The 114345-nt window shown below is 58.2% G+C and carries 114 protein-coding genes and 6 pseudogenes (2 of these 120 only partly in view); 58 read left to right on the forward strand and 62 right to left on the reverse strand.

Going from position 1 to position 114345, the window contains the following annotated elements; all coding sequences use genetic code 11:
- The 7 genes from E9677_RS17380 to E9677_RS17410 all read right to left on the reverse strand — a co-directional run.
- Nucleotides 1–1023: the 5' portion of a mannitol dehydrogenase family protein gene (locus tag E9677_RS17380; protein WP_136559320.1), read on the reverse strand. 462 nt of this gene lie to the left of the window's left edge; 1023 of the gene's 1485 nt are visible here — the first part of the coding sequence; its start codon is at nt 1021–1023; its stop codon lies off the left edge, out of view.
- The gene (locus tag E9677_RS17385) at nt 1020–2018 is read right to left on the reverse strand and encodes an ABC transporter ATP-binding protein (RefSeq protein WP_136559321.1); all 999 of its coding nucleotides are present in this window, start codon (nt 2016–2018) and stop codon (nt 1020–1022) included. The genes E9677_RS17380 and E9677_RS17385 overlap by 4 nt, the downstream gene beginning before the upstream one ends.
- Before the next feature lie 11 nt (nt 2019–2029).
- Complete coding sequence (locus tag E9677_RS17390; RefSeq protein ID WP_136559322.1) at nt 2030–2854, reverse strand: carbohydrate ABC transporter permease; 825 nt, start codon at nt 2852–2854, stop codon at nt 2030–2032.
- A gap of 11 nt (nt 2855–2865) precedes the next feature.
- The gene (locus E9677_RS17395; RefSeq protein WP_136559323.1) at nt 2866–3738 is read right to left on the reverse strand and encodes a carbohydrate ABC transporter permease; all 873 of its coding nucleotides are present in this window, start codon (nt 3736–3738) and stop codon (nt 2866–2868) included.
- Nucleotides 3739–3838: 100 nt separating this feature from the next.
- Nucleotides 3839–5152, reverse strand: a complete 1314-nt coding sequence (locus tag E9677_RS17400) for an ABC transporter substrate-binding protein (protein ID WP_136559324.1) — start codon at nt 5150–5152, stop codon at nt 3839–3841.
- A 170-nt stretch (nt 5153–5322) separates the two neighbouring features.
- Nucleotides 5323–6270: a sugar-binding transcriptional regulator gene (locus E9677_RS17405; RefSeq protein ID WP_112246911.1), complete on the reverse strand. Its 948-nt coding sequence runs from the start codon at nt 6268–6270 to the stop codon at nt 5323–5325.
- Nucleotides 6271–6291: 21 nt separating this feature from the next.
- Entirely contained in the window at nt 6292–7845 is a 1554-nt protein-coding gene (locus E9677_RS17410; RefSeq protein ID WP_136559325.1) for an FGGY-family carbohydrate kinase, read from the reverse strand.
- 417 nt (nt 7846–8262) lie between these two features.
- On the opposite strand from E9677_RS17410, the gene E9677_RS25820 reads away from it, so the two are divergent.
- Nucleotides 8263–8418, forward strand: coding sequence for a type II toxin-antitoxin system RelE/ParE family toxin (locus tag E9677_RS25820; RefSeq protein ID WP_328591174.1), 156 nt, complete (start codon nt 8263–8265; stop codon nt 8416–8418).
- Nucleotides 8419–8422: 4 nt separating this feature from the next.
- A complete protein-coding gene (locus E9677_RS17420) occupies nt 8423–8737 on the forward strand; it encodes an addiction module antidote protein (RefSeq protein WP_136559326.1) in 315 nt (104 codons plus the stop codon).
- Nucleotides 8738–9365: 628 nt separating this feature from the next.
- On the opposite strand, the gene E9677_RS17425 is transcribed toward E9677_RS17420, so the two are convergent.
- The 3 genes from E9677_RS17425 to rnk form a co-directional block, all read right to left on the reverse strand.
- Complete coding sequence (locus E9677_RS17425; protein WP_136559327.1) at nt 9366–10244, reverse strand: DMT family transporter; 879 nt, start codon at nt 10242–10244, stop codon at nt 9366–9368.
- Nucleotides 10245–10308: 64 nt separating this feature from the next.
- Nucleotides 10309–10848, reverse strand: a complete 540-nt coding sequence (locus tag E9677_RS17430; RefSeq protein WP_136559328.1) for a nucleoside-diphosphate kinase — start codon at nt 10846–10848, stop codon at nt 10309–10311.
- Between the two features lie 139 nt (nt 10849–10987).
- On the reverse strand, nt 10988–11407 hold the full coding sequence (gene rnk / locus E9677_RS17435) for a nucleoside diphosphate kinase regulator (protein WP_136559329.1): 420 nt from the start codon (nt 11405–11407) through the stop codon (nt 10988–10990).
- Between the two features lie 471 nt (nt 11408–11878).
- Between rnk and E9677_RS17440 the strand changes: the two genes are divergently transcribed.
- The 10 genes from E9677_RS17440 (at nt 11879) to E9677_RS17485 (ending at nt 19953) form a co-directional block, all read left to right on the forward strand.
- Nucleotides 11879–13360, forward strand: a complete 1482-nt coding sequence (locus E9677_RS17440) for a PAS domain-containing sensor histidine kinase (RefSeq protein ID WP_408014741.1) — start codon at nt 11879–11881, stop codon at nt 13358–13360.
- Entirely contained in the window at nt 13350–13961 is a 612-nt protein-coding gene (fixJ, locus tag E9677_RS17445; RefSeq protein ID WP_136559331.1) for a response regulator FixJ, read from the forward strand. Before E9677_RS17440 ends, fixJ begins: the two co-directional genes overlap by 11 nt.
- A gap of 121 nt (nt 13962–14082) precedes the next feature.
- Entirely contained in the window at nt 14083–14421 is a 339-nt protein-coding gene (locus E9677_RS17450; protein ID WP_205910162.1) for a hypothetical protein, read from the forward strand.
- 61 nt (nt 14422–14482) lie between these two features.
- On the forward strand, nt 14483–15124 hold the full coding sequence (locus E9677_RS17455) for a helix-turn-helix domain-containing protein (RefSeq protein ID WP_328591175.1): 642 nt from the start codon (nt 14483–14485) through the stop codon (nt 15122–15124).
- A 225-nt stretch (nt 15125–15349) separates the two neighbouring features.
- A complete protein-coding gene (gene napE, locus E9677_RS17460) occupies nt 15350–15514 on the forward strand; it encodes a periplasmic nitrate reductase, NapE protein (protein ID WP_268960316.1) in 165 nt (54 codons plus the stop codon).
- Nucleotides 15515–15525: 11 nt separating this feature from the next.
- A complete protein-coding gene (locus E9677_RS17465; protein WP_136559333.1) occupies nt 15526–16026 on the forward strand; it encodes a ferredoxin-type protein NapF in 501 nt (166 codons plus the stop codon).
- The gene (locus E9677_RS17470; RefSeq protein ID WP_136559334.1) at nt 16007–16300 is read left to right on the forward strand and encodes a chaperone NapD; all 294 of its coding nucleotides are present in this window, start codon (nt 16007–16009) and stop codon (nt 16298–16300) included. The genes E9677_RS17465 and E9677_RS17470 overlap by 20 nt, the downstream gene beginning before the upstream one ends.
- The gene (gene napA, locus E9677_RS17475) at nt 16275–18779 is read left to right on the forward strand and encodes a periplasmic nitrate reductase subunit alpha (protein WP_136559335.1); all 2505 of its coding nucleotides are present in this window, start codon (nt 16275–16277) and stop codon (nt 18777–18779) included. The genes E9677_RS17470 and napA overlap by 26 nt, the downstream gene beginning before the upstream one ends.
- Nucleotides 18749–19240 carry a nitrate reductase cytochrome c-type subunit gene (locus E9677_RS17480; protein ID WP_136559336.1) on the forward strand — a complete coding sequence of 164 codons (492 nt, stop codon included), beginning with the start codon at nt 18749–18751 and terminating at the stop codon, nt 19238–19240. The genes napA and E9677_RS17480 overlap by 31 nt, the downstream gene beginning before the upstream one ends.
- 2 nt (nt 19241–19242) lie before the next feature.
- Complete coding sequence (locus E9677_RS17485; protein WP_136559337.1) at nt 19243–19953, forward strand: NapC/NirT family cytochrome c; 711 nt, start codon at nt 19243–19245, stop codon at nt 19951–19953.
- 101 nt (nt 19954–20054) lie between these two features.
- Here E9677_RS17485 and E9677_RS17490 read toward each other — a convergent pair whose 3' ends face one another.
- The 4 genes from E9677_RS17490 to nirK (E9677_RS17505) all read right to left on the reverse strand — a co-directional run bounded on the left by E9677_RS17490 (nt 20055) and on the right by nirK (E9677_RS17505) (nt 23501).
- Nucleotides 20055–20495 (reverse strand): pseudoazurin, encoded by a 441-nt coding sequence (locus E9677_RS17490; RefSeq protein WP_408014742.1) that lies wholly within the window; start codon nt 20493–20495, stop codon nt 20055–20057.
- A 103-nt stretch (nt 20496–20598) separates the two neighbouring features.
- Complete coding sequence (locus tag E9677_RS17495; RefSeq protein WP_136559339.1) at nt 20599–21300, reverse strand: Crp/Fnr family transcriptional regulator; 702 nt, start codon at nt 21298–21300, stop codon at nt 20599–20601.
- Between the two features lie 97 nt (nt 21301–21397).
- Nucleotides 21398–22294, reverse strand: coding sequence for an SUMF1/EgtB/PvdO family nonheme iron enzyme (locus E9677_RS17500; RefSeq protein WP_136559340.1), 897 nt, complete (start codon nt 22292–22294; stop codon nt 21398–21400).
- A gap of 67 nt (nt 22295–22361) precedes the next feature.
- On the reverse strand, nt 22362–23501 hold the full coding sequence (gene nirK, locus E9677_RS17505; RefSeq protein WP_136559341.1) for a copper-containing nitrite reductase: 1140 nt from the start codon (nt 23499–23501) through the stop codon (nt 22362–22364).
- A gap of 211 nt (nt 23502–23712) precedes the next feature.
- On the opposite strand from nirK (E9677_RS17505), the gene E9677_RS17510 reads away from it, so the two are divergent.
- A complete protein-coding gene (locus tag E9677_RS17510) occupies nt 23713–24972 on the forward strand; it encodes an NnrS family protein (protein WP_168801255.1) in 1260 nt (419 codons plus the stop codon).
- Here the strand turns inward: E9677_RS17510 and E9677_RS17515 are convergent.
- Nucleotides 24936–25460 (reverse strand): DUF2249 domain-containing protein, encoded by a 525-nt coding sequence (locus E9677_RS17515; RefSeq protein ID WP_136559343.1) that lies wholly within the window; start codon nt 25458–25460, stop codon nt 24936–24938. The two genes, E9677_RS17510 and E9677_RS17515, sit on opposite strands and share 37 nt — an antisense overlap.
- Nucleotides 25461–25546: 86 nt before the next feature.
- Nucleotides 25547–25930, reverse strand: coding sequence for a DUF2249 domain-containing protein (locus E9677_RS17520; protein WP_235883016.1), 384 nt, complete (start codon nt 25928–25930; stop codon nt 25547–25549).
- Between the two features lie 91 nt (nt 25931–26021).
- On the opposite strand from E9677_RS17520, the gene hemN reads away from it, so the two are divergent.
- Entirely contained in the window at nt 26022–27374 is a 1353-nt protein-coding gene (hemN, locus tag E9677_RS17525; RefSeq protein WP_136559344.1) for an oxygen-independent coproporphyrinogen III oxidase, read from the forward strand.
- 71 nt (nt 27375–27445) lie between these two features.
- On the opposite strand, the gene E9677_RS17530 is transcribed toward hemN, so the two are convergent.
- From E9677_RS17530 to E9677_RS17555, 6 genes are all read right to left on the reverse strand, one after another.
- A complete protein-coding gene (locus tag E9677_RS17530) occupies nt 27446–29344 on the reverse strand; it encodes a nitric oxide reductase activation protein NorD (protein WP_136559345.1) in 1899 nt (632 codons plus the stop codon).
- Between the two features lie 11 nt (nt 29345–29355).
- Nucleotides 29356–30159: a CbbQ/NirQ/NorQ/GpvN family protein gene (locus E9677_RS17535; protein ID WP_136559346.1), complete on the reverse strand. Its 804-nt coding sequence runs from the start codon at nt 30157–30159 to the stop codon at nt 29356–29358.
- Nucleotides 30160–30220: 61 nt separating this feature from the next.
- Complete coding sequence (locus tag E9677_RS17540; RefSeq protein WP_136559347.1) at nt 30221–31567, reverse strand: nitric-oxide reductase large subunit; 1347 nt, start codon at nt 31565–31567, stop codon at nt 30221–30223.
- 27 nt (nt 31568–31594) lie between these two features.
- Complete coding sequence (locus E9677_RS17545; RefSeq protein WP_136559348.1) at nt 31595–32047, reverse strand: c-type cytochrome; 453 nt, start codon at nt 32045–32047, stop codon at nt 31595–31597.
- Between the two features lie 156 nt (nt 32048–32203).
- A complete protein-coding gene (locus E9677_RS17550) occupies nt 32204–32479 on the reverse strand; it encodes a cytochrome C oxidase subunit IV family protein (protein WP_076397189.1) in 276 nt (91 codons plus the stop codon).
- Between the two features lie 8 nt (nt 32480–32487).
- The gene (locus E9677_RS17555; protein WP_136559349.1) at nt 32488–33033 is read right to left on the reverse strand and encodes a cytochrome c oxidase subunit 3; all 546 of its coding nucleotides are present in this window, start codon (nt 33031–33033) and stop codon (nt 32488–32490) included.
- A gap of 124 nt (nt 33034–33157) precedes the next feature.
- Between E9677_RS17555 and E9677_RS25255 the strand changes: the two genes are divergently transcribed.
- From E9677_RS25255 to E9677_RS17590, 8 genes are all read left to right on the forward strand, one after another.
- A complete protein-coding gene (locus tag E9677_RS25255) occupies nt 33158–33313 on the forward strand; it encodes a hypothetical protein (protein ID WP_205910163.1) in 156 nt (51 codons plus the stop codon).
- Between the two features lie 10 nt (nt 33314–33323).
- Nucleotides 33324–33800: a hemerythrin domain-containing protein gene (locus E9677_RS17560; RefSeq protein WP_136559350.1), complete on the forward strand. Its 477-nt coding sequence runs from the start codon at nt 33324–33326 to the stop codon at nt 33798–33800.
- Nucleotides 33797–34480 (forward strand): NnrU family protein, encoded by a 684-nt coding sequence (locus tag E9677_RS17565; RefSeq protein WP_136559351.1) that lies wholly within the window; start codon nt 33797–33799, stop codon nt 34478–34480. Before E9677_RS17560 ends, E9677_RS17565 begins: the two co-directional genes overlap by 4 nt.
- 113 nt (nt 34481–34593) lie before the next feature.
- Nucleotides 34594–35619 (forward strand): ABC transporter substrate-binding protein, encoded by a 1026-nt coding sequence (locus E9677_RS17570; RefSeq protein ID WP_136559352.1) that lies wholly within the window; start codon nt 34594–34596, stop codon nt 35617–35619.
- Nucleotides 35620–35631: 12 nt separating this feature from the next.
- Complete coding sequence (locus tag E9677_RS17575; RefSeq protein ID WP_136559353.1) at nt 35632–36438, forward strand: ABC transporter permease; 807 nt, start codon at nt 35632–35634, stop codon at nt 36436–36438.
- Nucleotides 36435–37184 carry an ABC transporter ATP-binding protein gene (locus tag E9677_RS17580; protein WP_069041039.1) on the forward strand — a complete coding sequence of 250 codons (750 nt, stop codon included), beginning with the start codon at nt 36435–36437 and terminating at the stop codon, nt 37182–37184. Before E9677_RS17575 ends, E9677_RS17580 begins: the two co-directional genes overlap by 4 nt.
- A complete protein-coding gene (locus E9677_RS17585; protein ID WP_136559354.1) occupies nt 37181–38401 on the forward strand; it encodes an NnrS family protein in 1221 nt (406 codons plus the stop codon). The genes E9677_RS17580 and E9677_RS17585 overlap by 4 nt, the downstream gene beginning before the upstream one ends.
- A gap of 1 nt (nt 38402) precedes the next feature.
- Nucleotides 38403–39593: an NnrS family protein gene (locus E9677_RS17590; protein ID WP_168801256.1), complete on the forward strand. Its 1191-nt coding sequence runs from the start codon at nt 38403–38405 to the stop codon at nt 39591–39593.
- Nucleotides 39594–39612: 19 nt separating this feature from the next.
- Here the strand turns inward: E9677_RS17590 and E9677_RS17595 are convergent, their stop codons facing one another.
- Nucleotides 39613–40179 carry a UbiX family flavin prenyltransferase gene (locus E9677_RS17595; protein ID WP_235883017.1) on the reverse strand — a complete coding sequence of 189 codons (567 nt, stop codon included), beginning with the start codon at nt 40177–40179 and terminating at the stop codon, nt 39613–39615.
- Entirely contained in the window at nt 40179–41702 is a 1524-nt protein-coding gene (locus E9677_RS17600; protein WP_136559357.1) for a UbiD family decarboxylase, read from the reverse strand. Before E9677_RS17600 ends, E9677_RS17595 begins: the two co-directional genes overlap by 1 nt.
- A 108-nt stretch (nt 41703–41810) precedes the next feature.
- Between E9677_RS17600 and ubiT the strand changes: the two genes are divergently transcribed.
- The 6 genes from ubiT (at nt 41811) to nirK (E9677_RS17630) (ending at nt 48890) form a co-directional block, all read left to right on the forward strand.
- Nucleotides 41811–42314 (forward strand): ubiquinone anaerobic biosynthesis accessory factor UbiT, encoded by a 504-nt coding sequence (gene ubiT / locus E9677_RS17605; RefSeq protein WP_136559358.1) that lies wholly within the window; start codon nt 41811–41813, stop codon nt 42312–42314.
- Entirely contained in the window at nt 42314–43291 is a 978-nt protein-coding gene (gene ubiU, locus E9677_RS17610) for a ubiquinone anaerobic biosynthesis protein UbiU (protein ID WP_136559359.1), read from the forward strand. The genes ubiT and ubiU overlap by 1 nt, the downstream gene beginning before the upstream one ends.
- Nucleotides 43288–44211 carry a ubiquinone anaerobic biosynthesis protein UbiV gene (ubiV, locus tag E9677_RS17615; protein WP_136559360.1) on the forward strand — a complete coding sequence of 308 codons (924 nt, stop codon included), beginning with the start codon at nt 43288–43290 and terminating at the stop codon, nt 44209–44211. The genes ubiU and ubiV overlap by 4 nt, the downstream gene beginning before the upstream one ends.
- Before the next feature lie 108 nt (nt 44212–44319).
- Nucleotides 44320–44991 (forward strand): iron-sulfur cluster repair di-iron protein, encoded by a 672-nt coding sequence (gene ric, locus E9677_RS17620; RefSeq protein WP_408014743.1) that lies wholly within the window; start codon nt 44320–44322, stop codon nt 44989–44991.
- A 491-nt stretch (nt 44992–45482) separates the two neighbouring features.
- Complete coding sequence (locus tag E9677_RS17625) at nt 45483–47681, forward strand: methyl-accepting chemotaxis protein (protein WP_168801257.1); 2199 nt, start codon at nt 45483–45485, stop codon at nt 47679–47681.
- Between the two features lie 135 nt (nt 47682–47816).
- Nucleotides 47817–48890, forward strand: coding sequence for a copper-containing nitrite reductase (gene nirK, locus E9677_RS17630; RefSeq protein ID WP_136559363.1), 1074 nt, complete (start codon nt 47817–47819; stop codon nt 48888–48890).
- A gap of 199 nt (nt 48891–49089) precedes the next feature.
- Here nirK (E9677_RS17630) and E9677_RS17635 read toward each other — a convergent pair whose 3' ends face one another.
- The 11 genes from E9677_RS17635 to E9677_RS17685 all read right to left on the reverse strand — a co-directional run bounded on the left by E9677_RS17635 (nt 49090) and on the right by E9677_RS17685 (nt 56399).
- Nucleotides 49090–49452 (reverse strand): mCpol domain-containing protein, encoded by a 363-nt coding sequence (locus E9677_RS17635; protein WP_136559364.1) that lies wholly within the window; start codon nt 49450–49452, stop codon nt 49090–49092.
- A gap of 749 nt (nt 49453–50201) precedes the next feature.
- Nucleotides 50202–50522, reverse strand: a complete 321-nt coding sequence (locus E9677_RS17640) for a hypothetical protein (RefSeq protein WP_235883018.1) — start codon at nt 50520–50522, stop codon at nt 50202–50204.
- A 38-nt stretch (nt 50523–50560) separates the two neighbouring features.
- Entirely contained in the window at nt 50561–50710 is a 150-nt protein-coding gene (ccoS, locus tag E9677_RS17645; protein ID WP_062285098.1) for a cbb3-type cytochrome oxidase assembly protein CcoS, read from the reverse strand.
- 58 nt (nt 50711–50768) lie between these two features.
- Complete coding sequence (locus E9677_RS17650) at nt 50769–51575, reverse strand: DUF2189 domain-containing protein (protein ID WP_136559365.1); 807 nt, start codon at nt 51573–51575, stop codon at nt 50769–50771.
- A 13-nt stretch (nt 51576–51588) separates the two neighbouring features.
- Nucleotides 51589–51786: a hypothetical protein gene (locus tag E9677_RS17655; protein ID WP_136559366.1), complete on the reverse strand. Its 198-nt coding sequence runs from the start codon at nt 51784–51786 to the stop codon at nt 51589–51591.
- Nucleotides 51787–52668, reverse strand: coding sequence for a cytochrome-c oxidase, cbb3-type subunit III (ccoP, locus tag E9677_RS17660; protein WP_136559367.1), 882 nt, complete (start codon nt 52666–52668; stop codon nt 51787–51789). It lies immediately after the preceding gene.
- The gene (locus E9677_RS17665) at nt 52659–52829 is read right to left on the reverse strand and encodes a CcoQ/FixQ family Cbb3-type cytochrome c oxidase assembly chaperone (RefSeq protein WP_070149876.1); all 171 of its coding nucleotides are present in this window, start codon (nt 52827–52829) and stop codon (nt 52659–52661) included. The genes ccoP and E9677_RS17665 overlap by 10 nt, the downstream gene beginning before the upstream one ends.
- 7 nt (nt 52830–52836) lie before the next feature.
- Nucleotides 52837–53586: a cytochrome-c oxidase, cbb3-type subunit II gene (ccoO, locus tag E9677_RS17670; protein ID WP_136559368.1), complete on the reverse strand. Its 750-nt coding sequence runs from the start codon at nt 53584–53586 to the stop codon at nt 52837–52839.
- 3 nt (nt 53587–53589) lie between these two features.
- Entirely contained in the window at nt 53590–55248 is a 1659-nt protein-coding gene (gene ccoN / locus E9677_RS17675) for a cytochrome-c oxidase, cbb3-type subunit I (protein ID WP_136559369.1), read from the reverse strand.
- Between the two features lie 349 nt (nt 55249–55597).
- The gene (locus E9677_RS17680) at nt 55598–56086 is read right to left on the reverse strand and encodes a diguanylate cyclase domain-containing protein (protein ID WP_168801258.1); all 489 of its coding nucleotides are present in this window, start codon (nt 56084–56086) and stop codon (nt 55598–55600) included.
- Nucleotides 56058–56399, reverse strand: a complete 342-nt coding sequence (locus E9677_RS17685; protein WP_136559371.1) for a hypothetical protein — start codon at nt 56397–56399, stop codon at nt 56058–56060. The genes E9677_RS17680 and E9677_RS17685 overlap by 29 nt, the downstream gene beginning before the upstream one ends.
- 1046 nt (nt 56400–57445) lie before the next feature.
- On the opposite strand from E9677_RS17685, the gene E9677_RS17690 reads away from it, so the two are divergent.
- A complete protein-coding gene (locus E9677_RS17690) occupies nt 57446–58873 on the forward strand; it encodes a sensor histidine kinase (RefSeq protein ID WP_235883019.1) in 1428 nt (475 codons plus the stop codon).
- Complete coding sequence (locus E9677_RS17695) at nt 58870–59511, forward strand: response regulator (RefSeq protein WP_136559372.1); 642 nt, start codon at nt 58870–58872, stop codon at nt 59509–59511. Before E9677_RS17690 ends, E9677_RS17695 begins: the two co-directional genes overlap by 4 nt.
- 641 nt (nt 59512–60152) lie before the next feature.
- On the opposite strand, the gene E9677_RS17705 is transcribed toward E9677_RS17695, so the two are convergent.
- Nucleotides 60153–60548, reverse strand: coding sequence for a DUF1236 domain-containing protein (locus E9677_RS17705; RefSeq protein WP_136559373.1), 396 nt, complete (start codon nt 60546–60548; stop codon nt 60153–60155).
- Nucleotides 60549–60765: 217 nt separating this feature from the next.
- Between E9677_RS17705 and E9677_RS25605 the strand changes: the two genes are divergently transcribed.
- From E9677_RS25605 to E9677_RS17725, 3 genes are all read left to right on the forward strand, one after another.
- The gene (locus tag E9677_RS25605; RefSeq protein ID WP_168801259.1) at nt 60766–61347 is read left to right on the forward strand and encodes a hypothetical protein; all 582 of its coding nucleotides are present in this window, start codon (nt 60766–60768) and stop codon (nt 61345–61347) included.
- 468 nt (nt 61348–61815) lie between these two features.
- Nucleotides 61816–62259, forward strand: coding sequence for a hypothetical protein (locus E9677_RS25610; protein WP_136559628.1), 444 nt, complete (start codon nt 61816–61818; stop codon nt 62257–62259).
- A 380-nt stretch (nt 62260–62639) separates the two neighbouring features.
- Nucleotides 62640–62888 carry a DUF982 domain-containing protein gene (locus E9677_RS17725; protein WP_136559629.1) on the forward strand — a complete coding sequence of 83 codons (249 nt, stop codon included), beginning with the start codon at nt 62640–62642 and terminating at the stop codon, nt 62886–62888.
- Nucleotides 62889–63252: 364 nt separating this feature from the next.
- On the opposite strand, the gene glsA is transcribed toward E9677_RS17725, so the two are convergent.
- The gene (glsA, locus tag E9677_RS17730; RefSeq protein ID WP_168801260.1) at nt 63253–64233 is read right to left on the reverse strand and encodes a glutaminase A; all 981 of its coding nucleotides are present in this window, start codon (nt 64231–64233) and stop codon (nt 63253–63255) included.
- Nucleotides 64234–64453: 220 nt separating this feature from the next.
- Nucleotides 64454–64726, reverse strand: coding sequence for a hypothetical protein (locus E9677_RS25265; RefSeq protein WP_168801261.1), 273 nt, complete (start codon nt 64724–64726; stop codon nt 64454–64456).
- Nucleotides 64727–64969: 243 nt separating this feature from the next.
- Here E9677_RS25265 and E9677_RS17740 point away from each other — a divergent pair, with 243 nt between their 5' ends.
- The 3 genes from E9677_RS17740 to E9677_RS17750 all read left to right on the forward strand — a co-directional run bounded on the left by E9677_RS17740 (nt 64970) and on the right by E9677_RS17750 (nt 67584).
- Nucleotides 64970–66178: an MFS transporter gene (locus tag E9677_RS17740; protein WP_136559374.1), complete on the forward strand. Its 1209-nt coding sequence runs from the start codon at nt 64970–64972 to the stop codon at nt 66176–66178.
- A gap of 351 nt (nt 66179–66529) precedes the next feature.
- Nucleotides 66530–66991, forward strand: a complete 462-nt coding sequence (locus tag E9677_RS17745) for a mobile mystery protein A (RefSeq protein WP_136559375.1) — start codon at nt 66530–66532, stop codon at nt 66989–66991.
- Nucleotides 66988–67584: a mobile mystery protein B gene (locus E9677_RS17750; protein ID WP_136559376.1), complete on the forward strand. Its 597-nt coding sequence runs from the start codon at nt 66988–66990 to the stop codon at nt 67582–67584. The genes E9677_RS17745 and E9677_RS17750 overlap by 4 nt, the downstream gene beginning before the upstream one ends.
- Nucleotides 67585–67931: 347 nt before the next feature.
- On the opposite strand, the gene E9677_RS25825 is transcribed toward E9677_RS17750, so the two are convergent.
- Nucleotides 67932–68663 carry a ZinT family metal-binding protein gene (locus tag E9677_RS25825; RefSeq protein WP_408014751.1) on the reverse strand — a complete coding sequence of 244 codons (732 nt, stop codon included), beginning with the start codon at nt 68661–68663 and terminating at the stop codon, nt 67932–67934.
- Between the two features lie 1314 nt (nt 68664–69977).
- On the opposite strand from E9677_RS25825, the pseudogene glnQ reads away from it, so the two are divergent.
- Nucleotides 69978–70220 (forward strand): annotated as a pseudogene (gene glnQ, locus E9677_RS17760) (glutamine ABC transporter ATP-binding protein GlnQ); the annotation flags it as partial.
- Nucleotides 70221–70337: 117 nt separating this feature from the next.
- On the opposite strand, the gene E9677_RS17765 reads toward glnQ, so the two are convergent.
- The 3 genes and pseudogenes from E9677_RS17765 to E9677_RS25615 form a co-directional block, all read right to left on the reverse strand.
- On the reverse strand, nt 70338–70769 hold the full coding sequence (locus E9677_RS17765) for a type II toxin-antitoxin system VapC family toxin (RefSeq protein WP_136559378.1): 432 nt from the start codon (nt 70767–70769) through the stop codon (nt 70338–70340).
- Nucleotides 70766–71017 (reverse strand): FitA-like ribbon-helix-helix domain-containing protein, encoded by a 252-nt coding sequence (locus E9677_RS17770; RefSeq protein ID WP_136559631.1) that lies wholly within the window; start codon nt 71015–71017, stop codon nt 70766–70768. Before E9677_RS17770 ends, E9677_RS17765 begins: the two co-directional genes overlap by 4 nt.
- Nucleotides 71018–71497: 480 nt before the next feature.
- Nucleotides 71498–72556, reverse strand: a pseudogene (locus tag E9677_RS25615) (RHE_PE00001 family protein).
- Here E9677_RS25615 and E9677_RS25620 point away from each other — a divergent pair.
- Nucleotides 72556–72747 (forward strand): annotated as a pseudogene (locus E9677_RS25620) (type IV secretory system conjugative DNA transfer family protein); the annotation flags it as partial. The pseudogenes E9677_RS25615 and E9677_RS25620 overlap by 1 nt on opposite strands.
- A 375-nt stretch (nt 72748–73122) precedes the next feature.
- Here the strand turns inward: E9677_RS25620 and E9677_RS17790 are convergent.
- From E9677_RS17790 to E9677_RS17805, 4 genes and pseudogenes are all read right to left on the reverse strand, one after another.
- A pseudogene (locus E9677_RS17790) lies at nt 73123–73428 on the reverse strand (LysR substrate-binding domain-containing protein); the annotation flags it as partial.
- Between the two features lie 252 nt (nt 73429–73680).
- The gene (locus E9677_RS17795) at nt 73681–74820 is read right to left on the reverse strand and encodes a mandelate racemase/muconate lactonizing enzyme family protein (RefSeq protein WP_136559381.1); all 1140 of its coding nucleotides are present in this window, start codon (nt 74818–74820) and stop codon (nt 73681–73683) included.
- Between the two features lie 12 nt (nt 74821–74832).
- Nucleotides 74833–75753 carry a dihydrodipicolinate synthase family protein gene (locus tag E9677_RS17800; protein ID WP_136559382.1) on the reverse strand — a complete coding sequence of 307 codons (921 nt, stop codon included), beginning with the start codon at nt 75751–75753 and terminating at the stop codon, nt 74833–74835.
- Nucleotide 75754: 1 nt separating this feature from the next.
- Nucleotides 75755–76465 carry a GntR family transcriptional regulator gene (locus tag E9677_RS17805; RefSeq protein ID WP_136559383.1) on the reverse strand — a complete coding sequence of 237 codons (711 nt, stop codon included), beginning with the start codon at nt 76463–76465 and terminating at the stop codon, nt 75755–75757.
- A gap of 126 nt (nt 76466–76591) precedes the next feature.
- On the opposite strand from E9677_RS17805, the gene E9677_RS17810 reads away from it, so the two are divergent.
- From E9677_RS17810 to E9677_RS17855, 10 genes are all read left to right on the forward strand, one after another.
- Complete coding sequence (locus E9677_RS17810) at nt 76592–78187, forward strand: ABC transporter substrate-binding protein (protein WP_136559384.1); 1596 nt, start codon at nt 76592–76594, stop codon at nt 78185–78187.
- A 39-nt stretch (nt 78188–78226) separates the two neighbouring features.
- Entirely contained in the window at nt 78227–79273 is a 1047-nt protein-coding gene (locus E9677_RS17815) for an ABC transporter permease (RefSeq protein ID WP_328591179.1), read from the forward strand.
- A gap of 5 nt (nt 79274–79278) precedes the next feature.
- A complete protein-coding gene (locus E9677_RS17820) occupies nt 79279–80193 on the forward strand; it encodes an ABC transporter permease (protein ID WP_136559385.1) in 915 nt (304 codons plus the stop codon).
- 1 nt (nt 80194) lies between these two features.
- A complete protein-coding gene (locus E9677_RS17825; RefSeq protein WP_205910170.1) occupies nt 80195–81037 on the forward strand; it encodes an ABC transporter ATP-binding protein in 843 nt (280 codons plus the stop codon).
- A gap of 5 nt (nt 81038–81042) precedes the next feature.
- Nucleotides 81043–81801: an ABC transporter ATP-binding protein gene (locus E9677_RS17830; protein WP_408014753.1), complete on the forward strand. Its 759-nt coding sequence runs from the start codon at nt 81043–81045 to the stop codon at nt 81799–81801.
- A 248-nt stretch (nt 81802–82049) separates the two neighbouring features.
- A complete protein-coding gene (locus E9677_RS17835; protein WP_136559388.1) occupies nt 82050–82790 on the forward strand; it encodes a FadR/GntR family transcriptional regulator in 741 nt (246 codons plus the stop codon).
- Nucleotides 82791–83017: 227 nt separating this feature from the next.
- Nucleotides 83018–84040, forward strand: coding sequence for an ABC transporter permease (locus E9677_RS17840; RefSeq protein ID WP_136559389.1), 1023 nt, complete (start codon nt 83018–83020; stop codon nt 84038–84040).
- Complete coding sequence (locus E9677_RS17845; protein WP_136559390.1) at nt 84040–84924, forward strand: ABC transporter permease; 885 nt, start codon at nt 84040–84042, stop codon at nt 84922–84924. Before E9677_RS17840 ends, E9677_RS17845 begins: the two co-directional genes overlap by 1 nt.
- Nucleotides 84925–84928: 4 nt before the next feature.
- Nucleotides 84929–85765: an ABC transporter ATP-binding protein gene (locus E9677_RS17850; protein WP_136559391.1), complete on the forward strand. Its 837-nt coding sequence runs from the start codon at nt 84929–84931 to the stop codon at nt 85763–85765.
- The gene (locus E9677_RS17855; RefSeq protein WP_136559392.1) at nt 85765–86526 is read left to right on the forward strand and encodes an ABC transporter ATP-binding protein; all 762 of its coding nucleotides are present in this window, start codon (nt 85765–85767) and stop codon (nt 86524–86526) included. Before E9677_RS17850 ends, E9677_RS17855 begins: the two co-directional genes overlap by 1 nt.
- A gap of 202 nt (nt 86527–86728) precedes the next feature.
- Here the strand turns inward: E9677_RS17855 and E9677_RS17860 are convergent, their stop codons facing one another.
- Genes E9677_RS17860 through E9677_RS17870 form a run of 3 tightly spaced genes read right to left on the reverse strand, consistent with a single transcriptional unit; the run spans nt 86729 to nt 90193 of the window.
- Nucleotides 86729–88327: an ABC transporter substrate-binding protein gene (locus E9677_RS17860; RefSeq protein WP_136559393.1), complete on the reverse strand. Its 1599-nt coding sequence runs from the start codon at nt 88325–88327 to the stop codon at nt 86729–86731.
- 45 nt (nt 88328–88372) lie between these two features.
- Entirely contained in the window at nt 88373–89038 is a 666-nt protein-coding gene (locus tag E9677_RS17865; protein WP_136559394.1) for an SGNH/GDSL hydrolase family protein, read from the reverse strand.
- A 6-nt stretch (nt 89039–89044) separates the two neighbouring features.
- Complete coding sequence (locus E9677_RS17870; protein WP_136559395.1) at nt 89045–90193, reverse strand: mandelate racemase family protein; 1149 nt, start codon at nt 90191–90193, stop codon at nt 89045–89047.
- A 319-nt stretch (nt 90194–90512) separates the two neighbouring features.
- Between E9677_RS17870 and E9677_RS17875 the strand changes: the two genes are divergently transcribed.
- Entirely contained in the window at nt 90513–90653 is a 141-nt protein-coding gene (locus E9677_RS17875; RefSeq protein WP_136559396.1) for a DUF1127 domain-containing protein, read from the forward strand.
- A 266-nt stretch (nt 90654–90919) separates the two neighbouring features.
- Here the strand turns inward: E9677_RS17875 and E9677_RS17880 are convergent, their stop codons facing one another.
- The 7 genes from E9677_RS17880 to E9677_RS17910 all read right to left on the reverse strand — a co-directional run bounded on the left by E9677_RS17880 (nt 90920) and on the right by E9677_RS17910 (nt 99330).
- Nucleotides 90920–92353 (reverse strand): aldehyde dehydrogenase family protein, encoded by a 1434-nt coding sequence (locus tag E9677_RS17880; protein WP_136559397.1) that lies wholly within the window; start codon nt 92351–92353, stop codon nt 90920–90922.
- A 107-nt stretch (nt 92354–92460) separates the two neighbouring features.
- Complete coding sequence (locus E9677_RS17885) at nt 92461–94095, reverse strand: ABC transporter ATP-binding protein (protein WP_136559398.1); 1635 nt, start codon at nt 94093–94095, stop codon at nt 92461–92463.
- Nucleotides 94092–95009, reverse strand: a complete 918-nt coding sequence (locus E9677_RS17890) for an ABC transporter permease (RefSeq protein WP_136559399.1) — start codon at nt 95007–95009, stop codon at nt 94092–94094. The genes E9677_RS17885 and E9677_RS17890 overlap by 4 nt, the downstream gene beginning before the upstream one ends.
- An 11-nt stretch (nt 95010–95020) precedes the next feature.
- Nucleotides 95021–95935 (reverse strand): ABC transporter permease, encoded by a 915-nt coding sequence (locus E9677_RS17895; RefSeq protein WP_205910171.1) that lies wholly within the window; start codon nt 95933–95935, stop codon nt 95021–95023.
- Nucleotides 95936–96012: 77 nt separating this feature from the next.
- Nucleotides 96013–97521: an ABC transporter substrate-binding protein gene (locus E9677_RS17900; protein WP_136559401.1), complete on the reverse strand. Its 1509-nt coding sequence runs from the start codon at nt 97519–97521 to the stop codon at nt 96013–96015.
- Nucleotides 97522–97607: 86 nt separating this feature from the next.
- Nucleotides 97608–98513, reverse strand: coding sequence for a 5-dehydro-4-deoxyglucarate dehydratase (gene kdgD, locus E9677_RS17905; protein WP_136559402.1), 906 nt, complete (start codon nt 98511–98513; stop codon nt 97608–97610).
- A 64-nt stretch (nt 98514–98577) separates the two neighbouring features.
- Nucleotides 98578–99330 (reverse strand): FadR/GntR family transcriptional regulator, encoded by a 753-nt coding sequence (locus tag E9677_RS17910; RefSeq protein WP_136559403.1) that lies wholly within the window; start codon nt 99328–99330, stop codon nt 98578–98580.
- A 413-nt stretch (nt 99331–99743) separates the two neighbouring features.
- Between E9677_RS17910 and E9677_RS17915 the strand changes: the two genes are divergently transcribed.
- On the forward strand, nt 99744–100190 hold the full coding sequence (locus E9677_RS17915) for a DNA-binding protein (RefSeq protein WP_136559404.1): 447 nt from the start codon (nt 99744–99746) through the stop codon (nt 100188–100190).
- A gap of 623 nt (nt 100191–100813) precedes the next feature.
- Nucleotides 100814–102565: a gamma-glutamyltransferase gene (gene ggt, locus E9677_RS17930; RefSeq protein ID WP_168801262.1), complete on the forward strand. Its 1752-nt coding sequence runs from the start codon at nt 100814–100816 to the stop codon at nt 102563–102565.
- A gap of 246 nt (nt 102566–102811) precedes the next feature.
- Here the strand turns inward: ggt and E9677_RS17935 are convergent, their stop codons facing one another.
- A complete protein-coding gene (locus E9677_RS17935; protein WP_136559407.1) occupies nt 102812–103993 on the reverse strand; it encodes a Fic family protein in 1182 nt (393 codons plus the stop codon).
- Between the two features lie 403 nt (nt 103994–104396).
- On the opposite strand from E9677_RS17935, the gene E9677_RS17940 reads away from it, so the two are divergent.
- The 6 genes and pseudogenes from E9677_RS17940 to E9677_RS17965 form a co-directional block, all read left to right on the forward strand.
- Complete coding sequence (locus tag E9677_RS17940; RefSeq protein WP_136559408.1) at nt 104397–105308, forward strand: LysR family transcriptional regulator; 912 nt, start codon at nt 104397–104399, stop codon at nt 105306–105308.
- A 170-nt stretch (nt 105309–105478) separates the two neighbouring features.
- Nucleotides 105479–105931 (forward strand): (2Fe-2S)-binding protein, encoded by a 453-nt coding sequence (locus tag E9677_RS17945; RefSeq protein WP_136559409.1) that lies wholly within the window; start codon nt 105479–105481, stop codon nt 105929–105931.
- 14 nt (nt 105932–105945) lie between these two features.
- The gene (locus E9677_RS17950; protein ID WP_136559410.1) at nt 105946–108105 is read left to right on the forward strand and encodes a xanthine dehydrogenase family protein molybdopterin-binding subunit; all 2160 of its coding nucleotides are present in this window, start codon (nt 105946–105948) and stop codon (nt 108103–108105) included.
- Complete coding sequence (locus E9677_RS17955; RefSeq protein WP_205910165.1) at nt 108102–108482, forward strand: c-type cytochrome; 381 nt, start codon at nt 108102–108104, stop codon at nt 108480–108482. The genes E9677_RS17950 and E9677_RS17955 overlap by 4 nt, the downstream gene beginning before the upstream one ends.
- On the forward strand, nt 108479–109408 hold the full coding sequence (locus tag E9677_RS17960) for an XdhC family protein (RefSeq protein ID WP_235883023.1): 930 nt from the start codon (nt 108479–108481) through the stop codon (nt 109406–109408). Before E9677_RS17955 ends, E9677_RS17960 begins: the two co-directional genes overlap by 4 nt.
- Before the next feature lie 335 nt (nt 109409–109743).
- Nucleotides 109744–109902, forward strand: a pseudogene (locus E9677_RS17965) (IS110 family transposase); the annotation flags it as partial.
- A 304-nt stretch (nt 109903–110206) separates the two neighbouring features.
- On the opposite strand, the gene E9677_RS17970 reads toward E9677_RS17965, so the two are convergent.
- The 3 genes and pseudogenes from E9677_RS17970 to E9677_RS17980 form a co-directional block, all read right to left on the reverse strand.
- A complete protein-coding gene (locus E9677_RS17970; RefSeq protein ID WP_136559412.1) occupies nt 110207–110518 on the reverse strand; it encodes a type II toxin-antitoxin system RelE/ParE family toxin in 312 nt (103 codons plus the stop codon).
- On the reverse strand, nt 110515–110766 hold the full coding sequence (locus tag E9677_RS17975; RefSeq protein ID WP_136559413.1) for an antitoxin: 252 nt from the start codon (nt 110764–110766) through the stop codon (nt 110515–110517). The genes E9677_RS17970 and E9677_RS17975 overlap by 4 nt, the downstream gene beginning before the upstream one ends.
- 821 nt (nt 110767–111587) lie before the next feature.
- Nucleotides 111588–111730: pseudogene (locus E9677_RS17980) on the reverse strand (IS3 family transposase); the annotation flags it as partial.
- A gap of 149 nt (nt 111731–111879) precedes the next feature.
- Here E9677_RS17980 and E9677_RS17985 point away from each other — a divergent pair.
- Nucleotides 111880–113400, forward strand: a complete 1521-nt coding sequence (locus E9677_RS17985; RefSeq protein ID WP_408014744.1) for a Do family serine endopeptidase — start codon at nt 111880–111882, stop codon at nt 113398–113400.
- A 74-nt stretch (nt 113401–113474) separates the two neighbouring features.
- On the opposite strand, the gene E9677_RS25920 is transcribed toward E9677_RS17985, so the two are convergent.
- Complete coding sequence (locus E9677_RS25920; protein WP_136559414.1) at nt 113475–114071, reverse strand: SH3 domain-containing protein; 597 nt, start codon at nt 114069–114071, stop codon at nt 113475–113477.
- Between the two features lie 18 nt (nt 114072–114089).
- Nucleotides 114090–114345: the end of a D-alanyl-D-alanine carboxypeptidase gene (locus E9677_RS17995; protein WP_136559415.1), read on the reverse strand. 1082 nt of this gene lie beyond the right edge of the window; only the last 256 of its 1338 coding nucleotides appear in the window; its start codon lies off the right edge, out of view; the stop codon is at nt 114090–114092.

Genomic DNA, 114345 nt, shown 5'->3' on the forward strand with positions numbered 1-114345 from the left:
AGGGATGATCTCGTCGGTTTCGAGCTTGGAAAGGAACGCCCGGATCAGCGGATTCTCCATCGCTTCATGCACGAAATGAATGTCCATCAATGCGGCCGGGTAGGCGATCGCGGCATGCCCGCCGTTCAGGATCCGGAGCTTCATCAGCTCGTAAGGGGCAACATCGGGCACGAAAGTCACCCCCACGTCTTCGAGCACCGGGCGCCCGAGGGGAAAATTGTCTTCCAGCACCCACTGCTTGAAATCCTCGCAGAAAACCGGCCAGCCGTCCTCAATGCCATAGTTTTCCCGCGTCATGTCGATCTCGCGCTGGCCCGTGGCAGGGGTGATCCGGTCAACCATCGAATTCGGGAAAGCGACATTGTGGTGGATCCAGTCAGCGAAGTCCGGATCGGACAGACGTGCGAGACCACAGATCGTCGCTTCAGTGACCTCGCCATTGCCCGGGATATTATCGCAGCACATCACCGTGAATGCAGGGATACCTGCTTCCCTGCGCGCCCTCAGGCCGGCGATGATGAGGCCGAAAACGGTTTTGGGATGCGCCGGATCCTTGGCATCCGTGACGATCGCCGGATGATTGGGATCAAATCTGCCGGTAGCGGGATCGATGAAATAGCCGCCTTCCGTAATCGTCATCGAGACGATGCGGATATCCGGAGAGGCGAGTGTCTCGATGATGCGGTCAAAATCTGGTGCCGTGATCACGTCGAGCATCGGACCGGTAACGGTCGCTGCCGAACGATCGATATCCTGCTCCACGACCGTCGTGAGGAAATCCTGCGCCTTCAGCGTATCGCACATGCGTTGGTCCGACGCCATCACGCCAGCACCGATAATCCCCCAGTCGAGATCGCGCCCCTTGTTGAAGAGCTCGTGCAGGTAGATCGCCATATGCGCGCGGTGAAAGTTGCCGACGCCAAAATGCAGAATTCCGGGACGGATCTGCTCTCGACGATAGGAGGGCAAGGAAACGCGGGGACCGATGTGGGTGAGATCTGCGAGCGAGAGTTTAATCGTCATTGGGCTAGACCTTCGGCATTGAACTTGTGCAGGCGATTTTGGTCGGGCGTCGCATAGACGATATCGCCATGACGGACCGGCATTTCTCCGCTGCAGCGTGCGGTAATCGTGCCGAACTCTTCCGTGGCGATGTGCAGGAAGGTGTCGGAGCCCAGATGCTCGGCGACCGTGACCTTGCCTTTCCACGCGCCTTCGGTCGTCGACAGCGTCATGTGCTCCGGCCGAACGCCCATCGTATGGGCACCCTTTTCCAAGGCTTTGGGACCGCTGATCAGGTTCATCTTCGGCGAGCCGATGAAGCCGGCCACGAACAGGTTGCGCGGGCTGCGATAGAGGTCGAGCGGGGAGCCCACCTGCTCGATACGACCTTTGTTGAGCACGACGATCTTGTCGGCCATCGTCATCGCTTCGACCTGGTCATGGGTTACATAGATCGATGTCGCCTTCAGCTTCTGGTGCAGCTCGGAAATTTCGAGCCGCATGTTGACGCGCAGCGCCGCATCGAGGTTCGACAGGGGTTCATCGAACAGGAAGCATTCCGGCGAGCGGACAATCGCGCGGCCGATGGCGACGCGCTGGCGCTGGCCACCCGACAGGTTGCGCGGCTTGCGTTCGAGATAGTCCGTCAGGTTGAGGATCTTGGCCGCTTCCTCGACCTTCCGGTCGATCTCGGCCTTGTCCATCTTCGCCATCTTCAGCGGAAAGCCGATATTCGAGCGCACGCTCATATGCGGGTAGAGCGCATAGGACTGGAAGACCATGGCAAGTCCACGCTGCGACGGCGCCAGATCTGTTGCGTCCTTGCCGTCGATCAGGATCTTGCCACCCGATGTGTCTTCGAGCCCGGCGATCAGACGCAGCAAGGTCGACTTGCCGCAGCCGGAGGGGCCGACAAAGACCGCGAACTCGCCATTGTTGATCTCGAGGTCGATCGAGGGAATGACCGAGACTTCGCCAAAGGTCTTCGAGACGTTCTGAAGTGTGATGCTACCCATCTTCTTGTTCCTTACTTCACGGCACCAAAGGTGAGGCCACGGACGAGTTGTTTCTGGCTGAACCAGCCGAGGATGACGATGGGAGCGATGGCGAGCGTCGAGGCTGCCGAGAGCTTTGCCCAGAACAGACCCTGCGGACTAGAGAAAGAGGCGATGAAGGCGGTGAGGGGTGCTGCGTTCGTGGTGGTCAGGCGGATCGTCCAAAAGGCTTCATTCCAGGCCAGGATGACGTTCAGCAGCATGGTCGAGGCGATGCCGGGGATCGCCATGGGGGTCAGGACATAGACAATCTCGTTGACGAGCGAGGCTCCGTCCATGCGGGCCGCCTCCAGGATCTCGCCCGGAATTTCGCGGAAATAGGTGTAAAGCATCCACACGACGATCGGCAGGTTGATCAGCATCAGCATGATGGTCAGACCGATCCGGGTGTCGAGCAGGCCGAAGTCGCGGAAGATCAGATAGATCGGCACGAGAACGGCGACAGCCGGCATCATCTTGGTCGAGAGCATCCACATCAGGATGTCCTTGGTCCGCTTGGTCGGCGAAAACGCCATGGCCCAGGCGGCAGGCACCGCAACGAACAAAGCAAGGATGGTCGAACCGACCGAGATGACCACGGAATTCATGAAGGGCTTGAAATAGTCTCGCTGGGTCTGAACGGTGACGTAGTTTTCAAGCGTGAAGGACGGGATCAGGTTGAAGCCCTGGATCGCCTCCGTCTCGGTCTTGAGCGAGGTGATGATCGTGTAGAGGATCGGGAAGAAGATCACCATCGCGATGGTCCAGGCCAGCGCGGTGAAGGCAATCTTGCGGCGAAGGGTTGCAGCTCGAGCCATGGTCTGTCTCCTCAGCGGTCAAGGTTCTTGCCGACCGCGCGCATCAGGAAGAATGCGACGATGTTGGCGAGGATGATGGCGATGATGCCGCCGGCAGATGCGCCGCCAACGTCATAGCCGAGAAGTGCCGTGCGATAGATCAGGAAGACGAGGTTCGTCGACGCATAACCCGGGCCGCCATTGGTGGTGACGAGGATTTCCGCATAGACGCCCAGCAGGAAGATCGTCTGGATCAGAACGACGACCGTGATCGCGCGGGCGAGATGCGGAAGCGTGAGATAGATGAACTGGTTGATGAAACCGGCACCGTCCATCTCGGCCGCTTCCTTCTGCTCGCCGTCGAGCGACTGCAGGGCGGTCAGGAGGATCAGCGTTGCAAAGGGCAGCCACTGCCAGGCGACGATGATGATGATCGAGAACAGCGGATACTGCGCAAACCAGTCGACAGGCTGGAAGCCGAACCAGCGGTTGATATCGGCCAGCACCCCATAGCCCGGATGCATGATCATGTTCTTCCAGACGAGTGCTGCCACCGGCGGCATGACGAAGAAGGGTGAGATGATCATGATCCGCACGATGCCCTGGCCGAAGATCGGCTGGTCGAGCAGAAGCGCAATCGCGATGCCGCCACCGACGGTAATCGTCAACACGCCGCCCACGAGCAGGAGCGTGTTCCAGATCGACTGGAAGAAGGCGGGGTCGGAATAGAAGAAGCGGTAGTTGAACAGACCGGCAAAGCTGACATTGGCCGGATTGAGCAGATTGTAGTTCTGGAACGAGAACCAGAGCGTCATCGACAGCGGCACGATCATCCAGATGAGGAGAAGGCCGACGGAAGGCGCCATCATCAGACGGGCGAGCTTATGCGTCTTCGCATTCTTCATTATTTCGATCACAATTTGCTATGATGAAGGTGCAATCGCGCCGCCAAATAATGGCGACGCGACACCCCGGCATGGAGGCATGTCGGGCCTCGAGAGGAGCTTACTTGATATAGCCGGCGCGGGTCATCTCGCGGACGGAGGCCTGCTGGGCCTGGGCGAGCGCATCGTCTGCCGACATTTGACCGGCAAGCGCTGCCGAGAAGAGCTGGCCGACCGTGGTGCCAAGGCCCTGGAATTCCGGGATGGCGACGAACTGAACGCCGACATAAGGCACCGGCTTGACGGTCGGGTTCTTCGGATCGGCAGCATTGATCGAGTCGATCGTCATCTTGGCGAACGGAGCGGCCTTCTGGTACTCGGCGTTCTCATAGAGAGACGTACGGGTGCCCGGAGGAACGTTGGCCCAGCCTTCCTTGGAAGCGACCAGTTCGGCATAAGCCTTGCCAGTTGCCCAGGAGATGAACTTCTCGGCCGAAGCAGACTTCTGCGAACCGGCCGGAATGGCGAGGTTCCAGGCCCAGAGCCAGTTTGCACGCTTGCCAAGACCGGTGTCAGGAGCAAGCGCGAAATCGACCTTGTCGGCGACAGTCGAATCCTTCGGGTTGGTGACAAAGGAAGCTGCAACAGTGGCGTCAATCCACATGCCGCACTTACCCTGCTGGAAGAGCGCCAGGTTTTCGTTGAAGCCGTTCGAGGACGCGCCCTGTGGACCAGCGTCGTTCATAAGCTTAAGATAAAAGTCCAGTGTGTTCTTCCATTCGGGCTGGTCGAACTGCGGTTGCCAGTTCTCGTCGAACCAGCGTGCGCCAAACGAGTTCGACATTGTGGTGAGGAAAGCTGTGTTTTCGCCCCAGCCGGCCTTGCCGCGAAGGCAGATCCCGTTGATGCCGTTGGCGCGGTCGGTCATCTTACGGGCAGCGTCCGCCACAAATTCCCAGGTCGGGGCGTCTGGCATCGTGAGACCGGCTTTTTCCATCAGGTCCTTGCGGTACATGATGAACGAGGACTCGCCGTAGAACGGAGCGGCATAGAGCTTGCCGTCTTCACCGGTGAGACCCGAACGGATTGCCGGCAGAAGGTCGTCGACATCGTAGTCAGCGCCGAGGTTGTCGAGCGGCAGAAGCCAGCCCTGCTTGGCCCAGATCGGAACTTCATAGGTGCCGATCGTCATGATGTCGTACTGGCCGCCCTTTGTCGCGACGTCGGTCGTGACGCGCTCGCGCAGGACGTTTTCCTCGAGCGTGACCCACTCGACCTGAATATCGGGATTAGCCGAAGTGAATTCAGAGGTGAGGCCCTGCATGCGAATCATGTCGCCGTTGTTCACGGTCGCGATGGTGAGCGTTTCGGCAGACGCACTATCATAGGCCAGCAGAGAAGTTGCACATAGGAGCGCCGCACATAGGTTTTTCATTAGAGTCCTCCCAGACGAAAGATCATTTACACACCACGTGTAGGAATGTTCAAACACGTGTTTGCACAATTGTCAATAATCGACGTGCGAAGGCCCTCGCACGGAAGGCGCGCCACGATTTCAGGAGGACTTAATCACAGAGAGATGCGGTTTTCGGCCTAAGGAAAGCCTTAGCTTAACATGGACTGTGCGGTAACCTCATCCGTAATCAGTCCGTTGAGTATATTCCCTCTGATTGCAGAAATGATCGAAGAGACCTTACGTTGGCCGCAGGCCACTCCAACTACCAACCTGCTTTCTGGCACGCATAAAGGTACAGAAGTGACACGCCCATTGACACCACCTTCAATCACTTTTCCATCCGCGGCAAAACTCCAGCCGGTGATTTCGCCAACCGCACCCAAGCGGATCTGGTTCAAAAGTTCTTCACGGCTGATGAACCCATCGATATGCTGCTGGGCATCGAGATCCATCTGCCCTACCCCGACCAAGGTGACCTGGGCGCTGTGAGCTAGAGAAATTGTCCTTTGAATGACACGCATGGCCGCCAACGAGTTCCGTTGCTCGTCCGTATCCGCAAGGACTGGCAGCGGCATGGGGAAATGCTGCGCCTTTGTCAGATCCGCCAAGCGACTTAAAACATCGAAAAAGCTCGCAGCACCGTCGGTCGCCACGTTCCCTACTAGACCTACCAATGTGTGCTGAGGGCAATTCAGTGGTTGAATTTGCTCAACAGCAGCGCGCAGAGTCCGTCCAGTTCCTATAGCCATCACAACTGGCGCGGAGGAGGAGAGTGTCTGCTCTATGAATGCGGCGGCACAGGCGGCGATGCCCGCTATACCGTCAGGTGCGGAAGGATCTGTCGGTACGACCTCGCAATGTCGCAGACCGAACCTTTCCCTAAGTTTTTCGGAGAGCTCCATAGTAGAGGAAATTTTGTGCTCGAACCGAAAAGTCACCAATCTGCGATCGAGCGCAAGCGAGACCAAACGTTGAGCGGTAGGACGTGAGACACGCAGCTTGAGCGCAATCTCTTCCTGAGTGTTTCCAGCGATGAAGTAAAGCCACGCTGCACGTGCAGCGATATCCAATTTTGAGCTATCAGGATCCGCAGCCATGAATTCCCTCGGTACTTGGTCTCAATCGCCGGCGGCTTTCGAAGAGAAATCAGAGAGCCTTCTCATGGAGGCTGTGAGCACCGGATCGTTAGCTAAGGCCAGATAAACGGAATAGATGTCGCTGTAAACCGAATGCCTACGCGGGTCAGGCGCATAGGTTAGGTAGCTCCTGCAGCCGAATCTCTGTGATCCATCCGTGACGTCCTGGACAATCCCGCTGGCTACCGCAGCATGGATTCCCGCGCCCAAGGCTGAAGGAAACTCCAATTGGGCCACTCGCAAAGGCCGACCTATCACATCGCATATCGTTTGCATCAAATACGCGTTTCGCAACGCTACAGTACCTGCCATCGTGGGAATACAAGTTTCAAATTCAGCCTCGCCACAAGAGTTTATAATCGAGCGCACTCCGAAAGACAGCGACTCATGCAACGCTTGACAGACGTCGAGGGGTGTCGTTTCCACATTCAGGCCGAGCAACAACCCGCTGAGAGTTTTGTCTCTATGGGGAATCCTGTTCCCACCGAACCAGTCCAGCGCCAGAAGACGGCCCTGCATCGGGGAGCGGTTTCTCATACAATTTTCTAGAAACTGAAATGCCTCAGCCTTTTCGAAGCCTACGGGAAATGTATCCACAAACCACGCAATCACGTCGCCAAACGCTGCCTGGCCCGCTTCGCAACACCATACATCTGGAGCGGCAGCCCCAAATGCTCCTATTTCGTAACCAGATGGCAAAATTTCAGAAGGTCCCCCAAGGCGCAGGAAGCTAGAGGAGGTACCGAGGACACCTAGGAACCCCGGCCCATCAGACATTTGTGCCGCCGGGATCACGGCATGAGAGTCGATTGCCGCCACGGCCACTATCGGCTCACCTAAAATCAGGGTCTCTCTAAGCCAGCTGCCAGACAGACAGCCCGCAACAGTCGCAATGGGATGTGGGTCAGCCAATCGCGACTCAAGATCATTACGTAGCTCTAGCGGATAACCCTGCCCAGGTCGATAAAGGGATTTGTAGGCGGCAAAGTCTAAGCTACGGCACTCATTACCCGTGAGCTGCCAGACCAACCAATCGCCCACTTCGATGAACCTTTCTGTTTCGCCCCAAATAACGGGCCGAATTTCAGCCAGTTCAGCCGCTTTGGCAAACATGCCTTCCCCGTTTACAAGGCTGCGGGGATTCATCTGTGTAATTCGGTCAGCGTACCGCTGGGCACCGCGGTGCTTCCAAAGCTTAATGAGCGCGTGGGGATCATCTGGATATGCGGCTTCAAAAGTCGTGCCGTCTGAACGCACCGGAAGCGGAGAACATGCAGTAGCAGCAATTCCGATACCAGCTACGTGTCTGTCAGTACCTAAGGTCCGCAGAATATGACGGCAGGCTTCAAGGTAATCAGAAGGCTTGTGGAGAACCATCTCTGGCGAGACATCCACATAAACGGGGCTGGATGCCGTGATTAACCCGTGGCGGAAGTTAACGACAACTTGGCCAACCTGCATACTGGAATTCACATCGATCAGAACGCCTCGGGCAGAGAGCGTGCCGAAGTCAATTCCAATCACGAAGCGAGCCACCACGACCACACCTATGTACTTATTTCCACGAAACTGTAGTGGCTCCCCTACACTGAGGCAACGTGATCTGGCACAGAAATCAAGCTTCTGCCCGCGCTATTGATGCCTCATTCTTCGGTCACGGGTGTGAGCTTTTCCGGATCTGGCTCTTGAAGCGATCTGAACCGGCGACCTTCATATTGAGTTGCGACATGTGGGCTAGAAAAACGTGAATTGCCTATGTCCGCCGAAAGCAGCGGCGTCTTGATGTTTTGTCCCTTATAGGTTACATATGCGAATGTTCACGATTAGGCGTACCCGCAATTATGCGGACTGGATCAAAAAGCTAAAAGACTTCCGCGCTCAAGCTCGAATGCCCAACCGTATTGACCAGCTGGCAGCAGGAAATCCAGGGGTTTAAAGCCGGTTGGAGACGGCGTGAGCGAACTCCGCATCAACTGTGGGCCCGGCTATCGGGTCTATTTCATCCGCGACGGGCCAGTTGTCTATGTTCGTCTCTGCGGTGGCGACAAGAGTACCCAAGATAAAGACATTCAACTGGCCAAAAAGCTAGCGCAACAAATGAATGATTAACGGCATGCCACTTGAGACATTTGAGTACGATTCTGCCAAATTCCTTGGGAGTGAGGAAGCGATTGCGGAATATCTTTTAGCTGCCAGCGAAGATGGCGATGCAAACCATATTGCCCGCGCTCTGGGTGTTGTTGCGCGCGCGCGCGGCATGTCCGATCTTTCTCGAAACACCGGGCTTACGCGACCTGCGCTCTACAGAGCATTGAGTGGGGAAGGCAACCCCGAGTTTGGCACGATCGCAAAAGTAGCTGACGCACTTGGTTACAGGCTGAAACTGGTATTGAAATCCGATGGCGCATCGGCCACGGCAGCAAAGTAAACGGCGCATTCAAGTCTCAGCTCTATTCCGCAATCGGTTTTGCGTAACAAATCTAACGAACATTTCTCGCACATTAGCTGGTGTACATCCACTAGCCGATTTATCACATCTTGCCGACAAATCAATTAGATAGGTATGCGTGTGAAAGCTAGTTAGAGGCGCGTGCTCGCCAGCCAATTAGAAACGCGACACTGGCGCTGCCGATCAGCCCCGATCTGAGCGGCAGACCCGCTTGCAAGATCAGATCGGGGCAAGTGGGCCGCACCTCTTCGGCTTTAGCTTTGAGGCTGGCTAACGTCATTCTGCGGCCTCCATGCGCGCCAAAGCATTCTTCCTTTACGTTGGCATTGACCAGTGCATCAAGAGGCGAGACTGTCACATCTCTAACTGGCCCGACTGTCGCATTACTAAATAGCTCCTACAATGCGCTACGGCGTAAGATTGAATTATGGAACCAAAGAGGCCAGTTTTCTCCCGGCTATCTGCAGACTGGCTGGTTTCATGTTGCTACATGCAGTTACTTTGGCTCGCAGGTTAAAGGTCCGCCATGGTGTCGGCAGTCTCTTCACAGGATGCCAAGACCAGGCGTTCACGCTGATCCTTGAGGTGTCGGGCGGGCGGAAAGCGATCATAGTCCGGCGCGTCGCTCCGTCATGACGGTCCGATAGTTGGCCAGCACGATGATGGCCCCGCCCAGAAAAACCCAAAGGTCGATCACCTCGCCATAGGCGTAGGAGCCGACGACGGCTGCGATCGGCACACGCAGAAAATCAATCGGCATGGCAACGGAAGCATCAAGGCGCTTCAGGGCTTGCGCCTGGCAGTAATGGGCGCAGAGAGCGCCCAGACCGGCAACCACCATCCAAGGAATATCGGCTGCATGCACCGGCCGCCAGTCAGTCAGGGAGGCCACGAGGCCGAGTGGCAGCTGGATGACGATCATCCAGACCACGATCGCAGCTGGTGAGACGTCGCGCGTCAGCCTTTTGACGAAAATCAGGGAGAGCCCGTAACCGGCGGCGGCGATCAGGACGAGACCTGCAGCCGGGTCGACCATCGCGATACCGGGACGGATGATGACAAGCACGCCAATGAAGCCACTGATCGTTGCGAAGATCCTTGGCGTCGTCATCTTCTCGCGCAAAAACAAGAAGGCAAACAGGGCAACCCAGATCGGCATGGTGAATTCCAGCGCGAACACGGAAGCGAGCGGCAGCATGACAACGCCGATCGTCCAGAGATACTGGGCCATGAAATGCACGAGGTTGCGCGCAAGATGCAGTTTGAAGAGCTTCGCATGACGCAATTCCGGCAGCAGCATCCGCCCGAAGGCGACGATGACACAAAGGCCGATCAGCGCGCGAAAGAAAAGCACCTGTTCGATCGACATCGTTCTGGCAAGCTCTCGCGACCCGACAGACATCCCGACGAAGGACACCATGCCGAGGACCATCCAGAAGAGCCCTTGGATGAAATGGGAGTGTTGAAACTGCGTGATTTTCTGCATGTTCGGTGCTTTCAGGTCGGACGTGTACCTTGGAAGAGCCCGCGCCCAAGAGGATGAGGATGTGTCAGGCCGCCGAAGGACCCGGATCGTCGAAACCACCCGAAGCATCGATAAGCTGACTGTGGCATCCATCCTTGCCGCCCGACACGAGACGCAAGTTCGGTCTTTGCAAACTCGTGACCACCTCCTGACCAATCATCTGCCGTTCCCGCCGCGATGCCTCGGGCTGGTACTCCACCGCTTCCAGCAACATGGTCTCTGCCACACCATTCGTGTTTTCAAACTCGATCTTCTGGCCTGCGCGAAGCCCGAGCAGAGCGAGACCACGCGGTGTCGTGATAGGCAGGAACAGGCCGACCGGGCCAGTTGCCTGGCCGGTCGAGATCACGCGGATATCGCTCTCGACGGCATGGGCGCGAAAGCGCACACGGCTGTTGACGCTGGCGACATCCCCCGGAAGATCGTCGCGGAACACGACGATGGCCTTTTGGATCTTGCGCCGGCAAAGCGCGACGAGCCGATCATTGCGGCCCTGCCAGTTGTCGCACAAGGCTTCGAGTATGCTGAAATCCTTTGTAGTCAGAATGTAGGTGTCGTTCGACATTTCGCAGTTCTCCATCGCGCTGTCGCCAGCGCGTCCATCGACATGAGCGGCAGATACCCCTGCGCGAACATCGCGCAGGGAGGCTATCCTGCGATGAGACAACCTCCCCGGATTGCGAGACGGGAAAATGCGGGCAACATCATGCCGGATCGGCCACTTCAGGAGATGCGACCTCTTCGACATGGAGGCGGTGCAAACGCCCGTCGCGTGCAACCCAATCGATGGACTGACCAGTCGAAAGACCGATCAGGGCCGCGCCGATTGGCGTCAGGATGGAGATCTTGTTCGCCGCAATATCCGCTTCAGCCGGGAAGACCAGCGTGACGCTGCGATCCTCCCCGAGATCGCTGGTGAAGCGGATCCTGGATCCCATGCGTGCGACATTGGCGCCGATCTTGGTGTCCTGAACGATACGCGCTCGGTCGAGCTCGATGAGAAGCTCCTCGGAAACAACGGGGTTCCGGCCGCCATGGGCCTCCGCTAGGCGGTAAAGCCTCTCGTGATCGGTCCGGGTGAGAACGATTGCCGGCTTACGCTGCCGTTTCTTTTCGAGAGCCATGCTCGGGCCTCCTGTACAAGACGCGCGGCCGCGCATTCGGCGCACCGCTCTGAAACAAAAACTGGGATTGGGTGTCGCTTCGTAGCCCATTGCCCCCAAGCGGGGACCGCTACCCATGCCCCACGACCGTATCGCGACGCGACTGGGCCGGGGGTTAGATGCCTGCGATGAGGCACATCCGTGTGCGGATGTTAAGGAAGCGTTCGATCAACATGATCAGAAGATGGCCGGCTCGGACACGGAAGTCAAGCAAAGTCGGTCGCCCACCAGACGGCATGACAGGACGGGCGATCTGATGCCGAAGAAACAGACCATCTGTGGAGGCTAACTCGACCTCGGAGCTTTTTGACTTCTATCAATTGGACACAAGGGCTAGCTTCCCATGTAGGTTTATCGAATCGAGCGGAATTAGCGCAGATCATTGCACCCTCTGCATTGTTTCGGCTGATTGGGTGTGAAATCAGGGGCGAAATGGACGACGTGCAACGAAATGAAAGACGATTGCTCCCCAACTCCTGGGGTTATGTCGTTGCTGTTCTCGGAACGGTCGCGATCGTCGGCGTGCCGCTTTTCGTCATGGGCGGCGCCGCTTCGCAAGCGCTCTCCCTGCTCGTGCCGATCCCGGTTATTGCCACAGCTATGATCGGGGGCGCGGCTCCGGCGTTGCTCGCCGCGGTCTTCGGCCTCGCCCTTTGGCTTCTCAACGTACATTCATCCGTCTCAGAAATCGTCGTTGCCCAAGCAGTCGCGCTTGCCGTCCTGGCGGCGTTGATTGTGTGGTTCGCCAAACGAAGAGATCAGGATCGGGAGACCCTGGCAGAACTCAAGGAAGCGCTGGATGATCGCGAGGCCCGGATGGGGTCCATCCTCGACACGGTTCTCGATGCCACCATCGTCAGTGACGAAAACGGGATCATCATTTCGTTCAACTCCGCAGCCGTCCGCCAGTTCGGCTATTCGGAAGCCGAAGCCATCGGTCAGAACCTGAAGCTGCTGATGCCTCAGCCCTACCGCGTCGAACACGATGGCTATATGCGTCGCTACATGGCAACGGGCGAAAAGAGGATCATCGGCGTCGACCGCGTCGTGGTCGGCCAGCGTAAGGATGGCTCAACTTTTCCGATGAAGCTCGCAGTCGGCGAGATCAAACGTGGCGGAAAGCGGTTCTTCACCGGGTTCGTCCGCGACCTCACAGAGCGAGAAGAATCTGCCGCCCGCCTGCAGGAGATCCAGACCGAGCTCGCAAGGCTCGGCCGATTGAATGAAATGGGAGAGATGGCGTCGACGCTGGCACACGAGTTGAACCAGCCATTGTCGGCCATCGCCAACTACGTGCATGGCTGCGCGCGCCTGCTTCAGAACGCGGTTGACGATCGCGATCTCCAGATCCGCGACGCCTTGCGGGAAGCGGGCGAACAGAGCCTTCGCGCCGGGCAGATCATTCGACACCTGCGCGAGTTCGTGACCAAAGGCGAGACGGAAAAGCGGACGGAGAGCCTGCGTCAACTCGTCGAAGAGGCCGGAGCGCTCGCTCTCGTCGGCTCGCGAGAAAAGCGCGTGCGCACGGTGTTCGACTTTACCTCGGACAACGACCAGGTCTTCGTCGATCGGATCCAGATTCAGCAGGTGCTCACCAACCTCATGCGCAATGCGATCGAGGCGATGAAGCAAACCGAAAAAAAGGAAATCCGCGTCAGCGTCTGTTCCGACAAGATGGGACTCCTGACCGTGACGGTCGAGGATTCCGGTCCCGGAATTGCTCCGGAAGTTGCCCAGGACATATTCAAGCCGTTCACGACGACAAAGGCAGGAGGGATGGGGATCGGATTGTCGATTTCCAGGCGTATCGTTGAGGCCCATGGCGGAGACATGACCTTCTCCAAGAGTGAACTTGGCGGCGCCTCCTTCAGTTTTACCCTGATCCAGCACGACGAGGACCAGAATGCAGCCTGATGACTACACCGTCCATATCGTTGACGACGAAGAAGCCCTTCGTAAATCGCTGGGGTTCATGCTCACGGTGAACGGTTTCGGCGTGAGGCTTCATGTCTCCGCAACCGCCTTTTCGGAAATCGCCCCGAGCCTTCGCAACGCGGTGCTGGTCACGGACATGCGCATGCCGGACATGAGCGGCCTCGATCTGGTGCGGAAAATCTCAAGCATTTCACCCCCGATACCCTCGATCATTGTGACGGGGCATGGCGATATTCCCATGGCAGTCGAAGCGATGAAGGCGGGTGCCGTGGATTTCATCGAGAAGCCGTTTGAAGAGGCCGTCATCATCGAGGCGGTGCGGCGCGCGGCCGAGAGGCTGGCGGACTCGTCGGCGGGCACGCTGAGCGTCGACGACATCCGCTCGCGCATTGGCAGCCTGAGCGAACGGGAGCGGCAAATTCTGGCGGCCGTCGTGGCCGGCCAGCCGAATAAGGCCATCGCGTTCAATCTCGATATCAGCCCGCGAACCGTCGAAGTCCATCGCGCAAATGTCATGACGAAAATGAGGGCACGTAGCCTTCCCGAACTGGTGCGCATGTCGCTGACAGTCAGCATCTAGCCGAATTCTCGCGCAATCCGACAATACGCTTGATCCATGACAAAGTGGCGCGTCGGCCAAGATGCGATCTGCAAGCTTGGTGAAAAATTACGATCGAGCTACTGGGATCCCATTGTCCACGTTGTCTGCCATTGTTGCTGTTGTCAAAGACCCGGCTTTGCTGCGGTCGATCAGCTTTGCGCTCAATACACATGGCCAGGCGGTGGAACAGTTCAACGACTGGACCATGGCAACGGAGGCGATCTGTCAGGCGGAATGCGTCATCCTCGACACCTGCCTGCCGCCCGCCGATCTGACGGCCGGCCTCAGTCTGGCCAGCCGGGGCATAAAGCTCGTTGTTCTGGCGGAGGACGACAGGGATTACGGCCGCGGAAACAGGCAGGACATTTGCGTACTGTCCAAACCGCTCAACGGGCATGATATCGCCAACGCAGTATCAGCCCTACGTAGAAATCCGTAGTGGAAGAACTCAATAGCGGCTAAGCTCGCAATCCAACATGATCCCTTCAACGAGAGGGAACATGCCGATGCAAACCGCCGCTTCCATCACACTCAATTCGCGCCTTTCCACATCGCCGCGTGTACGGTGCCAGGCGCATATCAGGCCGGTGACCTTTCATGCGCCGGACTGCGTGATCTATGCCCAAGGCGAGCGCTCGCGATCCCTCTACCAGATCGAATACGGGGCTGTGCGGATCTATCGCCTCCTGGCCGACGGCCGCAGGCAAATCGTCGCCTTTCATCTCGTCGGCGAAACCTTTGGCTTTGAGATCAATGAGACCCACAGTTTCTATGCCGAGGCCATGGTGAACACAGGCCTGACCACCGTCGAACGCGCAGCCGGCGGCCAGCTCAACGACCGCCTAGTTGGTGTCGCATTGAAGGCGATGGTCCGCGCTCAGGAGCACCTGCTTGTCGTCGGCCGTCAAAGTTCACTGGAGAAGATTGCCGTTTTCCTGGTCGATCTGGCTGATCGCCAAGGCGGCACTGACTTGATCGACCTGCCCATGAGCCGTATCGACATCGGCGATTATCTCGGCCTCACCATCGAAACAGTCTCGCGCACGATTTCGAAACTACGCGATATGGGCATCGTCAAGCTTCGCAATGCGCGCAGCATCGAGATCCTAAGACCGGAAAAGCTGCGCATGCTGAGCAACTAAACCGGATCGAGGGCTTGGGGCCAATATCGACCTTGCGCCTCCCGCGTTTCAGGGCGCATCGCCTTCTTGCCAATGCCAATGCCAAAGCCGAGGCCCACCGCTTGGCGCAACTATTACGACATCACGAAACATCACTTTGATTGACAGATCTGTGATCTTCCCTACCATCCGCCGTGAGGAAGAGGAGGAACGCCAGTGCATCCCAGCACCGAAAACACCACCACACTGTCTGCCTCCGACCGCCGCATGCGGCGTCGATCCGAGTTAGTGACATTTTTCATTCTTGCTTTTGGCATCTGGCCGATCCTTGCAGTGGCGGCTGTCGGAGGCTTCGGCTTCATGGTCTGGATGTACCAGATCATCGCCGGTCCACCTGGTCCTCCAGTTTAAGCGAGGAGGCCATGGTGACCTCACTTTCGCGGCGAGCTCTCCTTCGTGGACAGATCAGGCAGGAGCTCCGCATCCTGCCACCGGGTCTCTTGCGTCCAGTGGAAGAGATCTGCGATCAATGCAGGGCATGCGTTGATCACTGTCCGCAGTCGATCATCTCGATGCAGTTCGGCATACCGGCACTCGATTTCTCATCCGGCGGATGCGATTTTTGCGGCCAATGTCGCGAGCACTGTCCGCACGCGGATGTCTTCTTCGGCGCCGAACTCACCATTCCCCACAAGGCACAGGTGCAACCGCATTGCCTAGCGCTCAACAGCGTCGACTGTCAGTCATGCCGTGACCATTGTCCGACAGACGCAATCCGGTTTCATCCACGCGTTGGCGGACCGTGGCATCCTTCAGTTGCAGAGGATGACTGCACCGGCTGCGGACTCTGCATAGGCCACTGTCCGGCAAACGCAATTTCCATATCGGCAAGGAGTGGCTCGCATGTCGATGCGCAACCCTGAACGCTTTCATGTTTCCAGTGCCGTCGTTCTGACCTCTCCGACCGCCGCTGATCGTCTTGTCCAGATATTGGCAGAGATGCCGAACGTTGAAGTTCATGCTGCCGAACACGGCAAGATTGTCATCGTGATCGAGGGCAGATCCAGCGGCGAAATGGGCGCGACCCTTGCGGCTATCTCGAGCCTTCCGGACGTCATGGCCGCCAACATGGTTTTTGAGCATGCAGAGAATTTGGAGGAGGGTTTAATCAATGGACACAGACCTGACGCGGCGTAGTCTGCTCAAGGCCCATGCTGCCGCGATTGCGGCAGCCACTGCCGGCATCAGCTTGCCGGCCCATGCCCAGTCCGTTCCCGGTGGCGTGGAAGCGCTCGAGATAAAATGGTCCAAGGCGCCCTGTCGGTTCTGCGGTACCGGCTGTGGCGTCATGGTTGGCGTCAAGGAAGGGCAGGTCGTCGCCACACACGGCGACATGCAAGCCGAGGTGAACCGCGGCCTCAACTGCATAAAGGGATATTTCCTCTCAAAGATCATGTATGGCGAGGATCGCCTGAACACACCGCTCCTGCGCAAACGTGGCGGGCAATATGCCAAGGACGGCGAATTCGAACCGGTAAGTTGGGACGAAGCGTTCGACATCATGGCCGAGCAGTGCAAGAAGGTTCTCCGCGAAAAGGGACCGACAGCGGTCGGCATGTTCGGCTCCGGCCAGTGGACGATTTTCGAAGGCTATGCCGCGACCAAGCTGATGCGGGCCGGCTTCCGTTCCAACAACCTCGACCCCAATGCACGCCATTGTATGGCATCCGCCGCATATGCCTTCATGCGCACCTTCGGCATGGATGAACCCATGGGCTGCTACGACGACTTTGAGCACGCCGATGCCTTCGTTCTCTGGGGCTCCAACATGGCGGAGATGCACCCGATCCTCTGGACACGCCTTGCAGACCGGCGCCTGGGCCACGAACATGTAAAGGTCGCAGTGCTCTCGACCTTCACCCATCGCAGCATGGATCTGGCCGACGTTCCGATCATCTTCAAGCCGAGCACGGATCTGGCGATCATGAACTATATCGCCAACCACATCATCTCGACCGGTCGGGTGAACGAGGACTTCGTACGCGCACACACGACCTTCATGAAGGGCGTGGACGATATCGGATATGGTCTTCGACCGGACGATCCGATCGAGATGAAGGCGAAGAACGCCGGCGACCCGACCAAGATGGAGCCGATCGACTTCGACAGTTTCAAGGCCTTTGTCGCAGATTATACCTTAGAAAAAGTCGCCGAGCTGACTGGGTCCGATCCGGGCTTTCTGGAGCAACTCGCCGAGCTCTATGCCAATCCCGACACCAAGGTCATGTCTCTTTGGACCATGGGTTTCAACCAGCACACGCGCGGTGTCTGGGCAAACCACATGATCTACAATCTGCATCTGCTGACGGGGAAGATCTCTGAGCCGGGCAACGGCCCCTTCTCGCTGACCGGCCAACCATCGGCCTGTGGAACGGCGCGCGAAGTCGGCACCTTCGCGCATCGCCTGCCGGCAGACATGGTGGTGACCAATCCCGAGCACCGGCATCACGCAGAGGAGATCTGGAAACTCCCGGAAGGTCTTCTTCCCGACAAACCGGGATACCATGCCGTAGAACAGGACAGGATGCTGAAGGACGGCAAGCTGAACTTCTACTGGGTTCAGGTCAACAATAACGTCCAGGCGGCTCCCAATACCAGCAACGAGACCTATCTCGGCTATAGGAATCCGGACAACTTCATTGTCGTTTCCGATGCCTATCCCACGATCACCGCCATGTCTGCCGACCTCATTCTTCCGGCCGCCATGTGGGTAGAGAAGGAAGGAGCCTATGGCAATGCAGAGCGCCGAACACATGTCTGGCATCAGCTGGTCAATGCGCCAGGAGATGCACGCTCGGACCTATGGCAATTGGTGGAGTTTTCCAAACGCTTCACGACGGATGAGGTCTGGGCAGAGGAGATCTTGGCACAGAACCCTGATTACCGCGGCAAGACACTTTTTGAGGTGCTGTTCGCCAATGGCAAGGTGGACCGATACCCCCTCTCCGAGGTGGACGCCGACTATGCCAATCGCGAAGCCGAAGCATTTGGCTTTTATCTCCAGAAGGGCCTCTTCGAGGAATATGCGGAGTTTGGGCGCGGACATGGGCATGATCTGGCACCTTACGACGTCTATCATCAGGAACGGGGCCTTCGTTGGCCGGTCGTCGAGGGCAAGGAAACCAAGTGGCGCTACCGGGAGGGTTATGACCCCTATGTCAAACCCGGCGAAGGGGTGCGCTTCTACGGCAAACCCGATGGACGTGCGGTTATCCTGGCTGTGCCCTATGAACCGCCGGCCGAGTCGCCAGATGAGGAATACGATTTCTGGCTGGTAACAGGCCGCGTGCTCGAGCACTGGCATTCCGGTTCGATGACGATGAGAGTTCCAGAACTCTACAAGGCCTTCCCCGGCGCCCGCTGCTTCATGAACGCCGATGACGCACGGAAACGCGGGATCAACCAGGGGGCAGAGATCACCATCGCTTCGCGTCGCGGCGAGATGCGGACGCGCGTCGAGACCCGCGGCCGCAACCGCATGCCACCCGGCGTGATCTTTGTTCCATGGTTCGATGCCAGCCAATTGATCAACAAGGTGACGCTTGACGCCACCGATCCGATCTCCAAACAAACGGATTTCAAAAAATGCGCAGTCAAGATCGTTCCCGTGGCCTGACAAGAGGCCGACTTGGTGCCATTGCCCTTTTGGCAGCCTGTCTCATCGGTGGTGGCGTGGTCGCACAATCGGTTCCGCAATTGTCCGGCCCGCCTCAGCAGATGGAGAGCGTTCCGGCAAAGCCCCTGCCGAAATGGAATGTGGATGACGTGCGCAAGATGCGCGCCTATCCAGACCAGCCTCCCGTCATTCCACACTCGATCGAAGGCTACCAACTGTCGGTCAACACCAACCGATGTCTCTCCTGCCACAAGCGCGAGTTCACGGAGGGGTCGGGCGCGCCGATGATCAGCGTGACCCATTACATCACGCGGGAGGGGCAGATGCTGGCAGACGTCTCGCCCAGACGATATTTCTGCACCGCCTGCCACGTCCCCCAGGCGCAGACCAATCCTCTGGTGGGCAACATCTTCCGCGACATGAGTGATATGGGGGTCAAACTGATGGGCGAGGAGCACTAGAGATGCAGAGGCTCCGAAACCTGCTCTCATGGACATGGCGCGTTCTGACGACGCCAGCGGCGACGCTCAGCCTTGCCTTCCTGACGCTGGGCGGCTTTGTCGGCGGTGTGATGTTCTGGGGCGCTTTCAACACAGCACTTGAGCTGACCAATACGGAAGAGTTCTGCGTCAGCTGTCACGAAATGAAGACCAACGTGTATGAGGAGATGACGAGGACCGTCCACTTCTCCAACCGCTCCGGTGTCAGAGCATCCTGTCCGGACTGTCATGTGCCCCACGAATGGACGGACAAGATTGCCCGAAAGATGCAGGCCTCAAAGGAAGTCTGGGGCAAGATCTTTGGCACGATCAATACACGTCAAAAATTTCTCGATGAGAGATTGCGGCTGGCGCAGCACGAATGGGCAAGACTGAAAGCCAATGACAGTCTTGAGTGCAGAAACTGCCACTCCTCGGTCGCCATGGACCTGTCGAAACAGACGGAGCGTGCAGCTGAGATCCACACCCGTTATCTCCTGAACGGCAAGGCTACATGCATTGATTGCCACAAGGGCATCGCCCACGAACTACCGAACATGCAAGGCATTGACCCCGGCTGGACGGTGCCGGACGAGCTCGAGGGTCAAGAGCTTCCCACCGCATCTCCGGTCGACGAACTGCGCAATGCTATCGACCGAGCGCATAGCGGCCTTCTTGCGGATGGCGGAATCTGATACCCGCAATCGCCGACCATTGAGGCGGACTACAAATGGTAACGCCGCCACGGTCAGCACCCTGGCGGCGTCAGCCGAGCAATCTGCGCGAATGACAGTTTTTACTGGGCCGAAGCGACGGCTGCATCAATCCGCTCGCGCGCCTTCTTCGGCAGCTTTGCGGCATTGAAGGCGTCGAGATTGGCGGCAGGGACATCACCAACAAGGATGGCAGCGACCATGCCCATGCCAACATGCGGCGCGCATTTCACGCCATAGAGACCGGGAACGTCAAAGGTCACCTTGATCGTCTCGTTCATCTTGCCCTTGAACTCCGCCGCACCGTCCGGAATCATGCCCTTGATGGCTTCGGCATTGTGGCTCTTGTCGGTGGCGACGAATGTGACGGTGTCGCCGGGGGCAATCTTCAGGCCGGCCGGTTCAAAGACCATGGCACCCTCGGCACCCTTGTTCAGCATCTTGACTTCGAAATCGGCAGCGATTGAGAGGGCCGGGGCCGAAAGCAAGAGAACGGCTGCCATGGTTACACTACGCAGTTTCATTTTCATCTCCTTAGACAGAACACCTCGTTCCGTTGCAAAAGAGATAGAACAGGATGGACGAGCCTTCTTTGCGCAATATCAAGTATGAGAACGCTTCATCTGGTTAGCGACGTTCGGGGAGAGAATCCGCCAGCGATGCCAATTCGGCCATATCGCGCACCAGGAGTTTCTGCCGACCACCTTCGATCAGGCCCTTGCTCTCCCATGAACTAAAAATGCGCGAGACAGTGTGGATTGTCGTTCCGGTCATCTCGGCAATGTCCTGCCTTGAGATCGGGAAATCGATCCGTATTCCCGCAGCCTCCGCGCGACCAGCCTTTTGCGCCAACCTCAACACGGTATGCGCCACTCTCTTCTCGACTTCTTGCGTGGACATTTCGCGAATGCGGACATGGGCTTCCTCGAGCCTTTGACCGATCGTCTCCATCGCGCTGACGGCGAGTCTTGGATTTCGCTCCACGAATTTCGGCCAAAGCTCTGTCGGCCAGGACAGAACTATGCTTTCGGCAGCAGCAAGGGCTGTTCCTGGATAGTCCTGTCGCTGCAGGGCCTTGGCGAAGCCAAACAGGTCGCCAGGATGGACGACACGAACGATGATCTGTTGGCCGGCGCTCGTCACCTGAGTGACCTTGAGGCGGCCATGCAGAAGTAGAAAGAAGTATGTGGCAGGCTGACCTTGTTCAAACACGGACTCGCCGATCGGCAATCGCCTCGTTTGAGCGGGAACCAGCAGCGCGTCCAACTCGTCATCGGTCATCTTGTCGAACAATGACAAAGACTTGATGATCGTCCGATCAAGTTTCAAAATATATCCCTCTCCCGCCACCAGCGCACATTCTCAGAGCTCGAAGAGCCCAATAGTGGCTATTATGGCGAGTGTCCAATTCGAGGGGCAGCCTACCTCACAAGGCACCGATCGAAAAGAGCAAAGGGGCGTACCAGCGACGATCTTCGACCAGCCGGAAGCCGACATGGTCAGGGGGAACTCCGACAGAGCAGCCACCGCTTTTCGGGTCGCGGATAAACGAGCTTAAGGGCGATCTGTGTTTGCCGGCGGTGATGTAGACGCCGCAGGCTTCGGTTGTGACTGGCTGCCCTTCATTGACGAGGTCGACACGCCGGTTGCAGGTCGTTGTCCACTCCCAGATGTTACCGGCAAAATCGGCAAGGCCATGCTCGTTTTCGCCGAAACTGCCATGGGCAAGCGGTGCCGGTTCCTTTGATCTCTTGCGAGCCGCCTCGCGCTCATAGTCGGCGAGCCAACGCAATGCCGGGTTGCGATTGTCCGGGTCGATACCGAGCGCGTCGTCGGGAAACTTCTGACCCGCGGCAAAGGCCAACTCCACATCCCTTGGCAGTCGCCAGATTCCACCGCTCTTTTCCGAAAACCACCGGGCAAAAACCGTCGCGTCGTCATGACTTACGCCGGTTACCGGCATGTCAGAACGTGATGGAGTGGCCGATTCCCGGGCAGGACACGCCCCATCGGCCACGCAGGCATCGTAGTCCAGGGTGCTGACCTGATACTTCATGATTGTGAGAGGAGCCGTCATCACATGATCGGCCTTCGGCCCGTCGACGGCGTATCCAGCGCGGTAAAACTCACCCGGCTGACGGTAGGTGAAACGTCCCGCGGCCACCGAAATGGTTTGAGGCGGTGGCATATCGGCGCCACCGCTCATCCGCACGATGCCCGATTGAAACACGAGGGCGGTGGACAAAGCGCTGATGAGCAGAAGTGGCAGAAGCACCGAGCTGATAGAATTGGCCTGGCTGGGAGTGAGAACGGCGCCGGACATGGCGATTTCCAACGAGTTAGAGGAAGTCCACGGGGTGCCCATCGAGCACCCCGTGCAGTCACAAGGGTCAGCTTTCCGGCTTCACTACGGCGGTCATCAGATCGTCGTTCCAGTCGCCGGTGACCTTGAAGTGGCCGGCCGCACCCTTTTCGAAGGCTTCGATCAGGTTGTGGTTCACATAGGCGTAGATGCCCGGCTGCTGGAAGGTGTAGTAGGCAGCGCCCGCAGCACCACCAGGGATGAACCAGGTTTCCTGGTCGAGCTCCGGCGGGTTGGCGAATTTGCCGGTTGCCCAGACATAGTCGCCATGGCCGCCGATTAGGTGAGGCCGGGTGTCACGATTGGCCTGCGAATGCAGGATCAAGACCCGGTCGCCGACTTCTGCCGTCATCGCATTGTCGCCTGTCAGAGCTCCGACCGCACCATTGAAGACGATGTGGCTCGGGGTCAGCGTGTTCATCACTTCGAGCACATCCGAATAGGCGTCGCCGGCACTCTCGTACTTCTTGTAATTGCCGTCGGCATCCTTGGGGACATAAAAATCCTGCTCGCCGACATAGTATACCTTGTCATAAGGCAGATCATTGCCCTTGTGGTCCTTGAGACCGTCGCGCGGCAAGACCGTGATTGCGCCATTCATGCCAGCGGTCACGTGCCACGGCACCATTCCGGGAGGTGCGCAATGGTAGACGAAGACGCCGGCCTTGGTAGCCTTGAAGCGCAAGACGGCTGTCTCGCCGGGATTAACAAGGGTCAGGGCACCGCCGCCAAGCGCACCGGTTGCCGAATGGAAGTCAATATTGTGCTGCAGGCTGTTGGTGTCGGGGTTGATAAGCGTCACCTCGACATAGTCTCCTTCATGGACGACCATCATCGGGCCGGGGACCGAGCCGTTGAAGGTCATGGCATGGACCTCGGTGCCTGCATCGTCAACGACGATCTTCTTTTCTTCAATGGTGAGCGTGAACTCGACGACCTTGGGCGCGCCTTCGGCCTTTTGGCTATGCGCATGCACGAAGGGAGGTGCGACCAGATCGACCTTCACCCGCTCCAGCTTGGCGATGTCACCGGCAACGGCGGCGGCATTCGTTTTAATGTCGCCACCTTCGGCGCGTGCCACAGTCCCTGTCAGAACAGGGATAAGCGCGCTTGCAAAGACAGCCCCCGCAAGCATTGTTCTTCTGGTCAAATTCAGGCTCTGGGTCATAATCTTTTCTCCTTGTCGTGCAGTGAGCGTTTCGCCCGAACTGTTGAGACTGTTTTACTTCACGTCGCCCAGTTTTATTTGTCCTGGAACAAAGAACTAATGAGGAGAGTGCGTCATTCAGCCGCCGATCAAATAATAGTTTTGCCGGGGCCCTTTGATCGAGATCAATTACTTTGCGTGAAAGTCTCTGAGCAGCGTCGAAGGAATGTTTTTGAAAGCGATTTCCATGAAGGAAAAGGAACGAATAACCAGTGGCGGGATCCCGCGAGGCCTGGGGCGCGACGGCCTCGTTCTGCTGTCCTATGGCTTCCGGCCTTTTTATCTCGGCGCGCCTTTATGGGCCATTGCGACCATCGCAATCTGGATTTGCGCGACGAACGGCTGGCTTGAGGTGGCGGAAGTCTACGGCCAATCCGCTTGGCACGCGCATGAACTGCTGTTCGGCTTCATGCCGGCCGTTCTGGTCGGATACTTGATGACAACAGTTCCAAACTGGACCGGTCGCTTTCCCCTGTCTGGTAGACCGCTTGCGGGACTTGCCTTCATCTGGATCGCGGGTCGCATTTCCATGCTGATGGTCGCAGAAACATCGGCCTTCATCACCCTTCTGATCGACTGGATCTTCCTTCCACTCTTCGCCTATTTCTGTTTGAGGGAGGTCTGGGTCGCGAGGCGGATTGCGGATGCCAAGCCAATCCTTTGCCTCACGTCTCTCGCCCTTATCAATGGCGGGTTCCACATCGTTGCCATGAACGGAGGGGATGTGGGGGCCTGGGCGCGGGCAGGCCTTTCCGTCTATATCCTGTTGATCACGGCGACCACGAGCAAGCTCATCCCGAGCTTTACAAATAACTGGCTTGCCCAGGCAGGCAGGTCACGCCTCGCGCCTACAAGTCGCATAATTGATCGTTTTGTCCTGATCGCCACATTCCTTGCAGCGATGATCTGGACCTTCGAACCGTTTGGTCCACTCACGGCCATCATGGCCCTTGTCGCAGCCAGCTTGCACCTCTTGCGCGCAGCAAGATGGTTCAGGCCAATCATCCTGCGATCGTCGATGATCGCAGCGATGCAGGTGTCTTACGGCTTCATGGCTATCGGGCTGTTGGGGATTGCAGCAACCGCGTTCGGCATGCTTGGCCCGCTCGCTGCAATTCATCTTCTTGCCATCGCTGCTGTGACGGGAATGATGCTTGCAATCATGATGCGTTCGATCAGGCTTCATACCGGTCGAAACGAAAAATTCTCCTGGTGCCAGTGGCTATCCGTTCCATGCCTGCTTATCGCGGCAAGCTTGCGCATAACAGCCGATTTCATTCCCGGACACTATGCGCCGTTTATCGCTGCGTCGGGACTGTTCTGGATTGCCGCCTTTGTCTTCTTTCTTGGCGACAACGCAGGTCTCCTATGCCACGTTCAGCGACAACCCGGTCGTCAACCTTCACCGCCAACGCGGATCAACATGCGATAGGCACGCTTTGACGCGTCGAGATTGCCGACCCATTGGTGACCGCGTTTTTCCAGCTCCGCGCCGAGAAAGCGCGATTCCTCTGAAAACACCGCGAAGAGCACTTCGCCTGGCTCCATGAGCTCAATCAGCGAGAGGACTTTCTCCATGGGTGCCGGGGGCTGTTGTTCTGTAAGGTCGGTTCTCCACAAAGGATCAGGCCAAGCCGCCGCTTCCTCGGCACCGATCGAATGGAGAACTTCTGCAGAAATGTCTGGCGCCGGAATGAACAAAACCTCCCACTCGCCGCCATCCAACTCCTTGAGTTCGGCCGAATAGCCGCGGCGCGCCATGACGCTCAACAGCGGCATCGGGCGGAAGGTTGCAAGCAGGCGCAAACCTTCCCCTGGCTTCAACGCCTGAACCGCATGCATGATCGCAGGAAATGGCTCACCTCCGTCACGAAGGATGGGCCGCACGTCGAGTTCTTTGAAGTTGGCTGTCGTCGACATTTGACCTCCCAATTTTCGACTTCACCTGTCCGATCACGATGAATGTGCGTGGAGCAACCGCTGTTGACCGATCGCTCCCATGCAGTTCAATGACCACCACCGCAGTTGCAGTTGCAGCCTTCGTGTTTCTTCCGGCGAATGCGGACTTCCCATATCTCGGGACCACGGGAAAGGTATTCCCACCCGAACATCCCATCATAATGCATCTCGAGATGGTAGTAGAGCGGAACCGGATCATGATCGACGGTCAAGATCAACTGATAATCCGGAAGCAGCGAATTCAACATTCCGAATATACGGGGATGCCTCTCCACGCGCGGAATTTCGCGCACGTCGAGCTTGAGAGTTTGATCTTCAACAACAGTCATTCGCTGGCTTTCTTCAATGCAGGTTTGCGGGGTCGCATGCAGCTTAGGCTGCACCACAGGATACTGAAGTACCGGTGCACGGGCTTCGTTGTGCTGTGACAAGCAAAACCTCGAAAGCCTATCCTCTTTGCCTTTCGACAACGAAGTCCTTCGGCGAGCGGCTATCGTTGCGGCATGAAACCGGAGCGATATCATGAACGCAGAGATTATCCGCCGTTACGGCGAAAGCCGCTTGCCCCGTTACACGAGCTATCCGACCGCCCCCCGCTTCTCGCCCAGTATCGGAGCCGGCACCTATCGTGACTGGCTGGCCACCGTGCCGAAAAGCGATCCGGTGTCACTTTATCTTCACGTGCCCTTCTGTCGATCCTTGTGCTGGTATTGCGGCTGCCACACCACGATCACCCAGAAAGATGCGCCAATCCTCGACTATCTGACCGTTTTGAAACAGGAAATCAGACTGGTGGCGAAAGCCATCGGGCAGCGACAGGATGTCAGCGACATTCACTTCGGCGGCGGCACGCCCACCATCATGACGCCAGAGGAATTCCTCGACCTCACTGCGACGCTCGCCGCAGCTTTTGGCATTGGCGGAGCGACCGAATTTGCGGTGGAAATAGATCCGAGAACACTGACCGTAGAAATGTCAGAGGCACTGGGCGAGGCGGGGATAACTCGGGCCAGCCTTGGCGTTCAGAGTTTCGATCCCAAGGTGCAGAAAGCAATCAATCGCATCCAGTCAGCAGATCAGACGGAAACAGCCCTTTCGAACCTGCGCAAGGCCGGAGCCAGAAGTGTCAACTTCGACCTGATCTATGGTTTGCCGCATCAGAATGTCGACTCTGCAATTGAAACTGCCCGTGTGGCCTCGGCCATGCGCCCTGAACGCTTCGCCGTCTTCGGTTACGCCCATGTCCCGGCCTTCAAGAAGCATCAACGCCTGATCGACACGGCAGCGCTCGGCGACGCCCATGAACGACATGCGCAGGCGGAAGCCATCGCCACAACCCTGTGCGAAGCCGGGTATCGACGGATCGGTCTCGACCATTTTGCGCTTCCTGAGGATCAGCTTTCGATCGCCGCCGATCGCCAGGCGCTGCACCGCAACTTCCAGGGATATACGACCGACACCGCATCAACGCTGATCGGGTTCGGCTCCTCGGCGATCGGACGCCTTGCCGAAGGCTACGCGCAAAACGATGTCGCCATTGGCCGCTATGCAAGTCTCATCTCATCCGGTGAACTGGCCACGTCGAAAGGCTATCGCTTGACCCAAGAAGACCGCGTCCGCGCCTGGATCATCGAACGGCTGATGTGCAACTTCCAGGTGGATTTTTCAGCCATGCCGGATGGCTTTGAGCTTCCGGACGAGAGCTTCGGAAAAGCCAATCTGCCGCTCAAGACCTTGTTAGAGGAAGGTATCGTCAGCTGGCGTGGCGATATGCTCAGCGTCGACACAAAGCACAGGTTCCTCGTTCGAACGGTGGCGTCGTGCTTTGATGCCTATCTCGGCGAAACGGGCAGAACACACGCCACGGCGGCCTGAGAAAAAGAGACGAGAATGAGAAAGCCCGGCCCGATCGCTCGGTCCGGGCTTTCCCTTTGCGCGATCGCGGATCAGCGAACGAGCGCGCGGTAGATCTGCGGCAGTGCGGCCGGCAGGCGCCGGATATCGGGCACGACGGCGTAGCCGTGATGACCAAAGACGGCGGGTACGTAAGTCTTGGCATCCTGATCGACGGTGACACCGAAAACGTGAATGCCGAAGCGACGGGCCTCGGTGACTGCCCGTCGGGTATCTTCAAGCGCGAAACGCCCTTCATAGTGATCCACGTCATTCGGTTTTCCGTCGGTCAGAACAAGCAGCAGGTGCTTTCTGTTGGGGCGCTCTGCAAGCTTGGCCGTTGCGTGACGGATTGCTGCCCCCATGCGGGTATAATAACCGGGTTTAAGGGCTGCGATGCGCTGGCGCACCAGCACGCTCATCGGCTCATCAAAGCCCTTGATCGTCTCAACGCGAACCCAGTCCCTCCGTCTCGACGTGAAGCTCAGGATGGAATGCATATCGCCGCAGGCGGCCAATCCCTCGGCCAACACCAGAAGAGCCTCCTTCTCGACATCGAGCACCCGGCGGTCGTTGAACCAGGCGTCGGTTGATAGAGAAACGTCTACCAGGAGCGTGACAGCAAGATCATGTGCCTGCGGGCGGCTCGACAGATGGATGCGGTCCGAGCATTCGCCACTTGCGGCAAGCTCCGTGCGGCTGCGCACGACGGCATCCAGGTCGAGATCGGCACCGTCAACCTGTGCACGCAGCACCTCATGGCGCGGACGCATTGCCTCGAACTGGCGCCGCACGCGGCGGATTAGCGCCTTCATCTCCTCCGATGGGATTTGGCTGGATTCTTCGCTCGGGCCAGGACCTGCCACTACACGGCAATGATCCTTTAGATAGACGCCACGGCGATAGTCCCATTCTGGATAGGTGAGATCGGCTTCGAGTGCAGAATGGATCAACGCCTCCGGTGGTAGGTCGAGGTCGAACCGAAATTTCGCGGCAGGCCGGCCCTTTCGTTCCCCAAGCACCATCTCATCGAGTTCGTCAGCGGCCGACGCATCGTGATCGTCGCTGTCGTCTGCGGGACGGTCGACATTGACCATCTCGGCCATCGCGAGGATCTTCTCGAAGCGATTGAGGATGAAGGGGCTGCGTTCACCCTTGGCGGCGGAATCCTTCTCGCGGATCGCCACATGGCGTCCAGCGGCTTGTGCATCCTCCTGACTAAAGCCGACCGGTTGATCCTTTTCCTGGCAACCAGTCCATTCCTCCCTGATGACCGCCTGCGGCCAGAGGGGCACCGGCAACATCGGCAGGTAGCCGGGGGGCGTTTTGGCAGGGAAGTCTGTTTCCACGGAAAGCGGCGCGAGGCCGCCACCTTGGCGCAGGAGGTCAATCACCCGGTCTTCGAGAACGCCCTCGACCCGCGGCAGCGAGCCGCGCCGACGTTCCGACAGGAGAGCAAGGCATAGCCGGCGATAGCGATCGACAAGACCGGGGAACGCGGCGAGAACCTCTTCCTGGAGTTTGGAGGCGGCCTCCAGCATGGCAAGATCAGCTTTCAGCGGATCAGTTTCGGTTATCGATTCAAGCGGCATCACGGCCATGGCAGCGACGAGCCATAAATAGAGGTCGCGATTGAGCGCCGGCTCCGGCATCAGGTCGAGCACCGGGGGCAACATCACGCTCGCCTCGTCGCGTGCCGGATGGACGAGCTTCTCCTCGCCCAGGCCTAAGCGCTGGCGCAGCTTCAGACGATGCTGCGAGGTTCGGCCTCGCGCCGGGACCAGTTGCACCGTCCTCTCGCCGCCGAAGCCGCGAAAGCAGACGGAGAGTACCGGCAGCATCTCGTCCAGCGTGATCGCCGCTTCGGGGTAACGTGGCCAGGTGCGGGTGTCGCCAGCCAGCCGGTGCCAGGCACGGCCGACCGTTTCCTCAAGCTCCAGAAAGTCCAGCATGTCACTGCTCCCTAGCGGATGACCGCTTGCGAGAGTTCAAGAAGTGCCGCCCGCACATCCGGCTCGTCAGTCAGCGGCTCGATCATGGCGGCACGAACGGCGTCGCTTGGAGAAAGACCGGCATCGATGAGGCTGGCACAATAGACGAGCAGCCGCGTCGAGACGCCTTCTTCCAGGTCATGGCCCTTCAGCGCGCGCAGCCGCCTGGCGAGCTCAACGAGAGGCTCGACCGCAACAGCCGGCAATCCGCTTTCCGACGAGACAACTTCAATCTCCCTCGCTTTTGGCAGGAAGTCGAACTCGATGGCGACAAATCGTTGACGGGTTGACGGCTTCAATGCCTTGAGCAGGCTCTGATAGCCGGGATTGTAGGAGACAACCAGCATGAAGGCCGGCGGCGCTTCGAGCTCTTCGCCTGTGCGTTCCAAGGGCAGAATGCGCCGGTCATCGGTCAGAGGATGGAGCACGACGGCGACATCCTTGCGTGCCTCGACTACTTCGTCGAGATAGCAGACGCCGCCGTCCCGAACAGCACGGGTGAGCGGCCCATCGACCCAGACCGTTTCGCCGCCTTTCAAGAGGAAACGACCCGTGAGATCGGCAGCCGCCAGATCGTCGTGGCAGGAGACGGTGGTCAGCGGTAAGCCAAGCTTCTGGGCCATATGGCTGACAAAACGGGTCTTACCGCAGCCTGTCGGTCCTTTGAGGAGAAGCGGCAACTGCCGCGTCCAGGCTGTCTCGAAGAGCGTGCATTCGTTGCCGGCTGGAGAATAGGCCGGAATATCCGGCTGAATGTTGCGGGCGATAATGTTCATGGTACTGATCCTTCAAAACTGGGGAGCGCCCCGCCGCTTTTGCAACAGCGGGGCCGCTGTTTCACTCGGCAGGCTCGACATAGCTGCCGAAGGCGGGCTCTTTTTCCTTGCCCGGCATCAACACGGCCCAGACGAACATCAGGGCGGAGACCAGCACGACGGCACCGGAACCGAGGCGCACCCAGTAGAACAGGGCCAATTGGTCCTGGACAGCCATGTAGCTTTCGCCCAGCACGCGCTGCAGATGCACCTGCAGGACACCGGCAAAGGTAAGCGCAAAGGTCATGACCGACATGGCCGTGCACATCATCCAGAAGCTCGCGATAGACAGCCATTGGTTATAGGGCTGGCGGCCGCGCATTTCCGGAATGGCATAGGCCATGATCGCAAGGTTGAGCATCACATAGGCGCCGAAGAAAGCGAGGTGCCCGTGGGCTGCCGTCACTTGCGTGCCATGGGTGTAGTAATTCACCGATGACAGCGTATGCAGGAAGCCCCAGACGCCGGCACCAAAGAAGGCCATGACCGAGCAGCCGATCGACCACAGCAGTGCTGCCTTGTTCGGATGCTTGCGGCCGGCCTTCCAGGTCATCACGAAGGTGAATATGACCATGGTGAAGAACGGTGCCACTTCGAGCGTCGAGAACAGCGAGCCGATCCACTGCCAGTAGCCCGGCGCGCCGATCCAGTAATAGTGGTGGCCCGTGCCGAGAATGCCCGAAAAGAGCGCCAGGCCGATGATGACATATAGCCACTTCTCGACCACTTCGCGGTCGATGCCGTTGAGCTTGATCATCAAGAAGGCGAGCACCGAGGCCATGATCAGCTCCCAGACGCCTTCGACCCAGAGGTGGACGACATACCACCAGTACATCTTGTCGAGTGCCAGGTTCGTTGGGTTGTAGAAGGCAAAGAGGAAGAAGATCGCGACACCCCAAAGACCGAAGATCAGGATGTTGGTGACGACAGTCTTGCGGCCCTTCAGCGATGTCATGGTGACATTGAACAGAAGCATCAATGCGACAATGACGATGCCGATCTTGATGATGAAGGGTTGCTCGAGAAATTCGCGGCCTTCATGGATGCCGAAGAGGTATCCGACGACGGCTGCGGCTGCGGCGATCAGAAAGATCCAGAACTGCACGATGGCAAGCTTTGGGCTGTAAAGCTCCGTCTCCGCCTCTTCCGGCAGCAGATAATAGGTCGCGCCCATGAAGCCCATTAGCAACCAGACGATCAGGGCGTTGGTGTGGATCATGCGCACGATGTTGAACGGCAGGAGCTCGGAGAGCGTATTGGGCAGGACGTAGATCGTGCCCGCGACGACCCCGAACAGGACCTGGGCAACGAAGAGGCCAAGCGCGCCGTAGAAATACAGCATCGCGACCTTCTGGCTTTGATATTTCATTTATTGTCTCCTTGGGTCACGAAGGACTTAGCCCGCCTCGTTTGGCGGCCAGTTCTGCGTCTTGATCTTGCTGGTCCATTCGAGGAAGTCGGCGAGATCGTTGATCTCTTCGTCGGTCAGGTTGAATTGCGGCATCTGGCGACGGCCCTCGACACCAGAGGGCTGTGCAGCCATCCAGGAACGAAGCGTCTCGCGTGCACCGTCGCGATCGTCCTGGCCACCCCAGCGCGTCCAGACATTGCCGAGTTCGGGCGCGAAATAGGCGCCTTCACCCAGGATCGAGTGGCAGTTGATACAGGAGTGCTTTTCCCAGATATGCTTGCCGCGCGCGACGCTGTCAGACAGTGTCGTTTCGTCGGTCGATACCGTGCGGATGTAGTAATGGCTGTGGGCGGTGAGCCCCACGAAGATCGCAAAAAAGAAAATGGAGCCGCCATAAAAGACGTTGCGCGCTCCGGTCTTGGTCAGGCGCTCTGCCATGCCCTTGTCCTTCCGTCTGCCGGGCTAAAAAAGGCCCGACCTGGTTTCCCCGCCTCGAAGGCTCTGGCGATCCCCTCGCCGGCTCTGCGGGATGTTCTTTTCATAGAGAGTGAGCGGAGTTGTTCTTTGCGCTTTGGCAAGCAACGGCGCGAATGTTCATCCCAACAGAAGGACCACCAGCGACCGAGACAGTGCGGCGATCAGAATGATGCTTAACCAGCAGATGAGCGCGATCCGCATTGGGTGATGCCCGCCCCTGAGTTCGAGGAAGTCTAGAACCACAAGCCGTCCCTTTGCAAAGGCAATCCCAAGAACTGCGGCAATCGGTACGATCGTTGGACCTGCGAGCGCCGCAACAATTGCGCCGCCAATCGCGAAGGTCATCAGCATGGCGAGCACACCCACCAATTCCTCGTGCTGTCTGCGGGTCATGGGAAGCCTCACGCGAGATAGAGAATGGGAAAGATGACCAACCAGACGAGGTCGATCACGTGCCAGAGTGTGGCGATCAGAATCAGGTTCTCCCGTGCCGGGCGCCAGGCGACGAGAAGAAGCGCAATGGCGCCGAAGAAGACATGCAGGAGATGAAAGCCGGTAATGATGAAATAGAGCTCGAAGAAGGTATCGAGCGTCGCATCGTGGGCGTAGCGAACCTCACCCCAATATTCGAAGAGCTTGACCGCTACGAAGCAGAAGCCAAGCAGGGCAGCAATGGTTAACGGCCGTTTCACCGTCTGAAGTGCAAGCCGATTTCGCATCGCCACGGCGACGAAGTAGCCGCTGACCAGCAGGATAAGCGTGTTCGCGCCGGCGATCCCCGGCCTTAAATGCAGACGCGCCAGTTCGAAGGCTTGGGCATCGAAGGTCGAGACGACGAGGAAGCCAAAGATCAGGATGCCAAAAGCGATCAGCTCGCTCCACACCAGGATCCAGAGCAGCAGGTGGTCGTCCTTTGCCTCGTCCTGGAGGCTCGTTTGCATGGCCATGGTCACATCTCCCGTTGGTCGGGATCGTTTCTAGAGAAAAATCCGAAGCGCTCTTTGTGGGAGCGCAAAGAAGACTGACGAAAGACAAGGCAGAGTACGTCCACAACAGAAGGGAATGACTGAAATGACGGATGCACAGATCGGCCTTGTCGTTGCGACACCTGTCATCATGGGCTTTGCCCTGATGCTGAAGCGCATGGGCGTACTCCAGGGCGGAGGCACGCTTGCCGCCGTCCTCGCTTCGCTTGCCATCGGCGTCGTCCTGTTTCTCGGCCAGTAAGGAGAAAACGATGGAAACGACCGGATCAAGCCTGACGGCCAGCGAGGTCAGGGCGCTTGAGGACAAGCACCGCGATCTTCTCATTCTCTGCTTGAAACTGGAGGAATTGGCCGCCGACTTCGACACAGGTGAGATCCCACGCGGTATCCAAAAGGTGGCCAAGCACATCGAACCGCTGGTTGCCGCTGCCCACACTCTGGAAGAGCAAAAGTTCTACCCCGACCTTGAGCTGCATGCCGGCTCCTGCTTCGGCTCTCTTCTTCTCGATCAGGTCAAGTCCGAACACCGCGTCGACCGCCGCGCGGCCCGTGAGCTATCCCTCACTTTGGCCGCCGTTGCGCGCAAACGATGCAGGCTGAGCCTTCAAACGGTAGCTCATATGGTTCGCGGTTTTCAGGAGGCTGTCCGGCGCCATATCACCGCGGAGCAGATGTTGCTGCAGCAGCTCTTAAGCGTTGAGCCAGAGATGCAGGTGCTACCGACATGAGCCAGGTCATTCTAGCGCTTGCGGCATTTCTGTTGCTGCATTCGGTGCCGGCCATACCAGCCATTCGGGGAAGGCTGACCGCAGCACTTGGATTGCGTTTCTATCTCCTGGCCTATTCGGCAACGTCTGTGGCACTCCTGATATGGGTCCTGCATGCCGCCTGGAACACCGATTATGTCGAGATCTGGCAGCCAGATTCCCGGGGCGCCCTCGCCAATCTCGTGTTATCGCCAATCGGGCTCTTTCTCGTCACGGCAGGCCTCATCAGCCCCAATTCCGCATCTGTCAGCTTTATGGCAGGCGATACACCTGGAGCGATTACGACCGTTACACGCCATCCGGTTTTGTGGGGTTTTCTCCTCTGGTGTCTTGGACATTTGGCAGCAAACGGTGACATCAGATCGCTCCTCGTCTTTGGTGGCCTTGGGCTCTTCTCCGTGGCCGGGATCATCACAACGGAAAAACGCGCGCGACGCAGGATGGGAGATAGCTGGTCGCCAATCGGGAGATCAACGTCCATATTCCCCTTGATCGCCCTGTTCTCAGGACGCGCCAAGCTGCGTCTGGATGGACATCTGATAGCCGGGCTCGCCGTGACGCTGCTTGTCACACTCTGGCTGCTCGCGGGAGGCCATGCCGCCCTGTTTGGCGCAGACCCGATCCTCGCGCTCGACATCTGAGAACGATTCGAGCCGGCAATTCCACTCATTCCTTGCTCTACGTCAAACATCCGCGCGCGGACGGCTATTACATGAGTAAATTAATCAATTTTAGGAGCGGGTCGCCCGACACCATGAAACAGGTCAGCAAGACGAAGATCATTGAAGCCGACACGGTAGGCTATGCTCCAACCCGTCGCACTTTATGCGCTGGCATTGCCGCGACCCTCGTCCTCCCCTTCCTCAACAAGCGAACACGCGCATCTTCACTTGACCAGCTCGTCCTCTACGGCCCACCTGCCGGGCCATCGATCACGCTTGCCTATGCTGTTGGCAAGGGCCTGCTGCGCAATGTCGCCGACAAGGTGGAGTTCAAGGTATGGCGCACGCCAGATGAAATGCGGGCAGGTCTTGCATCCGGGTCGATGCAGGCTGTGATCATGCCGACCACGGCGGCGGCAAATCTCCATACGCGCGGCCTTGGCCTGAAACTGGCCAGCGTCATGACCAATGGCCTTCTCTATATGGTGTCGCGCAATGATAAGATCGCGGCTTTCGCCGATCTCGAAGGTCAAAGCGTAACCGTGCCATTTCCCAATGACACGCCGGAACTTGTCTTCGATGCGGCGCTTGCCCATCATCGGATGACCGGCAAGGTCAAGGTAGAGCGGGCCGGCACGCCGATCGAAGCTGTGCAGATGCTGCTCGCAGGGCGTATCGACACGGCGCTCCTACCCGAACCGGCAGTCTCTGCCGCCATCTTCAAGGCCAGTACCGGTGGTCAGGCGCTTCACCGCGTCATCGACATGCAGAAGGAATGGGGTAAGGTCACCGCAAGTACGCCGGTCATGCCCCAGGCAGGTCTCGCCCTGACGCAAAACTTCCTGGACGATCATCCGGAACAGGCGACCGCGCTTCTTGCGGGACTTGCACGGGCAGCAGTCGAGGTGAACGCCAATCCGGCAGCGGCTGCGAGCCAGGCCGCATCGGCACTTGAACTCCCATGGCCTGTTCTGGAGGCGTCGATCCCCTATTCGAACCTCGTCGCCATTGCCGCTCGGGACGCTCGCGGACCGATCGAGACCCTGCTCAAAGCCGTGGCACGGAGGCATCCCGATATGGTGGGCGGTCGCATGCCGGACGCGTCACTTTATCTGTAGGGCGGGATCATCATGGGCCTAGCTTATCGTGCGGGAAGGGTGGCGCGCTTCCTCTGGTCCGGCTGGGCGGGTTTCAGCGGCCTTGCCGTCTTTGCAGCCGTTTGGCAGCTCGGAGCCGAAGCCTATGGCAGCTTCGTGTTGCCAGCACCGGCCGAGACGATCCAGACCCTGTTCAAGCTAGCAGCAGACCCCGACAATCAGATGTTGGTGCTGTCGACGAGCTTGAGGGCGCTCGGCGGCTTTTCACTCGCCGCCGTGTTTGGAACGATGGCAGGCGTGGTGGCCGGATACCATCCGGCGATCATGAGGCTTGCGCGTCCGCAAGTAACCTTGCTGATCGGCGTCCCGCCAATCGCCTGGATCGTCCTTCTGATGATCTGGTTCGGCATGGGGGCCGGAACGGTCATTGCCACTGCGGCTATCGCCGCCTTGCCGCTTGTCTTTGTTGGTGCAGCCGAGGCCATCCAGACACGAGACCGGGGATTGGAAGACATGGCCCGTATGGCCGGCCTGTCGTGGCTGGCCCGCCTGTTTCAGATATCCCTACGGCAAACGCTTCATGCGTTATTTCCTGCTTTGGTCATGGCACTGGGCACAGCTTTCAAGGCAGCAGTCATGGCCGAGTTGCTGGCCAATGCCGGCGGGATAGGAGGCGCGCTCGCCAATGCCCGTTCCGCACTCGATGTGGAAGCAGCTCTTGCGTGGATCCTCCTGTCGGTCATTGCGCTGATCAGCGTCGAATATGGAATTGTTCAGCCTCTGCGCGCCGAAGCCGAGGCATGGCGGGAAGCCGCCCAACCCTGGGGCGTACGCCGATGACCCTCCTCCAGCTCAAAGCCGTGGGGCACGTTTTTCTCGGCCGCCCCGTTCTCGAACAGGTCAGTCTGCAGGTCAGCCAGGGGGAAATGGTCGCGCTGGTCGGACCATCCGGTTGCGGCAAGAGCACGCTTGCCCAGATCGCCGCCGGGCTGATTATCCCCCGCCACGGCCAGGTCGAGCGAGGCTATGCGCGCTGCGCTTTCGTCTTTCAGGAACCGCGCCTCCTCCCATGGGCAACGGTCGAAGCCAACGTGGCACTCGGCCTATCTGGCCTCCCAGTGGCGCGGTCCGAGCGAAGGGTAAGAACTGCAGCGGCCTGTGATCGCGTATCGCTGGAAGAGAGCGACTGGCAAAAGTTTCCATCGCAGTTGTCGGGTGGCATGCGCCAGCGCACGGCGCTTGCCCGTGCGCTCGTCGCCGACCCCGATTTCCTCTATTTCGACGAGCCCTTCACCGCACTCGATGCCGCCTTGCGACGACGGATGCAGGATCTCGTTGTCGCCACGGTCTCGAACAGCGGCAAGGGCGGGCTCTTCATCACCCATGACATCCATGAAGCGCTGCGGATCTGCCACCGGATCGCGGTTCTCGATCGCTACGGCCATGGAATTCTCGACTGCGTCGCTGTTCCCGAGACACCGGGGCATCGCAGTGAGGAGATGATTTTCGAGACGGCGCGAAGGCTCATCTCCGATCATCCGCTGTTTGCCGTCGTGGAAGAACATGACGAGCGGAGGCTGGCATGAGTGTGCTTCCAGCCATACGCATGCTTCCCTCGGCCGATCTTGCCAGGGCAATGTCCGCCGAAGGTCTGAGGTTGATGTTTCCACTTGCCGCCTTGCATGCGGCACTCTGGCCGCTTCTCTGGGTGGTCGTATGGTCTCACGACCTGCCTTTTGCTTCCTCGTCTCTTCCCGCCCACTGGCACGCGCAGGAAATGCTGGTCGGCTCCTTTGGAGCCGCGCTTTTAGGCTTCCTCACCTCTGCACTGCCGGAATGGACGGACACGCGGCGGATTAGCGGCCGTCCACTGTTCCTGTTTGCGGGCTTCTGGGCTGGCGCACGAGTGCTCGGCTTGCTTGCCGTCGAGAGCGGCTGGCTGATCGGTCTGATGTTCGATCAGGCCTGGATGCTGTTCCTGCTCGCCTATGCGCTGCGCCTGTCCTGGACCAAGAAGAGCACAGATCTCCTGGGCTTCGTCTTGTTCGTCACCGCCTTTGCTGGGGCTGCGGCCATGCTGCGGATCGCAATGGCCCTAGAACTCTACGATCTGTCGGAAAGTGCGATCCGAGTTCTTGGGTTCGCGCTTCTCGGCCTGCTCGGTCTCGCCCTTGCCCGCATCACCGTGCCGGTGACCAACCTGATCCTCGATCCGACGGAAAAGACCTCGCCCTACAGACCGCATCCGGGCCGGATGCATCTCTCGGCGGGATTGGCCATGCTGGTGATCCTGGCAGAGGCAGCCATGCTCTCGGACGCGGTGCGCGGCTATCTGATGATTGCTGCGGGCGCTGCCTTTCTCGATCGGGTCGCCGAGGGTTTTGTAGGTCGCGAAGGCCTTTCCTTCGAACTTGGCGGCCTTTGGCTATCGAGTGCGCTGGCCGGAACCGGCCTCATTACCTTCGGCCTCTCTCTCATTGGCCTGCCTCTGCCCTGGCTGGGCGGACTGCATCTGGCATTGATGGGGGGATTAGGTCTCGGCGTCCTGCAGGTTCTCTCGATTGCAGGTTTGCTGCATACCGGTCAACCGCTGCGCTTTTCCACGACAACCCGGTTGTCGATCCTGCTTCTGGTGCTGTCGGTGCTTCTGCGGGTCCTCCCGCAATTCGCACCATCCTTCTCCCTGCCCTTTGGTCCCTATGGGCTCACCTCGACTCTTTTTTCGCTTTCCTTCCTCCTCTGGGCCACGGCCTATATTCCTCTGCTCTGGTCGCCGGCATCGGTCGATCAGGAAAGGTGCTGACATGACCAAACTTTCCGGCCCCTCCGTCCCACAGCGTCTCTTGTCCGGCGGATTCCGCCTGTTCTTTCCGGGCAGCGCGCTTGTCGCCGCCCTCTCGATTGCGATCTGGGTTCCATGGTTCCTCGGCTTCATGCATGTGCCGACCCTCTTGCCCCCGGTAGCTTGGCATCAGCATGAGCTTCTCTTCGGCTTCGTCCCGGCCGTGATAGCAGGCTTTCTTCTCACCGCGGTGCCGAACTGGACCGGCAGACCCGGCTTGAAGGGCATGCCGCTTCTGGCGCTGTTTCTTTTCTGGGTCGCAGGGCGGCTCGCCATCAGTCTCTCGGAATGGAGGGGCATGCTCGGCGCGACGCTCGTCGCACTTACCTTCCTGCCGGTGCTAGCCATCTTCGTTCTTAAGGAACTTATCGCTGCCTCGAACCACCGCAATTACAAGATCGTCGCTGTAATCGTGCTCCTGAGCGCCGCTCAGGTTCTCTTCCATTTCGAGATTGAGCGCTACGGGCGCGTCGAAATGGCCGACCGTCTGGCGCTGTCCGCGATCCTCATCCTCATCTCCCTGGTCGCAGGGCGCATCATTCCAGCATTTACCGGCAACTGGCTAAAGGCGAACAATCCGGGACGGATGCCTGAGAATTTCGCCCGTTTCGATCTTGGTGTGATGATCCTTGGAGGCCTATCACTGGCGATGTGGATCGCTGTCGGCGGCGGTCTTGAAAGCCTCAGCTTTCCCACGGGGGTGCTGATGATCGTCGCCGGCGTTACTCATCTCGTACGACAGGCCAGATGGTGTCCCGAGCGCACGCTCAGCGAGCCTCTGGTGATGATCCTGCATGTCGGCTATCTCTTCATTCCCTTAGGCTTTTTTCTGACAGGCCTGTCCATGGTGGTGGACCACTCCGGCTTCGCCTCGGCAGGCATCCATGCCTGGACGACAGGTGGGGTCGGGGTCGTGACGCTTGCGGTGATGACCCGCGCCACGAGAGGCCATACGGGCCAGGCGTTGACGTCCCCGCACACGACAACCTGGCTCATCTATGCACCAATCATCCTCTCGGCACTGCTAAGGATCTTGGTCGCAATTTGGCCGCAGCACACCATGCTGCTATTGCCGATCGCAGGCCTTGCCTGGATCGTGGCATTCCTGGGTTACGTGGTCTTCTACATGCCGTTGATAGCGCGAAAGGGATAGGAGGGAGCCATGAGCGCCCTTACCCTTTCCATTCTGGTATCAAGGGTGCATCCGTCAACCCAAGCAGATCCACGGCACGAGCCGCAATATGGGCGACGAGATCCTCCACGCTCGCTGGATTACGGTAGAAAGAGGGGACCGGCGGCATCACCACGGCCCCCATCTCGGTCACCGCCACCATGTTGCGCAGGTGCCCGAGGTGAAGAGGCGTTTCGCGGGCAAGGAGAACCAGCCGGCGACGCTCCTTGAGCTGCACATCGGCGGCGCGAGTGAGAAGATTGTCGGTGATCCCGGTCGCGATGGCCGCAAGAGACCGCATCGAACAAGGGGCGACGATCATACCGGCCGTGCGGAACGATCCGCTGGCAATCGATGCACCGATATCGCTTTCCGAATGGAAATGGGTGGCGAGCCCGATCAGCCGCCCCATCGCCTCGTTGCCTGCCTCATGTGCGATTGTGCGGCGCGCCGCTGACGTGACGACGAGATGCAGTTCCACAGTATCTATGGCGGCCAGGAGCCGACCGACCTGAAGACCGATCGCCGCCCCCGAAGCGCCTGAAATGCCGAGAATGACGCGCCTCATCATGGCTCACCTGCCCTTGTCTTGACGGATCCAAGTCCAAGTTCGCCCCAGATCGCATCGACGCGCGCCGAGACCTCCGGCGTCATTTGCAGCACGCGGCCCCATTCCCGATCGGTTTCTGCGCCAAGCTTGTTGGTGGCATCGAGACCGAGCTTCCCACCAAGCCCAGGTTTAGCAGAGGCAAAATCGAGATAGTCGATGGGTGTATTGTCCACCACCACCAGATCGCGGGAGGCGTCGAACCGCGTGGAAATCGCCCAGATGACATCGCTCCAGTTTCTGACGTCGACGTCGGGATCCACCACGATGATGAGCTTGGTATAGCTGAATTGCGGCAGCATCGACCAAAGCCCGAGCATCATCCGACGCGCCTGCCCTGGATAGCGCTTGTCGATCGAGACGACGATCGCCCTGTAGGAGCAGGCTTCTGGAGGCAGATAGAGATCAATGATCTCCGGAAACTGGCGCTTGACGATGGGAAGGAAGAGAGCATTCATTGCCTCTCCGAGCACAGAAGGCTCATCCGGGGGGCGGCCCGTAAAGGTCGACAAATACACCGGATCATGCCGCATCGTCATCGCGCTCAAGGTCATGACGGGAAACGGTTCGACGGAATTGTAGTAGCCCGTGTGGTCGCCATAGGGGCCCTCAAGTGCGCTGTCCGCGATCGATACGGTCCCCTCCAGAACGATTTCTGCAGTGGCTGGAACATCAAGGGGCTGGGTGAGCGCCCGCACCACATGGGCGCGCTTTCCTCTGAGCACACCGGCGAACGAAAGCTCGCTCATTGTCTCCGGCAGCGGCATGACGGCGGAGAGGATCGTCTGTGGATCAGCGCCGATCACCACCGCAATGGGCATATCCTGCCCCACCGCCTGCCACTGCCGGAAGTGTTTTGCAGCACCACGATGGGCGAGCCAGCGCGTGATCAATCGCTTGCGATCCAGCGCTTGCAGCCGGTAGACGCCGACATTGACATCCTTGGGGTCGGAGGGCGATGCGGTGACGACAAGCCCCCAGGTGATCAGCGGTGCCGGTTCGCCGGGCCAGCACCACTGGATCGGCAGTCGGTTGAGATCAACGGCCTCGCCTTCAAACACGATATCCTGGCATTCGGCGTGAGACACCCTGCGGCATCCCAGCGCCATGGCGGAGCGAAGCACAGGCAGTTTCTTCAGGGCATCCCGGAGCGACGCCGGCGGCCTCGGTTCGCGCAATTCGGCCAGAAGGTCCGCGAGATCGCCGATCTTGCCGCCAGGGATGCCATAGCCAAGTTCGATCCGCTCGCGCGTACCGAACAGATTGGCAAGCAGCGATATCTCTGACACTGCACCGTCCGACCGGACCGGGCGCTCAAAGAGCAAGGCCGGGCCTCCCTCTGCCAGGACGCGCCTGTGAATTTCGGTAATCTCATGAACAAGGCTCACCGGCTGCGCGACGCGGAGAAGTCGTCCCCGCTTTTCCAGTTCGGTCATGAAAGCTTGAAGACCGTCGTAGCGACGAGGCGGTGCGTTCTGTGTCATGCGAACCGCTGTGACCTGTGAATTCGGTTGCGTCTTTGCGCTGGAGCAATCTGGATTGTCGGGCGTTCCCATAGGTTTGCGCCGGTTCAAACCACTCAAATTGGCGCAATGCAGATAACATCCATTCTGGCTCTCCCGCTGAAAGCCGTGCCGCTCATGCCTCTCGTGTCAATTGAGCTCGTGGCAAGTCGCCTCTTCAAGATCCTGCTCTCGGCTCATGGCGACATGTTCGAGCGCCTTGGCACATACAAGAGCAACCGCTTCTCATTTGCTCCGACTGATCTGCCCCTCATCTTCCTGATCGAACCTCACCTCCTCCGTCTCAAGGTAGTGCGCAAAGGCGAGACCTTCACGGCGGATGCGGGTGTCGAAGCCCCGCTGGTCATGCTGCTGGCGCTCCTTGAGGGCCGTTGCGATGCCGATGCGCTGTTCTTTTCCCGCGACCTGAAGGTGATCGGGGACATGGAAGCCATGCTTGCGATGAGAAACGCCCTCGATGACTGTGATATCGATCTTCCGCGCGATCTCGCACGGATCGGAGGACCTGCCGCGCCCATCGTGCACAGGCTAGCCGAGGAAATCCGACGCCAGTCGCTGAGGGGGATCCAGTGATGGAACTGATCTGTCCGGCGGGAACGCCAGCAGCCTTTCGTGAAGCCGTCGATGCAGGCGCTGACGCGGTCTATTGCGGCTTCCGCGACGAGACCAATGCCCGCAATTTCCCCGGCCTCAATTTTAGCCGAGAAGAGTTGCGAGACGCAATTGTCTATGCCCGCAAGAAGGGCTGCATGACATTCGTCGCCCTCAACACCTTCATGCGGGCTTGTGACGAAGAGATCTGGTATCGTGCGGCGGCCGACGCGGTAAGGCTCGGTGCCGATGCGTTGATACTAGCCGATTTCGGTCTCATGGCCCATGTCAGGGAACACTATCCAGAGCAGCGCCTGCATGTTTCCGTTCAGGCATCTGCTTCCAATCCCGAAGCAATCAATTTTCTCGTCGAAGCCTTCGATGCAAAAAGGGTCGTCTTGCCGAGAACGCTGACGATCAGCGACATTGCCCGCATTGGTCGCAAGGTCAAATGCGAGATCGAGGTCTTCGTCTTCGGCGGACTTTGCGTCATGGCCGAGGGACGCTGCTCGCTCTCCTCCTACGCCACCGGCAAATCGCCCAATATGAACGGCGTCTGCTCTCCGGCGAGCCATGTGCGGTACCGACAGGACGGCTCCGACATGGTGTCGGAGCTCGGCACTTATACGATCAACCGGTTCAACCATGGGGAGGCCGCCGGCTACCCCACACTGTGCAAGGGACGCTTCGACATCAGCGATACCCGTGGCTACGCCTTCGAAGACCCCGTGTCCCTCGATGTCATGGGAGAAATCGAAGCCTTGAAGGATGCCGGCGTCTCCGCCTTGAAAATCGAAGGACGCCAGCGCGGCAAAGCCTATGTGGCCGAAGTCGTGTCAACGCTGCGCCAAGTGCTCGCAACCGCCCCCTCGGGACGTGGCCCCTTGTTGGCCCGGCTGAGAGCGCTGAGCGAAGGGCAGAAGACCACGGTCGGCGCCTATGAGAAGCGCTGGAGATGAGCATGACCGAACTGACACTGGGCCCCGTATACTATCTCTGGGACGGCCCGAAATGGCGGGATTTCTATTTTCGGATCGCAGACGAAGCGCCGGTGGATCGCGTCATCCTCGGCGAGACCGTCTGCTCCAAACGTCAGCACTTCATCGAGCCCTACCTGGCGGATGTGGTGGAACGACTGGAACGGGCGGGAAAGTCAGTGGCCTTTTCCTCGCTGGCGCTCGTCACTCTGGAGCGCGAAGGCCGTATCGTGAAAGACCTGATCGAGACATCGGAACACCCCATCGAGGTCAACGATCTCTCCGCAATCGGCCTGATCAAGGGTCGCCGGCACCTCGTCGGCCCCTTGGTCAATGTCTATAATGGTCCAACGGCGCGCTTGCTGGCACAACGCGGGGCAGACCGTATCTGTCTTCCGCCGGAACTTCCCTTCAGCTCGATCGCCAGGATCGCTGCCGACGCACCAGATGTGGCTCTCGAAGTCATGGTTTTCGGTCGCATGCCGCTTGCCATATCGGCTCGCTGCGCCCATGCCCGCTCGAAGGGCAGGATCAAGGACAATTGCCAGTTCGTCTGTGGCGAAGAGCCGGACGGCCTGTCAATCGACACACTCGATCGCCAGTCATTCCTGGTACTCAATGGCGTGCAGACAATGTCGCACACGTGCCAACTCCTGCTCAGCGAACTGAAGGAGTTGCAAGAGGCCGGGGTCAATGGCTTCCGTCTCTCACCACAGGACTGCGACATGGCGCGCATCGCCGTCATCTTCCAGGAAACGCTGTCGGGCAGCATGGAACCCCAAGAGGCCGTCGAGTTGATCGGGCATACTTATCCCACAGCCAAGTTCTCCAACGGCTTTCATCACGCGCAAGAGGGAGCGGCCTGGGTATCGCGGGCAAAAAACAATGCCCACGCGCCTTGATGCCCGAGGGAGTACGAGCACATCTTGTTTGCGGAAGCGCAAAGACCGGATCGGCATTCATCACCATAGTCGGCGTCACAGCGATAACGCATTGAAGCGCAAAGCAAGGTGAACTCGATGGAACTTGACGCAAGCCAGACGGTCGGAAAGATCGCGACCTCCCTCCCCGGTGCAGCCGCACTTTTCCGCCGTCACGGCATCAGCTTCTGCTGCGGTGGCTCTGATAGCCTCGAGGTTGCGGCCGAAGCCGCGGGTGTCTCGCCGGAAACACTGGTGGGCGAATTGCAGGGCCTTGTCGACGCCGCCTCGACGGAAGCACCGGATGGAACTGTCGATCTGATCAAGCACCTCAAGACACGCTACCACGACACCCACCGCGCCGAACTCATCTCGCTGATCCCGCTAGCGGCCAAGGTCGAGCGGGTGCATGGCGATCACCCCGATGCACCGATCGGCCTGGCAAATCTGCTTGAGCGCATCCAGAGCGACCTCCACAGCCACATGCATCGCGAGGAGCTTATGCTCTTCCCGCTCATGGAACGCGGCGACCATAAAGCTCTGACAAGACCCATTGAACAGATGCGCCACGAACATGACGTCGAGGCCGGGCATCTGACAGAACTCGAGCACGTGACGGGCGGATTTCATCTGCCGGACGGTGCCTGCAATTCCTGGCGCGCGCTTTACACAGGCGTAAAGAAGTTTGCCGACGATCTCGTCCAGCACATGCATCTGGAAAATGAAGTCCTCTTTCCACGCTTTACCGGCGGGACCCTCTAAAACAAACCTATCGAGGATGAGGGATCATGCGGAAGAACCAGAACCCGGACCGAGGTATAGACCGCGACAGGTTTCCTCCTCCAGTCGTTTTTAGATCGCGGCGTGAGCGAGCCTGTGACACCATCTGCGACATGCATGAATGCGTAATCAGTGGCTGCGCCGGACCCGATACGGTCGCCTATCTCATGGAACGACTGCTGTCACTTGATCCTCGATATACAGGCGACAGGCGATGATCGGCCCGTCATGCCATCCGCTCAATTGCGCCTGGAGTTTGCGCGTAAACGTGCGGTTCGCGGTTCAATCCCTACCAAACCTGCGTTGGATTGACGCACGCTGAGGTTTATTTGTTCAGCGCTTGGCATTCGTCAAACCGAGCCGGAATGCGTTAGGCAGGTTTTTACCTCATCACATCAATTTTCGCTAAAATCACATCGTATCATGATGTTACGATATTCGGCATGATGCCCCAACTCAGGACAACCTGTAAGATGCGCATCACCGACTTTTCGATCAGCAAACGCCTCTGGCTAGCGATCATGATCCCCCTGGTTGCAGCACTCACCCTTGCCTCGATGGAGTTTCTAAGCTCGTGGGGTTCCTACCGGCAGATGCAGACCGTCGTCAAAGTGAGCGAGAACATCGCGGCGATGGGCGAGATGATCCACGTCCTTCAAGGAGAGCGGGGACAGAGCGCTGGATACATCGGATCAAAGGGCAGCACGGACAAGCAACCGCTTGTGACGGCGCGTCAGTCGACGGATGCGGCTCTGGCAAAATTGCCAGATCTCGCTGATGCCTTGGCGGAATTCGAAAACGCGGAGCTTAACCGTCGCTGGAGCTTCGTACAGGACACATTGAAAAGCCTCCCCGACATCAGACGATCTATAGACAATCTATCCTTCGCCGGAAAACAGTCCTTCGACTTCTATAGCGGCCTGATCGGTGAGCTCTCGGGCCTCGCCTCGGAACTGTCCCTCCAAGGTGTCGGGTCGAGGATCGCGGCCGAAATGATCGGCTATAACCTGCTCATGCAGGCAAAGGAGATCGCAGGCCAGGAACGCGCAACCGGCAACACCTTCATCACCTCAGGCAACATTGACCCCGAGCGCATAGCTCCCTTTGCCCGCATGGCTGGCGCGCAGAACGTGCTGATCGATAATTTCCTCGCCCTGCAACAGAAGGAATGGCAATCCGCCTACGCTTCGCAGCTATCCATTCCCGCATCGAAGGAGATCGAAGCCACGCGGTCGACCTTGATTGAGACTGGTTCAACAGCGGCCAGTGATTTGAGTGCTGATCGCTGGTTTGCAGCCGCCAGTCAGCGCATTGACGCAATGAAGGCTCTGGAGACGGCAAGCCTCGAACGTCTCGCCAGCGAGGCACGCGCCATCGCCGCAGCCGCATTCACGCGCCTTGGAACGGATCTGATCCTCTGTGTCGCTGGAGCAATTCTGGTCATCGCTTCGTCGATGCTTCTGGCACGCACCATCAGCCAACCGCTGAAGGCGCTCGTGCTGTCAATGTGCAGATTGGCGGAGGGGCACCTTGAGACAACGGGGCAGTCTGCCGACCGGAAGGACGAAGTCGGAGACATGGTCAAAGCGGTGGAAGTCTTCCGGCTCTCTGCCATCCGCAATCGCGAACTGGAGCTTGAGGCAGAGCATGCGCGCGAACAGGCCGAACGCGACCGAGTTGACATGCAAATCGCAGCTGAGGCAGATGCCGAAGCGCGCTTGAACAAGGCGACGGGCACGCTGGCCCAGGCCTTGAGGAAGCTTGCTGCCGGCGACCTTCTTTGCGAGGTGAACCAGGCCTTTGCACCGCAGTTCGAAGACCTTCGCCATGACTTCAACCGCTCGGTGGTGCAGTTACGGCAAGCGCTGGTTGGTGTTGGCCAATCGGTCGCGACCGTCACCGGCGGAGCATCCGAAGTTTCTTCAGCATCGGATGACCTGTCGAGGCGCACCGAGCAGCAGGCCGCCTCGCTTGAAGAGACGGCCGCGGCACTCGAACAGATCACAGCCAATGTGACGGCCACGTCTAGACGCTCAGATTTGGCCCGCAGCGTAACAAAGAGCGCACGCGAAAGGGCAAATCGATCCGGTGAAGTGGTGCGAAACGCCGTGGCAGCGATGGACAAGATCGAGCAGGCATCGAGCCAGATCAGCCAGATTATCGGTGTGATCGACCAGATTGCCTTCCAGACCAACCTGCTTGCTCTCAATGCGGGCGTCGAGGCAGCCCGCGCCGGCGAGGCCGGCAAGGGGTTTGCCGTGGTTGCCCAGGAAGTCCGGGAGCTGGCCCAGCGTTCAGCACAGGCAGCCCGGGAAATCTCGGGACTGATCGGTAATTCTGAACTGGCTGTTCGTCAGGGCGTCGAGCTGGTCTCCGAGACCGGCACCGGACTGGCCGAGATTGACGAGCTCGTGCAGGAAGCAGCAAGCCACGTGGATGCCATCGCCATTGCAGCCCAGGAACAGGCAGTCGGTCTTTCGCAGGTCAATGTCGCGGTGAACCATCTGGACCAATCGACACAACAGAACGCGGCCATGGTGGAAGAGATGAACGCTGCTGGCGCAGCCTTAGCCAGCGAAAGCTCCACATTGGCGCGTCTTCTCAACGCATTCACCTTAACCGCACCTTCGGAGACTACGTTTGCGCCACAGTTAAGGCGGGCGGGAACATGACTATGCTGGCCCCATGGCAAATTCCCGCGGTCACGAAGAGGCGATTACGACACTTCTTTGCGGCAACGCAAGGACGGTCCGGCAGGGAAACTGTTTAAGGGAAGCTAATAAAGCCGATATTGGGGACCCAGAAGAATGACCGGTTATACGCTCTTACTCCCTGCCCTGGCGATCACGCTGCTGTCCGCAATTGCAACGCCGGCTTTGGCTGACGGCAGCCATAATCATCCGGCTGCAAACGGGACTGCTTCCGCCCCGCTCGACATTGTACGCTCGGCAATTGATCTTGCTCCGCCTGTTGGCCGCAGGGGACCGAAAACCATCAAGGTGAAGCTGGACACTGTCGAGGTGACGGGTAGGCTCGCGGACGGCGCGACGTATCACTATTGGACCTTCAACAAGAAGGTCCCCGGCCCTTTTGTTCGATCCAGAGTGGGCGATACCGTCGAAGTCGAGCTCACGAACCTAGCCGACAGCAGTGAACGGCACAGCGTTGATTTCCATGCCGTGACGGGCCCCAGCGGCGGAGCAGTGGCAACCGACGCTGCTCCCGGGGAGACCAAAAGCTTCACTTTCAAGGCGCTGAAGCCAGGGCTGTACGTGTATCACTGCGCCGTGCCACTTGCCGCACAGCACATCGCCAATGGCATGTACGGCCTCATCCTTGTTGAACCGGAGCAAGGCCTTCCGCCGGTTGACAGGGAGTTTTATATCATGCAGGGCGAAATATACACCAGAGAACCCTTCGGCACGAAAGGCAAGCTCTCGGAGAGTCTGGAAATGCTCTTAGACGAACAGCCGGAATACTACGTCTTCAATGGGGCAGCCAATGCCCTCACCGAAGATAATGCGCTGACAGCCAAGGTCGGCGAGACAATTCGCATCTATTTCGGCGTCGGCGGCCCCAACAAGACGTCCAGCTTTCATGTCATCGGCGAAGTATTCGACAAAGCGTATCAACTGGCGTCCCTGACAAGCGGCCCTCTGACCGATGTGCAGACGGTTTCCGTGCCGCCGGGCGGAGCTGCAGTAGTCGACCTAACCCTAGACGTTCCTGGCGAATATATGCTTGTGGACCACGCCCTGTCGCGGGTGACACGTGGGCTGGTGGGCAAACTCCTCGTTGAAGGGCAGCAACGGCCGGAGATCTTCGGTAACACAGCGACCAAGATCATCGAACAGGAGCATCGTGAACCCGGCTCACAATAATGGTCCGAGCAATGAGGCCGGTTTGGGCAAAAAGCTAGGTGGTTATGAGGTCTTGCAGGTGTTCGAACCGGCGATCAGTGGTTACTGTCTGACCGTAGCGGGTTGCCAGCACTAAATAAAAAACCACACGGCAGGTCGACCAGGCATGTGCGGCACCAAGCCCGGCGGCCGACAAGCAAATCCTCTCATTCCGGCACCATTACACGTCATTCGAGAGCCCGTTCGTTGAAACGCTGTCGTTCCCGAAAGCCGCCACATATGCGTCTCTCAATGACGAGCCAACGCCGAACCTGAAGAACAGATCCTGGCCAAGAAGGGAGACGACATCGTCCTTCAGACTCTCAGCGTCACGAGAGCATGCGTAAGCGCGACCGGTCACATTTCCTGCGGAACAATTTACGATGGAAAACCCGTCCCCGCGCAACGAATTGGCGACAAGTCGTGTGCCGTCGCGCAGCCGCTTTTGAAGAAGCTCAAGGGCCGCCCAATCATCTGAAAGGCAAAGCTCCCGAAATTGGCCTGGTCCTGGGCCGGCCTCAATGATCACATAGATTTCCGACATATTCCTCCTGAACCGGTAGAGTGTACTAATAGAGCATTTCGTTCTGACGGAAAACAGAGCTCACAGATCCGACGGAGTTGAGGGGAGAAGCGCCACCTGCCGACGGCGCCGCCGAATCCTGTAGATCCGCTCGACGCAAGATGGCCGATGGAACACTTGCTGTTCAGTAGCCGTGGCGGCGTGAGATCCACTGAAGACTGCATGTGGTCCTGTTTTTATGTCTGTGGACGCCGCGTGGCACGCAGCGCGCCCCTTGCTAGATGGCTAACGAGAGTCCATTAGTCGGTGGCAAGCCCGCTACTGCAATCAAAGGAGCGGCAAGAGATCGAGCGCCCGCCGGAGAGAACTGCGCTAAGCCGTCCAGCCCACGGAGGCATATGTCGCTTAGTCCCATAAAGGCGAATTTGACCGCCCGCAACTCTGCAACTTCTCGCGCAGCTATCGCCACCAAGTGCCAAGGTTTGTGAGGACACCAACGCCTTGACCCGCGGGCACTAAAGAGCTGCTTCCTCGATTGCGCCGCATTGCGTCAAAGCCTTAGATCCTATCCAGCATAGGGTATACTCACAGAAAAAACGTGACCGCCAGGCAACAATCGAAGCGATCGCGGACAGCGCCGACTTGATCAGGCGTATTCTGCGCGTGCGTGTTACGGTCCAGTCATAGCCGTGGGCAAACAGCTCATTGCCGGTCATGATGCTACAAAGCGGCTGTTTATTCGCTTATCGCGTCCAACAGTTTCAGAACCTTTACGACTCTGACTCGCGGGAAGCCGGCCGTACGATCACACCTCGCACAACAGCGAAAATGGCTCCGACCAGGCCGCCCGTGACAATGCCGGCAGACCCACCCGCAAAGGCCGCCACGAGACAATAGCCAACAAGCGCCAGGCTGAAGCTGGGCGTGAGGTAGACCGCTGCGGCTATGCCGACGAGCGCGCCGACAACGCCGAACGCAAACCCCATTCCCGTAACCGCATCGGACGGATCGATGACGATGACCCGCTGATGATCGGCTGACGCCAGCGGACCAGCAAGCCCATCTTCATTTGTCGTCTTGTCACTTTGCATGCTCGTCTCCCACGACCCATGGCCGTCCTGTTGAGCGCTCAACCGATTTCATCGTTGTCATCGAGCAGAATGCGAACAGCCGCACCGTCCAGATCATCATACTGCTTGGCGTTGACCGACCATAGAAAGGCGAGCAAACCCGTGATCCCCATGGCCACCGAAATCAGAACAAGCATGATCATTGCCATGACAGATCTCCGCCAAATGTTCTGACTGCCGATATATTTTCCACCCAGAGCATGACCATCATCGCATCTCCCGATAGGCGTGCCAGGTCGCATGGCCGAGCCAGGGGAAGATGACGATTAGCCCAAGGAGCCCGGTGGCGAGGCAGGCCAGGAATAGCGCAAGGACGATAGCGCCCCATGTCAAAGTGACGTGAAGGTTGTTCCACACCATCGTCGTGCTGATGCCCATGGCCGTGAAGGCATCGATCTGACGATCCAGCAGCATGGGGATCGAAAACACGCTGATGGCGAAAGCGAAGCCGGCAAAGAGCGCGCCTATGAAGCCACCGACGAGAAGCATCGCCCAGCCTGTGGGCGTGGTCACCAGCATGTTGGCGATCTGAGCAAGGCCGGGAAATGGCTGAAGACCAAAGAACAGGGCGTAGACCAATACTGCGGCGCGCATCCAGAGCAGAATAAGCATGACGAGCAGCATGCCGGTGAAGAATACCTGGGCCCCGGCCTTTGGCCGAACCGCCACCATCGTGCGCAGGGAGAACTTCTCGCCCAGTTCGATGCTGCGGCTCTTGAGGTAGAGGCCGGATGCGATGATCGGTCCGACGATCAGAAAGCCCGCCAGCGCCGGGAACAGGAAATAATCGCGGCCGGTGCTGAACATGTAGCCGATGAAGAAGATCGACGCGACGCAAACGAGCAGACCATAGAGAAGACTGGGGATGGGTGTGATCCACAAATCCTTCCAGCCAAGGGATAGCCATCGCAAAGGAGCACCGGCGGCCAGTTTGCGCTTCCACTGGATGTTGCGGGTTTCCTCGATATCCGAAACCTCGGAAATCACGCCGGACGCCTGGTCTTTGCCGCTCATCATTCTATCCTTCTCAACATGCCGGTTTGGCCGCACGAAACTCGCCCGGCTGTCCGCCCTTGTCCTTCAGATGCGCGACGCAGTCAGGCTGGCTCGAAATGGCGACGTAAGCCAGATGGGCATTGGCCGCGATCAGCACCACAACGACCACCGTGGCGAGCAGCCACATCGCTCGAAACCGTGTCACCGCTCTGGTCGCCGGATAAAGCATTCAAGGCTCCATCGGTCCGAGCGCGTTGACATAAAGCGCCAGAACCTTGATCTCGACCGGCGACAACCGTTCGTCCCAGTTCGGCATATGGCCCTGCCGACCGCCGTGAATGGTGTTGATGATGGTCTGCAGGGTGCCGCCATAGATCCACGTCTGGTCCGTGAGGTTTGGCGCGCCGAGTTCCATATTGCCCTTGCCATCGTCTCCGTGGCAGGCAGCGCAATTCGTCTGAAACACCTCAAGCCCTGCCTCGACCTGACCCGCGTTATCGGCGGTCGAGGCAGCAGGATCACTAAGCGTGCTGACATACAGCGAGACATCCCTGACCTGCTGGCGATCGAGGATCTCGTCGCGACCGAAAGCCGGCATCTGCCCGACACGCGTGTCGGGATGCCGTGAATTGACACCGACAACCAAGGTCTGGGCGATCTGCTCGGGGCTGCCGCCCCATATCCAGTCGGCGTCGGTCAGATTGGGATAATTCGCGCCGCCCTTGCCATCTCGCCCATGGCAGGCGGCACAATTGTCTCCAAACAACTGGTGACCATTGGAGCGAACCTTGCCCATCAGCGTTTCATCGGCCCGAATTTCGTCATAGGACAGCGCGTCGATCCTCGCGACCCATGGCACTCTGGCAGCTTCGCTGTCCACCAGGCTTTCCTCGACAGTGGTTCTCTGATCCTTTCCAAGAATGCCCTTGGTGTATGTCGCGCCCAGGGGCCATGACGGCATCAGAAACCACCAGAGCACCGCAAAAAGATGGGTGACGATCAGGAACAGCAGCACGCCCTTGGGGATCGGCGTGTCCAGTTCGCGGATGCCGTTCCACACATGCCCGGTCGTCTTTCGCCCGGTGACGGGATCAACGTCATTCACATCCACGGCCGATCCTCCTTGTCGAATACCTGCTTCTCGGCATTCTTGAAGCGTTGCCTGTTGGACGGCAGAAACGTGTAGATCATCACGCAGATCGAAAAACCGATCAGGTAGAACAGGCCCCACGTCTTGGCGGTTTCGACCAGAGTATCGTGATTGATATCCATTGCGTCCTCAATTCGTCGGATCAGGCATCTGTTCGGCGGCGGCGGTGTTCTCGTAGGCGGCCCTCGTCAATTGACCGAGGACCTGCAGATAGGCGACCAAGGCGTCCATCTCGGTCAGGTTGGTCGCGACGCCATCGAAGGCAGAGATCTGGGTGGCCTCGCCGTAGCGCTCAGCAACGCCGGAGGCCTGATCCGTGTCTGGCATCGCCTGGCCATAGGCGTCGGCTGTGGCGTTGACGATCATCTCGTCCGTGTAGGGAACGCCGACGGTTTGCTGGGCTTGTAGCTTGAGCGACAACTCATCCAGTCTGAGCGGTGTCGTGCCCAGCCAAGGGTAGGAGGGCATATTGGATTCGGGCACGACGTCGCGCGGATTGTTGAGATGCGTGACATGCCAGAGATCGGAATATTTGCCGCCGATGCGTGCAAGATCAGGCCCGGTCCGCTTTGAGCCCCACAGCATGGGGTGGTCGTATTGGGACTCCACCGCAAGCGAATAGGGCCCGTAGCGCTCCACTTCGTCGCGAAGGGTACGGATCATCTGGCTATGACAGGCATAACAGCCCTCGCGGACATAGATGTCGCGACCTGAGAGTTCTAGGGGCGTGTAGAGGCGCATGTCGGCAACATCTTCGACCGTTTCGTCGATGGTAAACAGCGGGGCGATCTCTACGATGCCACCCACACTGGCGGCGGCGATGATTGCCAGCATGAAACCGATTGCCGAACGTTCGAGCTTTCCGTGCATGTTTGACATGGTTTACTCCGCAGCCGAGGGGGCGGCATGGTCTGACTGACCAGCGCCCAGCGGCAGGTCTTCCCGGGAGTCATCAGATACCGACCGGGGCATCCTTACCGTCATCCAGACATTGTAGGACGCAACAATCGCGCCGAGCAGGAAGAGCAGGCCGCCGAAGGCACGGGCGATATAGTAGGGGTACATTTCGACCAGGCTGTCGACGAACGAGTAGACCAGCGTGTTGTCCGGGGAATAGGTCCGCCACATCAGGCCCTGGATTATTCCCGAATTCCACATGGCAAAGACGTAGATCAGCGTGCCGATCAGCGCGAGCCAGAAGTGGACCTCGACAAGGGTGTCCGAATACATCCGTTCCCGCTTCCAGATGGCCGGAACCAGCGTGTAGAGCGAACCGAACGTGATCATCGCCACCCATCCCAGAGCGCCCGAATGCACATGGCCGACGGTCCAGTCGGTATAGTGGGACAGCGAGTTGACCGGGCGGATCGCGAGGAACGAGCCTTCAAAAGTCGACAGTCCATAGAAGAACGCCGCCATCATGATGAAACGCAGCGTCGCGTCATCGCGTACCTTGTGCCAGGCGCCGTTGAGCGTCAGCAGCGCATTGCCGGCGGAGGCCCAGGATGGCACCAGCAGCATGACCGAAAAGGTCATGCCCAGATTCTGCACCCAATGGGGCAAGGCCGTATAATGGAGGTGATGGGATCCAGCCCACATGTAGAAGAAGGTGATGCCCCAGAAACTGAGGATTGACAGGCGATACGAGAAAATCGGCCGATCCGCACGCTTCGGCAGGTAGTAATAGAGCATTCCCAAGAAGCCGGCCGTCAGGAAAAAGGCGACGGCATTGTGCCCATACCACCACTGAACCATGGAATCCTGGACACCCGCCCAGATCGTATAGCTCTTGGAATGGGCAAGGGAGATCGGCACCGCAAGATTGTTGACGATGTGGAGAATGGCAACCACGAGTATGAAAGCCAGATAATACCAGTTGGCCACGTAGATATGCGGCTCTTTGCGTTGCGCCAGCGTGCGCACGTAGAGGACAAGGTAGGTCACCCAGACGATCACGAGCCAGATATCGGCATACCATTCGGCCTCGGCATATTCCTTGGACTGGGTCACGCCGAGAAAATAGCCCGATACGGCAATCAGACAGAAGAGGTTGAAACCGAACAGCACGAACCAGGGCGAGAGCTGCCCGGCAAGACGGGCGCGCGATGTACGCTGAACCACATGGTAGGACGTGGTGATCAACGCATTGCCGCCGAAGCCGAAGATGACGCCATTGGTGTGGGCGGGGCGGATGCGTCCGAAGCTTGCCCAGGATGTGTCGAAGTTCAAGGCCGGCCAGGCAAGCTGAGAGGCGGCCCAAACGCCGATGAACATTCCGAAGATCGCCCAGGCGAGTGTCAGGCCGACCCCGACCTTGATGGGATCGTCGTAGTAGCGCGTAAACCTGGCTGGGTCAGGTTCTGGACCGAAGCTTCCCGACATCAGCAGAACCAGAAGTCCCAAGCTGTAGAAAAGGACCATTGCTCCGTGCACACCCAGCGTGTCGGCCCGACCTGCGGCGGCCATGGCGATGCCGAGAATGATCATGACGACAAGGATGACCGCGCCCACACTCCGTTCGCCCGATGTCAACTGGCCCATTGGTCTGCCTTCTTTGAGTTTAGGCAGACTGGGCTACCGACCCGCCGCCTGCCTAGAAAAAAGTCAAGTTGCCTATCAGTTCATCGGCACCCTAAAGGATGATAGGTCGTATGCAATTTTTCGTGAAGCCCTTAAACGCTAGGAGGCAAGAATTTGCCAGGAACCCCCGGGGTGAACGGAGACAAAAGCTTCCAAGCTCTCGAAAGGAATCGAACCATCGACCCGCCATTGCGTCGAATGCATGCGTCCAATATAGGCGAGGAAGATCAAGAACTTGCTATATTTGAAATGCCTGGAAAGGGGCCGTGGGCGGTCTGTCCGGTTCTGTCGCGTCGGCGCGGGTAGCGGACTAATCCTTGCTCAGTGTCACTGTCGGAGGCCAGGAAGCGCTCCAGCACCTTCCTGTCGGCGTCACAGAACCGTGTGCGAGTTCGAGCAACCGGTTTGCCACCTCTTTTATGAGGATGTCTCCGACGGGATGTCCGAAGGTATCATTGACCTCCTTGAAGTGATCCAAATCCACGAACATCATGGCGACGTTGTTTTTAACCGTCGCTTTTTCAAGACGCTCAGAAAGGGCAGCGTGAAACGTCGTTCGGTTAGCAAGTCCCGTCAGCGGATCATGCATGGCCAATTGCCTGAGGTCCTGTTGGCTTTCATCCAAGCTTTGCGAGCGCCGCCAGATCGCATGGCCCAGGAAGCTCATCAGAAGAAGGGCAGAGCCCCCTACAAGCAGGATCACTGGATAGACAGACTTGATGACGCTCGCTCCGGGAGTGAAAGGCTGCCATTGGAAATAGCCTATCAGCTCACCGGATTTGGCTCGCAGAGGGGACACGGGAAACATCGGCAGCGAGAGTTGAGGAACGAGTGAAGGCGAGGTCTTGGAATTGATAATTCCGCCCCAATTCGGACAGCAACACGCCGTCTAGATAGCGCACGGCGGTTGCACTCTCTTGGTTGTGGGCCACCTCTTCTTCCAGATTCCCCACCACAAGGTTCAAAAGACCCCGCTGACGCTGAATTGCGGCTTGATCTGACTTCGCTGCAGACAGGAATAACGCACCAAACAGCAAGCCGATCGTCAGCGCTGTTACCGCCATGGGGAGCCCCAGGACGAGAAATGGCTTCTGTCTAAAAACTTGTTTCATACGGAACTCACAGACACGATGCCATCCCTTCTATTTGCATCTGCTGAATTTCTCGGGAACTGAATACATTGGTTTTCGCACTGTGGTCATTTGCTAACGTCAAGCGCTACCTTCAAAGGCCGGCAGACGATACGGCTCTTCGAGCTGCGGATGGGGAGACAACTCTGCGGGACAAATCGAGCCTGTTCCCTCAGGCGAAAGGCAATGATCTCAAGCATGCCTTCGTTCCTGACTATCTGAGAAACCTCTTCCATCAGAAGTCTCCCATGCTTCGGCCTTTGGCGCTGCCGATCCGAAGGCCCTGAACACGGCGCCGACAATTCGACGGGCCGGTGAAGCGACCGGACGATGTCCGCTGTTCGTTGCGATCGCTGCGAAAGCTGCCGGCGCGGCACCTTGGCCACTACTGACGCCCAACTGGAACTGGCTGACCAACTCGCGGAGGCGTCCGGCTTCCTTCGCCAGTGTGGCGCCGGCTGCGCTTGGCTGCCAGCTGGCCGGCCAACGCGGCATGTCCAACGTTCTCCACCATTCAAGACACCATGGTCTCATTGTTTAGCATCGGCGACAGGAGTAGTGTACACCTTCGGTTCTGAACCGACGACCTTAGGCATTCTACACCTGTGATGATTACCGGCGGCAAGCGGCTGACATTCCCGGTTGCAGCCGGCATGATCACAGTAGCTGCCTCTGTTCAGTGGCGGGCTCACTTATATGGTCCGGGGTCACAGCGTCAGCAGAGCGGCAAACCACATAGCTAAAGTCTGATTTGTGAAATCTTGATCTTTGGACCGTGGATACTTCAGACGCATTAAAAAAAACTGCTCGCGACTCTCGCAGGCCAGCATCCGAGTTTATCGGCAGGCCCCCTTGAGAAAACTGGTAGCGGCTGAGAATAGAGGCTTGGCAGGCAGAGCTAAAAACCAGGAGCGGACCCTGAGACGCGCATCAGGGGGTTTCCTCTGCACTGCCGGAATCACCCCAATGCCTGCGAGTGAAGCTGCAGCTCCGCGTCCTCCCATTGAACAGGAGCCATTACGCGTTACTTGGATGCCATCAGTTACGTTGGGACGGAATGCGTGCAAGTCTTGGTTCAATCCTTCAGATCGATGACGCTCGCGAAGCAGTTCTTTCTTGCCGGCGGCATCGTCACCGCCGGGGCTGTCCTGCTTGTCAGCCTGTCTGTTACCAACCTGATCGCGCAAGCCGTTACCAGAAACGCGGCTGCGGCAACCGCGCTTTATGTCGACAGCATCATCGCGCCGATCCTCCCTGATCTCAGTACCACACAGGAAATAGACCCTTCTGTTGAGCGTGCTCTGGACGAAACGCTTAGTCATGGCGCATTGGGGCGCCGCCTCGTCTCCTTCCGTCTCTGGAGCAAGGACGGCAAAATCATCTATTCCAATGACAAGAAGCTGATGGGCCTGATTGTGCCGCCAAGCGAGGATCGACAGTCGGCATTCCGCGGCGAGCTCGTGGCAAACTATGAAGAAAAAGACGAAGACGACAACCCATTGGAGCGAGAGAGCGGTGGTCCGCTCCTGGAGATCTATAATCCGGTTTTACAGCCATGGTCGGGAGAAGTCGTCGCAGTTGCGGAGTTTTATGAAGACGCCGAAGATGTTGGCGCCAGCTTGACCAGGGTGCTGCTGCTGACCTGGCTTTCTATTCTCTCAGTGCTGGCTTTGTTTTTCCTAGTGCTCTCTTTGATCGTGTTTCGCGGCAGTTCGACCATCGAAGCTCAAAGGAAGGTGCTCAAGGAGCAGATTGCCGACCTTGACAGACTTCTTCGTCAAAACACCGAACTTGGCAAACGTGTTCAAAAAGCCTCTCAACAAACAGCAGCTTTAAACGAGCAGTTTCTGCGCAAGGTGGGCGCAGATATTCATGACGGGCCGGTACAGCTGCTGGCCTATGCCACCATGCGCGTGGATAGTCCCGCCATCAGGAGCGGCGTCGGGCTGGAGGTCGACCGCAAGCATGAGGTCGGTCTGATCAAGCGCAGTCTCGAGGATGCCATTCACGAACTTCGCTCGATCTGCCGAGGACTTGTGCTCCCCGAGATCGAAAATCTTCCGATCGAACAAGTGTTGGACCATGTCGTCTCCTCTTACCGCTCGCGCACAGGCGCTGACGTATCACTCGTCACCGAGCCCGCCTCGTGCTCAATCAGCCCCTCGGCTCGGATATGTGCCTACCGGTTTGTGCAGGAAGCCCTGAACAACGGCTGGCTCCATGCGCAGGGAAAAGGGCAATTCGTCGAACAACGGATCACTCATGATATGCTGACGATTACCGTGGGCGATGAAGGGCCAGGTTTCGACCTAGCCACAGTGTGGTCAGGCAGGCTTGGGCTCTCGGGAATGAGAGAACGCATCGAGAGTATCGGGGGACGGTTCAAAATCTTGACATCATCATCGGGAACGATTCTCACCATGTTTTTGACGATCAGCGAAACGAGCGCATTATGAACAGATCTTTGCGTGTTGCGGTTGTGGATGATCATCCGCTGTTCCGGGATGGTGTCACACGCACGCTCAGAGAACTTGGCTTTGATGTGGTGGCGCAGGGCAGCAACGGAGAAGACGCGGTTTCGCTCGCAGAACAGACAAGACCCGACCTCATCCTGCTCGACATATCGATGCCCGGAGGGGGGTTGGCGACAATCAGCAAGGTCTTGCATCGAGCCCCCAATGTGAAGATCGTCATGCTCACCGCCTCTGAGGACGGAGAGCATGTGCGACAGGCGCTTCAGCTGGGAGCTTGCGGCTATGTGCTCAAAGGCACTGGTGCAGACGGGCTTGCGCAGATCCTGCTATCGGTCGCCAACGGTGAGCATTATGTTCCTCCCGGACTGAGCGCCCGATTGATCATGGACGCAGGTCAGACAGTTGAACTCCACGCCTTGACCGATCGTGAGATTGAGGTGATGGAACTCGTCGCGATTGGGTCGAGCAACAAGATTGTTGCCCGTCAGCTCGGCCTGCAGGAAAAGACAGTAAAACGTCATATGACCAGCATATTGGCCAAACTCGGTGCCTCGAACCGAACAGAGGCGGCGTTAAAATGGCAGGGGAGGCCGGGGCGAACCAAGGCAACGGGACTTTAGTTGATCAAAGACCTGAGCCGGCGACGATCCGCAGCAGTTGCGGCGCGATTGATAATGGTTCGGCCCCATTTGTCACGCATAATGTAACGGCCATTGGTGATTGCTTCTTCTATGCCAGTGCTGTGACGGACCCTGGTGGACGAGCCTCCGACAGAAGGACCGTTGCTTTTATCGTCACGTGGCGACTGACCTACGCTGGAGCGGTCATATGCGTCTCTGCTTTTACCGCCGCCTCCCTGGCCCCCACCTCCTTGGCCCCCGCTACCGCCATTCCCATTCCCACCGCTATTGCCGTTCCCATTCCCACCGTCGTTGCCGTTGTCATTCCCCTTCCCTTGCGCCGCGGCGTTACGGGCGAAACCCGTCATGCCCAAGAGCCCGGCAACCAAAGGCGCCAGACTTACGACGTGTATCGATGCTCGGAGAAATTGTCTGCGCGAAATCACCAGATGCTCCTAAAGAAGACCGTAGCGCATTGTCGGACTATGCCGACCCCGTTTGCTCCAGTCGCGGGTCACCGAGTTTAACACGTTTCCACACCTGCAGTACCCCTGGCAGCAACGATCCGTGACAGCCAGTATTAATCGCCTCAATTGCATTTCAGTGACCCGGAGCGGATGTCCCACTCCGGGTCTTGGTCTTTAGTTCACGACCTGTATGACGGTGCGGGAGGACGGTTCGATGATGAGCCGCTGCTCGTTTACAAAGGCATAGGCGTATCTAGGATCTTCAGGAATCGGTTGGACAACGACAGTCGGTGGAAGTGTCGCTCCGACAACCACTTTTTCCTCAATCACAACGCGCTCTGCCGGAAGGGGGACCTCGCTGACATAAGTTGTGACGCGTGGCGGCGGCGGATCAATTGCTATTCCAGCGATCGCACCTGCGACGCCGCCGACAGCCGCGCCCACAGGACCGCCGACAATTGCACCCGTCACTGCACCACCAGCCGCACCGGTGACGGCCGATTCCTGAGCGAGGGCCGAGCCGCTGAGAAGCGCGGTGGCTGCCGTCAGCACGATCAGTTTCTTCGTCATGATTTTCTCCTTTTTTGCTTTGGACAAGGCTGCCAACGTTGCGATTGGGCGCCTGTTCCTTCGCAGAGACCTTTGTCCGGGCCGGCTGGACTTTGGTCCCATACCCGTCTGCGACTGAGGTCTCACATCAGGAACGATCCGTTGCAACAGCGTGTTTGACCGACAGCTTCCCGCCGTTTGAATGCGAGAGAAGCGTAGTTATCCCAAGGAGATAAAGATGAAAATCGTTGCACGCACCGTCCTCATCGCCGCGCTATTGGCTGGCACATCCGTGAATGCCTTCGCACAAACCAGTAGCACGGTTGGCACTGGAGGAACCACAGCAGGTGGTGGCACCTCTTCCAGCACCCTCGGCACAGGAGGAAGCTCGGCAGGCGGCGCTGACTGTCCTATTGGTACCGATTGTGGAGCCGGTTCGGCATCGACGCTGGGCACGGGTGGATCGTCCGCGGGCGGTGGTACCTCGAGTAGCTCTGTCGGCACGGCCGGCTCCGCCTCAGGAACGGGCAGCGGCTCTGGCTCGGCATCAACCCTTGGAACCGGCGGCACGTCGGCCGGCGGCGGTCAGTCGAGTAGCTCTGTTGGCACGGCCGGGTCAGCCGCCGGCTCTGCCGATGGTGCGGGTTCAGCCTCGACACTGGGCACCGGCGGCACCTCGTCAAACGACGGCATGTCAACTAGCTCGGTCGGTACAGGCGGTAGCGCGGCGGGTAGCGCCGGGGCCGAGGGCCTGGAGAACGGCCAGGGTAAAAAAGACTGCCCTCCTGGTCTTGCCAAGAAAGATGGCGTCAAGTGCTGACAGTCGTTGGACGAGAGCGGGTGCGTCATCCGCTCTCGTCTCGCACGAAAGGAGGAGAGACCATGACCTCGGCATCGATGACAACAAAGGTAGTTTTTGTCCTGGCTTTGATCCCGCCGATCCTAAGCGCCGAACCAGCTTTGCCCGCTGAGACGGTAACACTCGATGATGGGACGACCTGTACCGTCACAGAAACGATCGGCGCCAGCAAGACGGGCACAACATCCAGTTCAGTTACGGCAGGAGGCGGACAGGTTTCGTCGTCGACGACAATCAATGGCGAAACGACGACCACTCACTCTGGGAACGGTGCGGCAGCATCAAATGCTGGATCTTCTGCCGCAACGGGTGCCGCAGGAGCTAGCTCCTTTTCGACAGCGAGTGTGACGCGCTCCGATGGCACGACAATCACCCGTAGATCAGACGGAACCTGTCATGTCAGCAAACTTAACAAGGAAGGATAAAGTCATGTTCAGATGGATCTCAATCGCGGGCATCGCGCTCTCTCTATCAGGCGCTGGGAATACTGTTGTGGCACAAGACTGCGATGCGGCTGGCACGGTCGGATCCGGTGGTAGCGCCTCAGCCGGCGGCACATCCGCCAGCACCGTTGGCACGGCTGGCACATGTCTGACAGACACTGGCACGACATCTTCCATCGGGTCGTCCGGCAGCGCGGCCTCGGCTGATGGAAAGGCCACAGCTAAGACGACGGTGAACGAAAACCCTACCCAACTCAAAGCCCAATCAAAAGCCCAGGCGATGGATCAGGGGACCTTTAGCAAATCCCAGACCAAGACCCGCGTGAAAGGCGATCGGCTTGAGAGTTCCACCCGGACGATGTCTCATGTCCCGGGCGAAAAGCCCGAAAAAAGCGTCTCCGACACCACCGTCATCCTTCCGCCTCAGTAGACGCACGCGCAGACGTTGAACGATCAGGTCACCGAGGGACGAAAGAAAAGCCCGGCGCCCGACCAGTTGTGCAACCGGTCTTTCCAATAATTCGGCCGCGATGGTTGCCACAGTGGCGGTTCGCGACCGTGAAACAACCTGGTTGCGATGGGCGGCAGATGTTTGACGATGGCACCTGTACTCGCTCCAAAGAACCGGCAGCACTGAGCACGCTCTGGGATCTGTGCCAACGGCCTGGACTGGCACCATTCGGTGCGGCAGCGCACTGGGAATGCGGCCACCGACGTGTTGCAGTCGCACTTTTGACCAAGGGCAGCGCTGCTTTGGTCGAGGATCATCACGAATATGGACTTATCCATGCGACGAAGCGAGAAAGCAAAATGACCAACGATCCCTGGGACAAGCCCGTCGAGCTGCTTATCGAGGATTCCTCCCATTTTCAGTGCATCAAGAACAGCCGCGATGCCGTGGCTTGTATGGCTACCTCTTGGCCAGTGCGACACGACCGAGAATATGCCGCGGCGAGGCGAGCCTGTCTCATGGCACTTGACGGTAAGCTTAGCAGCACAAGGGCGCGGTCTGCTTTCGTCGCCGCAGCTGAGAAGGCCGGAATTCTTCGGGTTCTTTGATCCCCATAAAACTACCTTCTGACCCGGGGATATCAGCCAAGCTGAACAGGACTAGCTTGGGTCCTCTCAACCATTCAGGACTTCCGCCGAGCAAACTTACGTTTCGCTTGTACGGCAACCCTAATTGGTGGCAACGCGTCGCTTTTGGCGGATCATCTAAGCCACTTGAAAAGACAAATCTGGCGTAAGATTGAATTATGGATCAAAATCCGTAGTCATTCCAAATCCGCAACGGGGGCGCGGACCTCGGCAAGCTATGCTGCAGGGCCATGTTGTCGAACTTGGCGCTCCTGAGGTGATTTCCCCGAAGCTCTTCAGCCCAAACGAGCCAGCACTTTCAAAGAAATTCGTGTTGGCTGGCAATTCACCGACGCGCTCTGCCGAAGACCGACCAGTCGGTCTTGGAGCTGATCAACTCCAGCCCCAGTGTGCCGAGCCAACTGTTGCCCATTGGGTCGAGCGCTGGCGACCACACGGCGATTGAGGCGCAATGGGGGACAACGGCGAGAATTCCGCCGCCGACGCCCGATTTGGCTGGCAATCCGACCCGATAGGCGAAGTCACCTGAGCCATCATATTGGCCACACAGCATCATCACCGAAAGAATCCGCCTAGCGCGCCGCGCCGCTGCCAGGGTTACATCATTTTCTTGTTCGGGGTCGTCAAGGATGAGAAATCGGCCTGCCTTGGCAAGTCCACGACAATCCAGCGTGATGGCGCATTGGTGGATATAGGCTTCCATGACCTGGTCTACCGGATGGTTCAGATTGCCATGGTGTCTCGCCATGAACATCAGCGATCGATTGAGGTCTCCGCCGGTACGGTCGCTGGCCATGACATCCTTGTCGAGCGCCATCGCCTCACCGTCGAGCATTCTTTCAACAAAGCGAACCACATGACGATTTGGGCCTGCGCTTCCTCCGAGACCAGCGAGAACATCGCATACGACCAATGCACCGGCATTGATGAACGGGTTGCGTGGGACACCCTTGGCGCGTTCAAGATCGATAATGGAATTAAAGGGGTCGCCCGATGGATCACGGCCGACCCGTTTCCACAAAGCCTCGCCGAGCGCTTCAAGCGCAAGCTCAAGGGCGAAGACCTTGGATATGGATTGGATCGGAAAGCCGATGCTGGCATTGCCGGCGAAGGCTAGCTGGCCGGTCTTGGTGAACACTGCGATGCCGAACTTTTCAAAGTCCGCCTTGCGCGGGGTTGGCTTATCCTTCTCCTTAGCTTCCGCGACAGCCTCGTCGTAAATTCCAGGCGCACGTGTTTTCACTTGAGAGACAACATCGCTGAGAATTGCCTTCAACTCTGTCGCATCCTCAACAGGATCTGCCATGTCATACGTCCTAATCTGATTGAATGAGCCGCTTGTCGTTTTTGTATAGTATGAAGAGGGACAGGAATTCGCCCCGATATGACGGGAAGCAAAACATCCGCCAAACCACGCACCGACGGCGATCGCGACAAAGTCATCATAGCCGATCAGCCGTATGCAGAACCGCCACCAAAACGCAGTCCTTCGAGCCGTTCTGAAGCGGCCTGCTACGAATTGCGCATCATGCTTCAGGACGGCATGTAACGGGAGGCGCACCGCCTCGGCCAGACCGTCCGCCTGCACCACGACGCAACCAGGAAGCCATGGAAGAGAACAGCGCCGAATCATACTTCTCGGCCCGCACGAGCAGAAGACGCTCGACATCGCGAAGGCTTCCGGCGTCCCCATCGTCCGGCTGGGCTGGGTCGCGCCGCTCGAACAGGCGGATCATGTCGGCGGTACCGACCACGAGGCAGGTATCGCCGTCGGCGAGTATCTTGTGGACCTTGGCCATCGTGACATTGCCTTTCTGCAAGGGGGGAAGGTTATCGCGGGCGGGTGGAGCGCTATCATGGCCTCCGCGAAAATCTTGAACGCTATTTCGATGCGCGGCGGCACAACCTGCACTTTAAGGAGGACGGAGGCTTCCATCCCGGCGCTTCGATCCCTGCGGGCGACGGCGATTGCGCCGAGGGCACATCAACGCGCGAACTCTCAAGTTTGACGGCATGATCAGCGTTCGATACTGAACGTAATCATGACAGTTGCCGTCTCACCGCCCGCACGCTCCAATACCTATTTTGTCGTCCTTGTGGTGCTGGGTTGCACGCACCTGCTCAACGACCTCATGCAATCGCTGATCCCGGCGGCCTATCCGATCCTTAGAGAGGCCTACGCGCTGGACTTCGTTCAGATCGGCCTGATCACCATGACGTTCCAGATCGCAGGTTCTGTACTGCAGCCCGTCATTGGTGTCTTGACCGACAAGCACCCTGCCCCCTATTCGCCCGTGATCGGGATGATGTCGACGCTGTCCGGACTCGTTTGTCTGGCTTTCGCGAACAGCTACACCGTCATCCTCGTCGCCGTCGCACTGATCGGGATCGGCTCCTCGATCTTCCATCCGGAAGCAACCCGCATGGCACGTTATGCAGCCGGTGGACGCCAGGGGCTGGCGCAAGGCCTGTTTCAGGTGGGCGGACAGGCAGGCGGCGCGCTCGGCCCTGTTTTTGCGGCCATCATCATCGTGCCCTTCGGTCAGACGAGCCTGTCTTGGTTTGCCGTCGTCGCCCTGCTCGCCATGGCGCTCCTGATGTGGATCGGCTCGAAGCAGAAGGAAATCAGCGCGGCCTTTGCCACAAGGCAAGCAAGCGCGAAATCCAGAGAGACGGCGGAACGTCACGCGCCGGTGACGATCGGGGTCGCGGTGTTCGTGCTGACCTTCCTGATGTTCACCAAGAACGCCTATGGCGAGAGTTTTCGTTCGTTCTACACCTTCTATCTGATGGAAAAGTTCGACCTCACCATTCCGGCCGCGCAGATGATGCTGTTCATTTTCCTCCTCGCGTCGGCCGCCGGCGTGCTGATCGGCGGCATCGTCGGCGACAAGATCGGACGATATCGCATCATCTGGATTTCGGTGCTGGGACCCCTTCCGCTCACCTTGATCCTGCCGCATGTCGATCTGTTCTGGACCGGCGTACTGAGCGTCCTGATCAACCTTATCATGGCCAGCGCCTTCGCATCGATCCTGATCTACGCCATGGAGTTGCTGCCGAACCGCATCGGCCTGATCGGCGGCCTGTTTTACGGCCTGAACTTTGGACTGGGCGGCATCGCAGCTGCGCTGCTTGGTTTGCTAGCCGACCGCTATGGCGTCGAGATGGTCTATACCATCTGCTCCTTCCTACCGCTTGCGGGACTTTTCGCCTGGTTCCTCCCGAAGCTTGACGATAAATTCGCATGACGGAACTTGCCACAAAATTCGTGCCTTCGCCTTGATGAGATACGAACCGACCCGGAAGCTGCAGAAAGGCTACACGCGCTAATCCACATTACTAATATTGCCCTAACATTCGGCGCGCGCGATCGGCAGCCGACGTACTCCTCTTCACCCTGCTTCTTTCCGCCACATCCCGTCAGGTGTTCAGCCTTCTCCAGATCACGGATCAGGCTAAGGACAGACGCCAGTGGCTAGAAATCTGGCTACAGACTGCAATCAAGAAAATCCTAAGCAGCCTACAGGCTGATAATCTGTGCTTGAGGATCAGCCTTTAAGCTGATAAAGCAAATCCATTATCAGTTTATGGGCTGAAAAATGAAAAGTGACACTCGCAAAAGAGCACGGGGACGGCTTGACGAAAGACTTCAGGCGCTCCACCCAGTTGATCGATTTAGGGCGCCGCCGAAGGGATGGATACGAGCGCTGCGCGATGCCCTCGGCATGACGGGTGCGCAGCTGGGCACGCGCATTGGAGTCCGGCCACAAACAGTTGACTCAATCGAAAAGTCGGAAGCAGCCGGGACGATCCAACTCAATACCCTACGCCGCGCCGCCGAGGCACTGGATTGCACGCTTGTCTATGCCCTCGTTCCAAACAGCTCGCTTGAAGCCGTTGTCGAGGCGCGGGCGCACAAGATCGCCACACGCGAACTCCAGCGCGTCGCGCACACGATGCGTTTGGAAGCACAGGGCACGGGCAATGCGGATTTCGAATCTCGTATCCAGGCATACATCCGCGACAGGCTCTCTGAGCGCGATCTCTGGAACGAAGTATGACAGATCTTTTCCAGGAACCTGAGGACGCGACGCCGCTTGAGCCGCAGGAACGAGAGGGTTTGCTTCAGACCTGGATCACGCACCGCCGCGACCTCAACGAAGCGGAGGAGGAAAACATCGTAGAGGGTGCGGCTTGGGCGCGTGGCCGGCGGCGCTTACCACTCGAACGGATGCTCAGCGAAGACTTCATGCGGACACTACATAAGCGGATGTTCGGTGACGTCTGGCAGTGGGCCGGTACGTTCCGGGCGACGGAGCGCAACATCGGCGTTCAAGCTTATCGTATTGGGATGGAGCTCGCGAGCTTATTGAGCGACATCCGTTACTGGATTGACCACAAGACCTTTATACCGGATGAGATAGCCATCAGATTCCATCATCGCCTCGTCGCCATCCACCCGTTCCCTAACGGAAATGGCCGGCAGGCACGTCTCGCAGCCGACCTACTGATCGAGCGGCTTGGCGGTGATCCTTTTACCTGGGGCAGTGGCAGTCTGGCCAATGTTGGCGAATTGCGAGGACGCTACGTCGCAGCACTACGCGCGGCGGACAATCATGACATCGCTCCACTTCTGGAATTCGCGCGCGGCTGACAGGGCCCATCGCATGTGCGACCAAGACGGTCGGTAACCAAATGGCGCTCGATTGGCGGCACTCCAAGGGTCTTGGTCCATTCCGGGTTCACGCCCTAGCAAGGATGTCAGGGCGAGCCCCCAGGTCTTGAAGAGATCAGGACCGTCGCCACCGTTATTCCAATCCTGCTGTCGATGGGGGCCGAACTATCTAACCTTTAGCCAAGCCTGTGATAAGCGGAGGTTTCCGGTACGGTTTCAACGGCTATGCGGTCGCTGCAGCCAAATACTCAATAGCTGGACAGACACAAGAACAGGCGCTGCACGGACCGCGGCGCCTGTCTGCTATGTACCGGTCTACAGCGCAACTAGTGCGCTTTCATCTCACTGACGATGTGACCCGGTGTCAGTGACGAAGGATAGTAAGTCGGCCAATTGGTCACTTCATTCAAAAGAGCGGCGCGATCATCGCCCCAATAGAGGTGGTAGTGATCAGCCTTCTCCGGAGCGATCTTGTGGTCACTGAACTGAATAAAATCTGGTGCCTCGGCATCACCTTCCTTTTTCCTGAAAATGAAGCGAACGCCGCGGTTACCCTTCTTATAGGTGAGCGTTTCCCTACCATCATAGGCATAGGTCCCCTTGGCCGGATTGCCGCCCTTGTAGAAGGTCATGACATTGCCCTTGATGGTGATGCGCTCGACGTCGGTCTTGTAGCCCACATCGTATTCGGCACGAATCTCTTCGACGCTTGCCGTGCCCTTTTCGGCCTTATGTTCCCATACCGGATCCAGTGTGCCATCTGTCAGATACGGGTAAACCGACTGCCAGTCGCCAGCATAGTCCGAGAGCGGACGATCCTTGATCTGGCTGTCTTCAAAATAGCCAGCATAGATCTTCGGATCGCCGTGGCTATGGGCATGTTCACCATCGTGATCGTGGTCGTGACCAGCATGATCATGCTCAGCACCGTCGTGAACCTTGCCACTGCCGCCGGCCACTGCGATGTTGTAGGGCTTGCCTTCAACCTCAATCGTGCCAAGTTCCCTGAGTTCATCCTTGGCAATACGACGGACCAAACCGGCGTTCGGATCGCTCATGACAATCTCTTCACCTGCCATGGCGATACGCGGGCGCGGGTCGTTCCAGTGGCCGTCCATGGAGTAGGGCTCGGTCACCTTGGCGCTCTTGGACAGCTTGCCATTCAGAACGTCAATCTGATGCAGCGAGCCGTCTTCAGTCAAAACATAGCCAAAGCGAGCATTGGCCGGGTCCAGCGCGAAGTCGACCCGGCGGAACGGAAGCTCGATGTACCGGAAATGAGGTTCATCGACGGGATCGACCACGACCAGCCCCTTGGCGCCGTAATTGCCGAGGAAAACCTGCATGCTCTTAGCGCCCAGCAATGTGCCGGTTGCCTCGCCACTTGGTAAATCGGCAGGATAGGTCAGCATGTTCGTGACAGGACCATCATTGCCCGCCGCCACAGTCAAAATGCCTTCCTTGCAGCCTGCCGCCAGATATGCGCCTGAGAAGGCTTCACCATGGATCCCGGTGCAGGTGGCTACATCGTCGACGGGGGTCCCGTCTGCCTGGACGGCGCGCAGGCCAAGGCGTGTGGGCGCGGCATCGCCTTCGACCGGAGCATCGGATGCGACGGTCGTGACCCAGACATTGCCGAGGGGTGCGACAAAGCCATGATGCGCCCGCGCCTGCTTCAGTCGACCAGATTCGATTTCACCATGCGACAGCTCATGCGCATCGACGATCTCAGCGTAACCGCCTTTGTCGAAATTGATGACCACCTTGCCGTCGTGGTCGATGACGTGGAAAGGACGGGGACCGGTCAGTGTCTCCCGAATTTGCTTCGGGTCTTCGATCTCAATGTCTGAATGATCGCCGTGAGAGTGGAGTGAAATACCGCTGTTGATGAAATTGACGGCATCATTGTCGGACTGCACCGCGACGAGGGTCGAACCTTCATTCACGCTGTAGAGCTTGTTTTGCCCTGTCGTTTCAAACGTCCACCGGCTCTCCGGCTTGTTGAGATCAAACCCGGTCACCTTCCCCGCCTCATGATCACCGACGAACACGCGGTATAGCGTGACGCCTTCAGGGTGTTCGTCGGCGAATGCCATCGGGCCGACAAAACCCGCGGACAGTGCCAGAGCGGAAACGCCCAAAGCCACTCGTTTCATAATCTACTCTCCTTTATGATATAACGTAACGTTTAGGGTGTGCATTGCCGCGCGAATCAGAAAGCTCAGGCCTGGTGGATGCCCGAAGTGAGCGTTACGTCGCTGAATTTCCGGTATACTTTTGACATTTTCGTACTCAGGGTGGCTATCGCGTTCAGATAGTTTAAAGGAACCATTTATGTAATGTTATTACATACGTCAATCTGATTTGTGATCGAGCCTACATCGGCACTCGACCCGGAGATGGTCAAAGAGGTCCTCGACACGATGGTCACACTTGCCGAAGAAGGCATGACTATAATCGTTGTGACCCATGAAATGGGCTTTGCACGAAGAGTGGCCGACCGCGTTCTTTATATGGAAGAGGGTCAGATCATGGAGATCAACAGGCCTGTCGCCTTCTTCGATGCTCCCGAGCAAGAGAGCACTAAGCGCTTTCTGGCAAACATTATGCACTAGCCCCGGGGGATCGGCGTCTGCTTCTCCTCTCCCGTCTCAAATAGTGAAGGCGATGTCACAAAACTGCGGCAGCGCTCGGCGCCTTACGCTCTTGATGGGAACTGAAGCGACGGCCTGTTAGTCGAAGTTCGGACCATTCCACGGATTGATGACTTTCAATCCAGCTACCTTGAACGGGCTTGTGTCTCTCGTCGCCACAACTAGACCCCTCTCTGCAGCTATGGCCGCAATTAATCCATCGGCCATACCGATCGCTTTACCGGATACTCGCGCGCCTGCCATCAGTTCATAGTAGAACCGCGAGGTGCTTAGGGTGAAGGGCAGAGTACGCTCAACAAAATGCGGTAGCACCTCATCCTCAAGACGGCTGTGGAGGATAGTTTGACGCCGCCCAATAGGCATTGATGCGATACCAAACCGAAGCTCCGCAACTGATATCGCAGAGATAAAGAGCGTTTCGATTGCCTGGGCATCCAACCAAGCCACAACTTGTGCAGCGGGAGCCGGCTTCCACGGCTCTGATAGCACGTTGGTGTCAATCAAGATCATTCGAAAGTCATCGGTTCAGCTGGCGTCCTATCGCGCTCTTGCAGAGCTTCAACATCCCTGTCTGACAGGTCGGCCTCTCGACCGATGTCCACGAGCAATGACCCGAGCTTTACGCGCTGAGACGGGCGAACAGCGGCCTCGAGGATGTCACGAATTTCCGCTTCTGTGCTCCGGCCATGATGAGCTGCTCTCACACGCAACGCGCGGTGGGCTTCATCAGAAAGATTCCGAATGGTGACTGCCGGCATCTTCATGACCTCACCTAGCCAACAACAATGATATCATCATAATAAGTATGATATCATTGATCAAGTGGCTCTAGGAATGGCAGGAGGTGAGCACCTCAAGGCAACGTGGGTTGCTGTCTTCCTCGTTGAAATGCCGAACGGCACCAATTACCTCGCCGACGGACTGCAGAAATTTCCGCTCGAACGACATCAGGCTTGCAGCTTCCAGTTGAAATTTGGCCAATCGGCGTTTTGCCAGTTCCTGGTCATGAGTTATAGCCAACGCTTCTATAACTCATGAATACGGCCATAATTGTTGATTGCCCTCGACCTCGAGGCGAGCCACATCTTGGCCGATACCATGATAATTGGAAGTCAATGACCCGTTGATTGGAAATGACATAGCCATAATCCGAGAGTGAGTGAAGGGCGTCGGTTCTCCATTGACCAGTCGTAGTTCTTGTAACGTCTTTGGGCGCGACCACCGAAGTGATCGACCACTTAGGTAATCCCCATGCCCGTCATCTCGCGAAGCCCAAGCTCTTGAACGATCCGCCGCGTTCCTTGCGGCGTCACCTCGAGCGTCTTCGCCACCATCCCGGCGGATATCAGCGGCCGGGCCATGACAAGCTCGACCAGCTCCGGCAGCCTGGACGACGCCCGGCGCCCTCCAGTTTGCGCATCATCATCTGCCGCGCCAGCACCAGCCGGTCGTGTTCCTTCAACCCTGCCTGGGCGCCAATGATCAGCGCTCGACTTATCGCCAGCAACCGCATCTCCCGATCACGATGCCGGCGCCGATCGACGGGAATGGCTTTCAGCCCGAGATTGATTGCGGCGAGATGTCCGCCGGTCGTGACGCCACCCTCCCGCAGGACCGAGGCGGTAAGCAGTCGACCGAGCCAGGGCGCATGCTGGAGCACGGCAATCTCATTCCAGGCATCAAGCGCCACGTCGCTTGGCAGACCGGTGGCAGATCCTGGGCGCGAGCCAACACGGCTTGCCACTCCTCCTCATCCCAGTCGAGGTCGTAGACGAACGGATCCTTTTCCGGAGCGTTTTTGGCGCGCCCCGGCTTCCTCGCCTCTCCGATCGCGGGCCAGGACCGGGCGAGCACGCATCGATCACGGCAAACGCATCACCCAGACCATCAATGTCAGGATCCATCACCTCCCCTACCCCAGTCGGAGCGTCCGTCACCTCTACACTCCCATCCGGCACCCCCTCTCCGTCTCCACCCAATGATGGCCCGGCCCACGGCCGGCCGCGGAGGGAAGCGATGCCGGGGCTCGAGAGCGCCCAGGCGGGGGGATGGGCGGCGATGCGGCGTCCGGTTTTCAGGATGTCGCGGGCGATGGTGAGTTCGTGATTGGGTGCGCGGATGTCCCAGAGCGCGTCATGCAGGACGAGGTCCTCGAGATGAACGAGTTCACCATCGACCCAGAGCGAGGCACGCGCCTCGAGGAAGTGCGAGCGCTCGAGAAAGCCCTCGCCGATGGGCATGCGGGACCAAGTCCTTTGGAGAGAGATCCCGCGCCTTTCTCTCCAATGCCAGCGTATGCCAAGTGTTCGGCGTCAATGATATAGAGACGACAAACCTGGTTAGCCGCATGGACGCCCATGACGCCACGAGCTCATGGAACAGTCCGAACCTGCCATGGACGCCGCCGGGGCATATATCGAGCGAGCATGTCGTTGCGCGCGATCTGATAACCCCTGACGAGATCATACACTGCCGAGCGAAACGATGATCCTGCTCAGCACCGGACAGAGGCCGGCATTGGCCCGGAAGATCCGCTACTACGTAGACCCAGAGTTCCAAAAGCTGTTCGATCCGTCTTTAGTGGCCATTCCCGCACGTGTGGCAAACCATCGCCCAAGACCGGCCCGGATCAAAGCCGCGCCTTCGCGAGATCCGGGTCAGACAATGAAGAATATCGGAGCTTTCAGCATCGCGGCGACCGAAGGGCGCGAAAGCGGGAATTCTCGTCGCGTCAGGGCCGGACCAAGGGAAGCCGCAGGAGCCTGAGCATAGCGACCCGAAGGGTCAGGCGGACCGACTTCACCCGGCCATGGCGTTCCGCATGGAGGCGGCAAAATGAGCCAAGTGGAGAAAACCGCCACCCTTACCTACCCAACCGCCCCAGTGTCTTGGCAATATCGATGATGTCATCGCGAGCCGCCGTCGGATCGTCCTTGCTCCAGGCAACACCGAGCCCGATCTTCAGATCGATGCCTGTCACCTTCTTCAAGACCACGTCCCTGCCCGGGAGCTCCCCCGTCCATACCGTTGCAAAGCCGACGCCAAGACCTGAGGAGACCAGCGAGATGAGCGAAAAGATGTCGTCACAGGTATAGGCGACATTGTCATTCAGCCCGTGCTCGTCGAAGGTCTCGGAGAAATACCGCTCCGTATAGGAGAGGTTCTCCTGCCACGAACCTCAGATAACCATGAGAAACTCGCCGCGCATTTCCTCCCGCGAGGCGGGTCGTGCTTCAAGGCACAAAGCGCCGTAGCCTTCACGTCGAAGGGTGTCGAACTGACTACCCGTCGAGTCTTTCTTTGAGCGCAGAGCGGATTTGCAGAGGCCGATACTACCCTTTTCCAAAGGCAGTTTCCGATGGGTCAAAATCCGACAAGCTTTCTCGGAACCTCCGCAATTCATATTCACGACCGCTCCTTTCTATGGATACGCAGTAGATCCATCTGGCTTACGCGTGACCTTGCGCTCCCAGTAGATGTAGTCTTCGATCTGAAGCGCCTTTTCGTCGATCTCGATACCCCAGCCCGGTCGATCCGGTCTCAGTTCCATGTGGCCGTCCACCGGGATGTACGGATCCATGGCCCACGGCGCATGCACGTGCGGTTTGAACTCGAGCACCTTGAAATTCGGCTGAGCAGCACAGAAATGCACATTCACGGCGGTTGCAAGTGGCCCCATCGGATTATGCGGGGCGACCGTCACATAGTGGGCTTCGGCGATAGTCGCGATTCGGCGCATCTCCGAAATACCCCCGACAACGCAGATGTCCGGCTGAATGATGTCAGCACCCCGCGCTGTCAGGAGCGACAGGAACTCGAAGCGATTGTAGAGGGATTCCCCCGTCGCCAACGGCACGGTGATCTTCGATTTCAGTTCCGCCCAGGCGGGAATATGTTCCGGACGGATAGGCTCTTCATAGAAATACGGATCGCTGGGCGCTATGGCTGCTGCAAGCTGTACCGCCTGGTAGGGCTCAAAGATTTTCGCATGGGCGTCGAACGCAAATTCGAAATTGGAGGGGGTGATTTCACGGATGCGTGCAAACCAGTCTCCCGTTTCCTTAACCAATTCGCCCCAACGACCCGAGTGCAGATCCCGGCGATAGGGGCTCAGTTTAAATGCGGTATAGCCATATTGCTCGTGAAGCCGCTGAGTCTCATCCTTGGCATGCTCTGCATCCGGGGCCGTGTAAACACCGCAGTAGACGCGGACGCGCTCACGGACATTGCCGCCAAGCAACATGTAAACCGGCAGACCCGCTGCTTTGCCCGCGATATCCCAAAGGGCGTGGTCGATCGCAGAAATCGCCGCAAGTCCCATCGCACCGGGCGGAAAGCGGCATTGCTGATTGAGCTTAAGAACAAGAAACTCGACCCGTCGCGGGTCCTCGCCGTCGATCTGATGAAATAGATAGTCGAACAGCGGTGGCAGGGCCCAGTCGGGCCCGTGGTTGTAGCATTCGCCCCAACCATCGATCCCTTCGCTTGTCTCGATTTTCAACAGCAGACGGGGACGATCGTCGACCCGTTGCATGTATGTCTTAAAACCGGTGATATACAAATTCGTCCTCCGTCAGGCCACGCGCGCTTCAGCGGTTACACGATCGACCACACCGCGCAGGATCCGTCGCTCCTCGTTGTTGAGGTTAACCACACCAGGAATACGAACTGGACCGACTTCCATCCCGAGCATGCCGAGCGCCTCCTTGACCACCGTCACGTTGGCACCGTTGTTGTATTTGGTGCGTAGCGCCTCGAAGTCGGCAATGCCGTCGATCAATGTTCTCGCCCTCGCGTAGTCACCACTCTCCAATGCGTCATGGATGGCGTGAGAGCGCTCCGGAAAGACATTGACCAAGCCGGAAGTGAAACCGCGTGCGCCTGTCGCGTAGAATGCGGGTGCCCAACCTTCGGCCAGGCCGCAGACCCAGATAGCCGGCGCGTCTTGCGTAGAACGAATGACCTCTGCGAGCAGCATGAGATTTGGTGAGGCAAACTTGATGCCGGCGATATTCGGATGAAGCGCCATCTGGCGGAAATCGCTGACTGACAGGCCATCGCTGCGAACATAGGCAATGACGGGTACGGTGCAGAAATCGGCGAGTTCCAGAAAATAGCGCGCCTGGAAGGATGGGCCTGCGAACGGGTCCATCGGATGATGACCCATGATCGCATCTGCTCCAGCTTCTATCGCGTCACTGGCAAGCGACTTAGCGTCGCTCAGCGAGCGACCAACTGCAGCACTGACGAGCGCCTCGCCCTGGGCCGCCCCAATAGTGGCGCGATGAACCAGACGGATCTCCTCAAGCGTGAGGGTGAAAAATTCGCCGGTATTGCCAGCAGCCATCAGATTGTGAACCTTGGCCGCCGCCATCTGCCTGATGAGTACTTCAAGCTTCGCCGTGTCGACGCTCCCGTCCGTATTGTAGGGTGTCACCGGAACCCCGGAAATCCCAGTCAGCGCCTTTCGGACGGCTTCAAGTTTGTCACTCACGTTAAATGTCCTCTTTCTTACCAAATACAATTGCCAGGTAGATGTCACCGGAACGCACGACGTGATCCCGCATGCTACGTTCCGCGCGATCGGGATTCCTCTCAACTATGGCCTCAGCAATGGCCCTATGCTCCCCAAGGGCCCGCTGGCGCTCTGCAGGATCTGAATGAATCACCCGACGAATACTGGCGTCGTAAAATTGCTGGCGCTCGATCAGACGAGCCAGATATTCGCAGCGCGAGGCGCGGTGAATTTGCTCATGAAATGTTTCGTTGAGGGCGATGAGTTCGTCGGCATTACCTGAAGTGGTTGCCGTCTCCATCAGGCGAACCGTCGCCTGCAGGGCTTGGCAAGCTTCGTCGGAGATGCGCTTCGCTGCCAGGTGCCCGATCATCGATTCAAGCGCCGCACGGGCCAAGATCATCTCTTCTGCCCAGCCCATGTTGAAGCGGATAATCACGCCGCGCCGCGGCAGCGTCTCAACCAATCCTTCCGACTCCAGTTGCCGCAGAGCCTCTTTGATCGGCGTCGTGCTCACCCCAAACTGTTCGGCGAGCTGGCGTTCATTGATCTTTTCATCAGGCGCAAATTTGCCACCGATAATTGCTGCCCGCAGAATCCGGTGGACGTGGTCCCGCACCGTTATCTGGACTGACGGATCTAGTTTTGCGATCCGTCCGCCGGGGTCTGCCTGATTGAGATCCTGCACCATTCCGCAAATTCCTGTTGACGAGTAAATCCTAATGTGAGATCTGATATACCAGATTTCACATCATTGTCGATATGAAATTTTTGAGGACATGTGATGAGGTTGAGGAGCCTCACAGGAGGAAACCCCATGCTACGACGCCAGTTCATGACCATCGCCAGCGCCATTGCGATCGCCGCGGCCATGCCCGTTACCGCCAGCGCAGAGACGCCCAAAGACCAGCTCGTCATCGCCGTGAACATGTCTTCCATGCGAGGGCTCGATCCGCACGAACTGAACCAGCTCGAATCCGCCGAAGTCGTCGCCAATCTTTACGAGCGGCTGATCACACTTGCCCCAGACAAGATCACCGAGCCGCAGCCGGGGCTTGCCGAGAGCTGGACCATTTCGGAAGATGGCAAGACATTTACATTCAAGATCCGCCAGGGGGTGACCTTCCATTCTGGCAATCCGCTGACGGCCAAGGATGTCGCATGGTCGCTGCAGCGTCTGGTCAAGCTTGGCCTCGCGCCTTCCACGGACTTGCGCCAATGGGGCTTCTCAGCCGAGAATGTCGATAGCCTGATCCGCGCGACGGATGACCAGACGGTGGTGGTCGAGACCCCCGAGGTATGGAATTCCAATCTTATCCTGCTGTCACTCGCCAGCTTCTCGACATCCATCCTCGACAGCGCCTTCCTGGCAGACAAGAACAAGGATGGCGATCTCGGTCGCGAATACCTGCAGACGGCGGATGCCGGATCAGGTCCCTATTCTCTGCGCACCTGGCGCGCTAATGAACTGTTGATTGCCGAAGCCTTTGCCGGCTATTGGCAAGGCGAGCCGGCCATGCGCCGGGTGCTGATGCGCCATCTGCCGGAATCTTCCGCGCAGCGCCTGCAGATCGAGGCAGGCGACATGGATGTTGCAACCCGCCTTTCCTCTACCGACCTTGCGGCGCTCGACGCCTCTGGCGATGTGACGATCCAAAAGACACCCGGCTTCGGCTTCTACTATGTTGCCCTGAACCAGAAGGACGAGATCCTCTCCAATCCCAAGGTGCGCGAGGCCTTCCGCTATCTGGTCGACTATGACGGCCTTTCTGCAACCGTCATGAAGTATTACGGCATCAAGCAGCAGAGCATCATTCCGGCCGGCTTGCCGGGCGCGATCGAGGACACCCCCTACAAGCTCGACATCGAGAAGGCCAAGCAGCTGTTGGCCGAGGCCGGATATCCGAACGGCTTCTCCAAGGTCTACTACGCGACACCCGTGACGCCCGAATACGAGGTGGCGCAAGCCTTGCAGGCCAATGCGGCCAAGGCAGGCATCAAGCTCGACCTCCAAGGCGGCGACCATATCGGCAAGTTCCGCGAGCGCGCCTTCGAGGTCTTCTCCGCCCGCTCGGGCGAGCGCCTGCCCGATCCGCATGCCGTTCTCGCTTCCTATGCGACGAATGCCAACAATGCAGACGAGGCCAAGCTGACCGGCCTTCTCGCCTGGCGGTCGGCCTGGGATGTTCCAAAGGACATTCAGGACATGGTCCAGGCGGCAGCCCACGAAACCGAGCAGGCCAAACGCACCGAGATCTATACCAAGATCAACCGCGCCTATCTGGAAGCATCGTCGCCCCTAATCACCTCGTTCCAACGCACGGATGCAAAAGCGGTCCGCAATGCGGTCAAGGGCTACCAAGGCCACTCGACCTGGCTGACTCGCTGGGACACCGTGACCAAAGGCGAATAACCGTCGTCGCAAAGGACGCCAAACTTGACCACCTCCCAGATGACCGTGGCCAAGGGACCGGGCAGCAGGAAACTGCTGTCCGGCGCCCGGAAGATCGCCACCTCCTTCGCTGTGATCCTGACGACGCTGCTCGGCCTGCTCGTCATCACCTTTGCAATCGGCCGCCTCGTGCCAGCCGACCCGGTCATTGCCGCGATCGGCGACCAGGCGGACCAGGCGACCTATGAGCGCGTCTACAAGGAAATGGGCTTGGACCAGCCGATCCTGGTGCAGTTCGGGACCTATCTTAGCAAGATTGTCCACCTCGACTTCGGTCAGTCGCACATCACCAAGAATGCCGTCTCAAGTGACCTGGCGCGGGTGTTTCCGGCCACCATCGAGCTTGCCACGCTGGCAACCCTGATCGGCGCCGGTTTCGGCGTCCCGCTTGGCGTCATCTCTGCTGTGCGCAAGGGCACATGGGTCGATCATCTCGGTCGTGTCGTCGGGCTTCTCGGCTATTCCACGCCAATCTTCTGGCTCGGCACCATCGTCATCCTCGTCTTCTATGCCAAATTCGGCCTCATTCCTGGCGGCGGGCGCATCGACATTTACAATGAAGGCCTTGTCGAGGGGCCAACTGGTTCGCTCATCGTCGATTCCATCATCGCCCGCGAATGGGACGTCCTGTGGAGCGCCCTCCACCACCTCACCGCCCCTGCCCTGATCCTCGGTTATGCTGCGATGGCCTATCTCAGCCGCATGAGCCGCAGCTTCATGCTGGAACAATTGCGCCAGGAATATATCCTGACTGCCCGCGCCAAGGGTCTCAGTCAGCGCTCTGTCGTCTGGCGCCATGCCTTTCGCAACATCCGCGTCCAGCTGCTGACGGTTGTCGCGCTTGCCTATTGTGGCCTGCTCGACGGCACGGTCCTGATCGAGACGGTTTTCGCGTGGCCCGGCCTCGGCCAATATCTGACGTCGGCGCTGTTCTTTGCCGACATGAACGCCGTGCTCGGCAGCGTGCTCTTGATCGGAATGATCTCCATCGCCATCAACCTCCTGTCCGACATCGTTTATCGCTTCATTGACCCAAGGACACGCTGACTGCCATGACAATTTTCGGGTCACTTTCCAATCTGCATCATTGGCTGATCAGCGAGGACTTCACCTCAACCCGCCAGGCCAGGCTGCATAGCTATTATGTCGGCTGGCTCAGCCTGGTCGCCAATCCGCTTGCCCTACTCGGTCTCGCCATCGTTGTGCTGCTGGTCGTGGCTGCAAGCCTCGCGCCGCTGATTACCGCCTATAATCCTTTCGCCCAGGATCTGTCGCTGGCGCTGCGGGCGCCGTCCTGGCAGCACTGGTTCGGTACGGATGAGTTTGGCCGCGATGTCTATACCCGGCTGATATACGGAGCACGGACCACACTCTATATCAGCATCCTCGTCACCGTGATCGTTGCACCCATCGGCTTCGTGGTCGGGGCAACGGCGGGTTATCTCGGCGGATGGGTGGACACGGTGCTGATGCGCATCACGGATATTTTCCTGTCCTTTCCAAGCCTGGTTCTGGCGCTTGCCTTCTCCGCCAGCCTCGGCCCCGGGATCGAGAATGCCGTGATTGCCATTGCACTCACCGTCTGGCCGCCGGTCGCACGCCTTGCCCGTGCCGAAACACTGACCTTCCGCAATGCGGATTTCGTCATTGCCGCAGAACTTCAGGGGGCCGGGATGCTGCGCATCCTGCGTCGTCATATCGTGCCGCTTTGCGCGCCTTCGATCATCGTGCGCCTGACGCTCAACATGTCAAGCATCATCCTGACGGCAGCCGGCCTCGGCTTCCTCGGGCTCGGCGCCCAGCCCCCAATGGCGGAATGGGGAGCAATGGCAGCATCCGGCCGCCAGTATCTGCTCGACGCCTGGTGGCTAACCACCATCCCCGGCATCGCCATCTTGACGGTGAGCCTTGCCTTCAATCTGCTGGGCGACGGGCTCAGAGACATTTTGGATCCGCGCAATGCATGAGATGTCCAACCCCATCCTGACCGTCGAGAACATGTCGGTCGAGTTTCCTACCTTGTCGGGTGTCGTGACCGCCGTGCGCGATGTTTCCTTTTCCGTCGGACGCGAGAAGGTCGGCATCATCGGCGAGTCCGGCTCCGGCAAGAGCACGACCGGACGCGCCCTGATGAGATTGCAGCCACCGAAGGCGATCGTTCGGGCAGATCGCATGCAGTTCGAGGATATCGATCTCCTGAAGGCAAGCGAACAGGACATGCTGGCCGTGCGGGGAAGACGCATGGCGATGATCCTGCAGGACCCCAAATATTCACTCAATCCCGTGATGAGCATCGGCGAACAGATCGCCGAAACGGTGCTGCTGCACGAAAGGGTTTCCCAGCGTGCAGCCCGCGAACGTACGCTCGCGATGCTGGAGCGGGTGAAGATCCGCGATCCACAGCGTGTCTTTGACCTCTATCCGCACGAGGTATCCGGTGGAATGGGGCAACGCATCATGATCTCGATGATGCTGATCGCCTCGCCTTCGTTGATCATTGCTGATGAGCCGACATCGGCGCTAGACGTGACCGTCCGGCAGGAAGTCCTGTCAATCCTCGACGAACTTGTCGTCGAGCGCAATATCGGCCTGATCTTCATCTCGCACGACCTTAATCTGGTCAGCAGTTTCTGTGATCGGGTCATCATCATGTATGCGGGGCGGATCGTCGAATCAATCGCAGCGTGCGACCTCAACAACGCAAAGCATCCCTATACCCAAGGTCTGCTGAATGCGCTTCCAAGCCTTGATCGCCCCCGCGACCGGCTGGAAGTGCTGGCCCGTGACCCCGTCTGGCTGGAGGCAAACTGATGGCCATGATCGACATCGAAAACCTGACTGTCGCCTACGGACAAGGCGAAACGACCGTACAGATCGTCAAGGGCGTGACCTTTCAAGTCGCAGAAGGCGAGAGTTTCGGCCTTGTTGGCGAAAGCGGTTGTGGCAAATCCACGATCCTTGGCGCGCTGGCCGGACGCAACCGTCAGTGGACCGGCAACATGCGGATCGCTGGTGAAGCAATCGGTGCCCAGCGCAGCCGGGGGCAGCTCGCCCGCCAGCAGATGGTATTCCAGGACCCGTTCGGATCGATCCATCCGCGCCACACGATCGGCCGGACATTGCTCGAGCCACTAGAGATCCACGGGATCGGCGACAGGCAGGAAAGGATCGAGAAGGCACTGACCGATGTCGGCCTGCCGCTCGCTTTTCGCTATCGCTATCCACACCAGCTGTCCGGTGGCCAGCGCCAGCGCGTTGCTATTGCCCGCGCGCTGATTCTCAAGCCACGCATTCTCCTACTGGACGAGCCGACCTCCGCACTCGACGTCTCCATCCAAGCCGAGATACTGAACCTGCTGAAAGACCTGCGCGAACGAGAGAAGCTCACCTATGTCCTGGTCAGCCACGACCTCGCGGTAGTCGCCCATCTTTGCGACCACGTCGCTGTCATGCAACACGGGACCTTCGTCGAAATTGCCGACAGACAGCAGCTTGTCGACGGCAGGATAGCGCATCCCTATACGCGTATGCTTCGGGACGGGAGCCGGGGATATGTGGCTGCTAAAATGCAGTAGCTCCTCGCTCCGAAAAAAATGATTGGCCATTCATTGGAGCTTGGTGGACGGTAGCGGCAATAGGCCACGCTATGATATGGACACGAACATGCCTGTCCTTCGATAACCGGGAACAGCAAGGCCTGCATTGTGTAGACTACGGCAAAAAACACCTGTTTTGCAGCTGTATAGACTTGCCACGCCCCTCTTGGCACATAGAGGCTAAATCGCTAGACTTGCCAGACAGGTAGCGGCAAGAAGGTGGGCGAATGGTAAGTGAAGCGCAAATTGCGGTCGAGCAAGGGCAATCTCTAGCTTCAATCATCAGTGCCGCTTTACGTCAGGACCTGCAATCAGGCACTTTTCTGCCTGGAGATCGCCTGCCAAGCGAAAGCTCACTGACCCGGCAGTATTCCGTCAGCCGGACGGTCGTGCGGGAAGCCATTGCCATCTTGCGTGCCGACGGCCTCGTCGAGGCGAGAAAAGGTGCCGGCGTTTTCGCTCTGGCTGCGAAGCAGGCTCCAGAGCGGCCGTTCAACGATCTAGCCACACAGCGCATCTCCTCGGTCATTGAACTTCTGGAACTTCGGACAGTCTTTGAAGTCGAGTCGGCTGCTCTTGCGGCATTGCGGCGCTCGGCGATGCAGATCGAGGAAATCCTCGATGCTCATCGGACGGTTGGCCAGTGTTTGCAAGAAGGAGCCCCGACACGCGATGCGGATTTCAAGCTGCATTTTGCTATAGCGGAAGCGACCCAGAACCGGCGCTTCCCGGAATTTCTGCAGTTGATCCGAACGGGCATCATCCCGCGGGGAGATTTGCAGGGCGAGGCTCCGGGCGCACGCCCAAAAGATTATAATCTCCACCTGCAGGAAGAGCACGGTCGTATCGTCGATGCGATTATCGAAGGTGATGCTGATGCGGCGCGCGCCCACATGAAGGCCCATTTGCGCGGTAGTCTTGAGCGCTATAAGGCGCTTCTGCGACATCAACGCTCGGATCCAGCCTAGCCCCCCATAGAGAGCTGGTAGAAAATTCTAGGCCGCGCCGCGACGATATCGCGTTGGTGCCGAGTGTATCAAACCCACTGAAGCCGACTGCGCCGGCAGAGTTGCTTCGTCGGCCCGGGCTTCCTGCGGGCTTGACACTCCAATACACGTGTGACAGGTTTGTGGTAGTTGTCAGACAGGATGGGAGCCTGTCCCCACGCTTTCGAGCGTTCGATGTTGGAGGATCCATGTCAGTCAAACGCCTGCAACTTGCCGGTCTTATCGGGCAGTTGGGCAGCATAGCCGTCACGCTTCTCGGCCTGTTGATGCTGACCTTTTTCATCGGACGGCTGATGCCGGCCGATCCAGTCCGCGCGATCGTCGGCGAAGATGCCACACCAGAGACCTATGAGCAGGTCTATCGCTCGCTCGGACTCGACCGGCCCGTCTACGAACAATTCATCTATTTTCTAGGAGATATCGTCACTGGCGATTTCGGCACATCAATTCGCACGGGCCAGCCGGTCATCGAGGATATCCTTCATGTCATGCCGGCAACCATCGAGCTTGCCACCTTTGCCATCATCATTGGCGCGACTTTAGGCGTGACGATGGGCGTGGTCGCTGCGGTCAACAAGGATCGCTGGCCAGATCATCTCGTGCGCGTGTTCAGCCTCTTCGGCCATTCCATGCCAATTTTCTGGACTGGCATGATCGCGCTCATCATCTTCTATGCCCATCTTGGCCTTGTCGGGGGCAGTGGACGGATGGACCAGTTCTATATCGGTCTCGTCGAGGAGCGAACAGGCTTCCTGTTGGTCGATAGCCTCATGGCTGGCGAGATGGAGGTTTTCTGGTCGGCTCTCAACCATCTGATCCTGCCGGCCGCCCTGCTCGGCTATTCTTCCTCCGCCTATATCACCCGCATGACCCGCAGCTTCATGCTGGACCAGCTGGGCCAGGAATATGTGACCACGGCACGGGTCAAAGGACTGTCGCAGAACCAGACGATCTGGCGGCACGCCTTCGGAAACATCCGGGTGCAGCTGGTGACGATCATTGCGCTGGCCTATGGCTCGCTGCTGGAGGGCGCTGTCCTGATCGAGACAGTCTTTGCCTGGCCAGGCTTTGGCCAATACCTGACGAGCAACCTGATCATTGGCGACATGAATGCCGTGATGACCTGCGTGCTGATCGTCGGTTTCATCTTTATCGGGCTCAACCTTCTGTCCGACATCCTTTATCGCATCTTTGACCCCAGGACACGCTGATGGCAGCCAAGACGCACCAACAAAACCTGCCGGGATGGTTGCTCGCGCTGAAGAACATCATTGCCTTCCTGCTGCGTAGCCCAACCTCGGCATTCGGACTGGCCGTCCTTGCAGTTCTCGTCCTCACGGCGCTCTTCGCCCCGCTGATTGCCACGCATGATCCCTATGTGCAGGCGCTCGGCAATGTGCTGCAGCCGCCGGGGGAAGAGCATTTGTTCGGCACCGACGAGCTGGGTCGCGATATCTTCAGCCGACTGGTCTATGGCGCGCGCATCACGCTCACCATCATCTTTCTGGTTTCGATTGTCGTTGGACCGATCGGACTGATCATCGGCACCTCTGCCGGCTATCTCGGCGGCCGCTTCGATACGGTGATGATGCGCATCACCGATATCTTCCTCTCCTTTCCGAGCCTCATCCTCTCGCTTGCCTTTGTCGCAGCCCTTGGCCCGAGTCTGAACAATGCAATTATCGCGATTGCGCTCACCTCATGGCCGCCGATCGCCCGTCTGGCGCGTGCCGAGGCCATGACGTTCCGCAATGCGGACTATATCGCTGCGGCGCGTCTTCAGGGCGCCTCGACCAGCCGCATCATCGTCAAGTCGATCATGCCAATGTGTCTGCCGTCGGTCCTTATCCGTCTGACGCTGAACATGGCGACGGTCATCCTGACCGCAGCCGGCCTCGGCTTCCTTGGCCTTGGCGCCCAGCCGCCGATGCCAGAATGGGGTGCGATGACCGCGACCGGCCGGCGCTACATGCTGGATAGCTGGTGGCTGGTCACCTTCCCTGGCATTTCCATTCTTTCGGTCAGCCTCGCTTTCAACCTGCTGGGTGATGGCCTGCGCGACGCGCTCGATCCCAAGCAGATGAACCGGAGGTAAGGCGATGGAAAAGACCATTCTCGACGTCCAGAACCTGCGGATCCGATATGGCGGCTCACCGGTCGAGGCCGTGCGGGGCGTGTCCTTCACGCTTGGCTGCGAGCGTCTGGGCATTGTCGGCGAATCCGGCTCCGGCAAGTCCACTGTCGGCCGGGCCCTGCTGCGGCTCCTGCCGGGCGCGACGATCACGGCCGATACACTGCAGTTCGAGGAGCTGGACCTTTTGTCGCTCTCCGAGAAGGAGATGCTGAGGGTGCGTGGCCGGCGCATGTCGATGATCCTGCAGGATCCTAAATTCTCGCTCAATCCCATTCGCCGTGTCGGTGATCAGGTCGCGGAAACCTATCTGCGGCACTTCAAATGCAGCCGGAGCGAGGCCCATGACAAGGCGATCGCCATGCTGGAGGCGGTGAAGATCCGTGATGCAGAGCGTGTGTTCAAGCAGTATCCGCACGAAATCTCCGGCGGCATGGGTCAGCGCGTGATGATTGCCATGATGCTACTTGCCGATCCAGATCTGGTCATCGCCGACGAGCCGACCTCGGCGCTCGACGTGACCGTCCGGCTGCAGGTGCTCAACATTCTCGATAGCCTGGTCCGGGACAGGGGCATTGGCCTGATCATGATCAGCCATGACCTCAATCTGGTGCGCAATTTCTGTGACCGTGTTCTGATCATGTATGCCGGCAAGGTAGTGGAAATGCTCAAAGCCAGCGAGCTGGACCAGGCTGAGCACCCTTATACACGCGGCCTCCTGGCCGCCCAGCCGCGTATCGGTGGCACCCGCCAGCCGCTTGCCGTGCTGGATCGCAAGCCCGAATGGCTGGAGGAGAAGGCCTGATGTCTGTTTCGGTCGAGGTTCGCGATCTCTCCATCGTCTTCGGAGCGGGCCCTTCTGCTGTGAAGGTGTTGCCTGGTGTTTCCTTCAGCGTGCAGGCCGGAGAGTGTTTCGCGCTTGTTGGAGAGTCCGGCTCCGGTAAATCTACGGTGCTACGCTGCATGTCGATGCTGACGGATTTCTGGAAGGGCGAGGTGTTGATCGACGGGCAGTCGGTACGCGACATCCCCCTGATTGAAAGGTGCCGTACTCTGCAGATGGTGTTTCAGGATCCTTATGGCTCCCTCCATCCCCGCCAGTCCGTGCGCACCGTGCTGAATGAACCGCTCGTCATTCACAAACTGGATGACCGGGAGGGGCGGATGCGCCGCGCGATCACCGATGTCGGCCTGCCGGTCTCCTTCCTTGACCGTTTTCCGCATCAGCTATCTGGCGGACAACGCCAGCGCGTTGCGATCGCACGCGCCTTGATCCTGGAGCCTTCCTTGCTGCTGCTCGATGAGCCGACCTCTGCGCTCGACGTCTCGGTGCAGGCGGAAATTCTCAATTTGCTGCAGAGGTTGCGCGAAGAGCGCGGCTTTACCTACATCATGGTGACCCACGATCTCGCAGTGGTCGATCATATGTGCGACCGGTTTGCGGTGATGTTGCGCGGTGAGGTGACCGAGATCCTGCCGCATGAGGCCATTGCCACCAATGGTGCAACTCATCCTTACGCGCTTGAACTGATCGGCGCGTCATTGGAATATGAAGGTATTCGCTGAGCCCTGCCCTCCCCTTTCGAGACAGCTTTCACAACCCGGCCCAAAGCCGGGTTTCTTATTGCCTATGGGATGAGGCGAGGCGAGCAGATCGGAAGAAAAGAGAGGCGCGTGTTGCCACGCGCCTCAAGGTCCTTGGGAGGAATTTGAGTCTCGTCCTGAGCGCCTCATGGGTGGACGCTGCGCTCAGGAACATTGCACTGGATCAACGGTCCTTTGTGATGCCTTCGAAGCGCGACAGCCAGGGGCTGACGATCATGCCTTCGACATCGCTGCGATAGGCTGCGGTGTCGACGACTTCCGAGAAGGGCTGAATAGGCATAACAATTTCGTCCATATACGCTTGCAGCTCTTCATAGAGTTTGGTCTGCTTGGCCGCATCGCGCTCCACGAGTGCCGTCTCTATCATCTCGTTCAGCTTTTCATCCTGGAAGCTCGTGCGCCAGGTCTGATAGTTCGTCAGCTTGGCCTCATCCGAATTGTCGGGATTATAGGCCATAGGGCGCAGGTTGTTGTCCGGATGCGGTTGCTGGCCGCCACCGCCGCGACCGACGAGAAGCTCGAACTTGCGCTCACGCATGGCGCCATAGATCTGATCCCCGGAACCGCTTATAATTTCGGCCTTGATGCCGGCTTGGCCAAGCGTGTTCTGAATAGCAGTTGCCGCCTTCAGGAACGGATCCTCGGAAAGCACGCGCAACGTGGTCTCAAAGCCGTTCGGGAAGCCTGCTTCGGCCAAGAGAGACTTGGCCTTCTCCACATCGAGCGTATAGCCCTGATCCGGCAGAGAACCCATGACGCCCGTGCTCAGCGACCGCTGATGCAGTTTGCCGTAGAAAGGCATGACGGCTTCGTCGAGACCCTTGTAGTCGATGAGGTAACGAAGGGCTTCGCGCACTTGCTTGTTGGCGAAACGCTCGTCCTTCATCGACACAGCCAGGTAGTAGAAACCGGATCCCGGCACGGATGCGATCTCGATCGCCTCATCGCTTTCCAGCGCCTTGAGATCCGGTGCCTGCAGTGAATAGGCCACGTCTATGTCGCCCTTTTCGATCATAAGGCGTTGCGACTGCGATTCTGGCAGGTGGCGCATAAGAACGCGGCGCATTGCCGGTGCCTGGCCCCAATATTCGTTATTCCGCGTCAGGATGATAAACTCGTTCGACTTCCACTGCGTCAGGGTAAAAGGGCCTGAGCCGGCGGAGTTTGTGGTAAGCCATGCGGCACCGAGATCGCCGTCCGTCTCGTTCTCAAGGGCCACCTTGCTGTCGATGATCGAGCCTGGACCATTCTGAGCCAGGATCATCAGCAGCAGCTTTGGGTCATCAGCGCCGGGCAGGTTGAGAACGAAAGTGTGCTCGTCCTCGGCGACAAAGTGCTTGTCAGCGGCTTCTAGCGTGAAGCCACGGGTCTTCAGGAAGGATGACTGGGCAAGATTGCGAGTCAGCAAACGCTTCAGGCTCCACGCCACATCCTGGGCAGTGACCGAATTGCCGGATGCGAACTTCACATCCTTGCGAAGGTTAAAGCGGATCGACATTCGGTCTTCCGCAATCTCCCATGTCTCGGCGAGGCGAGGCTGCAGGCTTCGATCTTCGGGGGAAAGTATGACGAGGGTATCATAGACATTGTTCAGAACCTGAACCGTCTCGCGCCCGGTAATCGCTGCGGGATCAAGCGTCAGGATATTGCTCAAGGTGGTGGCGACCACAAGCTGATCCTTTGGCGTCTCGGCAAGGCTTGACAGTGGCGAGACGCCAGACAGAAGCGCTGCAATCGCTACGGATAAAAAAAACCTCTTCATGCTTCCTCCCTTTCGGCCCCACTCCATTGTGGCGACCTTTGACGTTTAGATACGGCAATGCTCCTCCACGAGCAGCGCCGTATCAGCGAGTATGCTGCGGACAGGCGCGACGAGCGCCTGCCCTATGGCACGGGTTGCCTCAGCGCTCAGATGCACCCCATCGATGGGCGAAGCTGTGGCGACTGTTCCCGCGTCGAAAAATTCGGCGCTGACTTCCGTGGCAAGCTGGCGAAAAAGAGGCGAGAGACGCTCAGATTCGGATATCCGGCGGCCAGCGGCCGGTAAGTCTTGCGGGCCGGCGACGCAAGCTGGCGGCGCAACGATCATCAGGCGTGGAACGGCCGGGCGGGGTTTGTAGGGAAATGTCTCGATTATCTGCGCCAGCCGCCGCATGCCAGAGACAGCCGGCTCGGCCTGTCCGCCATGGCTCGGCTTAATGTCATTGGTGCCGAGCATGATGACGACCAGATCAAGAGGCATGTGGCTGCCCAAGGCAACCAGAAGTGCCTTTGCGCCATTGCGGCAGGCCGGTCCTGTATGGTCGTCATAGCAGGTGGTGCGCCCGCCGAGCCCATCGCCGATCACCCTTGCGGCGCCGAAGAGCCCCGCCTCCAGCACCTCTGGCCAGCGAAACTCCGGCGGATGCCGCAATCCTGTCGCAGGATCAGCGCCCCAAGTCAGGCTGTCACCAAATGCGAGGACCGTCTTCATCGCGCGTCACCCGATCCGGTTGTTTTCGATGAAGTCGAAATCGATGTCTTCGCCAAGGCCGGCACGATCCGGCACATGCACGTACCCATCCGCATCCATCGGATCGGACAAGGATTTCAGGTAGTCGTGGCCATCGTCATATTCGAGGAAGGGATGCAGCAGCCCGCGCTCGTACCAGCGGCAGTTCTTCGAGGCGGCCACCACATGCAGGTTCATCGCCGTGTTGCCGTGGACTTCGCAATCCATGCCGAAACACTCCGCCATGCGCATGGTTTTCAGCGCCGGTGTGATGCCGCCGACATCGTTGACGCCGGTCCGCAGGATATCGCAGGCGCCGGTCTTCACCCATTCGGCCCGATGCCAGTGCTTGCCTGCCGCACTTTCGGGACCGACAACCGGAATGTCGAGATTGTCGGCCAACCACTTGTAGGACGACATGGACTGCTCATCCATGGGCTCCTCGATCCAGTCGAAGCCAAGCTTCTCCAGGCCTCGGCCGAGATCCAGTGCATCCGTGCGCGAATACCAGTGGAAGGCATCGATCATCAAGCGGATATCCGGGCCGACAGCTTCGCGCACGGCGGCGCAGGCCTTGAGATCCATCTTCACATCAGGCGCCCAGCTGACCGGCGGCATCCAGGTGTGCAGCTTGATGCCCTTGTAGCCGCGCTTGACCAGCGTTTCGGCAAAGCGGCCATAGTCTTCCGGCGTCGCCAGGCCACCATCAAGCTCATCGCCACACATGATCGAGCCATAGGCCAGAACCTTGTCGCGATAGGCGCCGATCAATTTGTACACAGGTGTATTAAGTAAACGACCGGCCAAATCCCAAAGTGCGCAATCGACGACGGCAAGGGTGCGATCGGTCAACTGGGCAGCCGAGCCGCGCTGCCAATGGGCTAGGTCCTGCCACAGACGCTCCCGGTCGCGGTGGTCTTGCCCGATCAGTACCTTCTTGACGAACTTATCGATCACATGCGGACGCACGATTTCCGGAGCTGTAAAGGAGTGACCTTCATGGCCGTCCTCGGTTCGGATCGTCAGGATTGCCTGCTCGACCTGATGCGGGGGTCCGGGATGGGCATGGCCAGCGCTGTCGGAATGGCGGCGCGTGGTCGTGCGAAATCTTCTTACAATGATGTCGGAAATGATCATCGGTATTCCTGCTCACCAAGTTCAGGCTTAAAGCCCTCAACATGTCTGATAGGTTATAGGTTGACCCGCAGATATTGTCAAATCTGTAGTACAGGTTGGTGGCGGATTCTCATCCGGCAGGCCCGCCTATTCAGACGCGCTGGAGAAACGTGGAGCTCACCAGCACGAATCCTCTCCTCTGCGCCTCGGATGCCATGACGGCATGAAGCTCGCTTGAGGCGTGCTTGCGCAGCATGCCTCCCCTGCTGGCAAATGCATTTTCTTTCATCATGAAAGAGGCTACATATTGTGCATCGCACAAGATGAATGGAAAAGAACAATGCGTATCGCTAGCAAGCTTAAGACCTACCTCGAAAATCGCCGCGCCATCCGCGAGCTGTCGGCACTCGACGACCGCGCTTTGAGCGACCTTGGCATTTCTCGCTACAACCTGCGCGCCGCCGTCGAAGGTCGCCGTTGATACCCTCTGGGTCTTCCAGCATTCAGTGAGAATGTCTTGCGCCCGGCTGCTGATCGAAGCAGACCTCGGAGGCTCCTACAGATCTGGTTGAGGTCGTTCATGATCTGCAGCTAGTCGGCCCCGAACTGCCGGTTCACAAGCAATAGCCAGCCATCTCAGAGGTGCTGTGCGTTTGGACCCCGCCACCTGCAGTAAACCTGCCCCGACCAAGTCCGTGACGAGGGTCCTCACTTAGGATCCTGTCAGACGGGCGTAGTCAGTTCCGCTCACGCCAGCGTGTAGGCAGTCTTCACAACAGTGTAGAATTCGCTGGCATATGTCCCCTGTTCGCGCGGGCCGAACGAAGAGGCCTTACGACCGCCGAAAGGCACATGAAAATCCACGCCTGCGGTTGGCAGGTTGACCATGACCATGCCAGCCTCGGAATGGCGCTTGAAGTGGGTCGCATGTTTAAGGCTCGTCGTGGCGATGCCGGCAGAGAGACCGAATGGTGTGTCATTGGCGACCGAGAGCGCTTCTTCGTAGTCTCTGACGCGGATAACCGACGCAACAGGCCCGAAAATCTCTTCGCGCGAAATTCGCATCTGGTTGGTCGCTTCGGTGAACAGTGTCGGCTGGAGATAGAAGCCAGGATTTTCCCGCGAAATCCTCTCGCCCCCAAAGACGAGCTTGGCGCCTTCAGACTGCCCTATAGCGATGTAGTCTGTGTCCTGCTTGAGCTGGTTCGCGTCGACCACCGGGCCGATATGAGTGCCGGCCTTCAGCGCATCATCGACGACCAATGCCTTCAGTTTCTCCGTCAAAGCAGCGACGAACGCGTCGTGGATACCCTCCGTCACGATCAGGCGCGAGGAGGCCGTGCAGCGTTGGCCGGTCGAGAAAAAGCCCGAATTGGCGGCCGCCTCGACGGCAACCGTCAGGTCCGCATCGTCGAGTACGACCATCGGGTTCTTGCCGCCCATTTCCAGCTGGAACTTGCGATTATGTTCGATAGAGGCAGCGGCGACGCGCTTACCAGTGGCCGTCGAGCCGGTGAAGGTGATGCCTGCAAGGTCCGGACTGTCGAGCATGGCCTGACCGACGACCGAGCCTTTGCCCATGACGAGATTGAGAACACCCGTCGGCAGGCCCGCGCGGTGCAGGATGTCGGCAATTGCCCACGAGCAACCTGGTACAAGTTCGGCCGGCTTGAAAACGACAGTGTTGCCATAGGCAAGCGCCGGAGCGATTTTCCAGGCGGGAATGGCAATCGGGAAATTCCACGGCGTGATGATCCCGACAACACCGATCGGCTCGCGGGTGATCTCAACACCAATGTTTGGCCGTACTGACGGCAGGAGTTCACCCGAAAGGCGCAGAACCTCACCGGCAAAAAAATCGAAGATCTGAGCAGCGCGGACGGTTTCGCCGATCGCTTCAGGCAACGTTTTGCCCTCTTCCCGCGCGAGCAGTTTTCCAAGCTCATCCTTGCGGGCGAGGATCTCGTCGGCAGTCTTCTTGAGGATTGCATGGCGCTCAAGGATGCCCGAATGCGACCATGCCGGAAATGCGGCCTTGGCAGCCGCGATGGCGGACTGAGCATCCTCGGCGCTTGCACGAGCATAGACGCCAACTACATCATTGGTGTTGGACGGGTTGATGTTTTCAACACCTTCCGTGCCGACCCATTCGCCGGCGATCAGGTTCTGATGGATGGTCATATAGTTTTCCTTTCCATGGCAGCGCGTTCATCGCTGTAGGCGGGTGGTCCGGCGTGGACCGCAAGTGTGCGGCGCGCACGCTCCGCCGACACCATCCGATCGGCTATCTACCGTGCCCATTTCGGCCTTGGCACCGAGTTTAGAAGCGACATCGTGTAGGGGTGGTTTGGGCTGTTGAAGAGTATTTCCGTCTCGCTGTCTTCTACGATTTTACCGTGTTGCATCACCAATATCCGGTCAGCAAACTCCCGTACGATCGGCAAGTCATGCGTGATGAAGACGTAGGACAGCCCCAGCCTGCTTCGCAGATCGGCCAGCAACCCGATGACTTGCATCTGGATCGACACGTCGAGTGCTGATACGGCCTCATCGCACACGATCAGTTCCGGTTCGCTGGCGAGCGCCCGTGCAATCGCTATGCGTTGCCGCTGACCGCCAGAAAACTGGTGGGGATGGCGGTCGGCATGATCGCCCTTCAAGCCAACAAGCTCCAGAAGTTCCACGACCCTGTCATTCCACCGTGCTTTAGGCAGAATGTCGCGATGAATTGCCCAAGGCTCCGAGATGATCGAGCGCACGTTCATCCGCGGGTTCATCGATCCGAAGGGATCCTGAAACACCATTTGCACGCGTCGGCGGAAGCCGTTCAGCGCCCTGCCCTCTAAGGCAAAGATATCTTCGCCTGCAAACAGCGCTCTGCCTGATGTCGGCTCGTCCAGCCTGAGCAACATGCGGGCAATACTCGACTTGCCTGAGCCAGACTCGCCAACGATACCGACCGTTTCGCCGCGATGGACAGTGAAGCTGACGTCGTCCACGGCCCTGAATTCCCGTTTTGGAGAGAAAGGACCAGCACCGAGAACGTAGTGCTTGCTCAGATTCTCGACCTTCAGCAAAATTTCGCCCTGGACCTCCGTGGACGGAGTTGGCTCTGTCGTCGGACCGCGGTGAGGCAGAGCTGTCATCAGTCGGCGGGTATAGGCATGGGCAGGGTTGGTGAAGACATCCTGCGCCTTCCCGCTCTCAACCACCTTGCCACCGTTCATGACGATGATACGGTCGGCCATGGCAGCGGCCACCTCAAGGTCGTGCGTAATCATGATCAGTGCCATGCCGGTTTCGCGCTGAAGGTCGCCGAGCAGCTCCAGGATTTGAGATTGCACGCTGACATCAAGCGCCGTCGTCGGCTCATCGGCAATGAGAATGTCCGGTTTCAGCGCGATCGCCATGGCGATCATAACGCGCTGGCGCTGTCCGCCGGAGAACTGATGTGGATAATAATCTATCCGCCTTCCCGAGTCAGGAATGCCGACACGTTCGAGCAGCTTGACGACCCTCTCACGTACGTCGCCGACATCGCCATTACTATGAGTTTCGAACACCTCTGCGATCTGTCGTCCGACGGTATAGACAGGGTTGAGATAAGCAAGCGGGTCTTGGAAGATCATCGCGATACGGCGCCCGTTCAACGCACGCCGGCTTTCTTCATCGAGTCCCGACAGGTCCATGCCATCGAACAGCAGCGAGCCTGAGACAATATCACCCGGCGGGCAGTCGATCAAACCCATCACGGTTCCCGTGCTCACACTCTTACCCGACCCGCTTTCGCCGAGGATAACCAGTGTCTCGCCGGGGCAGACGTTAAAGGACACGTTATCGACCGCACGAGCAGGATCCCCTTCCGAAAGGAAGTCAACGGTCAGGTTCTCGATCGTGAGGATGGCTTTGTCCGACGCGGTCATCGAGAGGCCTTTCGCAGCGATTGCAGGCGCCAGCGCTGAAGCGGATCTGCAACAGTCCGTGCCCAGCTGGCGAGAATATTCAGGGAAAGGGTCGTCAGCAGGATCGCCAAGCCTGGCCAAAAAGCGATCCACCAAGCCGAGGCGAGATAACCACGCCCATTGGCCACCATTGCGCCCCACGTGAAATCCGGTGGCTGAATGCCAAGGCCAAGGAAGCTTAGCGAGGATTCGGCGAGGATCACGGTGGCGAAATCGATCGCTGCGATTGTTCCAAGCGTTGGTAGCACGAGTGGCGCGATATGCCGGAACAGGATGCGGCCGGAACTCGCGCCCATTGAGCGGGCCGCGCTGACGAACATGCGCTCGCGCAATTCCAGAACTTCGGCGCGTGCGGTTCTGATGAAGATCGGCATGCGGGTGATCGCCAAAACGATCACAAGGTTCGTCATGCTGGGACCAAGCGTGTAAAGCACGATCAGCGCCAAAAGGAGCGACGGAAAACTCATGATCACGTCGGCAAGGCGCAGGATGACATGGCTGTACCAGCGCTCGGAGTACCCGGCGATCAAGCCAAGCATGCCGCCTGTTGCCATGGAGAAGAAGACGGCTGCTGCGGCAATGCCGAGAGTGTTTTGTGCGCCAACAATCAGCCGGGCCAGAATGGGGCGCCCAAGCGTATCGGCGCCGAGGACATAAAGGAAACCCTGCTCCAGGGAAAACGGCGCCAGATTACGCTGCCTAAGCCCAAGCTTTCCGGCAAGGTCACCGACCAGTAGCGGCCCGAGGAGGACGCAGAAAATGAGCACGATCAGGAAGAGTGCCGCGCAAAGCGCCAGCTTGTCGCGCGCCAGATAAATCGCCAGTTGCCGCAGATTTCCGGGTGACCTCACGGATGGTAAAGTGATGTCGGCCATTGTCGCCTCCCTCAGTACCGAATGCGCGGATCGAGCATGACGTACAGCAAATCGATCGCGATGTTGACGATGAAGATGGCGATGGCGGTGACGAGTATTGTCGATTGGACGACCGCGAAATCTCTCTGAATGATTGAATCAATCATCAGCTTGCCGATGCCTGGCCAACCGAAAATCGTTTCAACAACAACGGCACCATTGATCAATCCCGTCGCCAAATCCCCCGCGACTGTAATCACCGGAAGCAGCGAATTTCTGAGCGCGTGACCGAAGATTATCTTGTGGCGCTTCATGCCCTTCGCATGGGCAGTCTTGATATAGGGCGAGGCAAGCGCTGAGATCATCGTTCCGCGGACCACCTGCACCAGAAGGCCGAAGGGACGTAGCATCAGCACTGCGATTGGCATTATCCAGTGCCAACCGGTTCCAGTGCCAGAGGTTGGTAGAACCCCAAGCCCAACCGCGAGGACGAGAATACCGACGATCGCGATCCAGAAGTCGGGCGTGCTGGCGCCTGCAAGCGACACAAGCCCGGCGACACGGTCAAATATGCTGCGAGGCCGCGCAGCGGCCAGGGCGCCGACGATGATCGCAAGTGTCGTTGCCAATGACATTGCGACAAAAGCGAGCTTCAACGTGGCTGGAAACGCTTCGAGTGCCACGTCAATAGCGGACCGGTTCTGGCGCAGCGATTGACCAAAATCCAATGACAGCAGGTTCTGCAAGTATTGCAGAAATTGAACATGAATAGGCTGGTCCAACCCATTCATCCTTGCAAACGCTTCTCTCGCCTCGAGGCTGGAATCGAGTGGCAGGTAGAGGGCTGAGGGGTCACCTGTCAGGCGAGTCAGGAAGAAGACGAGTGTCAGCAGACCGACCAGCGATATTATGCTGTGATACGCCCGCCGTCCGATGTAGCCGAGCATCATTCGGAACCTCTGGTTTCACTTGGGGTTCAGGCGAGCGCAGAAGACCTCTTCAGCGCTCGCCAAATCTATAGAGCTCAGTTCTTGAGGCCGATGTTTGCGAGCGGAATCTCGCTATTCGTGGTGATATCCGGCTTCCAGTCCAACCGCGTGCCGACGCGGGTGTAGCCGATCATGTGGAACATCGGAATGTCCAGAGCCAGCTCGTCATGCACCTTGTTGAAGATCGCTTTGAAACCGTTGGTGCGATCCTCTCCGGTAGCGGCCAACGCGTCGGCGATTTCTTTATCCAACGCCGGGTCGCTGATGGTCGAATAGCTACCTTCCGAGGTGTAGAAGATCGGAATGGTGAACGCTGCGTCGCCCTTGTTGTTGTCATGCATCATCTGCAGCAGGTTCGGGCCGCGACCCTCAGGAAAAGGCTTCTGCAGATAACGTAGCCAATCGTTCACATCCAGCATTGTGAGCTTCACATTCAAGCCGACATCCTGCCACATGGCCATCATGGCCTCCATGGCTTCCGTGCCGTTCGGATAAATGCCGTTGCGACCGATCAATTCGATCTCAGTTTCGACGGGAACACCGGCTGCCTTCGCCTCGGCAATCAGCGCACGCGCCTGCTCGGCATCGAACGTCCAAGGCGCAAGTTTATCGTCGTGGCCGTTTATACCGACCACGACCATTTGCGATGCGCGCTTGGTATCGTCGCCGAAGAGTTGCGCGAGTCCCTCCCAGTCGATAGCAAGATTGAGCGCCTTGCGAATACGAACGTCGTCCAGTGGCGCAAACCCCGCGTCGATGCGCAATGCTGTCGTTTCCGAGTTGAGATAAGCAAAATCGGTTTCAGGATTGGTTGCGTCCTGGATCGCAATGGACGGCGTCAGGTCAGCCTCTCCGGTTTCGACCATGGCGGCACGGATTGATGATTCCGGGCGCCAGACATAGGTGGCCTTTGTAATATCTGGTTTCTTGCCCCAATAGCCGTCAAACCCTTCCAAGACGACCGTCTGCGGCGTGAAGCTGACAAGCTTGAACGGGCCCGTGCCGACCGGATCGTTGACTGCTTTATCTGCCGGCGTGTTCGGAGATACCACCATGACAACGCTGAGCAGTGTCGGCAGGATCGGCTGCGGCGTATCCGACTTGATCGCGACCGTCAGGTCATCGACTGCCTCCACGGTAAGTTTCGCAGCGCCGAACTTGGCAATATTGCTGCAGTTCACCTTGCCGCCAGTCATGCGCTCGATCGAGAATTGGACCGCCTTGGCGTTGAATTCGGTCCCATCTTGAAACTTCACGCCGGCACGTAATTTCAACTGCCAAGTGTTCGGATCTGTCTGCGTCCACTCAGTGGCAAGGCCAGGTGTTGCCTGACCGCTCTTGGGATCGATGACCGTCAGCGGTTCGACAACGTTACGGCTCAGAATCTGGCCGACATTGGTGATGATAGTGCCGCAAGGCTCAAGGTTTGCCGGCTGCTCCGGCAATACGATATTGATTTCAGACATGTTTTGCGCAGTGGCATGGCTGGCAAAACCCGCCACCACCATGGCGCTCGCGATGAAACGAAAAGACTTAGTAGTCATCTGCACTCCTCCCAAAAGTGAACCAATGAAGTATGGATAGTGGCCGTAGACGGGCGCCACTCTTGGGACGCCCGCCAAATTCATCGTCAGACCTCGACTGCCTTGATCAAGTCCTGCAGCATTTCCCGTTCCTCACCCGTCAGATCGACAAGCGGCGGACGAACCGGACCTGGCGTATAGCCAACTAGATCGACCCCCGCCTTGATAATGGAGACCGGATAGCCTGCCTTTCGGTCGCGAAGCGCCGCAAAGGGAAAGAAGAATGTGCGAAGAATATTCTCCATCGCCGGACGATCGCCGGCACGCATGGCGCGATAGAACCGCTGGGCCAGCTCGGGCACAAAGTTGAATACGGCCGAGGAATACGTGGTGACGCCCACGCCATTGAAACCCTCGGCGAAAAGTTCATGGGTCGGCATGCCACCGATGTAAGTGAGCCGGTCGCCCAGCTTGGCTGTCACATGCCGCACGAGATCCACCCTACCTGTGCCATCCTTGAAGCCAATCAGATTTGGGCAAGCATCCGCCAAGCGCGCGACCGTATCTGCGTTGGCTACGGAATTTGCACGGTTGTAAAGGATAACGCCAAGGTCTGTTGAATCGCAGACGGCTTTAACGTGAGCGTAAATCCCGTCCTGCGGCGCCTCCGTCAGGTAGTGCGGCAGCAGAAGGATCCCATCTGCACCAGCCTTCTCTGCGACCGCTGCGCTCTCAAATGCGAGAGCGGCCCCATACCCACATCCCGCGATGATCGGTACGTTGCCGGACACATCCTTAGCGGCCCTCGTCACCTCACCAACTTCGGCTGGCGACAGGGAAAAGAACTCGCCCGTACCGCCAGCGGCAAACAGGGCTGCAGCCTCGTAGCCGGACAGCCACTCGACGTGGCGACGATAGCTATCAAGATTGAGCTTGTAGTCTGGGGTGAAGTGCGTGACCGGAAAGGACAGAAGCCCGGAACCTACACGCAATTTGATTTCTTCAGGCGACAATGAAATTTCTCCCACGCTATGAGCTTTGCGATGGAGAAAGTCATATGATGAATTTTAAGATGAGTCAATCTAACTCATCTTTTTTTTGCGCGCGTCCCCATGACGTTAATGATCGATAACGCTTGATGCCCGTCACCAGATGCAGCCGCATCGCCTCGCGTGCTCGGTCAGGATCTCGGGCGAGAATAGCCTCGGCAATGCCTCGATGCTCTTCGAGGATCGAGGCGTCTCGACTGGGCAGCGGGTCAACGCCGCCCATGACCGTGCGGAACTTCACACGAGGAATCATACGCTTGCCGACATGCTCAAGGAACGTTCTGAAACGGGCGTTGTTGGTCGCCGCTGCAATTGCCATGTGAAACTGGAAGTCGGCCTCATCCGTCGGCTTCCCATCTGCAACAAGACTTGAGAACCGATCGACCTGAGCTTGGATTTCAGCCTCTTGAGCCGGTGAGCTTCGCATGGCTGCAAGGCCTGCCGCCTCGACCTCTACTCCGATACGCAATTCGAGCTCCTCGATGATATCGGAGATCTTGTCGGTCTCGCCCGTAAACAGCCGAAGACCCGGATCGGTTTGTCGCTGGCCAATAACAAAAACACCTGAGCCCTGCCGTGACTCGACAAGATTATCCGCCCTCAAAGCAGCGATGGCCTCACGGACAACAGTCCGGCTTACCCCGAACTTTTCTGTCAACGCAGGTTCAGTAGGCAACTTGTCTCCGGTTGCATAATAACCCGCTTCGATCTGCGCCCGGAGCGCGTCTTCAACCCCTGCAGATAAAGATCTGCGACTACCTGAGCGTTTCGGTTCAGACATGCCCCATCCTATATTCATCTAAATTCATCAGACATTCATACCACGTCTGGTGACCTGTTGCGATTACCCCGTGCAGCAGTTTTTTTCCGCCAGTTGTCGCGGCACGCATATTCCACCGGGAACTAAGGAGATGTCTAGCTTTACCGAGAGCTCTTTAATCGATGAGATGCAATTTGGGCTCCGGATTGGCACCTCGCAGCCCCCAGTTGGCCTACTCGCCTGATGAATTGTTGGCTCGAAGCGTGCGTCGAAAGGGAAGCCATTCGTGACATCAGTATCACTTCGCTCTTGATGGGAATCGAACCAGCGTTCTGAAGAATCGCCCTCATCACCACCATTGCAGCCAACCCAAACTTTCAGTTACTGCAGTCAGAGGTCCTGTTCGCTAATTTGGCGACTAAGGAGATATCGTCATGGCCAGCCAGATTGTTCATTTCGCCAGACTGTCAGATCACGACCGAAAAATAGCAACGCCCTTGCCTAAGCTGGTTGTCGGCGACAGGCTGGAACTCCGTGTTCGTGATGCAGGTGGAAAAGAGCGGACGCTCCCGATCCCGCCCTCGGCAGCCTCAGCTGTTGAAGCCCTTCTGGCGCACATGCTGCGTCGAGAGGGCGTTGCCGTGCTGGCCGAGGACCCGGAATTGAGCCCGAGCGAAGCTTCAGTCATTCTTGGCATTTCCCGCCCGCTCGTCGTCCTACGCAGGGACCGGGGCGATCCGCCATTCCGCTACGTCGGCAAACACCGCCGCGCCCTCCTGAAAGATGTGCTCGCGTTGAAGTCGAATCTCGACAAACGACAGACGGCAATGGAAGCGCTTGCCGAGGACACAGAGGACCTGATCGAGACCTATGGCCTCTAATCCGCCGTCACGGTCTACGATGCCTGCGTCCTCTACCCCTTCCACCTGCGCAACATCCTAATCCAGTGCGTTTCCGACGGTCTCGTCGAGGCGCGCTGAACCGACGATATCCTTGTTGAGTGGATGCGCAATCTCACCGCCAACACACCAGGCTTGTCATCGACCGTCTCGAAGCCACGCGCGGCCGGATGAACGCCGTCCTGTCCGATAGTCGATGCTCCTTCAAAAGATTTTCGTTTTCCAACGAGATGTCGACCCTTCGGCATGATGGACATGGGGCGAGACGGCCATCATAGTACTGAAAATGAGCGGCGCGCCAAGCCGGCGCGTTGAATTGCATTCCGGTAGACCCGGCGAAGCATCTGGCGCCGATCGAAACGGCTTGCGAGCAAATGAAACGCCCGCAAAAAACGCGGCAAAACAATGCAAAAGAGATCGACAACGCTAACCGATACTCGCGGAAGGAGCTCAATTCCGGACGAAGGCGGATCCTCCGGGAGCTACGAAAGCGTCCGAAAGAGCGTCAGCGCATGAGGAGAGACGGATGCGATCGACCTCTGGTGCAGTTGGACGCCCTGTTACTTTGATGAGCTGTAAGTCGCAGAAGGATAAGGCTAGTGAAAATGAGTTCTTTAAATGCGGCTCTTGTCGCCTTGATGCTTTCCACCTCGATCGCCTCCTCGCAGCAGGCGTCGGACACGGTGGCGCCCGAGAAAGCGACTGCTGTTGCGACTGCCAAACGTGTAGAGTCAAAGAGCTTCATGGTGGCGACGGCCAATCCGCTAGCAACCGAAGCGGGACGTGACGTGATTGCTGGGGGCGGCAACGCCATCGATGCGATGGTGGCGGTGCAGGCCGTACTCGGCCTCGTTGAACCGCAGAGTTCCGGTCTCGGCGGCGGTGCCTTCCTCGTCTATTACCACGCGAAAAGCGGCAAGCTGACAACGTTTGACGGCCGCGAGACGGCGCCGATGGACGCCACGCCAAAGCTCTTCCTGGATAGCAAAGGTCAGCCGCTGAAATTCATGGACGCGGTTATCGGCGGCCGTTCCGTTGGCACGCCGGGGACGGTCCGACTTCTGGAAGAGGTCCACAAACGCTATGGAAAAGCGGAATGGGCAAGCTTGCTCAAGTCGGCGGAAACGCTGGCGACGGAGGGCTTCCAGGTCTCGCCGCGCCTTGCCTCGCTGATCGCGTCCGAGGGCGATCGGTTGAAGAAACATACAGAGGCTCGGTCCTATTTCTTTGATAACACTGGGGCCGCCCTGCAGACTGGTGCCCAGCTGAAGAACCCTGCCTATGCTGCGACGCTTGCGGCGCTTGCCAAAGGCGGCGCTGATGCCTTTTACCAGGGACGGATTGCAGAGGCGATCGTCGAGACCGTGCGCGAGGCGTCCGACAATCCCGGCGTGCTCTCGCTGGCCGATCTTTCCAACTATCGCGTCGTCGAGCGCGAGCCGATCTGCTTCATCTATCGTGATCTTGATGTATGCGTCATGGGACCGCCATCATCGGGCGGCATCGCCATCGGCCAGATGCTCGGCCTGGTGGAGAATTTTGATCTCAAGACCCTGGGGCCGAAGAATGTCGACAGTTGGCGGATTATAGGAGATGCCCAGCGTCTCGCATTCGCTGACCGCGAGCGTTACGTCGCGGACACCGATTTCATGCCGCTACCGATCAAAGGCCTGTTGGACAAGACCTATCTTGGCGAGAGGGCAAAGCTGCTAGACGGCGATAAGGCGATGGCCAAGGATGCGGTCAAGGCCGGCGAGCCGGAATGGGACCACGCGCTACTTTTCGGCCGGGATGCCGCGCTTGAGTTGCCCTCCACAAGCCATTTTGTCATCGTCGACAAGGAAGGCAATGTGGTCTCGATGACGACAACGATCGAAAGCGGCTTCGGCTCGCGTTTGATGACGAACGGATTCCTGCTCAACAACGAATTGACGGACTTCTCCTTCAAGACCCATGACGGCGGTCTGCCGATCGCCAACCGCGTTGAGCCCGGCAAACGGCCCCGCTCATCCATGTCCCCTACCATCGTGATGAAGGATGGCAAGCCGCTACTCGCCATCGGTTCGCCGGGCGGCAGCCAGATCATCGGCTATGTGGCGCAAGCGCTGATCGCCTATATCGACTGGGGCATGCCTGTAGAGGCGATCGTCTCCCAGCCGCATCTCATCAACCGGTTCGGCACCTACGACATTGAGGCTGGCACCAGCGCGGAAAGTCTGGTCGAGCCGCTGAAGGCGCTGGGCTACGAGGTGAAACCGGCTGAGATGAATTCCGGTTTGCAAGCTATCGAGATGACCGCCCGAGGTCTGGCTGGCAGCGCCGATCCGCGACGAGAAGGAGTGGCTGTAGGGGAGTGAGGCACTCACCTACGGAAAAGGGGTGGCGGCAGCAGCCTGCTCGCAACACACGCTGAGGAGGCTACGATTATCTGTGTTCGGGATGTTCCATTTTGGTGAATAAATCGCTGTGTCGAAATAATAGTATCTAAACCGTTGATTCTATGCAGAGACGTGCAGCACCAGCGATTACTCTCAGCTCGTGACGATCAATCGGCAGGGAATGTCAGATCTTGATGAAAATCGAACCTTCGGCCCATCTATTTCTTACGAACTGCGGGGTAAGGGATCGGTGCCTTCACTCAGAATTGCGAGATATCGCTGATAGCTGAACACGCGGCCGCGTTTGCGGCCGGTAACCTCATCAACGATGCCCAAACGCTCCAGATCTGCAAGCGCGGCATTGACCGTTGGCGCGGAGAGACCCGTGATCTGAACAATCTGGTTCGCTGTGTGAAAAGGATTCTGCTGGAAAAGCTCGTAAATACGAAGTGCTGACCCTGCTCTATCGCTCTCCATCGTGATCCGCTCCCGATCTTCCTTAAAAAGATCGACGATCTGGGTCGCAGCCTCAAACGCTCGATTGGCAGTGTCGGCAACGCCGGCCAGGAAAAAGTCCAGCCAAGCTTCCCAATTTCCATGTTCGCGGACCTCCTGCAATAATCGATAATATTCTCTCCGATGGGACTTTAGATAGAGGCTAAGGTAGAGCAGCGGCTTTCGCAAAACCCCGTTCATGCAAAGATATAGGGTTACAAGCAGACGGCCGATACGACCATTGCCATCGAGAAACGGATGGATCGTCTCAAACTGCACATGCAATAGGCCAGCTTTGATTAGCGCCGGTAACCGCGATTGGTCATCATGCATGAAGCGCTCGAACGCATCCAGGCAACCGGCCATTTCAGTGACGGGCGGCGGCACAAAGAGTGCGTTACCCGGCCGCGTCCCACCAATCCAATTTTGCGAGCGGCGGAACTCTCCAGGATCCTTGGTGCCTCCGCGTCCACTCTGCAAGAGCCTGGCGTGCATCTCACGGATCAGACGCAACGACATGGGCAGAGTTTCCAGCCGCTCCAAACCATACATCATGGCGTCAACATAGTTGGAGACTTCACGGATATCATCAACCGGCTGCCCGGCTTGAGCTTCGGTCTCAAACCGCAAGAGATCAGAAAGCGTGGACTGGGTGCCTTCAATCTGCGAGGAAAGAACGGCTTCCTTTCTCACATACATATACAGGAACAGCTCCTGTCTCGGCAGCAGCGTTGTGATACCATCCAGGCGTCCTAGCGCGCGCTCAGCCAAGCTGAGGCGCTCAAGCAACGAAAGCACATCGATCGCCGGCTCGGGCGGCAATGGCGGGGGTACAAACGCCTGCACTGTTTCACTGGCGACGACCGTCTCGACGAAACGACCCAGGCGGTTTTTGGACTGGGAATCAGACATAACCAAATATCAGTCGCGCCCGTTATTTAAGCAAGACGCATTTCATTTAATTAATCGACGGACTTAGATAAGCGCGCTTAATTAACGCGCCGACATTGAACTCCTGAGCTTTGATCGGGACAACATCGGTGCCCAATACGATGAGCGGGCGCCATTAGAAGTGAACCGCCCCGGCTTTGCCGGAGACCCCCACTCGTGAGAAGTGCACCATACGCCTGCATTCGTGTGTTACTAAAAAGGACTCTCACAGTGAATGCGCCTACAGACCCGTATTCAGGATTGGTACCAGTAAGCCTACCCAAAAAAATCGGCAAATCGGAATTCACTTGCGATCAATCGCTTCTGCATCGCATGTAGCGAGGAGATGCAAGACTGCAGCGCTGGCAAATTTCGATGAGGATACATGGGCCGTCAGAACCCATTTGATGGATTGGCCGAATTCCTGGCGATCGCGAAACGGCAAAGCATTCGCAAGGCCGCTCTCGACCTTGAAGTGACCCCGGGAGCCATCAGTCAGGCGCTGCAGAAGCTTGAGCGGCGTCTGGGCACACCACTATTTCACCGAACCACGCGACGTATCTCACTGACGGAGGCTGGTGAAACGCTCTTGGCAGAGATTGCGCCGGCAGCGCAGGTAATTGAGGCCAGCTTGAGTGTAGCCTCTGATGCGTCAAACGAGCCGTCGGGTACTCTGAAGCTGCTTGTGGAACGCCTTGCCGTACCGTTCGTGATCGAGCCGATCCTGCCCGATTTCTGTGCCGCATGGCCCAACGTCAAGGTCGATCTCACTGTCAGCAACAGGCATCATGATTTCGTGGCAGGTGGCTATGATGGCGGAATTCTCATCGGCCCTTATATCGCCCAGGACATGATTGCCGTTAGACTGTCACCACACTTCCATTGGGCGGTCTTCGGCTCGCCAGACTATTTCCGCAAACATGGTCGACCCATGGTGCCCGCAGATCTGGCCAAGCATAACTGCATCCGATTTCGCCGACCCGAAAAGGGCGACATCTATCGTTGGGAGTTTATCGAGCAAGGGCAAAATGTCAGCATCGAGCCCAATGGTCCGGTGACCGTCAACGACGGGGAGCTGATGCAAAGGCTCGCCGCAAGAGGTCAGGGACTGATCTATTCCTCCACCTATCACGCGTCGCAAAGAGTTGCGGCCGGTCAGCTTGAACCGGTGCTGCTCGACTATTCGCCCGGGACAGACGGAATGTTTCTCTATTTTACCAAGGCAGCCCAGTCACAACCTAAACTGCGTGCGTTCATAGACGCCTGCTCCGAGCTAAGACGGTCCTTGACGGATTGAACACGGCGCTGACCTAGCGAGGCGCACAGGCCTGTCCATATTAACTGCGCAATATCCTCCCGCTAGATTGTTTACCCAGGCTATACAACAAGAGCAGCGTAAGCCAGTTTATCCGCGTTAATAAACAAGCCATGTTCCGCTGAACCTCAGGTCTTCAACGGAGCAGGCACATGGCATTCAACCTCCAGATCAATGGACAGCCGCATTCAATCGATGCGGATGGCGATACGCCGCTTCTGTGGGTCATTCGCGACGTGCTCGGTATGACGGGCACGAAGTTTGGGTGTGGGCAAGCGCTTTGCGGTGCCTGTACCGTCCATGTCGATGGGGTTGCGACCCGGTCTTGCGTCACCCCGATCGATAGCCTCTCCGAGAGCCAGATCACGACGATCGAAGCCCTTGAAACGCTTGCGCACGGAAAGGCGCTGCAGGACGCCTGGATAGAACTGGACGTGCCGCAATGCGGCTATTGCCAATCGGGGCAGCTTATGTCGGCAGCCGCACTCCTGTCTGACATTGAACAACCGACTGACGAAGACATCGACAGCGCGATGTCCGGGAACGTCTGTCGATGCGGGACCTATCAGCGCATCCGCGCAGCCATCAAGCTTGCCAGCGCGTGAGAGGAGAACGGACCATGTCGACCAAAATTGCTGGCCCCAGCTTGAACCGACGCAATTTCCTCAAGGCAAGTGCTGCACTCGGCGGCGGTCTCATCGTCAGTCTCGGTTCCATTCCGACCGCAACCCTCGCGGCCACGGATTTCGCACCAAACGCCTTCATCCGGATCGATCGGAGAGGCCAGGTCACACTCGTCATGCCTCAAGTGGAAATGGGTCAGGGGATCTATACCGCTCAGGCAATGCTCATCGCCGAAGAACTGGACGTGAGCCTGGAGGAGGTGAAGATCGAGCACGCCCCCGTCAACGAAGCACTCTACGGGCATCCCATGCTCGGCCGGCAGATGACGGGCGGCTCGACTTCCATCCGTGCGTTCTGGACGCCGTTGCGAACGGCCGGAGCGACAGCCCGGACGCTCCTTATGCAGGCTGCAGCCAAGGAATGGAATGTCGACGTTGCATCGTGCCGTACCGAGCAAGGATTCGTGGTGAACCCGGACGGGCGCACAAGGCGGGCCTATGGTGAACTGGTCGACATGGCCGCTTCGCTTCCGATTCCTCCGACCGAATCCATAACACTTAAGCAGCCCTCCGAGTTCACGCTTTTGGGGACATCCGCGAAACGCCTCGACACCCGCGGAAAGACAAACGGCTCGTTGAAGTATGGCATCGATGCCTCTCCACCGGGGACCAAGATTGCGGCCATCGCGATATCTCCAGTCCTCGGCGGGAAGCCGAAGTCTGTGAACGAGCCGGCAGCCTTGGCAATCAAAGGCGTGCGGCAGGTGGTCATCACGGACGATTCTGTGGCAGTCGTTGCAGACCATACCGGAGCCGCGAAGAAGGGTCTGGAGGCCGCAGCCATCGAATGGGAGAACGGTCCGAACGGTAGCGTGTCACAAGCCGATATCCTCCGGCAACTCGAAGAGCAGTCGCAATCCGCGGGAGGTGTGGCGCGCAGTGAGGGAGACGTGACCGCGGCACTTCAGAGCGCCGCAATCCGGATCGATGCCGTGTACCAATTGCCCTTCCTCTCTCATACGGCCATGGAGCCGATGAACTGTACCGTTCACATAGAGGAGAATGGATGCGAACTCTGGGTCGGAACGCAGAACCTCTCCTCAGCAAAGCAGGCAACTGCCACGGTTACAGGTCTCCCGCCTGGGAACATCATCATCAACAATCACATCGTTGGAGGCGGCTTCGGTCGCCGGCTGGAAGCCGACGGGATTGCTCACGCCGTCAAGGTCGCAATGCAGGTCAAGGGACCAGTCAAAGTGATCTGGAGCCGTGAAGAGGACATCCAGCACGGCTACTACAGACCATATTATTACGACCGGATATCAGGCGGTATCGATACGGATGGCAATCCGATCGCCTGGAGCCACCGCGTTGCCGGATCCTCGATTTTTGCCCGTATTGCACCCGCCGCCATGCAAAACGGTGTTGATCCTGACGGCGTCGAGGGTGCCGCCCATCCCCCTTACAACCTTCCGGCGATGCATGTAGAGTTCAAACAGGTGGAGCCGCAGGGCGTGCTCACGAGCTGGTGGCGCGGCGTCGGGCCGTCACACAATATCTTCGTGGTGGAAAGTTTCATCGACGAACTGGCCGCAGCGGCAAAGTCCGATCCCGTCGAATATCGCAAGCGGCTCCTTACAGAAAATCCGCGCGCGCTCGCCGTCCTGGAGCTCGCGGCGGAAAAGGCTGGCTGGGGTGAGATCCTGCCCCGGGGCCGAGGCCGCGGCGTCGCTGTCCAACTCGCATTCGGAACTTACCTTGCAATGGTCGCCGATGTGTCGGTAGCGGACGACGGAACGGTTCGCGTGACACGCATTGTGACAGCCGTCGACTGCGGCATGACGGTCAATCCGGATACGATCGCGGCCCAGATGGAGGGTGGCGCGCTCTATGGTCTGACGGCGGCACTTTATGGTGCGATCACGTTCAAAGATGGACGTGTCGAGCAAAGCAACTTCGACAACTATCTACCGCTGCGCATCGAAGAAGCGCCTCATGTGGAAACCCATATTGTCCGCAGTGCCGAAGCGCCTGGAGGAATCGGTGAGGCTTCCACCACTGCCGTTTTCCCAGCCGTCACCAATGCAATTTTCGCGGCGACGGGCAAGCGCGTCAGGACGTTGCCAATCAATCCTGAAGAACTGAAAGCAAAATGATGCTGCATGCACTACGTTTGATCCTGTCCATCGCCGCCGTCTGCATTGCGGGTCTGGCTGCAGCGTCAATCGCCGGAAATCCAGTTCGGGGCCAACAGCTCTTCAACCGCTGTTCCGGCTGTCATTCGGTTCAAGGCGAGAACAAGTCTGGACCTCCGCTCAACGGGGTCGTTGGCCGGGAAGCAGCGGTGGTTGAAGGCTACCGCTATTCTCCGGCGCTCATGAACGCTGGTCTAACCTGGACGGAAGATGCCCTCGACAACTATCTGGCAGGTCCGACCAGGGCCGTGCGTGGAACGCGAATGACTGTCAGCGTTTCGAAGGAGCAGGATCGGGCTGACATCATCGCTTATCTCAAGTCGCTTGGTGGCCAGTGAAGCATTCCCTCGATTGTCTCAAACTGCCGACACCCATGAGGGTGTCTGTCGCGGACGACGTTGCCGCACTTCTTGACTTTGCCCTCATTTGTCATGCTCAAACACGGGTGGCTGTTGCGACACTCATTGAAGTTCGTGGCGGTGCTGCCCGTGCGCTGGGCTCGCATGTCGTGGTTGCGGCTGATGGCCGCTACGCTGGCTATCTGTCCGGTGGCTGCGTGGAAGCAGCCGTTGCGTTCGAAGCTCTGCTTGCAATCGAGGCAGGCAAGGACCGAGTGGTCAAGTTTGGCGACGGGTCACCCTTCTTCGATATCATCCTTCCCTGTGGAGGAGGCATCACCGTGGCCATCCATATCCTGCGCGAGCCTGACGAGATCGTCCAAGTGCTCACCTGTCTTGAGCAGCGCCGGACTACCGCATTAAAACTCTCTGTAGAGAAGCAAGCTTTGACGGTTACGGCACCACCGGCAACGACTGGATGGATCGGCCGTTGGTTTCACATCCTCTATCGCCCACGGATCCGGATTGTCATTTCCGGTCAGACGGTGGAGGCACGCAGTGTGGCTAAACTCGCCCGAGGTTGCGGGTATGACGTGGTGTTCATCTCCGGTCAGGACGTCATCGCACACTTGACCGAACTCATCGACCCATACACAGCGGTCCTGCTCCTCCACCACGACATGGACCAGGAGCAACCAGCGCTTCAGGCCGCGCTCGGCTCAAAACCATTTTACATCGGCGCACTCGGAAGCAGTAAAACCCACGAGCGGCGGCTCGAGGCAATGCGGAAGGCAGGCTTCCGCGACGAGGACCTGGCTCACATCAGGGCGCCGATCGGTTTGTTCGGTCCCACACGAGACTCAACCTCCTTGGCTCTGTCGGTACTCGCCGAGGTCGCAGCTACAAGGCTGGCGGTTTTCAAATGACGCATGTTGGTGAAACCGGGACCTTTGACCGGATCGAGCAGCCCGACAATGTCGGCTCGGATAAACAATCCATAGACGGCCGGGATCATCACACAAATTCTGGGCCCAGGCATAGGTGCCCTGAAAATCGGATACCGCCCCAAGGGCGTTCATATTCTTCCGCTCAGGAGGAGGACCTACTGATCACCGAGTCCATTTACGACGTCGTCGGCTTTCGCCAAGGGGGTGCCGAAGACAGTCTTGCAGGACAAGTTCGACTTCTTCGGTTCGATGGCGCGAGCAAAGCGGATTTTTGCGAAACACAAGACGTGATGCCGTGCCGCGATGGGGCATGTCGGAAAGCTCCACCCGAGCACTCGTGGCTGGCACGGATCCTAGCGCGCAAACCTCGTATGCTCGTTGCAATCGCCCTCGCCAACAAAATGGCTCGATCCGTCTGGGCAATGATGACCAAGAACGAAGATTACAAGGATTCCGCTCTGGCTGCAGCGTAAGATGGCTGAGCTGAAGTCAGGACGGATCGTCGGCGTGTGAGGAGGTCAGCGAACGGTAAGGACGAAGATCGGTGTGAGTGGGTCTGGGAATGCATCCGGGTCAGTGAGCCACGAGCTCGTAGAGCTGATTTTGCACCAGGTCCGCGTAGCTCCATACCGGCCAGCGGTCGTACTCGAGCCGCAAAACAGGCCTGATACATGACCGCACCCGATCACACGTTCAAAACTGCTCGAAGAACTGCTTGCATGAACGGGAGCATCCATACATGACCCGCCGGGTCAGCTCTCAGTGGAAATCAACACGTCACTCGTTCAGGCGATCGGCCAAACGCCTCATGAGATCCATTCGTCCGTGAAAAATCGCAACAATGAGGGAGGGCGTATCCTCTTGAGGCAGACAGAAGATGTAGTGATGTTGGCATCGCGCCATCCGCAACGCTGGATATAGCGCACTCATATCCTTGAAGGGTACTTTGCCCACGGCAACGTTCTCCATTCCTCGCTCCAAAGCCGAGACGTTGTGGCGCACCTGGGCGGCACTCCATTGCGCACGTGTGTACCGAATGACCGAACGTAGATCCGATTCAACCTCTGTGGCAAGGATGTAGGCCGTCAAGCGCGTCCCTCGGCAATCTCCTCGTCGAGGATCTCACCTACGGTTTTCGTCGATAGTTTTCCCGCGAGCCCGTCACTGATGCGCGTGTTCATCAACGTCTTTAATTCTTCCCAGGCCCGTTCTCCTTCGATATCACCGGGAAAGAGGCGCTCAAGTGCATACTGCTTGATTGTCTTGCCCTGTAAAGCGGCCAGCGCCTTGAGGCTTTGATGTTGTTGGTCCGTTATGTCGATCGTCAATCGGCTCATCTGACTTGCTCCTAAACTGCAAGCCCACATTAGCACATATGTGGGTTTATTGCCACTGCTGCGATGCTATGTTCCGATGTCGTATGAAGGGTCTTCTATCTCGAGCAAGACGCCGATCACCCCTATCTACCGGTGCTGCGACATTTCCTAGAACCGACACTCTGCAGGTTCGTGCGCAATATCAAATCGAACCTTCAGCTTTGGTGGAGGGAGCATCCAAGCCGCTGGAAAGACCGATGTAGCGTATGACTGAATTATGGAACTAATGGGAGACAGTGATCTAGCAACCCGTCGGCACCGCTGGATCCCTAGAAGATCTCTCAATTTGTCAAAACTTCTGGATCATGGGGAGAAAGTTGCGCCAATCCGTCCAACTCACGGAGGTTCGTGCCACTCAGTCGCATGAAGGCGAACCTGGTCGCCTGCAGTTCTGCAATTTCCCGCCGCAGCTTGCGTCTTCGCTATGAATGCCTAATGTCTCCAGGAACATTAGGGCCTTGACCACGCGGGCTTCTGGGAGACACCGCCTCCTTGATTCCGCCGCACTCCGTTTAGATGTGACAACCCCGGATCCTACCCAGCAAAGGGCATACTCACAGAAAAAACGGGAACCAACAGGGCTGCAATGGAAGCGATTGCGGACAGCGCCAACTTGATCCGACGTATCCTGCGCGTGCGAATCCCGGTCCAGTCATAGGCCATGGCAGACACCTCATTGCCTCATTGACCGGCCATCATGACCGGCTATGTCGCCAATGTCCGACAACCGGCTTGCCTGAAGCTTGCCATATGAGCTCGACCGCATCTAGTGACGGCGTTCATGCCAATGCTCTCATCCGCTCGCGAAGACGATCTTCGTCGCTGCGTCTGGTTTCGTAACGGATCGTCATTCGCAAAGGCCCCTGGCTTTACAAGCCCGACGTTTGCTCATCTGGTGGCGTTCCATCAGATGCGCGACAGCGCTCGCCTACAGCGCTCTCTATTTCTTCACAGATGCCCGGCAGGCCAGCCGAACTTTACCGATCCTTCATAAACCTTCCACCTCCTCGTAAGGTGAAACTTTCTATTCTCCCCTCATGGAGCCGACGGCTCGATTTTAAAGGAGATTTTGAATTGACGCGCATGAACATGAACAATCCGAAACTTAAGACGATCTTGAAGGGCTCGGCGGCAGCTGGTCTTGCGACAGTTATGACGTACATCGGAGCGAATGGCTATGTTGCACAGGCTTTCGCCGAACCGGTGCAAGTGGGAGCCGAAGCAGCGGCGCCGGGATTTTCTGAAGTCGTCACTGCCGTCTCGCCAGCGGTCGTTTCAGTCCGCGTGAAGGGGGATGTGAAACAGGTTTCCGAACATATGCCTGGGTTCGGATCTGGAAACGGGCTGGACGATTTGCCTGAAAACCATCCGCTGCGGCGCTTCTTCGATCAGTTCGGCCCCAGCTTCAGGGGCATGCCCGGCGGAGACAATGACGCGCCACGGCAGGCGCGGCCAATGTCGCAGGGTTCTGGCTTCTTCATTTCTGAAGACGGCTACCTCGTCACCAACAATCACGTCGTAGAGGACGGCACCGAGTTCAGCGTTCTGCTTGACGACGGAACCGAACTCGATGCGAAGCTGATTGGCAAGGACAGCCGAACAGATCTCGCCGTGCTGAAGGTCGATGCCAAGCGGGAGTTCACCTATGTCGAGTTCGCAACCGACAAGAAGGCTCGAGTCGGTGATTGGGTGGTGGCCGTTGGCAATCCTTTTGGTCTCGGCGGGTCAGTCACAGCCGGCATCGTGTCAGCCCTGGGTCGCGACATCGGGAATGGTCCCTACGACGACTACATCCAGATCGACGCGGCGGTAAACCGAGGTAACTCCGGTGGCCCAGCATTCAACCTCAGTGGTGAAGTTGTCGGCATCAACACCGCGATCTTCTCACCGTCCGGGGGCAATGTCGGCATAGCCTTCGCGATCCCCTCCTACGTGGCGCAGGACGTAGTTCAGGACCTGATCGATGACGGCCATGTGCAACGCGGCTGGCTAGGAGTTCAGATTCAGCCGGTGGATGCAGAAGTCGCTGAGTCGCTCGGGCTCGAAAAGGATCAAGGAGCCCTTGTCGTCGAACCACAAGAGGGATCCCCCGGCGCCGAAGCTGGTCTCAAGGCAGGCGATGTAATCACCGCTTTTGACGGGAAGCCAGTCAAGAGCGCCCGCGATCTCTCCGTCAAGGTTGCGTCAGCAGGTCCCTCGACCGAAGTCGCTCTGTCCGTCTGGCGTGAGGGCGAGACCAGGTCGATTGAGGTGACCTTGGGCGATCTGGCCAATGCGGGCGGTGCGAATGAGCCAGAAACAGCTCCCGCCCCGACGAAACAGGAATCGCTCCCCAGTCTTGGCCTGACCCTCGCGCCATCCCAGGATGGAGACGGTTTGCTGATTGCGAAAGTCGACCCTGACTCTGAGGCCGCGGCACGCGGCATCTCTGAGGGAGAACGCATCGCGTCAATCAATAACACTGAAGTCACGAATGTGACACGGGCCAAGGAAATTCTGGCAGATGCCCGCAAATCGGACCGAGATCACGCACTCTTCCAGATCGATGGTGAGCGAGGCAGCCGCTTCGTCGCACTTCCCATAGAACAAGGCTAACGGTGATCAAAATTGAGAAGATTGGCTCGGGAGTTTCCCGAGCCTTTCGCATTCCTGCGTGAGGATCGAGCTCGCTATCTGAAGACCTCGCCGGGATAGACACCCCAAAGTCCTACCTGTTCAACATATCCCCCTAGCTTGGGACCATCGATTACGATGCTGCACCAGTTTCCATTGCAGCTCCTAACGCTGACGAACACGCCGGGCTGGAGGTTTGCGACGACATCCGACTGATCGGTGGCTGCGCTCCTCAGAGCAGTCAAACCCTTGCCCCATGGACTGACAATGGCGGTTCTGCGCCCGGATAGAAGCGCATGATACATCCACCCTTCAGCGCTCGTCCAATCCCGAACCTTCCGCCAGTTGCCGTACTCGGCGGTGATTTCAAGTGGAATGTCAGGCGCCATGTACTCCCATTTTATTGGGTAATGAACCCCCGGACCGGCTCGAAGGCGCGCCCTGTTGGCTTTGAGAGACACGAAGCGAGGAACGGTCAATCCTGTAACATGGCCAACACGTCCAGCCTGAGCCTGGGCTTGCATCAGTGGCACACCTTGAAGGAATGCCGCCAGTGAGACAGACAAAATGATGCAGCCATACTTATGACGCCTGGTGGACCTTAGAACTGATGCCATTTGACGACGAATACTTCCTCTACGCTGGTCACGCATGCTGTCTGACCAAACTGACTACGTCTGCGCCTCGATGGAAGGACGCACCGCATAGCAGTCAATATGTGCGTCCCTCAGCGCAGCACATGCGTTGCGCGCTTCCTCCTTTGATTCAAAACCGCTGAACCGAGCGCGGTGGTAAACAGTGCCATCAATTTCGAAGGGCTGAACGAACGCCGCCTTTCTGCCGATCAGCTCTGCTGCACCGCTCCTGATGCGAGCCAGGATTTCTCGCGCCTGTCTCGCACTCGGCATAGACGCGACCTGTATTATC

Origin of the sequence: Peteryoungia rhizophila (assembly GCF_004912145.1) — a bacterium.
In the GTDB taxonomy this organism is placed as follows: domain Bacteria; phylum Pseudomonadota; class Alphaproteobacteria; order Rhizobiales; family Rhizobiaceae; genus Allorhizobium; species Allorhizobium rhizophilum.

Bases quoted from the DNA above. Each gene is read 5' to 3' on its own strand.
- E9677_RS17655 (WP_136559366.1), bottom strand. From the start codon at position 51,786: ATGCTTTATCCGGCGACCAGAGCGGTGACACGGTTTCGAGCGATGTGG.
- E9677_RS17590 (WP_168801256.1), top strand. From the start codon at position 38,403: ATGACCAAACTTTCCGGCCCCTCCGTCCCACAGCGTCTCTTGTCCGGC.
- E9677_RS25920 (WP_136559414.1), bottom strand. From the start codon at position 114,071: ATGCGTGACCAGCGTAGAGGAAGTATTCGTCGTCAAATGGCATCAGTT.
- E9677_RS17550 (WP_076397189.1), bottom strand. From the start codon at position 32,479: ATGACCCGCAGACAGCACGAGGAATTGGTGGGTGTGCTCGCCATGCTG.
- E9677_RS17555 (WP_136559349.1), bottom strand. From the start codon at position 33,033: ATGGCCATGCAAACGAGCCTCCAGGACGAGGCAAAGGACGACCACCTG.
- E9677_RS17640 (WP_235883018.1), bottom strand. From the start codon at position 50,522: ATGCAAAGTGACAAGACGACAAATGAAGATGGGCTTGCTGGTCCGCTG.
- hemN (WP_136559344.1), top strand. From the start codon at position 26,022: ATGAACGCAGAGATTATCCGCCGTTACGGCGAAAGCCGCTTGCCCCGT.
- E9677_RS17860 (WP_136559393.1), bottom strand. From the start codon at position 88,327: ATGAAGAGGTTTTTTTTATCCGTAGCGATTGCAGCGCTTCTGTCTGGC.
- E9677_RS25825 (WP_408014751.1), bottom strand. From the start codon at position 68,663: ATGAGCGATCCGAACGCCGGTTTGGTCCGTCGTATTGCCAAGGATGAA.
- E9677_RS17665 (WP_070149876.1), bottom strand. From the start codon at position 52,829: ATGGATATCAATCACGATACTCTGGTCGAAACCGCCAAGACGTGGGGC.
- E9677_RS17840 (WP_136559389.1), top strand. From the start codon at position 83,018: ATGTCAGTCAAACGCCTGCAACTTGCCGGTCTTATCGGGCAGTTGGGC.
- E9677_RS25265 (WP_168801261.1), bottom strand. From the start codon at position 64,726: ATGGCCAAGGTCCACAAGATACTCGCCGACGGCGATACCTGCCTCGTG.
- nirK (WP_136559341.1), bottom strand. From the start codon at position 23,501: ATGACCCAGAGCCTGAATTTGACCAGAAGAACAATGCTTGCGGGGGCT.
- E9677_RS17485 (WP_136559337.1), top strand. From the start codon at position 19,243: ATGCAGAGGCTCCGAAACCTGCTCTCATGGACATGGCGCGTTCTGACG.
- E9677_RS17570 (WP_136559352.1), top strand. From the start codon at position 34,594: ATGAAACAGGTCAGCAAGACGAAGATCATTGAAGCCGACACGGTAGGC.
- E9677_RS17940 (WP_136559408.1), top strand. From the start codon at position 104,397: ATGGGCCGTCAGAACCCATTTGATGGATTGGCCGAATTCCTGGCGATC.
- nirK (WP_136559363.1), top strand. From the start codon at position 47,817: ATGACCGGTTATACGCTCTTACTCCCTGCCCTGGCGATCACGCTGCTG.
- E9677_RS17750 (WP_136559376.1), top strand. From the start codon at position 66,988: ATGACAGATCTTTTCCAGGAACCTGAGGACGCGACGCCGCTTGAGCCG.
- E9677_RS17430 (WP_136559328.1), bottom strand. From the start codon at position 10,848: ATGTCGAACGACACCTACATTCTGACTACAAAGGATTTCAGCATACTC.
- E9677_RS17480 (WP_136559336.1), top strand. From the start codon at position 18,749: ATGCGCAGTCAAGATCGTTCCCGTGGCCTGACAAGAGGCCGACTTGGT.
- E9677_RS17440 (WP_408014741.1), top strand. From the start codon at position 11,879: ATGGACGACGTGCAACGAAATGAAAGACGATTGCTCCCCAACTCCTGG.
- E9677_RS17400 (WP_136559324.1), bottom strand. From the start codon at position 5,152: ATGAAAAACCTATGTGCGGCGCTCCTATGTGCAACTTCTCTGCTGGCC.
- E9677_RS17770 (WP_136559631.1), bottom strand. From the start codon at position 71,017: ATGCCGGCAGTCACCATTCGGAATCTTTCTGATGAAGCCCACCGCGCG.
- E9677_RS17600 (WP_136559357.1), bottom strand. From the start codon at position 41,702: ATGACACAGAACGCACCGCCTCGTCGCTACGACGGTCTTCAAGCTTTC.
- E9677_RS17895 (WP_205910171.1), bottom strand. From the start codon at position 95,935: ATGCTCGGCTACATCGGACGGCGGGCGTATCACAGCATAATATCGCTG.
- E9677_RS17945 (WP_136559409.1), top strand. From the start codon at position 105,479: ATGGCATTCAACCTCCAGATCAATGGACAGCCGCATTCAATCGATGCG.
- E9677_RS17635 (WP_136559364.1), bottom strand. From the start codon at position 49,452: ATGTCGGAAATCTATGTGATCATTGAGGCCGGCCCAGGACCAGGCCAA.
- E9677_RS17515 (WP_136559343.1), bottom strand. From the start codon at position 25,460: ATGTCGACGACAGCCAACTTCAAAGAACTCGACGTGCGGCCCATCCTT.
- E9677_RS17835 (WP_136559388.1), top strand. From the start codon at position 82,050: ATGGTAAGTGAAGCGCAAATTGCGGTCGAGCAAGGGCAATCTCTAGCT.
- E9677_RS17535 (WP_136559346.1), bottom strand. From the start codon at position 30,159: ATGAACATTATCGCCCGCAACATTCAGCCGGATATTCCGGCCTATTCT.
- fixJ (WP_136559331.1), top strand. From the start codon at position 13,350: ATGCAGCCTGATGACTACACCGTCCATATCGTTGACGACGAAGAAGCC.
- E9677_RS17935 (WP_136559407.1), bottom strand. From the start codon at position 103,993: ATGTCTGATTCCCAGTCCAAAAACCGCCTGGGTCGTTTCGTCGAGACG.
- E9677_RS17825 (WP_205910170.1), top strand. From the start codon at position 80,195: ATGTCCAACCCCATCCTGACCGTCGAGAACATGTCGGTCGAGTTTCCT.
- E9677_RS17855 (WP_136559392.1), top strand. From the start codon at position 85,765: ATGTCTGTTTCGGTCGAGGTTCGCGATCTCTCCATCGTCTTCGGAGCG.
- E9677_RS17465 (WP_136559333.1), top strand. From the start codon at position 15,526: ATGGTGACCTCACTTTCGCGGCGAGCTCTCCTTCGTGGACAGATCAGG.
- E9677_RS17850 (WP_136559391.1), top strand. From the start codon at position 84,929: ATGGAAAAGACCATTCTCGACGTCCAGAACCTGCGGATCCGATATGGC.
- E9677_RS17955 (WP_205910165.1), top strand. From the start codon at position 108,102: ATGATGCTGCATGCACTACGTTTGATCCTGTCCATCGCCGCCGTCTGC.
- E9677_RS17425 (WP_136559327.1), bottom strand. From the start codon at position 10,244: ATGCAGAAAATCACGCAGTTTCAACACTCCCATTTCATCCAAGGGCTC.
- glsA (WP_168801260.1), bottom strand. From the start codon at position 64,233: ATGGCAGATCCTGTTGAGGATGCGACAGAGTTGAAGGCAATTCTCAGC.
- E9677_RS17900 (WP_136559401.1), bottom strand. From the start codon at position 97,521: ATGACTACTAAGTCTTTTCGTTTCATCGCGAGCGCCATGGTGGTGGCG.
- E9677_RS17490 (WP_408014742.1), bottom strand. From the start codon at position 20,495: ATGAAACTGCGTAGTGTAACCATGGCAGCCGTTCTCTTGCTTTCGGCC.
- E9677_RS17685 (WP_136559371.1), bottom strand. From the start codon at position 56,399: ATGAAACAAGTTTTTAGACAGAAGCCATTTCTCGTCCTGGGGCTCCCC.
- E9677_RS17950 (WP_136559410.1), top strand. From the start codon at position 105,946: ATGTCGACCAAAATTGCTGGCCCCAGCTTGAACCGACGCAATTTCCTC.
- E9677_RS17815 (WP_328591179.1), top strand. From the start codon at position 78,227: ATGACCGTGGCCAAGGGACCGGGCAGCAGGAAACTGCTGTCCGGCGCC.
- E9677_RS17530 (WP_136559345.1), bottom strand. From the start codon at position 29,344: ATGCTGGACTTTCTGGAGCTTGAGGAAACGGTCGGCCGTGCCTGGCAC.
- E9677_RS17455 (WP_328591175.1), top strand. From the start codon at position 14,483: ATGCCGATGCAAACCGCCGCTTCCATCACACTCAATTCGCGCCTTTCC.
- E9677_RS17385 (WP_136559321.1), bottom strand. From the start codon at position 2,018: ATGGGTAGCATCACACTTCAGAACGTCTCGAAGACCTTTGGCGAAGTC.
- E9677_RS17870 (WP_136559395.1), bottom strand. From the start codon at position 90,193: ATGATCATTTCCGACATCATTGTAAGAAGATTTCGCACGACCACGCGC.
- E9677_RS17915 (WP_136559404.1), top strand. From the start codon at position 99,744: ATGGCCAGCCAGATTGTTCATTTCGCCAGACTGTCAGATCACGACCGA.
- E9677_RS17595 (WP_235883017.1), bottom strand. From the start codon at position 40,179: ATGAGGCGCGTCATTCTCGGCATTTCAGGCGCTTCGGGGGCGGCGATC.
- E9677_RS17585 (WP_136559354.1), top strand. From the start codon at position 37,181: ATGAGTGTGCTTCCAGCCATACGCATGCTTCCCTCGGCCGATCTTGCC.
- E9677_RS17830 (WP_408014753.1), top strand. From the start codon at position 81,043: ATGATCGACATCGAAAACCTGACTGTCGCCTACGGACAAGGCGAAACG.
- E9677_RS17405 (WP_112246911.1), bottom strand. From the start codon at position 6,270: ATGGCTGCGGATCCTGATAGCTCAAAATTGGATATCGCTGCACGTGCA.
- E9677_RS17420 (WP_136559326.1), top strand. From the start codon at position 8,423: ATGCCACTTGAGACATTTGAGTACGATTCTGCCAAATTCCTTGGGAGT.
- E9677_RS17810 (WP_136559384.1), top strand. From the start codon at position 76,592: ATGCTACGACGCCAGTTCATGACCATCGCCAGCGCCATTGCGATCGCC.
- E9677_RS25610 (WP_136559628.1), top strand. From the start codon at position 61,816: ATGTTCAGATGGATCTCAATCGCGGGCATCGCGCTCTCTCTATCAGGC.
- E9677_RS17390 (WP_136559322.1), bottom strand. From the start codon at position 2,854: ATGGCTCGAGCTGCAACCCTTCGCCGCAAGATTGCCTTCACCGCGCTG.
- E9677_RS17725 (WP_136559629.1), top strand. From the start codon at position 62,640: ATGACCAACGATCCCTGGGACAAGCCCGTCGAGCTGCTTATCGAGGAT.
- ccoO (WP_136559368.1), bottom strand. From the start codon at position 53,586: ATGTCAAACATGCACGGAAAGCTCGAACGTTCGGCAATCGGTTTCATG.
- E9677_RS17470 (WP_136559334.1), top strand. From the start codon at position 16,007: ATGTCGATGCGCAACCCTGAACGCTTTCATGTTTCCAGTGCCGTCGTT.
- E9677_RS17580 (WP_069041039.1), top strand. From the start codon at position 36,435: ATGACCCTCCTCCAGCTCAAAGCCGTGGGGCACGTTTTTCTCGGCCGC.
- E9677_RS17845 (WP_136559390.1), top strand. From the start codon at position 84,040: ATGGCAGCCAAGACGCACCAACAAAACCTGCCGGGATGGTTGCTCGCG.
- E9677_RS17820 (WP_136559385.1), top strand. From the start codon at position 79,279: ATGACAATTTTCGGGTCACTTTCCAATCTGCATCATTGGCTGATCAGC.
- ccoN (WP_136559369.1), bottom strand. From the start codon at position 55,248: ATGGGCCAGTTGACATCGGGCGAACGGAGTGTGGGCGCGGTCATCCTT.
- E9677_RS17650 (WP_136559365.1), bottom strand. From the start codon at position 51,575: ATGAGCGGCAAAGACCAGGCGTCCGGCGTGATTTCCGAGGTTTCGGAT.
- E9677_RS17540 (WP_136559347.1), bottom strand. From the start codon at position 31,567: ATGAAATATCAAAGCCAGAAGGTCGCGATGCTGTATTTCTACGGCGCG.
- E9677_RS17565 (WP_136559351.1), top strand. From the start codon at position 33,797: ATGAGCCAGGTCATTCTAGCGCTTGCGGCATTTCTGTTGCTGCATTCG.
- E9677_RS17740 (WP_136559374.1), top strand. From the start codon at position 64,970: ATGACAGTTGCCGTCTCACCGCCCGCACGCTCCAATACCTATTTTGTC.
- E9677_RS17875 (WP_136559396.1), top strand. From the start codon at position 90,513: ATGCGTATCGCTAGCAAGCTTAAGACCTACCTCGAAAATCGCCGCGCC.
- ggt (WP_168801262.1), top strand. From the start codon at position 100,814: ATGAGTTCTTTAAATGCGGCTCTTGTCGCCTTGATGCTTTCCACCTCG.
- ubiV (WP_136559360.1), top strand. From the start codon at position 43,288: ATGAGCATGACCGAACTGACACTGGGCCCCGTATACTATCTCTGGGAC.
- ubiT (WP_136559358.1), top strand. From the start codon at position 41,811: ATGCAGATAACATCCATTCTGGCTCTCCCGCTGAAAGCCGTGCCGCTC.
- E9677_RS17500 (WP_136559340.1), bottom strand. From the start codon at position 22,294: ATGTCCGGCGCCGTTCTCACTCCCAGCCAGGCCAATTCTATCAGCTCG.
- E9677_RS17545 (WP_136559348.1), bottom strand. From the start codon at position 32,047: ATGGCAGAGCGCCTGACCAAGACCGGAGCGCGCAACGTCTTTTATGGC.
- rnk (WP_136559329.1), bottom strand. From the start codon at position 11,407: ATGGCTCTCGAAAAGAAACGGCAGCGTAAGCCGGCAATCGTTCTCACC.
- E9677_RS17865 (WP_136559394.1), bottom strand. From the start codon at position 89,038: ATGAAGACGGTCCTCGCATTTGGTGACAGCCTGACTTGGGGCGCTGAT.
- ubiU (WP_136559359.1), top strand. From the start codon at position 42,314: ATGGAACTGATCTGTCCGGCGGGAACGCCAGCAGCCTTTCGTGAAGCC.
- E9677_RS17890 (WP_136559399.1), bottom strand. From the start codon at position 95,009: ATGGCCGACATCACTTTACCATCCGTGAGGTCACCCGGAAATCTGCGG.
- E9677_RS17885 (WP_136559398.1), bottom strand. From the start codon at position 94,095: ATGACCGCGTCGGACAAAGCCATCCTCACGATCGAGAACCTGACCGTT.
- E9677_RS17765 (WP_136559378.1), bottom strand. From the start codon at position 70,769: ATGATCTTGATTGACACCAACGTGCTATCAGAGCCGTGGAAGCCGGCT.
- E9677_RS17575 (WP_136559353.1), top strand. From the start codon at position 35,632: ATGGGCCTAGCTTATCGTGCGGGAAGGGTGGCGCGCTTCCTCTGGTCC.
- E9677_RS17560 (WP_136559350.1), top strand. From the start codon at position 33,324: ATGGAAACGACCGGATCAAGCCTGACGGCCAGCGAGGTCAGGGCGCTT.
- E9677_RS25255 (WP_205910163.1), top strand. From the start codon at position 33,158: ATGACGGATGCACAGATCGGCCTTGTCGTTGCGACACCTGTCATCATG.
- E9677_RS17395 (WP_136559323.1), bottom strand. From the start codon at position 3,738: ATGAAGAATGCGAAGACGCATAAGCTCGCCCGTCTGATGATGGCGCCT.
- E9677_RS17975 (WP_136559413.1), bottom strand. From the start codon at position 110,766: ATGAGCCGATTGACGATCGACATAACGGACCAACAACATCAAAGCCTC.
- E9677_RS17910 (WP_136559403.1), bottom strand. From the start codon at position 99,330: ATGTCTGAACCGAAACGCTCAGGTAGTCGCAGATCTTTATCTGCAGGG.
- E9677_RS17745 (WP_136559375.1), top strand. From the start codon at position 66,530: ATGAAAAGTGACACTCGCAAAAGAGCACGGGGACGGCTTGACGAAAGA.
- E9677_RS17695 (WP_136559372.1), top strand. From the start codon at position 58,870: ATGAACAGATCTTTGCGTGTTGCGGTTGTGGATGATCATCCGCTGTTC.
- E9677_RS17625 (WP_168801257.1), top strand. From the start codon at position 45,483: ATGCGCATCACCGACTTTTCGATCAGCAAACGCCTCTGGCTAGCGATC.
- ccoS (WP_062285098.1), bottom strand. From the start codon at position 50,710: ATGGCAATGATCATGCTTGTTCTGATTTCGGTGGCCATGGGGATCACG.
- napA (WP_136559335.1), top strand. From the start codon at position 16,275: ATGGACACAGACCTGACGCGGCGTAGTCTGCTCAAGGCCCATGCTGCC.
- E9677_RS17880 (WP_136559397.1), bottom strand. From the start codon at position 92,353: ATGACCATCCATCAGAACCTGATCGCCGGCGAATGGGTCGGCACGGAA.
- E9677_RS25605 (WP_168801259.1), top strand. From the start codon at position 60,766: ATGAAAATCGTTGCACGCACCGTCCTCATCGCCGCGCTATTGGCTGGC.
- E9677_RS17705 (WP_136559373.1), bottom strand. From the start codon at position 60,548: ATGACGAAGAAACTGATCGTGCTGACGGCAGCCACCGCGCTTCTCAGC.
- E9677_RS17805 (WP_136559383.1), bottom strand. From the start codon at position 76,465: ATGGTGCAGGATCTCAATCAGGCAGACCCCGGCGGACGGATCGCAAAA.